Source organism: Sulfitobacter undariae, from assembly GCF_014196805.1.
GTDB lineage: Bacteria > Pseudomonadota > Alphaproteobacteria > Rhodobacterales > Rhodobacteraceae > Sulfitobacter > Sulfitobacter undariae.
The window spans coordinates 570,564-680,795 of record NZ_JACIEI010000001.1 but is presented as its reverse complement, the minus strand read 5'-3'; the positions used below and the strand labels follow the sequence as shown (position 1 = coordinate 680,795).

Below are 110,232 nucleotides of genomic sequence, written 5' to 3'. Positions count from 1 at the left end.
TGAATATGGCCATTGCATTCCGAGCGCCACCAAAAGGCTGTATCCATCACACTGATCGTGGCAGCCAATATTGTTCCCATGAGTATCAAAAGATCTTGCGCCACCACGGGTTCAAGGCGTCAATGAGCGGCAAAGGAAATTGCTATGATAATGCGGCGGTTGAGACGTTCTTCAAAACGATCAAAGCAGAGCTAATCTGGCGAGACACATGGGACACCCGCAGGCAGGCTGAGATGGCGGTCTTCGAATACATCAACGGGTTCTACAATCCACGACGCCGCCACTCAGCACTGGGCTGGAAAAGCCCTGTCGCCTTCGAACGAAAGGTGGCTTAAACGAGCACTTGGGGCGGCACTAAAGCGTGACAGGTCCATGTCGCTTCAAACAGCCGCCACAGCAGAGACCATCTGTTCACCCTCCCCCTCTTGCTGGGGCGCAATACTCGGGTGCAGGCTCTCTGACGGGTCCGTCCCGATCACCCGCCTGCGTCTGAGCAAAAACAGCTTCCCCCAGCCCGCCCAAGTGCCGATAGAGGGCGCGGTGACATCCTGTTCAAAACGGTCCCGCCAGTCCTGTGGCAAAGGCAATCCCATTTCTGCCGCCTGCCCCAGCATCCACACCAACGATATATTCGACAAAGGGCGTGCAAAGTTGCGACCGCCCAACTGACCGCCCACATCGCCGTGACTGCCGCGAAACCAGACCTGTTTGATTTGCTCGGGTCGCGCAGGATCGCTTTTCCACATCACAGGGCTATAGACCACGCGCCGCTCGTCGCGGGCCAAGGCATGGCAACCCCGCTTGATCCCAGCGCCTAGATCATGATCGTGATACTCATGGCGTGCTGCACTTAACCGCCAGATGATCGGCGCGTTAATACCGAGTGACTTCACTGTGTCCCAAACGCCAATCATCTCAATCGGCACTTCAGCCCTGCAATAAGCCGCGCGAAATGCCTCGGCCTCTGGTCCGCCTGTTCTGCTTTCATAAAGGCGGTAGGCCTGCCGCACATTGCGTTCTGTCGCCTGATCGCGGCGCAGCAGGCCAACGCGGTCAATGATCCCTGCCAAGGATCGCACCGCATAAGCCCCCCGCGAATAGCCCATCAGATATATCTGATCCCCCGCACGGTAGCGCGATGCCAGATAGCCATAGGCCCGCCTGATCTGCCGATTGATCCCGCGCCCCGTGGCCACATCACGCACGGAACGCCAGTCGTCCCACTGCAATCCGGGTTCATAATAAATCGAAACAGCCCGCCCCATTTCACGGGCCAGATTATAGGTCAGCCCTGCATTGGTTTCCTCGCCCTGCCGCAGCGTCGACATCGTGCCATCCAGAATGATCAAATGCACCACAGGCCCGCGCATCGGGCTGATATCTGTGTCCGGCCTTGTCCAAAGGCGGCTAAAAAGCCGCCTCAGAAACGATGGTTTGCCTTCATTGCGCGGCGATGGTTTCACCCTGTAGCAACTCCCATACTTTATGCGGTGTGAACGGCATATCCGCCTGACGTACGCCGCTTTCCCACAGCGCATCCTGCACCGCATTAGAAACCGCCGCCAGCGCCCCAACGGTGCCCGCCTCGCCGCAGCCCTTCATGCCCATCAGATTCGCTGTTGAGGGTACAGGCTCACTGGTAAAGGAAATGTAAGGCACATCCATAGCACGCGGCATGGCGTAATCCATAAACGATGCTGTAAGCAATTGACCGTCTTCATCATAGACAACGCGTTCCTGAATGGCCTGCCCGATGCCTTGCACCACGCCGCCATGCACTTGGCCCTCGGCCAGCAACGGGTTGATCAGATTGCCGAAATCATCCACCACGGTGTAGCGATCGGTGGTGACAATCCCTGTTTCGGGGTCAATCACAACCTCACAGAAATGCGCCCCGTTCGGGAAACTGCGCCCATCCAGCGTTGCCCGCTCGTGATGGGTCAGCAGATCATCACGGCCCTTTTCACGCGCCATATCCGCCACTTCCAACATGCTCGGCGTCAGGTTTGAACCATCTGCGCGGAATCGCTCATCGTCAAAGCTGATCTCGGAGGCAGGCACGCCCATCTCTTCTGCAAGGAAAGCGGAGAATTCTTCTTTGATTTTACTCACCGTGGCCAGTGTCGCCGTGCTCTGCGTGGTCACCGAGCGCGATCCCCCCGTGCCGCCGCCCTGCGCAATCAGATCACTATCGCCTTGGATCACGATGATTTTTTCGGCAGGAATACCCGTCTGGTCACTCAAAAACTTGGCATAAACCGTCTCATGCCCTTGTCCGCCCGATTGCGTACCCACAAGGATTTCCACCATGCCATCCTCGCGGAAATTCACTTTCGCGCCTTCGCTCGGGTCGCCTAGAATACTCTCGACGTAATAGCAAACGCCCTGCCCGCGCAGCATACCACGCGCAGCATCCGCCGCTTTGCGCGCCGCAAATCCAGCCACATCCGCCTCTGCCTCACCCCGTGTCAGGACTTTGTTGAAATCACCCACGTCATAGGTTTCACCCGTGGCGGCGGCATAGGGAAACTGATCAGGCTTGATGAAATTGATCCGGCGCAACTCCAGCGGATCAACACCCAACTCCCGCGCCGCTCGGTCCATCACCCGCTCCAGCACATAAATCGCCTCGGGCCGCCCTGCACCACGGTAGGCATCCACCTGCACCGTGTTGGTATAATAGCCTTCCACCTGCAACCACGTGGTCTGCACATCATAAACGCCCATCAACACACGGCTGAACAATTGCGATTGAATAAATTGCCCGAACTGGCTGTTATACGCCCCCAAATTACACTTGCTCTGCACGCGGTAGGCCGTGATCTTGTTATTCTCGTCAAAGGCCAACTCGGCCAAACTGGTCAGATCACGTCCGCCATTATCGCTCAGCATCGCTTCGGTGCGGTCAGACATCCAATGCACCGGCTTGCCCAACACCCGTGCCGCATGGCTCACCAGAAAATGCTCGGGATAGGTCATCGACTTCATGCCAAAGGCGCCGCCCGTATCAGGGTTCGTCACCCGCACGTTTTCCGCCTCCAGACCAAAGGATTTAACCAAGTTATCCTTATGCACCCAAACACCCTGCCCGTTATTGGCCAGATGCAACCGCGTGCCATCCCATTCCGCAAAGCACCCACGCGGTTCCAATGAATTCACGATGATACGGTTATCGCCCACCTCCAGCGCCACAGTCTTTGCGGCTGCCTTAAACGCCGCCTCGGTCGCGGCCTCATCGCCCATGCCCCAATCAAAGGCACAGTTATCCGCCGCCTCAACATGCAAAGCCTCGCCACCGCGCGACATCGCCATGCTGGCAGGTAATTCATCCACGTCAAACATGATCATCTCGGCCGCGTCACGCGCCTGCTCATAGGTATCGGCGATCACCACCGCCACAGGCTCGCCGACATAACGCACCTTGTCTTTGGCCAGCATGGGCCGCAACGGCGCGGCGCCACTGCTGCCATCTCGGTTTTTCACCGTCGCCCCGTTCAGCGCAATATCCACACCCGCCGCTTCCATATCCGCGCAGGTGAACACCAGATGCACACCATCCGCCTCGGCGGCATCGCTCACGTCCAGCTCTGTGATCACCCCATGCGCATTGGACGAACGGAACACAAAGGTCTGCAACGCCCCTTCAGGCACGATATCATCCACATATCGCCCCTGACCTGTCAGAAACCGCACATCCTCAACCCGCTTAACCGGTTGGCTTTTGCCGAATTTTTCCATGTGCTTGTTCCCTATAGCCTGCAAAATCGCTCCAACGAAACTTAACCCACCCACAGGCCTTGTCCAGTGAACTTAATGCGATACCCGCATCAATTCCCCCGCATGTACGGCCTACCCTTCCCCTCTGCCCCATCCTCCGCTACATCAGGCGCAAACCTAAAAACGGAACCAATGATCATGGCACTGGAAAAGAACTTCGATTCAAACGAGGCGGAAGCACGCCTCTACGCCGCTTGGGAACAGGCTGGCGCATTCAAAGCAGGCGCAAACGCATCGCGCTCTGAAACCTATAGCGTCATGATCCCGCCGCCCAACGTCAACGGCTCGCTGCACGTGGGCCATGCGTTCAACAACACGTTGCAAGATATCCTGACCCGCTGGCACCGTATGCGTGGCTTTGATACGCTCTGGCAACCGGGCCAAGACCACGCAGGCATCGCCCTGCAATTGGCCGTGGAAAACAAACTGGCCGAGAGCGGTATAAAACGCACCGATCTGACGCGTGAAGAGTTCCTGAAGCACGCGTGGGAATACAAAGAATCCACCGCCGACACCATCGTGGGCCAGCTTAAACGCCTTGGCTCGTCGTGCGATTGGTCGCGCAACGCTTTCACCATGTCAGGCGCGCCTTATGACACCCGCGTGGGCCACGAAAACTCGCCCAACTTCCACGACGCCGTGATCAAAGTCTTTGTGCAAATGTACAACGATGGCAAAATCTATCGCGGCAAACGTCTGGTCAATTGGGACCCACGGTTTGAGACAGCGATCTCTGATCTCGAAGTCGAAAACATCGAACAGCCGGGCCATATGTGGCACTTCAAATACCCGCTCGCAGGCGGTGCGACCTATGAATATGTCGAGAAAGACGAAGACGGCAACGTCACCCTGCGCGAGACCCGCGATTACATCTCTATCGCCACAACCCGCCCCGAAACCATGCTGGGTGACGGCGCAGTTGCAGTGCATCCTTCAGATGAACGCTATACCCCAATCATCGGAAAACTTTGCGAAATTCCCGTTGGCCCCAAAGAATTCCGCCGCCTGATCCCGATCATCACCGATGAATACCCCGACAAAGATTTCGGCTCCGGTGCGGTGAAAATCACAGGCGCGCATGACTTTAACGACTACCAAGTCGCCAAACGCAACAACATCCCGATGTATTCGCTGATGGACACCAAAGCCGCCCTGCGCGCCGATGGCAAACCCTACGCCGAAGAAGCCGCGATTGCCCAGAAAATCGCCAATGGCGAACAGGACTTCGACGAGGCAATGATCGCCGCGATGAACCTTGTGCCAGATGAGTATCGCGGTCTTGACCGTTTTGACGCCCGTGAAAAAGTCATCGCTGACATCACCGCCGAGGGCCTCGCCGTGATGCATGAAGCGACCCGCACGGTCAAAGACGAAGACGGCAACAAATCGGAAGTGACCGAGACGGTCCCTTACGTCGAATCCAAACCCATCATGCAGCCCTTCGGCGACCGCTCGAAGGTGGTGATCGAGCCGATGCTGACCGACCAATGGTTCGTAGACACCGACAAAATCGTAGGCCCCGCCCTCGACGCCGTGCGCGGCGGCGACGTGAAAATCATCCCCGAGAGCGGCGAGAAGGTCTATTATAACTGGCTCGACAACATCGAGCCATGGTGCATCTCGCGCCAGCTTTGGTGGGGTCACCAGATTCCGGTATGGTACGGCCTAGATCTGCAAACCTCTGACTTCGTGGATGACGAAGGCGATGGCGCGCTCGATCTTGTTGAAATCACCCGCCTGCTGCGGGAACAATCACTGACAGAAGGCACCGACCAACTGCAATGCGGTGCCGATTTTGACAGCATCACCACTGGTTTCAAAGATGTCACCGCTGGCCTGCCTACCCCGCTAAACCATGCCCGCATCGTCGAGGCCGACTCACGTGCCGAAGCTATGCACATGCTCGCGGAAAGCCTTGGCAAATACTCGTTCAGCCAAGACCCGACAGAAATCGTCTATCCCGTTTGGCGCGACCCCGACGTCCTAGACACATGGTTCTCCTCTGGCCTCTGGCCCATCGGCACGCTCGGGTGGACGGGCGATGCTGACGTTGACGCGCAAAACGAAGCCTTGCAAAAATACTTCCCCACCTCCGATCTGATCACAGGTCAGGACATCCTGTTCTTCTGGGTCGCCCGCATGATGATGATGCAGCTCGACACCACAGGTCAAAAGCCTTTCGACACCGTCTATCTCCACGGCCTCGTGCGCGATGCGAAGGGCAAGAAGATGTCGAAATCCGTGGGCAACGTCATCGACCCGCTGGAAATCATCGACCAATACGGCGCGGATGCCCTGCGCTTCACCAACGCGGCCATGGCCTCGCTTGGGGGTGCGCTCAAGATGGAAGAACAGCGCATCGCGGGTTACCGTAACTTTGGCACCAAGGTCTGGAACGCCCATAAATTCGCCGAAATGAACGGCGTGTTTGACGGCACAGCGGTGTACGCACGGTGCACAGACGGTGTACCGCCTGTGACACCCACCGCGACCCTCAATAAATGGATCATCGGCGAAACCGCCCGCGTCCGCGAAGAGGTCGACGCAGCCCTAGATACCTACCGCTTTAACGACGCCGCAAACGCGCTTTACGCCTTTGTCTGGGGCAAGGTCTGTGACTGGTATGTAGAGCTGTCCAAACCCCTGTTCCAAGACGACGAAGGCAAAGGCGCATTGGCAAAAGAGACACGCGAAACAATGGCTTGGGTGCTGGATCAATGCCTGATCCTGCTCCACCCCATCATGCCTTTTGTGACCGAAGAACTCTGGGGCAACACCGCCCAACGCCCCAAGCAATTGGTGCACGCAGATTGGCCCACCTACACCACCGAAGCCCTGCTCGATGCAGACGCGGATCGCGAGATGAACTGGGTGATTTCCCTCATCGAAAACATCCGCTCCGCCCGCGCCCAAATGCACGTTCCAGCGGGCCTGAAAGTGCCCATGATCGTCACCGAAATGGACGCAGCAGCACAGGCGGCATGGGACAATAACGAAGCGATGATCAAACGCCTTGCCCGCGTGGAAAGCCTTGATAAAAAGGATGAATTCCCCAAAGGCACCGTTGCAATTGGCGCACCGGGCGCCACCTTTGGCCTGCCCCTCGAAGGGTTGATTGACCTTGACGCCGAGAAGGCCCGTTTGCAAAAATCTCTGGACAAATTGGCCAAGGAGATCGGCGGTCTGAAAGGGCGTCTCAACAACCCCAAATTCGCCGCCTCCGCGCCCGAAGAAGTGGTCGCCGAAGCCCAAGAAAACCTTGCAGCACGCCAAGAAGAGGCAGACCAGTTGCAAGCCGCGATGAACCGCCTCGCCGAGATTGGCTAAACGCGCTTAAGAAAAAGACCGCCAAGGCACGAGCCTTTGGCGGCCTTTCATAACTCACTGTAATAGCTTACTTAAAAACGGCTGCCCGTTTTTCAAAAGACGCAGCAATCACTTCCATCTGATGCGGCTTGCCGATCAAATCCACCTGCAAACGCGATTCAGCGTCCAGCACAGCCGCAGCATCAGCAGTCTCGGCAATCCCGATCAAGCGTTTGGCCGCCCGAATGGCAGACGGGCTTTTGCCTGCAATGGTCTCGGCCAGTTCCTGCGCCGCCGCCAATGGATCATCCGCCAACTCCGTCACCAGCCCCCAGCGCTCGGCCTGCTCCGCGCTGATTGGCTCTGCCGTATAGGTCAAACGCCGCAGCACATCTGACCGCACCAGTTTAGGCAACAAAACCATGCCGCCCATATCTGGCACGATCCCCCATTTCATCTCCATCACGGCAAACTGCGCATCAGGCGAAGCAATGCGAATATCTGCCCCCAGCGCCAATTGGATGCCAGCGCCAAAGCACACGCCATGCACGGCAGCGATTACAGGAATATCCATACGCGCCCAGACCATAGCAACCTCTTGCCATTGGTTGGTGGTGCCCTCGCCATGGGTGCGTGGCATCAGCAATTCTGCAGGGTCTTTTCCAATCATCCCTGACAGCCCGGAAATATCAATCCCCGCGCAAAAGGCTTTGCCCTCGCCCGACACAATGACAGCCCGCGCATCCGACGCCGCAACCTCATTACCCGCAGCAATAATCGCTGTGATCATATCCTGATCCACGGCATTCATTTTATCTGCGCGGGTCAGGCGCACATGGGCGATGTGATTTTCATAGGTAACTGAGACGCGTGACATGGGTTTTCCTCCGATAAACAATATCGCCAGCCAAGCAGATGTGGGCCGTTCGTTCCAGCAAAACGTAGCGGCAATTAAATTTACAGTACCGCGCCCTTTTCTGCGCTGACAAACCCACGCCTTACAAGCAGCGTCAGTGCTTGCCGCCTCTCGGCGGCCAAATATCCGGCTTTGCGATCACACAGGCCTTGCTCTGCCCATCGCCCCTGCATTAACTGGCCGCATGACACATATACGCCTCACCCCGCTCGCCCAGTCCTTGCCTGCCACAGTGCCATTTGTAGGCCCCGAAACCCAAGAACGCGCGCGCGGCTCTGCGTTTGAGGCGCGGTTGGGGGCAAATGAAAACGTCTTTGGCCCCTCTCCACAAGCCATCCGCGCCATGGCCGAGGCGCCGCAATGGATGTACGGCGATCCCGAAAGCCATGATCTGCGCACAGCCCTTGCCGCGCATCATGGCTGCACCCCTGATCACATCATGGTCGGCGAAGGCATCGACGGGTTACTCAGCTATATTGTGCGGTTGATGGTCGGGCCGCAGGACGCGGTTGTGACTTCGGCGGGGGCCTATCCTACGTTCAACTACCACGTAGCGGGGTTTGGCGGGACACTCCATGCGGTGCCTTACGTTGAGGATCACGAGGACCCGCAAAGCCTGCTTGCCAAAGCCGCCGAAGTGGATGCCAAACTGGTTTATCTGGCCAATCCCGACAACCCAATGGGAAGCCATCACAAAGGGGAAGACATCGTAAAGGCGATGGATGACTTACCCGCCACAACGCTGCTGATCCTTGATGAAGCCTATGTCGAATGCGCCCCTGAGGGCACCGCAGTGCCCCTGCCCGCAGATGATCCGCGCTTGATCCGCATGCGTACTTTTTCCAAAGCCTACGGGCTGGCGGGTGCACGTGTCGGCTATGCCATCGGCCACCCTGACCTGATCCAAGCCTTCCACAAAGTACGCAACCATTTCGGCATGAACCGCGCCGCACAAGCGGGCGCCTTGGCCGCGCTAAACGACCAACCCTATCTGGCGCAAGTCCAACAGCAGATCACTCAGGCACGTGACCAGATCGCGCAGATCGCCCAAGACAACGGGCTAACCCCGCTGCCTTCCGCGACTAATTTTGTCACAATTGATTGTGGCCGCGACGGGGATTTTGCCAAAGCTGTGCTGGACGGGTTGATTGCCCAAGGCATCTTTGTGCGCATGCCCTTTGTCGCCCCGCAGAACCGCTGCATCCGCATCAGTTGCGGCACGCCAGCGATGTTGCAGGCGCTGGCGACCGCCCTGCCCAAAGCCCTAGCGGACGCCAAGCAAGGCTGAGACTGCGGGCGGCTTTAGTGGCCCGCGATCACCTCTGCTGCTGCATCCAATGCGCCCCGCCCATGGGTGATGCCAAGGCTGGACATGCCCGCCTGCATCCCGCCGAGCAGGCCCATAATCATCTGACCGTTCACATGCCCCATGTGACCCAATCGGAAAAACGCGTCCCGCGCAGGATCGTTCGGCTCTGCCATGCCAAGGCCGATCCCCAGCGTCAGGCCCAATTCGCTCTCGACCCAATTGCGCAAGCGCGTACCGTCACTGCCCCCCAGACGCAACGCCGTCACCGCCGTGCTACGGTGTGCAGGGTTGGTGATGTTCAGGCGCAAATCGCCCTCGGTTGACCATGCATCACAGGCGGCCCAGACCGCACGCGCCAGAACGCCGTGGCGTGCCCAAACGTTTTCCAATCCCTCGTCGTGGATCATGCCCAAAGCAACCTGTAACCCGAACAAGTGATGCGTCGGGCCTGTTCCGTTGAAATATTGCCAGAACTCTGTTGCGGTGCTGCGCTGGTTCCAGTCCCAATAGCGGCTGACACGCGGCATGGCATCACGCACCGCTTGTGCACGGTCATTAAAGAACACAAATGAACACCCCGGAGGCACCATCAGGCCCTTTTGACACCCTGTCACCATGACATCGACACCCCATGCGTCCATCTCGAACTGGTCACAGCCCAGCGAGGCAATGCAATCGACCATCAACAATGCAGGGTGCCCCGCCGCATCCATGACAGCACGCAAACCTTTGATATCGCTTAGAACTGATCCAGACGTGTCCACATGCACAGCCAGCACTGCTTTGATTTCGTGATCTTTGTCCTGCGCCAGCGCTTCGGCGACCCTATCCAGATCAATGGGAGAGGATTTACCAAAATCAATCACCTGTGCCTCGGCCCCCAGACCTGTGGCAACATCCCCCCAGCCATGGCCGAACCGGCCCGTCGCAGGCACCAGAACGCGGTCGCCGGGGGCGACCACATTGCTCAGCGCCGCTTCCCATGCAGCATGCCCGTTGCCGATATAGATTGTTGCGTAGTGTTTTGTACGGGCCACACGTTTAAGATCGGCGATAATGCCGGGCATCGCCTCTACCAATTCACCACCGTAAATATTCGGAGCAGCGCGGTGCATTGCCTGCAAAACTGCCTCTGGCATCACTGATGGACCAGGAATAGCAAGGTATCCACGTCCATGGGACAGATTTGGGCTGTTCGTCATTTCTATATTCCTATCTCTCAAACAGATACGGCATGCCGCTTTCGCTGCACCATACTCCCCGCAATCTGCTCGTCAATCTTTGCGCCGCTTGCCCCGCCCCCTTGTGCGCATTATGGTCCCCCGAACGTGCAGACGCTCAAAATAAAGGCCGACAGATTGATGAGTACCGAACAAACCTACACCTCGGGCGAACTGTTGCGTTGGCTATGGCGCGATTATTTACGCCGCCACATCGGTAAACTATTGCTCGCATTGCTTTTCATGACCATTGAGGGGTCAACCTTGGGCGCCATGGCCAAGCTGATGGAGCCGATGTTTGACCGTGTGTTTGTTGGCGGCGACAAGGCGTGGTTGCTGATCGTCGGGTTTGTCCTGATGGGAATATTTTTGCTACGTGCGGTCTCTGGCGTTGCGCAAAAGGTTCTGCTGACTGGTATTTCCCAACGCTCGGCTGCGGATATGCGGATCGATCTGCTGGCACGTATGATGCAGCAAGATGGTGCATTTCACCAATCGCACCCCCCGGGGTTTCTGGTGCAGCGCGTGCAATCGGATGTGAACGCCATTGGCGATGTTTGGCGTGCGGTCATCACGGGCGCTGGACGCGATTTTATCGGGCTGTTGGTTCTGCTGGGTGTGACCATTTCCATTGATCCTGTCTGGGCGCTACTGGCCTGCATCGGTATTCCGATCATGGTGCTACCAGCCGCCTTTGCGCAACGTTTTGTCCGCAGGCGCGCACGCGAAGCACGCGATTTGGGGGCCACCCTATCCACCCGTCTGGACGAAGTGTTTCATGGCATTGTGCAGGTCAAACTGAACGCGCTTGAGGAATATCAATCCCGTCAGTACCGCGACATCACAGATCTTTTTGTCACCACCCAAGTGCGCACCGCTTTTGGCAGCTCTGCCATTCCGGCGATGATCGATATTATCTCGGGTGTCGGATTTATGGCCGTGATCCTGTACGGCGGCTCCGAAATTATGGACGGTGACAAGACCATCGGTGAATTCATGACCTTTTTCACTGCGATGGGTTTTGCCTTTAGCCCGCTGCGCAGGTTGGGTGCGATCAGCGGTCAATGGCAAGTCGCCGCTTCCGCGCTAGAGCGCCTCAAAGAATTGATGGATGCACCCTTGCACCTCAAGAGCCCCGATACGCCCATTCCAGCGCCTACTTCTGGCGCCGATATCACATTGCAAGACGTGTCGCTGTCCTTTGGGGAAACGCAAGTGCTGCATGATCTTTCGCTCACGGCAGAGGCAGGTAAAACCACAGCATTGGTTGGCGCATCTGGCGCGGGTAAATCGACAATCTTTAACCTGCTGACCCGCCTTCTGGACCCAAACAGCGGAGATGTGCGCATTGGCGGCGTTGCCACGACGGAAATGGCGATTCCCGACTTGCGGACATTGTTTTCAGTGGTCAGCCAAGAAGCCCTTCTTTTTGATGAAACCCTACGCGAAAATATCGTTCTGGGCCGCACGGATGTCACCGATGAGCAACTGAAGAACGTGCTTGATGCTGCCTTTGTCTCAGATTTTCTGCCACAGTTGGAAAAAGGGCTTGATACCCATGTGGGGCCGCGTGGTTCTGCGCTATCGGGTGGTCAACGCCAACGTGTCGTCATTGCCCGCGCCTTGCTGCGCAACACGCCAGTACTGTTGTTGGACGAAGCCACCAGCGCGCTGGATGCGCAATCCGAACAAGTTGTGCAAGACGCGCTGGACCGGCTTTCGCAGGGGCGTACCACTTTAGTGATCGCACACCGCCTGAGCACCATTCGGAATGCGGATAAAATCATCGTGATGGACCGTGGCCGCGCCGTAGATCAGGGCACCCACGAGGAGTTGCTAGAGCGGGGTGGCATCTATGCTGACCTGTACCGTTTACAGTTCCGTGACGGCAAAACAGTATCGGACCGTACGACCAATACCATAGGTCGGCATGATGCGCCCGAACCCGAAAGGCAGCCAAACATACTGCAACGCATCGGCCAGCATTTCTTTGGAAATTAAACGCCTCTCCGTCTGAGGTCACAGACATCACAGGGAGAGGGCCATTGCGCCCAGCGAATTACGTCTCTCGGCGGTAAGCCTGTGCCAGCCGTTCGGGGGATGTACCTGCCACATAGCGCACCAGTGTCCACAGGTTGCGCCCCCCGCGCCGCAGCCATCCTTGTTGGCGATATTTATCCGCCGAGGTGACCGCTTGCGCATCTATCCGCGTCAACCGTCCGCGCAACGCGCGCGCAATAGCGACGTCTTCCATCAAAGGCTGGTCAAGATAGCCGCCGACAGCCGTATAGAGATCGCGGTGTATCAACAGCCCTTGGTCACCGTACGGCAGGCCCATGCGGCTGCGCAGATTGGCCCAACCCGCGACCAGCCTTGCAGCGCCACCACCCTGATCAAACGCGAGACTGAACCAGCTCGCGGTCTCTTTATCCAAGATTTTTCTACGTATCGCATCGGTCCAGCCTTTGCTCAGCACCGTATCGGCGTGCAGGATCAACAGCCATTCACCCTGCGCCGCCGCCACACCACGTTGCAACTGCCCCCCGCGTGAGGCAGGGCCATGCACAACCTGCGCACCCCACGCCTGAGCAACGGCACCGCTTGCATCCTCTGACCCACCGTCACTCACGATCAACTCGCGGATCAATCCGGCGTCCAGCCCTTCCATCAGCGCGCCAAAGCAACTGGCCAGCGTCGCCTCTGTGTTGAGGGTGGGAACAATCACTGAAATTTGCGCCCGCATCATGGCTCCTTCAACATGCCCCTGTAAAACGGAGCCTGAATTGTTATATGTAGCTCAACATCAAAAGGATACCCCGATGACCGCATCTTCCCGCCGTATCCTGCGCCTCAGCGGTGCAGACGTTCGCTCCTTCTTGCAAGGGTTGGTGACCAATAACATCGACGGCATTGACGATGGGCTGGTTTACTCAGCTCTACTGTCACCACAGGGCAAATACATGGCCGATTTCTTCCTGTTCGCCGAGGGCGATGACATCCTGCTGGATGCTGAAGCAACGCAGGCAGACATGCTTTTGCAGCGCCTGAGCATGTACAAGCTGCGTGCCGATGTGCAGATCGCTGCTACAGACCTCCATTTGCACCGTGGCATAGATACGCCCCCTGCAGATGCCCTGCCCGACCCGCGGCATGAGGCATTAGGCTGGCGGGCTTACCGCGATACCGAGCAACCCGAAGATACGACAGATTGGCCCGCGATCTATGTGGCGCATATGATCCCTCAAACCGGTGTTGAATTGACCCCAGATACCTTCATCCTCGAAATGGGATTTGAGCGTTTGCACGGCGTTGATTTTCGCAAGGGGTGTTATGTGGGTCAGGAAGTAACTGCACGCATGAAGCACAAGACCGAATTGCGCAAAGGGTTGGCCAAGGTCCGCCTGTCGGGGGCAGCTGGAACAGGAACGCCGATCATTGCGGATGGCAAAGCCGCAGGCACCCTACTCACCCGCTCAGGGGATGAGGCGTTGGCTTATCTACGCTTTGACCGTGCCACGGCCCCGATGGATGCAGAAGGCACAACCGTCACACGCCTCGATTAAATGCAAAACGCAGCCCCGAAGGGCTGCGTTTACTGTTCTGAAGGTAGATATGTTTGATTAGGCGCGTTCTACGTACTCGAATGTTTCGGTATTCACGATGATATCTTCACCCTGCCCAACGAAGGGCGGCACAGAAACCTTGATACCGTTGTCCAAAATTGCAGGCTTGAAAGAGTTGGCTGCGGTCTGGCCTTTGACAACCGGCTCGGTCTCGACAATTTTGCAGGTCACTTTTTGCGGCAAAGCAGCGTTGATCGCTTCGTCTTCGTGGTATTCGACCACAATCATCATGCCATCTTGCAAAAACGGGCGGCGATCACCCAGCAAATCCGCAGCAAGCTGGACCTGCTCATATGTATCTGTGTCCATCAGAACCAACATACCCGAATCTTCATAAAGGAATTGTTGGTCTTTTTGCTCTAGACGCACACGTTCAACCTTATCCGCGCTGCGAAAGCGTTCGTTGAGCTTGGAACCGTTGCGCAGGTTCTTCAATTCGACTTGCGCAAATGCACCACCTTTACCCGGTTTTACGTGATCAACCTTAACAGCGGCCCATAGACCGCCATTATGTTCAAGTACGTTTCCGGGGCGAATCTCGTTTCCGTTGATTTTGGGCATGTGGCAAAACTCTGGCAAAAGGTTGATGATATGTTGCCCCGTCCTATATATTGTGGACGAACCACACACAAGGCAGCCTGTTTGGTGCCATATCCCGAAAAAGATATGCAAATTACGCATGTCGGATATGCATTAACAGGGTATCCGAATCGCTCTACATCTGTCAGAAGGGTCAAACGCCGTAAATGACAAGAGCAAGAATAATGGAAGGACGACGAGTTGAAAGATTTCGTTGATGGCACAGCCTTTAATAACGAACAAGGTAACCGTGCCCGGAAACTATTTGCAGCCGTAGTATTGGCTGCACTTGATGATGCAATCGCAGATGATAAAAAATACGGCAACGGTCCAGAGCAAATCGCTCGCTGGGCGCGTTCGCGCGATGGCCGTGAAGTACTTAGCTGTGCTGGTATCGACCCGAACGAACGTGTTGTGACTGGCCTAATGGATTTCGTTGGCAAAGGTGTACGGACTTCCGTTGCCCTGTCGCGCGAAGAATCAGAACGCCGCAATGCTGCACAACAGGCAGAAGCCGCTTAATCGCGACGACTGCTTACCACTACTTAAAAAAGACGCAGCTTTCGGGCTGCGTTTTTTTATATGTAATCGCCCCTTCCCCTCCTCTGTGATTTGCGTCAATTTTCGCCAAACTATAGGTAGGGTGCAGACAATGGCAAAAGCGATCATGATTCAGGGCACAGGCAGTAATGTCGGCAAATCCATGATCGTAGCAGGCATTTTACGCGCTTGCCGCGCACGTGGCCTGAATGTCCGCCCTTTCAAACCGCAAAACATGTCCAACAATGCTGCGGTGACGTCTGATGGCGGCGAGATCGGGCGCGCTCAGGCACTACAGGCACGGGCAAGTGGCGTGCCGCCCCACACAGATATGAATCCCGTTTTGCTCAAACCCCAGACATCTACAGGCGCACAAGTGATCGTTCAGGGGCAAGTTGTGGGCACCCAAGAAGCCCGCGCCTTTGGCCGCAACAAAGATACGCTAATGCCCCGCGTCCTCGAGAGCTTTCACAGGTTGGCAACGCAATGTGATCTGATTGTGATCGAAGGTGCCGGCTCCCCTGCCGAGACGAACTTGCGCGCTGGCGATATTGCCAACATGGGTTTTGCCCGTGCAGCCAATGTGCCTGTGATTTTGATGGGCGATATTGACCGCGGCGGGGTCATTGCACAAATTGTGGGCACTCAGGCGGTTTTGGATGCTGATGACAATGCAATGATCAAAGGGTTCTGCGTGAACAAGTTTCGGGGCGATCGCAGCCTCTTTGATAGCGGACGTGATGATATCGCGGCGCGCACCGGCTGGCCCAGTCTGGGTGTCTTGCCTTGGTTCACCCCTGCGGCCCGCCTGCCCGCCGAAGATGTCATGGACCTGCCTGCCCGCGCCCGATCAGGTGGCTCTGGGCTGGTCATCGCGGTGCCGCAACTGCCACGTATTGCCAATTTCGACGACCTTGACCCGCTGCTGGCAGAGCCATCCGTTGATTTGCGGATGATCACACAGGGCACCCCCCTTCCCGCTGATGCTGATCTGGTGCTCTTGGTGGGTAGCAAATCCACCATCAGTGATCTGGCCGAGCTAAAATCTGCGGGTTGGGACATTGATATTGCCGCGCATATCCGGCGGGGCGGGCATGTGATGGGGCTATGCGGTGGCTATCAGATGCTGGGAAAAACCATCAGCGACCCCGAAGGGATTGAGGGGCCAGCAGGCACAGTGGACGGATTGGGCCATCTGGATGTGCATACGATCCTAGAACCAGTCAAAAACCTATCTCTTCGCCTAGGTACCCATCTAGAGAGCGGTGCCGAATTGAGCGGATATGAAATTCACATGGGGAAAACCACTGGTCCAGATTGCGCACATCCCTGGCTACGTTTTGGCGCAGACGATGATGGCGCTGCCAGCCGCAATGGCCGTGTGTTAGGCTGCTATTTACATGGAATTTTTGCGTCAGATATGTTTCGTAGCGCCTATCTGGCGGCACTGGGCGCCCCTTCATCTGTCCTGTTTGAGGATCAGGTAGAGGAAACCCTCGATGCCCTTGCCGCCCATATAGAAAGCTACTTTGACCTCGACGCGCTACTCGCTGCGGCCGCCGAGGTCAGATAGGGTTTATTCCATTTCCTGCGCGGTCAACGCGCGGTGGATTTCACGGCGAACCAGTTTGCGCACATTGCGCGTGATACGTTCCCCCAAAGCACCCTGAAGCTCTTCGCGAACAATTTCACTTACCAATTCGCGCAATGCGTCTTCGTCCAGCAACTGATCATCGCTGCCCAAGCCGGGTTTTGAGGCCGCTTGCTCTAACGGTTCATGCGCGTCCTCATAATGGTCAGCAAAGGTCTCATCATGGTCAGCAACTGTCTCAACTGGCGGGGATTGCAAAGGTGTGCCTTTTGCATCGAATTCGGCATCCTCTTCCCACGCCATCGTCGGCGTTTTTTCAGCTGCCAACTCGTTGGCTTCGTCACCATCGGGCTCCCAATTCTCGGTCGACTTGCCCATTGCGGCGCCCAATGCGGCGATTTTAGCCGTCAGCGGTACATCCGCTGTCAGAAAGTTCGCGTCCTGCTCGGCAACGCCCAAATTCAAATCAGGTACTGCTTTTGCATCTAGCACGATTGTAGGCGGTGCTTCGCTCTGCGGCAGGTCATCTATCGCGATTTCGTCGGCCCAGTCGCCGTCATCGCCGCTATCCACCCCCTGCTGGGAGACCTCTGGCGTGGCATCGCTATAGGGCATCGCGCCGTGCAGGTTTGGATTGACCTTTACCCGCGAAACCTCGGCAAGATTGTCATCAAGAGTGTGAGATGCAGGCGTGTCCCCTGCTACATCAGTATCAGTGGTGATTTTTGTGCCAACAGAACCAAGATCCAAAGGGCCTTCATCACTGGCTGCACTCTGGTCTGGAACGTCGACAACGCGCAAAGCGGGTGTCAGCACCAAGCGGCTCGACGGTGGTTCGTCCACAGCAGCTGCTACATCTGCTGCTTCGGGTACGTCCTGTGAAGTGGTAAGTTCAGCAGCAGGTTCGGGCGCCGAGACTTGCATGGCGACAGGCTCTTGTGGCTGACTGACGACACCGGCAAGGGGGCGCTTCCCTTCGGATACGAGCCGACGGATCGAAGACAACACATCTTCAACCTCTTCATTTGTGACAACTTTGGACATTTTTCACCACTCTCTAATCGAGGTCAAAGTAACGCGTAGATCAGATTCTCACAATGGGGCGAAAATCGTTTAAAATGATAAAATTTGACTGTTACCCTCATGATGGCACAACATTCCCAATAGAAAACGGGCCGCCCAGACGAAGCGACCCGTTTATTACTCAGTCAGGGCCGAATTCAGTCCCGCTGCAATCCCTTTAGCACGCGATCCAATTGGGCCCCCTGCTTGGATTGGGCTGTCGGGCTGTCTTTAACCAAATTGTAGTATTCGTTCACGTCATACTGTTGCACAGGCAACCGCAAGCCCTGCGCCGTTAACCGACCCGTGGCGGCCAAGACGCCATAGGCCGCATTATAAAGTTGCGTCTGAGCAGATATGCGCGCAGCTTCGGCATCCAGTTGCGCCTGCTCTGCATCCAGCACGTCCAACGTGGTCCGTGCGCCCAGTGTCGCCTCTTCGCGAACACCCCGGAATGCGATACGTGCGGCACGGATTTGCTGCTCGGATGCGGCAATAGAAGCCCGTGCTGAACTTAGCCGAGCATAGGCGTTCCCTACGTTCTGCTGAATATTATTACGCACGACATGTAGGTTTCCACGCTCAGCATCACGGCGCGCCTGCGCTGCGCGTACTGCAGAAGACCGCGCGCCACCTTGATACAATGTGCCCGTCGCATTGATGCCGACGCTGGCACCTGTACTAAAATTACTGCTGTCGAGGTTATCGCTCAGCGTCAGTGCGCCTTGCACCCCCACCCGAGGGCGCTTGGCTGCTTCTGCACGTTTGATGGCCAATTCCGTCGCTGTCACTTTGTGCTGTACGGCGCGCATGTCGGGATGCGACCGCACGGCCAACCCTTTTGCTGTGTCGATATTGCTATCAAGTGTCGGCAGCTTTGGCGGAGGTGAAAGCCGTCCGGGTTTGCGCCCGATGACGTTGCGATATTCTTCGATTGCAATTGACAGGTTGCCTTGAGCCGTCGCCAGCCCGCTACGCGCCTCGGCCAATTGTGCCTGTGCCAGCGCCACATCGGTGCGGGTCACTTCACCGACTTCAAAACGGTTCTGCGCCGCGCTCAACTCTTGGGTGAGCACCCGCGTGTTATTCTGACGTAGCTGGACAAATTCACCCGCTTCAATAACGCCCATGTAAGCCTGAACACCGCGCAACAATACCAGCTGCTCAATCCCGACCAACTGCTGACGCGTGGCAAGAACGGTCTCTTTGGCAACTTCGATACCCAGACTTGTCGCCCCGCCATCATAGAGCAAAAGCTCCGCGATCAATGAACCGCTGGCAACCAAACTGTCCGAGCTTACCGCGCCGAATGCCAAAGATGATTGCCCGCGCCCGAGGCTCTGGGTGATGCTGGCGGTCCAGCGCAAAACAGGTTCCAACGCAGCGCCCGCCGCAGCGACATCTTCATCCGCAACCCTAAGAAGAGCACGATTTTGTTCCAGAAGTCCTGAATGTTTATATGCGCTGACCAATGCGTCAGCCAAAGTCTCGGCCCGGGCAGCAGGTGCGCCCAGCCCCCCGACCGCAAACATTACAGCAACAAACATGCCGCCCCGAACAGCCCGTTTGGCCGCCGAATTCAAATTCTTAAACGCCATTGCTTAGGCCTCCGTTTCGGAAACAGATCTAACCGATCCGGCTTCCGTCATGTCTATTTATGCCAAAACTGGCAATCACAGTGAGAATACAGTCTCTTTGCCAAAACCCGGCAGCACAGGAGCTGTCGCATTAAACCCTAAACGCCAACTAACCTTACCTGCACGTTTGTATCCCAAACGTACTTCGCCCAATGCACCATCCATAAACAACGCAGCGATTCGACCGCCTTCTTTCAGCTGGTCTGTCAAAGCCGTTGGGATATCTACAACGCCGCCTTGCAGTACAATAACGTCGTAAGGGCCATGCTGTGGTGCGCCCTCAGACAGCACCGCTTCTTGCACCACCGCATTGTCAGCGCCCGCCGCCATCAGCGCATCCTGCGCTTCACGCGCCATATCCGCGTCTTGCTCAACAGCAACAACCGCCTGAGCCATGCGCGCAATCACCGCTGTTGAATACCCAAGGCCACAAGCCACATCCAACACCAGTTCATCCCCGCCAATCGCCAATGCGTCCAGCATTTTGGCCAACGTACGCGGCTCAAGCAACATGCGTCCCTGCCCCAGATCAAGGTTTTCACCAACATATGCAGCTTCGCGCTTGGCCACAGGCACGAAGTCCTCGCGGGCGACAGTCAACATCGCTTCAATGATGGGGAATTTTGTAACATCAGAAGGGCGCACTTGCGTATCGACCATCATCGTACGTCTTTTTGAAAAATCGGTCATGGGGGAAAACTCATCTTTGCAGAATCCTGTTAGCCCCCAATGTGCCACAATCCCAAGCAAGCAGCAACGCCACTTCCAACGGGAATGTTCGGCCTGCGCCATATGGCTGATTATGCCAGAACAAATCACGAATACGGCTAAAAAATACATTTCGGCCAATCTATCGTGACGTTACCCCCTTGCAGCTTTATCATAGAGACTCTAATACACAAAAACCTTAGGCGAGTTGGCGGAGTGGTTACGCAGCGGATTGCAAATCCGTGTACAGGAGTTCGATTCTCCTACTCGCCTCCATTTACTTTCAATGACTTAGTAGATCGATCGATCCAGCCCAGATGAAAGTCTAAACAAACGTCTAAACATTCCGTTTTTTGTTCTGTTCTTTTTTGCTGTGCCTGAATGGCCCGCATCTTCTGCCGAACCTTCTTTGTGTAGTGCAAAACTATCGCGGGGCTTTGACCTGTCACAGCGGCGATAAGATCGTCACTGCACCCTGCCTCCAACAGCTCACACGCCGCATTATAGCGCCAACTGTGAATGTCGAAGTCCAGCGCACCAATCTGCTCCCTGACATTTCGCACCGCTTGAGAAGCGCCGCGATAAGATCAGCGGTTTGTACCGCGCTCGTTTGTCGGGATGACTGCTTCACAGCAGTGTTTGGCGTCGGTTAATCACTTAAAAGGATATACTATCAAGAGAGTGTAAATACATCCCGCCTATCGCCCTCTCCCGCACTTACGTCTCCAAGGGCGATAGGCTTGCGTTGGGAACCAAGTCACAACACAGCATTGAGGCCAGCACTTTCGCGCTTCACGCGGAAAGTGGCGCTAGGAGCGCAACTTGCAGCCAATACTTGTCTGACCACTCCTCCCCCCTAGGACCCTTCAAGCAGCTTTTCAGCTTCTTTCTGGGCTTCATGCCAGAGAACTCTTGGAGATGCTTGCTCACACTCTTCAAAAGTGTGCCTGTGGGCCGCTACAGCGGCATCAAATTCCTTCAGAAGTGCTGTGTGTTCAGCCACCAGATTAGCATCTGTCAGGGCTTTGAGCGGCTCCTGGAAGAATGTTTCGCCTCTAACCTCGGCTACATCCTTGGCCCACCGTCTGCGGAATCTTTTACGGCCTCCGCTTAGCTCGTCGATATACTTGAGTCTCATCGTCATCGTCACTGGCAGTGTCTCGTTTGTGTCCCAGAAAGTGTCCTGAACAACAACGCAAGCGCTTGTTAGCTAATTAAATATAGTCGTACAACAGAAGTTGTGGTGCGGTCGGAGAGACTCGAACTCTCACGGGTGTTACCCCACAGCGACCTCAACGCTGCGCGTCTACCATTCCGCCACGACCGCACGTCATGGATGGTCCGATTGCAATAGCGTGGGTTGCAGCATAGCTCAAGAGGCAAATTGCAAGAAAACGTCAGGCTTCCAAATTGAATGACTTCCATACACCCAATCCCCCTTCCCTCACGCAGAGCCTCACAGTAGATACGCCACATGATTGAATGGATCACCTCCCCTGGCCTCACCGGATTTCGGGATGCCGAAAACTGGATGGAAGCACGTGTCGCGGCGATTCTTGATGGATCAGCGAATGAGTGCATCTGGCTGGTTGAGCACCCGCCGTTATATACTGCGGGCACATCCGCCAAGGCGCAAGACCTCACCGACCCAGATCGCTTTGACGTTTTTGCAACCAAACGCGGTGGTCAGTATACTTATCATGGCCCGGGGCAACGTGTGGCTTATGTCATGCTGGACGTTGGCGCGCGTGGCCGCGATGTGCGACGTTTTGTGCAAGAGCTTGAGGCTTGGGTCATTGCCACATTGGCCCAATTCAACATCACGGGTGAATTGCGTGATGGCCGTGTCGGTGTCTGGGTCACCCGCCCCGACAAACCGCAAACCATCACAGGCCAACCCGCCGAAGATAAAATTGCCGCCATTGGCATCCGCTTGCGCAAATGGGTCAGCTACCATGGCATTTCAATAAATGTTGAGCCTGACTTAAACCATTTTACTGGGATTGTGCCCTGCGGGATTTCACAGCACGGCGTCACCAGCTTGGTCGATTTAGGCTTGCCCGTGATGATGGAAGACCTTGATCTGGCGCTGCGCCAGTCCTTTCAAGACACCTTTGGCGAAGCGCCAGAGCCTATCTGAGCCGCGCCATGGCGCATTTCGATTCGCACTACAAATGAGTCCCGAGTTCACCAAAAACTCACACTTCCCCCTTATAGCAACCCTAACATGCAACAACGAACCTCCAAATTTATCAGAGTGCACAATGCAAAGCCATCTAACGTAAAAATGAACAAATTTCAGCGGCACAGGGTTGAAAATACTTCTCGCGGCGACCAATGCGCCCATTGCCCTACCGACCACTTGCTTTTAGAAGCAGTGCTAGGTCCGCACCGCGTTTTCCTAAAAGACGTATGTGCATTTTAATAATAGCTGAGGAGGCGCCGCATGGCAGACGCAGCCATTCACGGGCATGATCACGAAGACGAACGCGGGTTCTTTACGCGTTGGTTTATGTCCACAAACCACAAAGACATCGGTATTCTATACCTGATCGTCTCCGCTTTTGTCGGGTTCATATCGGTCGGCTTTACGATCTATATGCGTCTTGAGCTGATGAACCCCGGTGTTCAATACATGTGTATGGAAGGCGCGCGCTTAATCGCTGATTCCACCGCAACCTGTACGCCAAACGGACACCTCTGGAACGTTTTGATTACCGGTCACGGTATCTTGATGATGTTCTTTGTTGTTATTCCTGCCCTCTTTGGCGGTTTCGGCAACTATTTGATGCCCCTGCAAATCGGCGCGCCTGACATGGCTTTCCCCCGGATGAACAACCTGTCGTTCTGGCTCTATGTAGCTGGCACAACATTGGCTGTTTGCTCTGTCTTGCTGCCAGGCGGTAACGGTCAGGCCGGTTCCGGTGTTGGCTGGGTTCTGTATCCGCCGCTGTCGGTAAAAGAAGGCGGCATGTCGATGGACTTCGCGATTTTCGCGGTTCACGTTTCTGGTGCCTCTTCGATCCTCGGCGCGATCAACATGATCACAACCTTCTTGAACATGCGCGCCCCTGGCATGACTTTGTTCAAAGTGCCGCTGTTCGCATGGTCGATCTTTGTCACAAGCTGGCTGATCCTTTTGTCTTTGCCTGTTCTGGCAGGTGCAATCACCATGCTGCTGATGGACCGTAACTTCGGCTTTACCTTCTTTGACCCTGCTGGCGGTGGTGATCCAATTCTGTATCAACACATCCTGTGGTTCTTTGGTCACCCCGAAGTTTACATCATCATTATGCCCGGCTTTGGCATCATCTCTCACGTGATCGCGACATTCTCGCGCAAACCGATCTTTGGCTACCTGCCAATGGTTTGGGCGATCATCGCAATCGGTGTATTGGGCTTTGTCGTTTGGGCACACCACATGTACACAGTGGGTATGTCGCTGAACCAACAGGCTTACTTTATGTTAGCCACCATGGTTATTGCGGTGCCGACAGGTGTTAAAGTGTTCAGCTGGATCGCCACAATGTGGGGCGGCTCGGTTGAGTTTAAAACACCTATGCTTTGGGCATTCGGTTTCTTGTTCCTGTTCACCGTTGGTGGCGTTACAGGCATCGTGTTGTCCCAAGCCGCAGTAGACCGTTATTACCATGACACCTACTATGTGGTTGCGCACTTCCACTACGTAATGTCCTTGGGCGCGATCTTTGCTATCTTTGCAGGTATCTACTTTTACCTGCCAAAATTCACGGGCCGTATGTACCCTGAATTGGCGGGCAAAGTTCACTTCTGGACCATGTTTATCGGTGCAAACCTGACCTTCTTCCCACAACACTTCTTGGGTCGTCAGGGCATGCCACGTCGTTACATCGACTATCCTGATGCATTTGCATATTGGAACTGGTGGTCGAGCATGGGCGCGTTCTTGTCCTTCGGTTCGTTCATCTTCTTCTTTGGTGTGATGGCTTGGACATTAACACGCGGCGCACGCGTCACGGTCAACAACCCATGGAACGAATTCGCGGATACACTGGAATGGACACTTCCTTGCCCACCACCAGAGCATACGTTCGAACAGCTTCCAAAACGCGAAGACTGGGACAAACAGCACAGCCACTAAAGGCGTGATACTGTAAAACCTACAAAGGGCTCCAACGGCGGTTGGGGCCCTTTTTCGTTGATGCATCGGCAGGGCTGCTCGCGTAAGACCCTCACATACTGCTGCGCAAAGGATTCCCCATGTTGATAGTGTTGATGTGTCTGGCACTGCCAGTACCACAGTTGATCGCAAGGCAGTTGCAGGTCAGCCCAGCGGCCCATCTGACCCTACTACTGTTTGGGTTATGTGCCGTGACAGTCACTCTCGCCACTCAAAGCCCAAACCTGATTCTTGGCAGCACAGACACATCTTATTCAACAGCTCTTTCACCATTGGGCTATGCGATTGCGGGGCTTGCACTACTCACCCCTGCCTATTGGGTGATAGAACAGCTCTGCCCCCTGCCCGATTCCCAAGTGGATGTCGTGTTGATTGAAACCTTGTCACTTGTCGTTGCAGCCGCCCTTTTGGAAACGTCGACAAGCTTTCCGCAGCTCTTGACCGAATTCTGCGCATTGGTTCTGGTCACCACGCTGGCAGTTCGGGCCGCATTCATTCTTAAACAGGCCCATGATCAAAAATAGCGCCCGTCCCAGAATGTCGCATTGAATGACCGCGCGGTTTGGATAAATTCACCCTATGCCTTATGAATGGACATCCCCGCCCCAAAGCACACCGCAAACCATGCGCCTTTGGGCGCATAACTCTCTGCCGCCGCGGGGGATGGCGGCTTTTGTGCTGGCGACATTTACCCTAATCTCGATCCCTGTCCTCCCACTCCTCGGCTCGCCCTTACTCTGGGTTCTATTGCCTTTCACTTTGGCGGCTGTCTGGGCCCTTTATGCGGCTTTGCAGTTTAACTACCGCGCCCGTCAAATATCCGAGGAGCTTTTCTTGGGAGAAGCCGAAGCAAGGCTCACACGGTTCAACCCAAAAGGCGATGTGCAGGAATGGGTCTGCAACCGGTACTGGGTTCAAGCCACCAAATATGATCGCGATGGCCCCATCCCTCATTACGTCACCCTCCGCGGCCAAGGCCGCGAAGTTGAGATCGGTTCATTTTTGAGTGAAGAAGAGCGCATCACGCTCTTTGATGATCTACAGCGGGCGTTAAAACGCTGATCACTGGATCATTCTAGACGGCCCTAATTTGACAGGCGGTCTTTGAGCAGTGGTCCCACGCGGCCAAAATCCATCTGGCCCGTGTATTTGGCTTTTAGGACGCCCATCACCTTACCCATGTCGCGGATAGATGTTGCACCCACTTCTGCCACTGCGGCTTCGACCGCTGCCGTGCTTTCTTTTTCATCCAGCTGACGTGGCAAAAATTCTTCGATCACAGCAATCTCCGAGCGTTCCCGCTCTGCCAGATCAAGGCGCCCGCCTTCCTCATATGCACGTGCGGATTCCAGCCGCTGCTTGGCCATTTTGCCAAGAATCGCAAGAACTTCTGGTTCTGCGACGCCATCGTCATTGCCTTCGGCGCGTGCGGCGATATCCTTGTCCTTGATCGCCGCATTCACAAGCCGCAAGGTCGACAAACGCTCCGCAGCTTTGTCTTTCATCGCTTGTTTGAGGTCTGTACTGATGCGTGTCCGCAGATCCATATTATGCCCTTAAAGCTGGTCTATCCAAGAGCGCAGAGCCTACTCAATAGCGCGCCCAGTTGCAATGCGAATAGATCGCGGACAACTCGCTGTTTATAAACACTATTTCATTTATCAGCAAATCTTGACCCTCCCTCGGGGTCGCTATAGGTTGCATCCGTTTGCCGCCTGTCGCACATCACACCTCATCAATGTTTCGGACCGCTTGTCGGCCCCTCCCCCAAAAGGATTTTCCCCATGGCCATCGCTGCACCCGCCAAACCAACAGCCTGTCTTGCACTTGCTGATGGATCTGTCTTTTACGGCATGGGGTTTGGGGCGACAGGTCAGACCGTGGCTGAACTCTGCTTTAACACAGCGATGACGGGCTATCAGGAAATCATGACTGACCCGTCTTATGCAGGCCAGATCGTGACATTCACCTTTCCCCACATCGGCAACACTGGCACCACACCCGAAGATGATGAAACGGCTGATCCCGTTGCCTCGGGGATGGTTGTTAAATGGATGCCAACAGACCCCAGCAGCTGGCGCACAGTTCAAGACCTGTCAACATGGCTGGCCTCACGCGGGCGCATCGCCATTGGCGGCATTGACACACGTCGCCTGACACGCGCCATCCGCCAACAAGGCGCACCCCACGCGGCGCTGGCCCACAACCCTGACGGCGAATTTGACGTTGCTGCTCTGGTCGCCGCAGCGCGGGGATTTACAGGTTTGGAAGGCATGGATTTGGCCAAAGATGTAACCTGTGCGCAATCGTACCAATGGAACGAAATGCGGTGGGCATGGCCCGACGGCTACGCCCCACAAACCGCCCCCAAACACAAGGTGGTCGCAATCGACTACGGCGCCAAGCGCAACATCTTGCGCTGCCTTGCTTCTGCGGGTTGCGACATCACCGTTTTGCCTGCCACAGCAACCTATGATGACATCATGGCCCATCAGCCTGACGGGGTTTTCCTGTCCAATGGCCCTGGCGATCCGGCTGCGACGGGCGCTTATGCTGTCCCTATGATCAAAGATGTTCTGGAAAAATCAGACCTACCTGTTTTCGGGATTTGCCTTGGTCACCAGATGCTTGCACTGGCACTGGGCGGCCGCACTGTGAAAATGAGTCATGGACACCACGGCGCCAACCACCCTGTAAAAGACATGGAAACCGGCAAGGTGGAAATCACCTCGATGAACCATGGCTTTGCCGTAGATGCCCAGACGTTACCGACTGGCGTGGTAGAGACGCACCGCTCGCTCTTTGATGGCTCTAACTGCGGCATCCGCATGGAAGGGCGTCCAGTCTATTCGGTTCAGCACCACCCAGAGGCCTCCCCTGGTCCGCAAGACAGCTACTATTTGTTTGAGCGGTTTGCAGAGGCCATGGCAGCGCGCAGCTGATGCTTTTAGGCCTCATCAAACGAGGCCCTGCACCACGACACTTTTCGAATTAACACAAATTTAAGGCTAACCTGAAATCGTGCCCCCAATTGGTATTGATTTTAGGTTGGCCTTTTATGAGCGACCCCTTCCTGCGGCTTCCCGATCCTCAAGCTGCGACCGTCCTGCCCGAGTGGAAGCCATTTGGCCGGATGATGGTCGACGCTGGCATCATTTCTCAGAACGCTCTGGTTCACGCCCTCAACCTACAGCGCCACGTTGAAGCGCCCTTGGGCGAGATATTGATTGCCGAAGGTTTAGCGACGCCGCTTCAGATATTGCAGATTCTGTCCCGTCAGCAGAACATCCCTATTGCCGATCTAAACGTCGATCCCCCCGCCCCCTCGTTAAACCGCATGCTTCCGGCAAGCCTCTGCCTCACCTATCGCTGTGTGCCGTGGCTCAAGGTGGGTAATCTGTTGATGGTCGCAACCAGCCATCCCGACGATTTTCACCGATTGCGAGCTTGCATGGGAAAAAAGGGGCGAAAACTGCTCCCCGTTTTGGTAGATGAGCAACAAATCAGAGAGCATACTGGCATCCTATATGGGACCGAACTGGCCAGTTCGGCAGCCACATCAGTCCCTGCAACACAAAGCTGCCGAAGCTGGAATCCTGACTCAGCGTTGCGCAAACCCGTTGCAATTGCCCTATGTGTGGCGCTCATTGCTGCACTGTTGTTTGCCCCGGCATGGACCATCACAATCGCAATGCTGTTTGCCTGTATCACTTTAGCGATGAGCACCACACTCAAGCTGGCAGCTTTTATCGCACGATTGTCACAAGGTGTGCTCAAGACCCCTGTACCAGCCATAGCATCTCAGAAAATCTACCCTCTCCCCAAAGTATCAATGCTCGTGCCCTTGCTGAAAGAGGAAGAAATTGCAGGCAAATTGATAGAACGGCTGACACGTCTCACCTATCCGAAATCACAGCTAGAAGTTGTTCTCGTGCTGGAAGCAGACGATACTGTAACCCGCGACACCCTTTCTCGAACACAGTTGCCCAGCTGGATAAAAATAATCCATGTTCCTTGCGCCGATAACCTGAAAACCAAACCTCGTGCATTGAATTACGCGCTAAATTTTTGCCGTGGATCAATCATTGGCGTCTGGGATGCGGAAGACGCCCCGCAGAGCGATCAAATTGAAAAAGTCGTGGCCCGTTTCCAAGACGCTCCCGAAAATGTCGCCTGTCTGCAAGGGGTTCTGGATTACTATAACCCCAGAACCAACTGGCTCTCACGTTGTTTTACGATCGAATATGCAACATGGTGGCGTATGGTGCTACCTGGTGTGGCGCATCTGGGCTTGGTCATTCCGCTGGGGGGTACAACCCTGTTTTTCCGCCGCAATATCCTAGAAGACGTCTGCGGTTGGGATGCCCATAACGTGACAGAAGACGCGGACCTTGGGGTGCGTCTGGCACGGCAAGGTTATGTGACCGAATTGATCCCGACCGTCACCTATGAGGAAGCAAACTGCAAACCATGGCCATGGGTCAAACAACGCTCGCGGTGGCTGAAGGGGTTCTTAATCACGTGGCTTGTGCACATGCGATCCCCAGCCACTTTGATGCGGGAGTTGGGCTTTATTCGGTTTATGGGCGTACAAACGCTGCTTCTGGCGACATTTACACAATTTGCCTGTGCACCCCTTTTATGGTCTTTCTGGATCACACTGGCAGGGATTGAGCATCCAATCACCACAACCCTTGGCATGCCCTTTACGATCTTTTTAATCTTCTTTTTTGTTATATCCGAAACGATCAATCTGATGATCTCGATGTTTGCGGTATCGCGACAAGAACACAGACACTTGATGATCTATGTCCTGTCGCTGCCTTTCTATTATCCTTTGGCTGCCCTTGCGGCTTACAAAGCAATTAAGGAGCTGATTTTTCAGCCCTTTTACTGGGACAAAACCGAACATGGCATCGTCAAATCCCAGACCTAGCTTTCGGCTTCGCGCCGTGCTGCTTCTTGTTTGAGGCGTGTGGTGAAAGCCACTGAAATATGGGCACGCAGGGCCGCATCCGCAGCATCTCCATCTCGTGCCTCAATTGCAGAGACAATCAGATCATGCTCTTGTTGGGCATGCGCGCCGCGCCCCTGTACAGCAAGAGATGTTGTTGCCATCAGCGCCATAGACCGATGCACAAGGTCTAACTGTTGCACCAGAAAACGATTGTGCGAGGCAAGATGAATCTGCTTGTGGAACCGTTTGTTCGCCCGCGCCAATGCGGCGGGGTTATCTTTCAACGCATTGTCTGCCTCGACCATCTCGCGTAGCAGGCGCACTTCTTCCTCTGTTGCGTTACGCGCAGCAAGCCGCGCAGCAAGACCCTCAAGTTCTCCGCGCACCACATATAGTTCAGCCATCTGGTTATGATCTAGCGAGGCCACAATCAAGCTACGCCCATCGCGCACCAGCAAGGATTGCGTCTCAAGCCGTTGTAAAGCTTCGCGAACAGGCGTGCGCGACACCCCGAAACGTTCCGCCAACTCGCTCTCGACCAAACGGTCCCCGGGGCGGTAGGTACCCGTGTCAATCGCATCAAGGATCATCGAGTATGCGTCCGTATTGGCAGGACGTGAGGGGGCAGTAGCGGGGGGCATAAACGGCCCTTTCATAAATGTTTGCGCCACCTTAGCGCCAGACTGCTTGCGCGCCTACCCTTGATCGCCCCTTGCGCCTGTGCTCTGCCGCGCCTACCACAACGCCATGCCTCAAAATGCTTTTTCACATGTCTCCACTTGGGTCTTCGACCTTGATAATACACTCTATCCCCCCGAAGCGCGTCTGTTCGACCTGATCGAAGTCCGCATGACGGCTTGGGTGATGGAAGCGCTCGGCGTGGATCACGCCGAAGCCGACCGTCTGCGCGCGCATTATTGGCACACGCATGGCACCACTTTGGCGGGGCTGATGCGCGAACACGACGTCGATCCGGAACCTTATCTGGTGGATGTGCATGACATCTCGATGGACAGCCTCACGCCTGATCCCGTCCTTGCCGATGCCATCCGCGCCCTACCCGGCCGACGGATCATCTATACCAACGGCTGCGCCCCCTACGCAGAGCGTGTTTTAGCGGCACGCGGCCTGTCCGGATTGTTTGACGCCGTTTACGGGGTAGAGCATGCAGGTTTCTTGCCCAAACCCGAACGCGCTGCCTTTGATAGCATTTTTGGGCAAGATAATCTCACCCCAACCACGGCAGCGATGTTTGAGGATGATCCGCGTAATCTGGCTGTGCCTCACGAACTGGGCATGCGTACTGTTCACGTGGCCCCTTTGCGCGCCGAGGTGCCGCATGTGCAATTTCATACAAATGACCTATCTTCATTCCTGCAAAATCTGGTGAAATAGGACGTTCCCATGACCGATAGCTGTGACATTCTGATTTCTGGCGGTGGCATTGCGGGCCTTACCGCTGCTGCCGCATTTGGCACGGCGGGTTTCAAAGTGATCTGCGTCGATCCAATGCCCCCAGTTACAGATGGCACAGCGAAAGGGGCCGATTTGCGCTCAACCGCGATGCTGCAACCTGCGCGACTACTGTTAGAGCGCGCTGGCCTATGGGAGGCGCTGGCCCCTCTTGCCGCGCCCTTACAGGTCATGCGTATCATTGATGCAGGCGGCTCCGAGGCAGAACCCCGCGTCACCAAAGAATTCGACGCCACCGAAATTTCGGATCAGCCCTTTGGCTGGAATTTTCCCAACTGGGTGCTGCGACGTGAAATTTTGCTACGGCTGGCGCTGCTGGATAATGTTGATTTCAGCGCCGGCGTCAGTACCACACGGCTGTTCACACGCGACAGCGCTGCCAAGGTGACGCTCAGCGATGGTACGCGGATCGATACAAAGCTGGTGATTGCAGCTGACGGGCGCACGTCGCCCATGCGCGAAGCCTCTGGTATTGCGGTGACAACCAAACGCTATGGGCAAAAGGCCTTGGTCTTTGCGGTGACCCACCCGACGCCCCATGCAAACGTCTCAACCGAAATTCACCGCACTGGCGGGCCATTTACCCTTGTCCCCCTGCCCGATCACAACGGCATGCCTTGTTCGGCGGTGGTGTGGATGGATGATGGTCGTCTTGCCCAAGAACGCCTCGATATGGAGGTGACCATGTTTGAAGAGGCCGCGACCATTCGTTCTTGCAACCACTTCGGCCCACTCACCTTGGTCAGCCCCCGTCAGGCATGGCCGATCATCACCCAACACGCGGACCGCCTGAATGCCGAACGTGTGGCGCTGATCGCGGAGGCCGCCCATGTGATGCCGCCGATTGGCGCGCAAGGGCTGAACATGTCGCTCACTGATATCACAACCCTGCTGGATCTTGCCCAAGCACGCCCTGAGGGTTTGGGAGATGCGACGATGCTAGAGGCCTATCACAAGGCACGTTACAGCGACATAACGCTGCGGGTGCGCGGGATTGATCTGTTGAACCGCGCAAGCCAAGCCAGCGGGACAATCGCCCGCGACGCCCGCGCAGCGGGGCTAAGCGCCCTCTATGGGGCTGCGCCTGTGCGGAAGATGTTGATGCAAATGGGATTGGGGATGCGTTAAGCGTCTTGCGCTGCCTTTTCCGCTTCCAACTTTGCCGCGCGCTCCTCAACCTGTTCGACGATATGGTCGACCATTTTTGAGTTGTCTAACTTGTGGCTTTGCTTGCCCGCCAGATAAACCATGCCAGAACCCGCACCACCACCAGTGAACCCCACATCCGTCATCAGCGCCTCGCCCGGGCCATTCACCACACACCCGATGATACTTAGGCTCATGGGGGTTTTGATATGTTCCAGCCGCTTTTCCAACGCCTCAACAGTTTTGATCACGTCAAAGCCTTGCCGCGCACAGGACGGGCAAGAAATAATGTTCACACCACGGTGGCGCAGACCAAGGGATTTGAGGATTTCAAAACCCATCTTCACTTCTTCCACCGGATCAGCAGAGAGCGATACGCGGATTGTATCGCCAATGCCCATCCACAGCAGGTTGCCCATGCCGATGGCAGATTTAACTGTGCCAGAGATCAACCCGCCTGCTTCGGTGATTCCCAGATGGATCGGTGCATCCGTGGCCTCGGCCAGTTGTTGATAGGCGGCTGCCGCCATAAATACATCCGAGGCTTTGCAGCTGATCTTGAATTCATGGAAATCGTTGTCTTGCAGAATTTTGATATGATCCAAACCGGACTCAACCATCGCATCGGGACATGGCTCACCGTATTTTTCCAACAGGTGCTTTTCAAGCGACCCCGCGTTCACACCGATACGGATTGAGCAATTGTTGTCGCGTGCGGCTTTGATCACTTCTTTGACGCGTTTTTCGTCACCAATGTTGCCCGGATTGATCCGTAGACACGCGGCACCAGCTTCGGCGGCTTCGATCCCGCGTTTGTAATGGAAATGGATGTCAGCGACGATCGGCACGGGGCTTTCACGCACGATTTCCTTCAGCGCCTTGGAGCTTTCAATATCCGGCACCGAAACCCGCACAATATCCGCGCCCGCTTCAGCCGCGGCCTGAATTTGCACGATGGTTGCACGTGCGTCAGTCGTCAGCGTGTTTGTCATCGTCTGTACTGTGATCGGTGCATCGCCCCCTACAGGCACATTCCCCACCATGATCTGGCGCGATTTACGGCGATAGATGTTGCGCCATGGACGGATATGGTTGAGCGACATGTCGGCCTCACTAGTACACTTCGGACATGCCTTACCTAGTCACGCAATCGCGTGTCTGCAATGAAAAGCTGTCTGATATCTTAGGATTGGCGATAAACCAGTAGCGTAGATTGGTTAATCAGTGATGGGCAGTGGCGCAACGGCACGCAGTTCTGCCACAAGCGTCTCAAGTGCGCTGTCATTGCCTGGCTGTGCTGGCTCATAAAGCTCAGCCAGCGCCTGCTGTTGCAACGGCACGTTGGATGTCACGCTACCGCGTCCGCCGACAGGGCCGAAGAATTCACCATTCATCACGAAATACACAGCACCACTTTGGCCTGTACGCAACAAGGGCGCGTCTTCCAACGCAGGCACATCAAATGTGTCGCCCTTTTGCATGACTTTTTCAAAGATGTTTGTTCCATCAGCAGCAGTCACCCGCACCCATGTCTCACCTGTGGCAACAACCTGCACCGCTGGCGCGGGTCCGGCGTGAACCTGCGGGACACTCAGACTGGCAGTAGCAACTGCGCCACCGCCCAGTGCTTCGGCAAGGGCACCGTCAATCGCGCCTGCAAACAAGCTGTCAGAAGACTCAACTTGCGGTCGCGAAACCGTCGCGTTCGTTTCGAACAGGCCGCTTGTGCGCGGGTCCAAAGACGCAATCGGCGCATCGCGGGCGATCAAAACAGGCACATCCAATGCGGCAGGACGGTACAAACGGTCCAAGGCTTCGACACGCGGGGTATCATTCAGTGCAACAGGCGCAGTCACACCGCCCCCCAAGAGTTGTCGGGTCGGAGCGTTTGCTTCCAAAGGATCAAGGTCTGACAAGACAACAGGAGTCTGATCCACAGGAGAAACCTGTACACGCTGCACTTCTTTGAGCACTGTCCATCCGCCAAAACCAATGGCGCTGATCAAAGCCACAAGAACCAAGGTTGAACCGATGGCCGCAGGCTCAATCCGCGACATAAACGAATTACCGCTGGGAGCGAAAGGCATGACAGGCCGTGAAAAGATGTCGCCTTCCCCCTGACGGGTCAGACGCTCTTCGCGGGTTGGCTTTTTAACAACAGAGGCTTCGGCAGACATGCCATGCGCAACACTAAAGCCGCTCTCTTTGCAAAATGCGGCAAAGGCTTTGTCAGGGTCCATGTTGAGGTAGCGCGCATAGGACCGCACATAACCTGCGATGAAACCCGGCGTATCAAAGGCATCAGGGTCGGCGTTTTCGATCGCAGCGATGTAGCCAGCTTTAATACGGAGTTCACGCTGAACGTCCAACAAGGATTTTCCAAGCGTAGCACGTTCGCCGCGCATTAAATCACCCAGACGCAGTTCAAACGCGTCGAAACCCGAAGTTTCAACCGCTTCTTGTTTCACGCCTCTAGAGACCCAACGCCCGATCATGCCTATGCTATCGTCCTCTTGAAAATCACATGCCCCAGCGAATATCTATTGATTCGCCTCTTCTCTTTGTTGTGAAATTTCTACCATAGCGCAATCTTTTTAGCGAGATGTTGACGATTTATCCCGCAGCTTCGGCACGATTCAGCGCACAATGCGCCCATAGTCCGTCCATTGCGGTCACAAGCGCATCCATCTCACGCGGGCCGTGCACAGGGGACGGCGTAAACCGCAACCGCTCTGTGCCGCGAGGCACCGTTGGGAAATTGATCGGTTGAACATAGATGCCATGTTCTTCCAGCAACATGTCCGACAGCAATTTAGTATGCACTGGGTTGCCTACGATAACGGGAACAATATGGCTGCCGTGATCAATGATCGGCAAGCCCAACCCTTTGAGCCGCAACTTCAATGCCTTAGCCTGTTGCTGATGCTTTTCGCGCAGCTCGGGGGCGCGTTTCAAGAAAGCAACGGAGGCCGCAGCACCTGCCGCAATGGCGGGTGGAATTGATGTGGTAAAGATAAATCCGGGCGCATAAGATCGGATCGCGTCGCACATTTTCGCAGAGGCCGCGATATAGCCGCCCATCACGCCGTATGCTTTGGCCAAAGTGCCGTTGATGATGTCCAAACGGTGCATCAGGCGGTCGCGTTCGGCCACCCCTGCCCCGCGCGCACCATACATGCCGACAGCATGCACTTCGTCGATATAGGTCAATGCGCCAAATTCATCCGCAAGGTCACAAATTTCTTCAATGGGGCCAAAATCACCGTCCATGGAATAGATCGATTCAAACGCGATCAGCTTGGGCGCATCGCTGTCATCTGCTTCCAGCAATTCACGCAGATGCGCCAGATCATTGTGGCGAAAAATGCGCTTGGCACCACCATTGCGACGCACGCCCTCGATCATCGAAGCGTGGTTACGCTCATCCGAATAAATAATCAGGCCGGGGAACAGTTTGGGCAGCGTGCTAAGCGTGGCATCATTTGCGATATAGGCCGAGGTAAACACCAGCGCTGATTCTTTGCCGTGCAAATCCGCCAACTCTGCTTCAAGCCGTTTATGATAAACGGTTGTGCCAGAGATGTTGCGCGTCCCGCCAGAGCCTGCGCCTGTGGCATCAATCGCTTCGTGCATAGCCGCAAGCACAACAGGGTGCTGGCCCATACCCAGATAATCATTGCCACACCAAACGGTGATATCGTTTTCGCTGCCGTCAGGCTTGGTCCAAACCGCATGAGGGAAATTGCCATTGCGGCGTTCGATGTCGATGAATGTGCGATAGCGGCCTTCGTCGTGCAGGCGTTCAATCGCCTTATCAAGCTGTTCCGAATAGGTCATGCGCATCTCCGTCATCGCTGGCACCGCGCTGGTGCTTTACTGATTTTCATGTTCCGATAGACCTATAATGCACGCGGATCAATGGCTCGGAGGTGCACGCTTTGTCGCAGCCCCCTGCTGCCTTGGATCGCAACACAGGGAATTGGCCCTCGAATCCGTTGATTTCTGGCGGCGATCATGAGCAAAATGCCCGAACTTTGACCTCTCTCTTAAACATTGCAGGCAGTCGGTCGCCTTGGCTGGACAAGAGCCAATGCCGTGTTAGGGTCTGCGAAAATTCCACCCCATCAGGAGCCCCTCATGTCCCTAGACGCCGTCCTTGCCCAGATTGACAAAGATCTGCCCGCAGCCACAGAACGCCTGCTTGATCTTTTGCGGATCAAGTCAATCTCAACCGATCCCGCGTTCAAAGAGGATTGCCAACAGGCCGCTGACTGGCTTGTGGCTGATCTACAAAGCCTTGGCATCGACGCACAAAAGCGCCCGACACCGGGACATCCGATGGTTGTGGGCCATGTTGGCCCAGAAAACGGCAAGCCACATATCCTGTTTTACGGACATTACGATGTGCAGCCTGTTGATCCACTTAACCTATGGGACCGCGATCCGTTTGACCCCGCGATTGAGGATACTGCAAACGGCAAGGTAATCCGTGGCCGCGGCGCATCCGATGACAAAGGCCAGCTGATGACCTTTCTCGAAGCGTTCCGTGCTTGGAAAGAAGTAGAGGGCGAATGGCCCTGCCGCATCACCTTTTTCTTTGAGGGTGAAGAGGAATCAGGTTCCCCCTCATTGGTGCCTTTCATGAAAGAACACGCAGACGAGTTGCGCGCCGATTTTGCGATGATCTGTGACACCGGCATGTTTGAAAGCCGCACTCCCTCTATCGTGACTATGCTACGCGGATTACTGGGCGAAGAACTCACCATCACCGCGCCGGAAAAAGACCTGCACTCGGGCATGTTCGGTGGCATCGCGATGAACCCAGTGCGCGTTTTGTCGCGCATCATCGCATCCTTGCACGACGATACAGGGCGCATCACCGTCCCAGGCTTTTATGACGGCGTTCCAGAGCTCAGCGATGAACTTGAGGCACAATGGCAGGGTTTGGCCTTTGACCACTCCAAATTCCTAGGCGATGTCGGCCTGTCTGATCCCGCAGGCGAACAAGACCGCACACCACTGGAAATGATCTGGTCGCGCCCCACCTGCGAAGTCAACGGCATCGGCGGCGGCTATCAAGGCGACGGCTTTAAAACCGTCCTGCCTTCACAGGCCAGCGCCAAGATTTCCTTCCGCCTTGTGGGCGACCAAGACCCGTTGGCAATCCGCGAGAGTTTCCGCAAAATGGTAGAAGACATGCTGCCTGCCGATTGTACGGTAGAATGGAAAAGCCACGGCGCCAGCCGCGCATCAGGTGTTTCCACCGATGCGCCCGCATTTGCACAAGCCCTCAAAGCACTGACAGACGAATGGCAAGTCCCTGCCGCTTATGTCGGCTGCGGTGGCTCCATCCCGATTGCGGGGCATTTTCAGAAGATTTTGAACACAACGCCCATGCTGATCGGCTTTGGCAAAGACGATGATCAAATCCATTCCCCAAATGAGAAATACGACATGGAGAGCTTTCACAAAGGCATCCGCTCATGGGCGCGTATTCTGGACGCGATCACCTAAGCGATCCTTGTCAAACACCGCAAAACACAAAACGGCCCGCGCAGAATTCCCTGCGCGGGCCGTTCTCGTCAGCGACGGGTACTTATTAAGATTTCGGCAACATAACCGCGTCGATGACGTGGATCACGCCATTAGATTGCTTTACGTCAGCAATTGTAACGGTGGCTTTGGTGCCATTCTCATCTGTCAGCGTGATCATCTCGCCGTCCATACGCGCTTCGAGGTTACACCCGCCCAGCGTTGGCACAATGTGCATGCCGCCATCATCGGAAATCATACCGTTGATCGCTTCTGACATCGCATCCGCACCAACCACGTGGCAGGTCAGGATTTTTGTCAGCAACTCTTTGTTCTCTGGCTTCAGAACCGTCTCAACGGTGCCTTCTGGCAGCGCAGCAAAGGCTTCGTCTGTTGGGGCAAATACAGTGAACGGGCCTTCGCCTTGCAGCGTGTCCACCAGACCGGCAGCTTTCACAGCAGCAACCAGCGTGGTGTGGATGGGGGAGTTCACAGCGTTTTCGATGATGTTCTTATCAGCCAACATCGCGGCGCCGCCTACTTCTGGGTTCATGGCCTGACCATCAGCAAAAGCAAAAGTTGTGGTCAGGGACAGGGCTGTGGCGGCAAAAAGAGTTTTGGTAAACATGAGTATCTTTCCTCTGGTTTAACCGGTCGTATTAACCGGCTTCCCCCCAGTCACGAAGGATGTGACCGAGGAGTTTCAGGAAAGATGATTTTTTTACAAAACTTTGTCAGCGACGGCTTTCAGGCGGCCCAATGTGCCCTCGACGTCATAGAGTTTGTCCAAGCCGAACAGCCCCAAACGGAAGGTGCTAAAGCTATCAGGCTCTCCCACTTGCAAAGGCACCCCTGCCGCGATCTGCATACCATGCGCGGCAAAAGCCTTGCCTGATTTCACATCTTCATCGTCTGTATAGCACACCACAACACCGGGCGCGCCAAAGCCGTCAGCCGCAACTGATTTCACGCCCTTGTCTGACATCATGGCCCGCACACCATCACCCAGCTTCCACTGCGCTTCTCTCAGACGGTCGAACCCATATTCTTTGGTTTCAAGCATCGTGTCGCGGAACACACGCAACGCATCTGTTGGCATCGTTGCGTGATAGGCATGGCCTCCGTCCAGATAGGCTTGCATAATCGCATGCCATTTCCCCAGATCCAGTGAAAAGCTGTCTGACTTTGTTTCTGCCAAGCGCGCTACACCGCGTTCAGACAGCATGACCAACCCTGCACAGGGTTGTGCGCTCCACCCTTTTTGAGGGGCCGAAATCAACACATCGACACCAAGTGCGCCCATATCCACCCAAGCACAGCCCGATGCGATACAATCCAACACCATCAATGCACCCACTTCATGCGCCGCTGTGGCCATGGCAGTGATATAGTCATCGGGTAGGATCACCCCTGCCGACGTTTCGACATGCGGGGCAAAAACCACTTGTGGTTTCTGACTGCGGATCGCTTCTACCACATCTTCAATCGGCGCAGGCGCAAAAGGCGCGGGTGCGGCATTGCCCTGCGCACGCGCTTTCATCACGGTTGCGCTGGCTGTCAGCCCGCCTGTCTCAATGATCTGGCTCCAGCGATAGGAAAACCAGCCATTGCGGACAACCAATACATCACGCCCTTGCGCAAATTGCCGTGCAACGGCTTCCATCCCGTAGGACCCGCCACCTGGCACCACCACCGCAGAGGTCGCGCCATAGACGTCACACAGCATAGCGTGAATGTCCCGCATAACTTGCTGAAAGGCCCCACTCATTGAATTGAGGGAACGGTCCGTGAATACCACAGAAAATTCTTCAAGTCCGTTTGGGTCTACATCTGGTAAAAGTGCCATAAATTCCTCCGCTTTTGATCTTGGTAAAGCGTGGACCAATCATGTGCAAAGCCAAAATTCCTGGTTCAGAAACCTGCTATCGCTTCATGCCGCTGGAAAAAGAATGGCGCGCCTATTTAGCTGCTTTGCGCATGTTATGAAAAACAGTGCGGTTGCGCCCTTCTGACTTGGCTACATACAGTGCTTCATCGGCGTCCTGAATGGATTTCTCAATCTCACTTACCCCGTCCTTAAGTGCGCCTCCAATGGAAACTGTCACGCGCACTTCAATTCCCTCATGCTCCATCACTTGGGATTCTACTTGCTCGCGAATTCGCTCAGCAACGCGCATGCCGCTTTCTGCGTCATATTTCTCTAAAAACACCACAAATTCTTCGCCACCAAAGCGGCACACGATGTCTTCTTTGCGCACAGCCGTTCGCAACACATCCGCCACACGGTGGATCACTCGATCCCCGAACAGGTGGCCATAAGTGTCATTCACTTGTTTGAAATGATCGATATCAATCATCAAAGAAACGCCAAAACAATCTGGCGCCTCCTCCATCCGCTGGAAGAAGTAGTCGCGCGTTGCAACATCGGTTAGCCGGTCGCGGTTCACCAATTTTTGCAATTTTGCGCTTAGTTCCTCATTCTTGCGCATACCATCAAACAAAATCAAAGCCGTTGGAAACGCACAAAGCATTGCAATCAAGCAAGACTTAAAGACAGCATCATCATCAAGTAAATCAAAGGTGAGTGGCACAGCAATCGCTGTCACCACAACTGAAATCAGAGATGTCAGTCCTGCAAAAAGCCAGACAGAGAATTTTGTTCGGGGACGAAGCAGGCGCATAGATACCCTTTCCAAAGACATATTACCCCCTCACTGTGCATCAAACACATTAATAACCCATCAAACAAGGAGAGGGCCCAACAGATTCTCTTCACTCAATAACACATTTGCTTCTACATCACCCACACCGGGCAAGGTCATAACCCGCCGCCGCAAAACCCGCTCAAAGTCGGACACATCGCGCGCCACCACCCGCAAGCGGTAATCATACAATCCCAGCACATGCTCCACTGTTTGCACTTCGGGGATCGCACTTACGGCACGTTCAAAATCCTCAAGGCTCACCCGTCCGCGCAGCGCCAGCTTAACCCCCAGAAACACAGTCACGCCAAATCCCAGTTTTTCGGCGTCCAACCGCAATTGCCGCCCATGGATCACGCCCGCCTCTTCCAGCCGCTTGATCCTGCGCCACGTCGCGGGCTGACTTAGCCCCAGCCGCCGCCCCAAGGCCCCCGCACTTTGCCCTGCATCACGCGTCAACGCCCGCAGCAACTGGCCGTCAATAGCATCCAACTCAATCACAGCGGCAATCCTTCACTGGTTTTGATCCGCGCCACATGCATCAGCGCTTCAATCTCGGAAATATGCGGTAGCGTCAAAATCCGGCTCCGGTATATCTGCTGATAATGCGCCATATCACGGGCAATGATCGACAGCCGCACATCCACTCGCCCCAAGAACGTCTGGACTTCGATCACTTCAGGCACTTCCCGCGCTTCTTTTAGAAAGACGTCAAAGGCATTGCCCTGCGTTTTATCCAGCGTCACCCGCAGCGATACCTCTACCGCATAGCCAAGCGCGCCCCAGTCGATGACCACGCCCACGCCCTTCACGACGCCCAATTCTTGCATCCGCGTGATGCGCCGCGTTGCACGCCCTGTGGTCATGCCGGCACGCTCTGCCAGCTCCCCTTGCGAAAGGGTTGGCTCCGCTTGCCAGTAACGCAGCAACTTCCGATCATCTTCATCAAGCATGATTTTCTCACTATTTGGACAATACGCGCATTAGATTATTTATAATCCATCACAAAACCACAGAAATACAATAGCCAGCGCCGCAAAAACCCCTATTCTGCCTTCAAATCAAACCAAAAGGATAAAATCATGCGCGTTTATTATGACCGTGACTGCGACGTAAACCTCATCAAGGATGCCAAAGTTGCGATCCTGGGCTACGGCTCACAGGGCCACGCCCACGCGTTGAACCTGCGCGACTCTGGCGCGAAAAACCTCGTTGTTGCGCTGCGCGAAGGCTCCCCTTCCGCTGCCAAAGCCAAAGGCGAAGGCCTTGAAGTTATGGGCATCGCAGAAGCCGCAGCTTGGGCCGACGTGATCATGTTCACCATGCCCGACGAACTTCAGGCAGAAACCTACAAGAAATATGTACACGACAACATCCGTGAAGGCGCGGCCATCGCTTTCGCCCACGGTCTTAACGTACACTTCGGCCTGATTGAGCCGAAAGAAGGCGTCGACGTGATCATGATGGCGCCAAAAGGCCCAGGCCACACTGTACGCGGCGAATACACCAAGGGCGGCGGCGTGCCTTGCCTTGTTGCAGTAAACCAAAACGCATCCGGCAAAGCGCTGGAAATCGGCCTGTCCTATTGCTCCGCCATTGGTGGCGGCCGCTCGGGCATCATCGAGACCGACTTCCGCGAAGAGTGCGAAACCGATCTGTTCGGCGAACAAGCCGTTCTATGTGGCGGTATCGTTGAGCTGATCCGCATGGGCTTTGAAACCCTTGTCGAAGCTGGCTACGAGCCTGAAATGGCCTATTTTGAGTGCCTGCACGAAACCAAGCTGATCGTTGACCTGATCTATGAAGGCGGCATCGCCAACATGGATTACTCCATCTCCAACACTGCCGAGTACGGCCAGTATGTTTCCGGTCCGCGCATTTTGCCTTACGAAGAAACCAAGGCGAACATGAAAGCCGTTCTGAGCGACATTCAGTCCGGTAAATTCGTGCGTGATTTCATGCTGGAAAACTCTGTTGGTCAACCAACACTGAAAGCGTCCCGTCGTGCAAACGACGAGCACCAGATCGAAATCGTTGGCGGCAAGCTGCGTGACATGATGCCTTGGATCTCTGCTGGCAAGATGGTCGACAAATCCAAGAACTAAGCGACACACACACATCGCTTTAACATTGACGGAGGGCCGCTTTTGCGGTCCTCTTTCGTTTATGAGTATTACTGTTTCCCCGTGCCCGCGCCGTTACTTAGACGTCATTACAGCAGCCAATATGAAAACTTGTGAGGAACATCGTTCCCGCCAGCCCTATGCCTTCCCCGAAAACCTTTGGGAGGTTTCATTTCCACCTGAATTTTCAAATGCGTTCCTTGATGCTAAGGGAGAGCCAACCTCCGAGAGTCACAACCTGTTTGTGGCAGAGGATGCGGGAGAATTGGCGGGGTACATCCTGTTGTCATGGTGGGCGCGTGAGGATGCCCCTGACTTCCATGATGGCTGCGTATTAGACATCCATGTTTTCGACGGCTTTCGTGGAAAAAAGGTGGGCGATGCGCTCCTGAATAAGGCAAAGCTGATTGCAGACACACGCGGGTGGGATAATTTAACGGCACAAGTTTGGGCAGGAAATACACAATCCGAAACACTGTTCCGTCGAGCGGGATTTACGGACCAGTCCAAGACTTTGCGCTATGGCCCCAATACTCAGGCTCGCCCAATACAAACCGTTCAACCCAAGGGAGGCACTCAATTCCCTGTCGCTAAAATATGGGCTGCTATACTCATCACCGCAGTGGTTTGGACCCTTCTACGCCGATGAAACAGGGCGATTGACCACATCCCGTCTACAGCGCCCCTTGCCTCTCCCTTCGTTTCGCCGCTATCTGGCTTGATGAACACATCCCCCCAAATCACCCCGATGAGCTGGCTCATGATTGCGATCCTTGGTGTGACGTGGGGAGGCACCTTTTTGGTAATCGAAGTCGCCCTTGCAGGTGGCATACCGCCTTTTTGGCTTGCGGCCTCCCGTGTCACTTTCGCTGCTGCGATCATGGGCGTGATCTGGCAGGTGATGGGGCGCCCCTTGTTTGCTGAGAAACCCAGCCGCGGCAATATACGTGATCTGGTGATCATCGGCGGCCTCAGCTCAACCGTCCCGTTCAGCCTGCTGGCCTGGGGACAGCAATCTGTCTCATCGGGATTCGCGGGGGTCTCGATGGCCGCAGTGGCGCTGATCATCCTGCCCTTGGCGCATTTCACCATCCCGGGTGAGCAGATGAATCTGCGCAAAACCATTGGCTTTGTAATCGGCTTTATCGGGGTGGCAATCCTGATCGGGGCGCAGGCGTTCACGTCTACGGGCTCCACGTTTGAAACAGCAGGCCGCATCGCTTGCGTGCTCGCCGCCTGCTGCTATGCGCTCAGCTCGATCCTCCTGCGCCGATTGCCCGCCGCCCATCCCATCGGGTTGGCAACCGTGCTGCTGCTCATCGGCGCTGTTCTGGCCGTCCCAATCGCATGGGCCGTCGAGGGGCCACCGCCCCTTCCCTCGCCGACCGTTTGGGCTGTGTTGGTATTTCTCGGGGTGGTCCCAACTGCGGGTGCAAATTTCTTGCGCGTGTTGGTGGTACGCAGTGCGGGGCCTGTGTTTATGTCACTGGTCAACTATCAGGTGCCGGTCTGGTCCGTCGTCCTTGGCGCATTGATCCTCGGCGAGGCACTGCCGAACTCGCTGGTCTTGGCGATGACATTGATCCTGATCGGCGTCGGCCTAAGCCAATACGGCGCGCTACAGCGTCTCTTCAAACGGTCCCGCTGACGCTGGCACGCCAAAGCGCTATCGCCTGCGCCGTCTCGGCCACATCATGCACGCGCACAATCTGTGCCCCTTGGGCAATACCGCCAAGCGCTACCGCGACCGAGCCCGCCATACGGTCCACTGCCTGCGGTGCATTGCCGATGGTCCCGATAAAACGCTTGCGAGACGCCCCCAGCAGAACAGGCACCCCAAGACTGTGAAACAAGCTGAGCCGCGCAAGGAGTTCCAGATTATGCGCCTGCGTCTTGGCAAACCCGATACCAGGGTCTGCAATGATACGCGTCCGCGCAATGCCTTGCGCTTCGAGCGCCGCAATACGCGCCTCAAGGAAATCATAGACCTCCAGCAAGACATCATCATATTGCGGACCCAGATGCATTGTGGCGGGGTCCACGGGGCCGTGCATGACACAGACAGGCACATCTGCCTTGGCCGCGACCCCCGCCAAATCGGGATCATAGGTAAAGCCAGAGACATCATTAATCAGGCTCGCCCCCGCAACCAAAGCCGCCTGCGCCACATCCGCTTTGCGTGTATCAATTGAGATAACACCAGTGAAACCCTCTTGGCGTAGCCCATGGATGACAGGCACGACACGGCGGATTTCTTCGTCATGGGCGACAGTCTGCGCACCGGGCCGCGTGCTTTCGCCGCCGATATCCAAAATTTCCGCGCCTGCCTGTGCCATTGCCAATCCGCCTGCAATGGCATCTTTGGCAGCGGCATGCAGACCGCCATCAGAAAAGCTGTCTGGTGTTGTATTCACAATCCCCATGATCATCGGATGCTCAGCGACCACGCCGCGTGGTTGTGTCAGCGCGCAGTGGGTAGCTGCGGGTAATTCGCTTGCTGGAATAACAACAGGCGTCATGCCACGCTGCAAAACCTCAACACTCGAAAACCACCCCCAGCCGCTTGCAAGGCTGACCGCCCCTTCTGGTCGCGCGATATCACAGCTTATGATCGGGCGGTAATAGGCACGCGCCATTGTCAAAGTGTCTCGACGTCCACAGCCACAGCACGTAGCGGCACCGAGGCCTGCGGCGGCAGTTCAGCGCCAATCACCAGCATTTCGCGGGCGTGATAAGTTGCAGCAAACCATGCAGCAAGCGCCACAGCATCGCGCGGCTGGGCCGATGGGGCTTCGACACTATCCAACACGATCTTGGACGGTGCCCAAACGCAAGTCTGGCCGTTTTTCATAGCCCAGTCCAATTCGGTCCGCGTGCCAACGACCACACAGCGCGCATCACGCGCCGCCAGCACCCAAGCGTTTTGCTCAATTGCCAGCAAATCAATGCGCCGTTGTGCCATTTTATGCCCGACTTGCGGTGCGGCCACATCGGATGCCCCGACACATAAAACCAAGGGCCGCCCCTGTGAGTGCAGTTGATCCAGCCAACCTTTGAGATGGGGCGACGCGATTGCTGCATTGCTCAGGAAAACCAGCTCAGGATGCGGAATGTCTTCGGCGGGAACTGTCGCGGTTGGGGTTGCGTCACGGGCGCGGACCACTTCAACGCCCAATGCGGCGGGGCCGCGATCCAGCTTTTCAATCCGTACAAAAACCCGCATCGCCTGCGGCTCTTGCAAAATTCGGTCTGCCACACGTTCGGCCAATGTCTCCAGCAGCGCCAGCCGTTCAACTGCCAACTCGGTTGCGATGGCTTCGGTCACACGGTCATAAGACAGGATGCGATCTACATCATCGTCAATCGGGCCGCTTAAGGGCTGTACTTCGACAACGATGTTAAAGCTGATCCGTTGGGTCACCCCGCGCTCGGCTTGGAATGCTCCGATCTCGACTTCGACGGTGTGATTGCGCACCGAAATCCTGTCCAGCATATCCGCGCCACTTGTGGCGGCAGCGCGATCAGATGGATGGGCAAAGGCTTGGCCTGTTTCGGAAGTCATCGGCGGGTTCCTGTCTGGATTGTCATGGCGCGTGTATACAGCAGCGCCCCCCCCGTCGAGGGCTGCTAGCGCCTCCCGAACGACCTTTTGCGTCAGTTGCTCGCGGTACGCGCACCACGGCTGTAAAACAGATGCACGCCAAAACGGGCAGTATTGGTGAATTTGCGTGACCAACTGGGGCGCACGGCAGTGGTGTGATAGAAGGTCGCGCCATTGGTGATATCGGGTGATTTCCCGTCAATCGTAGCGCGGGCCACCTTGGCAACACGGGCATAAGCCGCTGGCTCATTCACCACTTCGGCTTTTCCATCGCAGGTATAGCTGAACTGACACTGGTGCTTTTTCCCTGTGCCTTGATTGATCACACTACAATAAGAATTTGGAAAGCGGCTGGATTTGACGCGATTGCGGATCACTTCGGCCACCGCAAACTGGCCTTTGACTGTCTCGCCGCGTGCTTCGAAATAGAGCGCCTCCGCGAGACATTGAAATTCGGAAGTGCCTTTGGCCTTGGGCTGGCTGGCAATCCAAGCGCGTGTGAACATCGCCTCAGTGCCAACTGTGTTACCTGCTGAAACCCGCAGTAATGTGCCTGATGATGTCGCGACGCTGGCCATCCGCTCGGAGTTGACGCTGGACAGGCCGCGTGCCTCGATCTTGGCCAAATTCTTGATCAGAGTATTGGCCATCGCACCCGCAGGGAGCGCGATAATCGCAGCCGCAGCCAAAGTAATCTTTGCCGCGTTCAAACATCTTGCAAACCGCATTCAGGGCTCTCCGGTATCGTTAATCCAGAGAAATGCCTAGCTTGATTCAACTTTTTCGACAACCCAGCCGCAATTTGCTAAGCCAGCGACCGCCCACGCGGCCGCTAAGCTACTCAAATTTCAACCGATCTTATCAGCGATTGCCAGCTGCGCCGCTGCCAGTCTTGCGACTGGAACGCGGAACGGAGAGCACGATACATAGTCGAATCCCGCCGCACGGCAGAATGCAATCGATTCGGGGTTGCCCCCGTGCTCGCCGCAGACCGACAAAGTAATCCCCGGTTGTGCTGCGCGCCCACGCTGTGCACCCAGTACCAAAAGTTCGCCTACACCGTCGTGATCAAGGGTATGGAAGGGGTCTTCGTCAAAAACGCCTTGCTGCACATAATCCGACATAAACCGCCCTGCATCATCGCGGGACAGACCATATGTCATCTGGGTCAGGTCGTTTGTTCCAAAGCTGAGGAAGGCGCAATGGGGCGCGATCTCGCTTGCACGCAAGGCGGCACGCGGTGTCTCGACCATCACCCCCAAGCGATAGACGAACTCCACACCGCGTTCTGCTTGCACCGCCAAGGCCACCGTATCAATGGCCGCTTTGACCAGCTCGACCTCGCGGCGGGCCGACACAAGCGGGATCATGATTTCAGCCATAACAGGCGCGCCATTTTCACTGGCATCCACAATCGCCTCAAAAATCGCACGCGCCTGCATCTCATAGATTTCAGGCACAGTGATGCCCAAACGGACCCCACGCAAACCCAGCATCGGGTTATATTCGCGCATCGCCTCAATCCGCCGCGTCACATCCGAACGCGGCAAGCCCAAGGCCTCGGCCAGTTCACGTTGACCGCTGGCATCCATGGGTAAAAATTCATGCAAAGGCGGATCAAACAGGCGTATGCAAACGGGCTTGCCTTCCATGATACGGAAAAGCTGTGTGAAATCATCGCGTTGCATTGGCAACAAACGCTCCAACACCGCACGGCGGCCATCCGAGGTATCCGCAAAGATCATCTCGCGCATCACCGTCAGGCGGCCACGGTCAAAGAACATATGCTCGGTCCGGCACAGCCCGATGCCCTCGGCGTTGAAATTGCGCGCCGTTTGCGCGTCCAGTGGCGTATCGGCATTGGCACGCACTTTAATATCGGCGCTGTCACTGGCCCACGCCATCAACTGCTGAAAATAATCATCCAACGCCGCTTCGCGCATCGCGGCAGCCCCTGCAAGGATTTGGCCCGTTGAGCCATCGACAGTCATCTCGTCGCCTGCATGGAACACCCGCCCGTCTTTGGAGGTGATCGTCTTGTCGCGCTGGTTGAACACCATGCTGGAGGCCCCCACCACACAAGGCAGACCAATGCCGCGCCCGATCACCGCCGCATGGCTGGTGATGCCGCCGCGTTCGGTTAATACGGCTTTGGCCGCGTGCATCCCGCGCACGTCTTCTGATGATGTCTCGCGGCGGACCAGAATACAGGCTTCGCCTCGTGAAGCGCTGGCTTGTGCTTCGGCTGAATCAAACACCAATCGGCCCGTGGCCGCGCCGGGGCTGGCGGCGATGCCTTTGCCCACAACATCACGGCGCGCATTTGGATCAATCTGGCGGTGTAACAATTCAGTGAGCAAACGCGGCTGCACCCGCATCAACGCCTCTTCACGGCTGATGATACCGTCATTGGCCAACGTCACCGCGATCCGTACCGCCGCCCGCGATGAGCGCGACACGCGCACCCCGTCAAGAATGTGCACCACACCATCATCAATCGCAAACTCCACCTGCATTTCGGCACGCAGCCGCACCCGCATCAAGCTGGCGTAGGTTTTCAGCGTCTCGAATGCCTCGGGCAGCTTTTCTTCCAATGAGGGACCTCGCGGATCGCGGGTGAGGTAAAGTGCTTCCTCGTCGCCATCCAAAGCGTCACGGCCCTGACTTTGGCTCAGATACCTGCCCGTAACCTGCGGCGCACCTGTGTCGCTGTCCACCAGTTGCAGCACACCCGATCCGCATTGCCCCGCGCCCAGACCAAAGATCATCTGCTGCACCACAAGGCCCAAACCCGCATCCGCAGGCGCGCCTTTGGCTTGGCGCAGTAATCGCGCCGAAGTCCCGCTCCATGCGCGCGCCATTGAACGCACTACCGCCGCCAGTTGGGTGCGCCGAGATTGAGGAAATTTCTCTTCTGCTTCAAGCTCGTAGGCATCCAGCGTCTGCTCCAACGCGGCACGGCCCTCGCCTTCGACATCGTCGAACATATCAGGGTCCAGACGGGCCACGTTGATGGCGTAGGATTGGATGAAACGGGTGTAAATCGCGGCGGCGGCTTCTTCGCCCATGGTTTTGCTAAAGTTCACAAACCGCGCATCATTCATCCCGATGTTCAGCACCGCCCCCGGCCCCCCCCAATCGGGGTCTTCGCTGGAGGGACGCACACAGAGCAGCGCGTCTTTGGGAAATTCATCCACAACCGAGTCGATATTGGGCAATTCGCCACTGGCGATCCGGTCCACCGTGCCAAAGGACAAAGCCACCGTGCGCGGCACTGGCAAATCAAGGCGCAGCAGGCGTTGCAAACATTTCGCGCGCCCACCGTGGGTGGCGTTCGCAATTCGGGCTGTTTGTGTGACAAGCGTGGTATCGGGATTATTCTGCACTGCCGCATCCTTTTGATTGCCCTGCAGCATAGGCTTAATGCGGCGCAGAGCAAGGGTTTGCTGTGCTCTGCGCCGAAAGGATTAACCGTTTCTTAACCGTCGATGCGGGTCAGATCAGCGACCGAGGTACACAGCGTGCGAATACGGCTGAGCAGGTTCAGACGGTTGCGGCGCACCGCGCCATTGTCTGTGTTGATCTGCACCGCCTCGAAAAACGCATCCAGCGCGGGGCGCAAGGACGCCATAGCAGACATTGCCGTGGTGAAATCCTGCGCGGCCATTGCGGGGGTGATGACCCCTTCGGCCTGATCAAGGGCGGCGAAGAGTGCGCGTTCTTCATCGGTTTCCGCAAATTTCACATCCGCACCGTAAGAATACTCAACCCCATCCGCCTGCTCGGCTTGGGAGAGGATGTTGTTGGCGCGTTTAAACGCCTGCAACAGGTTTTCCCCATCGTCGGTTTTGAGCGTATCAGACAGGGCGCGGGCGCGTTTGACCAGCAACGTCAGATCGTCGTTACCTTCCATCGCGATGCAGGCGTCGATGATGTCATGACGGATGCCTTGGTCTTTGAGGTAGACCTTTAGGCGGTCGTGAAGGAAGGACAGCAAATCGTTCATCCGCTCTTCAACACCGTCAATCGAGAACTTCAGCGTTGTCGTGAGGACCGTGTTCGAGACCCTAATCCCTTCGTCAACCAAACGAACGGAAAGATCATTCTCAACCAAAGTCCGAATAACCCCCAAAGCAGCCCTACGCAGCGCAAACGGGTCTTTACTGCCTGTCGGTTTCTCATCAATCGCCCAAAAGCCTGTCAGCTTGTCGATTTTTTCGGCCAGTGCCACGGCCACAGAAACAGGCGCGGTTGGCACATCATCTGACGGGCCTAGTGGCGCGTAATGTTCTTCGGACGCTGCTGCTACCGCGTCGCTCATCCCTGCTGCTTTAGCGTAGTAGCGGCCCATCAGGCCTTGCAGCTCGGGGAATTCATAGACCATTTCGGAGGACAGATCAGCCTTGGCAATCCGCGCAGCTTTCTCGGCATCGTCAGGATCAGCGCCGACCATAGGCGCCAGTTCCCGCGCCAGCACGGCCATACGCTCAATCAACTCGGCCTGTGTGCCGAGTTTGTTGTGGAAGGTCACGTTTTTCAGGTTCTCAACCCATGCGCCCATACCAGCGTCGGATTGCGCGATGCGCAGATCATTATCCCAGAAGAATTTAGCATCCGCCAAACGCGCGCTCAGCACTTTTTCATTGCCTGCAAGGATCGTCACGCCATTATCCGCAGTGGTGCGGTTGGCGACGGTGATGAATTTCTCAATGCGGCCCGTCTTGGGGTTGCGCACGGAAAAGAACTTTTGGTGTTCTTTCATCGAGGTCTGCAAAACCTCTGGCGGCAGATCAAGGAAGTCATCGCCAATGCGGCCCATCAGAACCACAGGCCATTCGACCAGACCCGCCACTTCGGCCAAAAGACCCGCATCTTCAACCACTTCCAACCCACTGGCAAAGGCCACATTGGTTGCATCATGCCAGATGGTATCGCGGCGCTCAGCGCTGTCTAACACCACAAAGGCGCGTTTGAGTTTTGAGGTGTAATCATCAAAACCGTTCACGGTGATCTCATCAGGTGCCAAGAAACGGTGGCCGCGTGTTGTATTGCCCGATGTGATCCCGTCCACGTCCAACGGCACCACTTCGGCACCGTCTTCACGGCTGAGGATGCATAGGATCGAATGCAGCGGGCGCACCCATTTCAGCGTGCCATTGCCCCAGCGCATGGATTTCGCCCATGGGAAGTTGCGGATAGTCTGTTCCAGCACTTCGGCAATGATATCCGCCGCGGGACGGCCCTCTTTGGTGATCGTGGCGAACAGGATTTTACCTTTGGGCGTGTCACGTTCAACCAGATCATCACGGGTCAGGCCCGCCCCGCGCAAGAAACCCTCAATCGCCTTTTCGGGCGCGTCGGCCTTGGGGCCTTTGCGTTCTTCCACCGTGCGCGGGCTGGCGTCCAGCAACCCCTCAACCGTCAAGCACAGGCGGCGCGGCGTGGCAAAGGCAGCCGCAGAGGCATAGGTCAGCCCCGCCTCGACCATACCATCGGTCATCAGCTTTTTCAGATCATCAGCGGCCCGCGCCTGCATACGCGCGGGGATTTCTTCGGAGAACAGTTCAATCAGCAGATCAGCCACTGGGATACCTCGTGTTTGCCTGAACAGGCGTTATTCAGTTGGGGTGGGTTGCGCGGGACGGCTGGGGCATTCTTCGCCCACAACCGTTCCATCATACGCTTTTTCACCGCAATCATTAAGTTCGTGCCAGATATAGCCGCGCCCGTCATCGGTGATCGCAACGATGCGGTCGACGCCAAAGTGTATGTTTTTCTGGCCCATGAAAGTCAGCGCCGTGCCTGCTTCCAATTCAGCGCCGATGGCTCTGGAATCGAAACAGTCAAACCATTTTGGCGCATTGCGCGGGTCCATATCCTCGGCCATCACAAATGTATCGGTTAACAAGCCAAAGCTGAATGGCGTTGTAAAACAAGCGCGGTAGCGGATCGGAGAGCTATCTGCGTCGATGGCTTGAAAGTTCTCAACCGGGATCGCTTCGGGCTCGCCGTTGGATAACAACACCAACGTGACGCCATCCGCAGGGGCGTCCACTTCGCTGTAGAAGGCATAGACTTGCAGATAATAAAGCACTGCACCCGCAATCAATGCTGTGATCACGATCGACCCTCCAAATAATTTACCTGTCATGTGGTGCTCATTTTAATTTACCTGTCATGTGGTGCTCATTTTCTTGTTACGCCCCTTTAGGGCGCGGTTCTGTCAATATCGTCTACTGTTTACGTACCTAACAAAGTGTCACGCAGCATCGCCTTGCCAGCCGCCTGCGCGGGTCTGCACAAAGGCATCTGCGCACATCTTGGTCAGCGCCCGCACACGCCCGATATAGGCCTGACGTTCGGTGACCGATATCACGCCGCGCGCATCCAGCAGGTTGAACATATGGCTGGCCTTGATCGCCTGATCATAGGCGGGGTGCGCCATGACGATGCGTTTGCCTGTCTTCGGGTCCATGTACTCTTGCTCGATGATGGCTTTGCACTCGGCTTCGGCCTCTTCAAAGTGGCGCAGCAATACGTCTGTGTTGGCCACATCAAAATTCCAGCGGGCGTATTCTTCTTCGGTCTGTTTGAAGATATCGCCATAAGACAGCGGGATCGGCGCATCAGGATCGTTGAACGGCATCTCCATCACGTGATCCACTCCCAGCACATACATCGCCAGACGCTCAAGACCGTAGGTCAGTTCCCCCGACACAGGCGTGCAATCATGCCCGCCGACCTGTTGGAAATAAGTGAACTGGCTGACTTCCATACCGTCACACCAGACTTCCCAGCCCAAACCCCATGCCCCCAAGGTTGGGCTTTCCCAGTCATCCTCAACAAAGCGAATGTCGTGCAGGTTCATATCCACGCCGATGGCCTCCAGCGAGCCAAGATACAGCTCTTGCAGGTTGGGTGGGCTTGGTTTGATCAGGACTTGGTACTGATAATAATGCTGCAAGCGGTTCGGGTTTTCACCGTATCGGCCATCCGTGGGGCGGCGCGACGGCTGCACATAGGCAGCGGCCCAAGGTTGCGTGCCCAAGCTGCGCAGGGTTGTGGCGGGGTGAAATGTCCCTGCGCCAACTTCCATATCATAAGGCTGTAGGATCGCGCAGCCATGGCGCGCCCAATAGCTCTGCAATCGCAAGATGATTTCCTGAAATGAACGGGGTGTATCGGCCATGTCTACGTCCTTTGCCATTTGGCGCTCTTACTATGGCGCACAGGCCCAAGGGTCAATCTATGGCTGCACAAGTGATCACATAGTCGTTATATGGCTGAAATGATCCCTAAAAGACGGCGTAAAACGGCGTTAAACTATGGGAATCGGCGCAAAATACTGCTTATGTGCCGCAAATTAAACCAGTGAAAGCTTATATGCCGATGTTGCGAATTCTGTTGATGTGCCTCTCCGCCCTGTTCCTTTCCGTTGCGAATACCGCATTTGCACAAGCCGATGACCCTGACGAAGTCGTCTGGGTTCAAGTAGAGGCACAACAATCGCTGAACCGCGCAACCGACCGCGCCCGCGCTTACACGACATTGTTGCAAGACGTGAACGGGTTTTCCGTGGGCGGCGGATGGTACGCAATTGTGGTGGGGCCTTACCGCCGTGCCGATGCGGAGCTGGTACTTCGCCAATATCGCCGCGATGGCTTGATTCCACGTGACAGCTTTGTGCAAGTATCCAACCGACTGGGTCAGCAATTCTGGCCAGTCGGTGCAAATGTGCTAGATACAGGCGCCGTTGCAGCCCCCGAAGGCACCGAAACAGCACCAGCCGAAACGCCTGCTCAAACACAAGAAGTACCGCAAATAGCAGAGGTCACCCCTGCCCCGACACCTCAGCCCGAACCAGAGCCCGCAGACGAAACGCCAGCGCAGGCGCAACGCTCTGAGAGCGCTCTGAGCCGTGATGAGAAAAAAGAACTTCAGGTCATGCTGCAATGGGCGGGCTTCTATTCCGCTGCGATTGACGGTTCATTTGGCCGCGGAACACGTAACTCCATGGCCGACTGGCAGGAATCTAAAGGCTATGACAAAACCGGCGTCCTCACGACGCTCCAACGCGCGGCACTGAAAACAGACTACAATGCCGTTCTCGAAGGATTGGGTTTGCAAATGGTGCGCGACGCACAGGCAGGTATTGAACTGATCCTGCCGACAAAAGCCGTCACATTTGACCGTTATGAACCGCCTTTTGCCCAGTACAAACAAGCGGGTGACATTGACGCCCGCGTGTTGTTGATCAGCCAACCCGGCAATCAGGACACCTTGTTTGGCCTCTATGAGATCATGCAAACACTTGAAATCGTCCCCCTCGAAGGCCCGCGTGAGCGCAAGAACTCCAGCTTTACCTTGGTTGGGGAAAACGGCCGCATGATCAGCTATACCGAAGCGGCCCTGGAAAACGGCGAGATCAAAGGTTTCACCCTGATCTGGCCCGCAGGTGACGAAGAACGCCGCCGCCGCGTCGTAGCGGAAATGCGCAACAGCTTCACCCGCACTCCAGGCGCACTGAGCGCGTCTGCTGGCGCGGGCGCACAGCAATCCATTGATTTGCTATCTGGCCTCCAGATCCGCAAACCAAAAATCTCGCGCTCCGGCTTCTTTGTGACAAGCAGCGGCGATGTCGCGACCATATCTGCCGTCGTGCAAAACTGCTCACGGATCACATTGGACGGCGATACAGATGCCGAAGTCATCATGGATGACACGGCAAGCGGCCTTGCCCTGTTGAAACCCAAAACGGCATTGGCCCCTCTGGCCATCGCAAGTCTCGCCGCACAGCCAGCGCGCTTGCAAAGCGATGTTGTCGTTGCAGGATACTCCTTTGAAGGCGTCTTGAATGCCCCGTCCATGAGCTTTGGCACATTAGCCGACATTCGCGGCTTGGACGGAGAAGAGAACGTCAGCCGCCTTGCACTGCGTGTACGCGCGGGGGATGCAGGGGGTCCGGTATTGGACCGTACAGGCGCTGTGATTGGCATGCTCACAGCAGCGCCAGAAGGCGGTCCACAACTGCCCCAAGACGTCAGCTTTGCTCTCAGCTCGGTGCTATTGTCCGAAGCAGGCAAAAAAGCAGGCATCAAACTCGCCGAGGCAACGGCGGATGGTGCAGAGGGCCTGACATCCTTCCAATTGTCTGAAAAGGCAAGCGGCATGACAGTATTGGTCAGCTGCTGGGAATAGCACAGCACTCTGATACTTGAGTGGACGATGACACAGGGGCCGGAATTCAACGCGAATTCCGGCCCCTTTTCTATGTCTTGCTGGTGATCTGTACGGAAGCTTGTTTAGCCTGTCATGCGCGCCAGAACTTCACTGTAAAGATAACGTAAACCACCATCAGCTCCAGCCGCCCCAGCAGCATCGCCAATGTCAGTATCCATTTCGCAGGGTCGTTGAGCGTGGCAAAGTTACCTGCAGGTCCAATGATATCACCCAGCCCCGGACCAACGTTTGCCAAGGCCGTGGCAGCCCCTGAAATCGACGTCACAAAATCCAGCCCCGTCATCGACAGGGCAACAGACACCAACCCCAAGGTCACAATAAAGAAGACAAAGAAGGACATTACAGAAGCAAGGACTTCTTCAGTCACGGGGCGGCCATCATAGCGCGGCGTGAAAATCCCGTGCGGCGATCTGATACGGCGCAACTGCGCCCGAATGGAGGCAAAGAGTAACTGATAGCGGAAAATCTTGACTGAACATGCCGTTGACCCCGCACACCCGCCAATCAAGCCCATGAAAAAGAACAAAGCCACGGCAAAGCTGCCCCATTGCATATAGTCGACCGAGGAAAACCCAGTGCCAGAAATGATCGAGGTCACGTTAAACAACGCTTCGCGGAACGCTTGTTCGTTACCCAGATGCACCCCCTCTTCCAGCAGCACCACCAGCAGGATCACCAATACAAATATGGTCATCACGAAACCCCGCACTTGGGGATCACGCCGTAGGGCAACAGGATTGCCATTGATCAACTGCACATAGCGCACAAATGGCAATGCCGCGAGGATCATGAAAATCGCCGCCACGTATTCCATAGGGCCTGCGAAAACCCCAAATGACGCATCATAATTCGCAAAACCGCCCGTCGAAATCGTGGTCATCGCATGGGCAGTCGCGTCAAAGACGCTCATCCCGAAATAGAGATACACCATCGCGCAGATCAGCGTGAACAGCACATAAAGACCCGAAATTTGTGTGGCAATCTGACCCGCACGCGGCAGGATTTTCCCCAGCGTATCGAAACTCTCGGATTTAAAAATCTGCATACCGCCCACGCGCAGTTCAGGCAGGAATACCATGGCGACAACAATAACGCCGATACCGCCCAGCCACTGCAAAATTGCGCGCCAGAGCAACAGACCTTTAGGCATCGTATCGAGACCCGTGAAAACCGTGCCCCCCGTGGTGGTCAGCCCCGACATCGCCTCAAACACAGCATCAACGGCGCGAGCATCGGTAGCACCCAACACAAAAGGGATCGCACCAAACAACGGCAAGGCGACCCAGACCGATGTCGTTAAAAGGAAGGTTTGTTGAATGGTCAGCCCTGCGCGGACGCCATTGGCACAAGAAAGAGCAATAGCAGTGCCGCCCAACATGGTGATGATGCTGCTTTGCAGAAAGACAGGCCATTGGCCGCGCCCTTCGGCAATATCCACCAGCAAGGGCACCAGCATAGCAGCGCCCAACACGGCCACCAAAAGGCCAATTACATATCCAACAGGGCGCACATCCATGGCAAAGGGTTCGCCCGCCTGCGCGGCCATGTCAAGACAGCGCCGCAACAACAGGGCCCCAGAACGAAAAAGACCCGCCGTAGCACCCTATCAGGCACCAGCGGCAGGTCATTTTAAGGTCGTTCAGGGATTAAGCGTAAAAGCGGTCCCGGAAGACAAAATGCACGATTTCATCGCGTTTGATGCCCATAGCAGCCAATTCATCGTCGGATTTGGCTTGCAGTGCTGCAACTTGTTCACAACGTGAGGAGCTCTCTGCGATTTTGATCATGAAGTTGAAGATGCCGGTAAAGAAACGGCCCAACACGTTCAAACCACGATCAGCACTCAGGAAAGGAAGGGAAGAGTTGCTTTGACCACGGGCAGGGATGCGTGCGGCGAATTGTTCGGATGGGTTTGCGTAGGTCATATCAAATGCCTTAAATTTTTCAGTTCATCGCGGGATCAGTCCCGTGCTCATGAGATAGGCTTTGCTGCACTGCAGCACCACCGCCAATAATGCATAGCCGCCAACCCGTTTTCGCCGCACCATAGTAAAAAGCCGCCCCTGAAGCGGAGCGGCTTGAACGACGGCCAGTCAAATAAAATCCATTTACCCAATATGAAACAATGTGTTAAACAACTTCGGATCAATGCTTGCTTGTGCGAACATCGGCCCTTGGGTAAGGATGCTCACCGCGTCATGGCTATGCAAACTTTCTTGATGGCTTGCCACAATACGGAAATCCCCGATCCGCGGGTCCGCCGATAACTGCTCACAAAACAGGCGCGCGGCATCTTCTACGAAAATCGGATTGGCTGCATTCAACTCAGCAAAGGCTTGTTCATCTTCTCGTTTAACCATGACTTGGGTCTCGGTTGGCACAGCGCGGCGACAGGCCTCGATCAGGTCTTCGACCCATAGGTCATCTTGCCCCTGCGCCAACAAAACCGATATCCGCGCCACCGAGCGTTGAGAATGAGGTGTCGCCAGTTGGTTGCGCGTGGCGCGGGCATGCTCGGACAGCTCCAGCGAACAGGGGCATGTGCTGGAATAGACGTAATCAAGGTGGATGATCCGCTGACGCACTCCCGCAACCTCGACCAATTCCAACGCCACATCGTAATATTGATACCCTTCCAACCCCGACCGCAGGCTGGATATTTTCATGGGCAAAGAGAACCGCAACTGGATACGCGCATCAAAGCTCTCCAGATCAGTTATATAATCATCCAGCGCAGCCTCAATCACCTCAAAACTAAACGTGCTTTGGGCATGTTTATAGAAACTGCGCATGATGCGGGACATGTTGATGCCCTTTTTCTCCGCCTCAAGGCTGACCGTTCCGGTAACCGAGGTTTCTAGCGTCAGCGGATCGCCTTCACGCATTTTGAAACGCACAGGCAAGCGGAAATTGGAAATCCCCACATGCTGGATGTGTTGTTTGCTGCCTTTGATCAGGCTGGAAGGGCCGTTTTGCAGGTCTGGCAGGCTGGCTTTATACGCCCCATCAATCTGGAAATCGGCAGGATAATCGCGTTTGAACGAAGGGTACTCTGGCTCGGCAGCCAGCACCCGCGCAACCGCAGGCTCCATTGCCGCAACCTCAGCCGCGTCTGCCTGTGCCGCCCAAGCGCGCAAAGTTTCCAACGCAGCTTGTGCTGCGGCGTGGTCTGGTCGTTGCTTTACCGGTTTTGCAGTGTTCATGGCTTAACCCTTTCATCACTTCAGACACTTTATGTAAGCGTCTGAAGTGGCATTACCAATAACACAATGGTGAGACAGGGTTTGTTAGGCGACACAATCCAGCGCTTGCAAGACATCCGCGATCAAATCGGCCTCATCCTCCAGACCCACGCTAAAGCGCACCAGACCCGGTGTGATGCCCAACTCCAGCTTTTGCGCGTCGGGCAGGCGCTGGTGGGTTGTGGTGGCGGGATGGGTCATGATGGTTTTTGCATCGCCAAGGTTATTTGAGATGATCCCGACCTTCAGCGCATTCAGGAACTTGAACGCCCCCTCTTTGCCGCCTTTGATGTCCAATGCGACAACAGTGCCGCCTGCCCCCATCTGGCGTTGCACCAAATCGTATTGCGGATGGGCCTCAAGCCCCGGATATTTCACTGCTTCAAGGCCTGCATGCCCCTCAACCGCTTTGGCAATCGCCAAAGCTGAGGCCACTTGAGCGCGCACCCGCAGACCCATTGTCTCCAACCCTTTGAGCATAACCCAAGCGGTAAACGGCGACATGGAACCGCCTGTGTGTTTCATATACGGTTCCACGGTGCCACGGATGATATCCTTGCTGCCAAGGATCACGCCGCCCAAAGTCCGGCCTTGGCCATCGATGTGTTTGGTGGCGGAATAGATCACAACATCTGCGCCCTGCTCAAACGCACGTGAATAGACGGGCGTGGCAAAGACGTTATCAATCAGCACCAAAGCGCCTTTTGCATGGGCCAGCTTTGCAACACCTTCGATGTCAGTGACTTCCAGCGCAGGATTTGAAACGGATTCAAAGAACACAGCCTTGGTGTCCTCGCGGATAGCGGCCTCCCATTGCGCCAGATCAGTGCCATCGACAAATGTCACTTCTACGCCGAAACGGCCCAAAATATCTTCCAACACATAGAGGCACGAACCAAACAGCGCCTTAGCCGATACAACGTGATCGCCCGCTTTCAGGATCGCCGTCAGCGCACCAGATACCGCCGCCATGCCCGACGCCGTTGCAAAGGCATCTTCTGCGCCTTCAAGTGCTGCAATGCGTTCTTCGAACATCTTAACCGTAGGGTTGCCATAGCGCGCATAGATGAATTCATCATCACCGCTGTCAATGAACCGCTGTTCTGCATGTTCGGCACTTTCGTACACAAAGCCCTGCGTCAGGAAAATCGCTTCTGAAACTTCGCCGTATTGGCTGCGGCGTGTGCCTGCGTGAACTGCTTTGGTGGCGGGCTTCCAATTATCGCTCATGATCATCGTCCTCTGTACACCGTTGGTGTAACCTGTTGCATGCCTGCTCAAGGGGGCAAGCACAAAAAAACCCCAAACGCGGTCAAGCGAAAGGGGGCTTTCATCCTGACCTTTTAGCGGAATATTTAACGTGGCCCGCAATCCGGTAACAAATCGCCACGCCCCGTGACCTAAGCCAAAGCCCTGCACAGGTCAAGCATACGGAGCACAGATGTAATGCTATCGTCACATGCCCGTCACATCGGGCTGGCACAGCAGATCCAAGACATTTCGCAATAGCCTTTTAAAAAGAAGGATCTGCAATGCCCCTTGTACACGTGAATGCGAGCGGACAGAAAATCGCCCTGCATGGCAGCGCAACGGAACAGTTATCCGACACTATCGCACAAGCATGCGCCACACGCGGCCCCACAATCATCATGGTCCACGGGTTCAAATACGCGCCTTACAATCCTGCCCATTGCCCGCACCGCCATTTATTCCACGCGAAAGGCTGGCCCGCAGATTTGGGGATGGCGCAACATGACACGCTTGGCATTGCCTTTGGGTGGGAGGCCCGTGGCAAGCTGGCCACGGTTTATACAACCGCATTGGAACAGGCCCAAAACCTTGCGCGTCTGGTGAAATCCCTGCGTCCGCGCGGGCCGGTGCATTTAATCGGCCACTCGTTGGGCGCGACCCTTTGCCTTGCTGCCCTGCCCTATCTGAACAAAGGTGACATCGGGCGCATAGTTCTACTCAGCGGTGCTGCGCATCTTGGCTTGGCGCGTCACGCGCTGGACACGCCCGCAGGGCGCAGCAGCGAGGTCATCCACGTAACCAGCCGCGAGAACAAGTTATTTGATTTGGGGTTTGAGCACCTCATCCCTTGCACAGGATCTATCGCGCGGGGCATCGCCCGCCCTCAAGCTGTCCAACTGCACATTGATTGCGCTAAAACCTTGGATGGTTTGGCTGATCTGGGCTATCCAATCGCAGCGCCCCGCCGCCGCATCTGCCATTGGTCCAGCTATACCAGACCCGGCGTTATGGCGTTGAACGCTGCATTGCTCACAGGCAGGTTGCCTGTCTCCGTTCTGAAATGCGCGCTGCCCGCCCCTGCAGCCCCCAGAAACATCAAGCTGCCGTATTTTCTGGGCGGCAAAACCCGCAGCAACAAGCAGACGAACCTCAACATTGGGCCAATTCACGATCCCGCGTATTGACCCACGCCTAGGCGATTAAGACGCGCCTTCATCCTTTTCGTCTTCGATCACATAGGATTGAAGCTGCATAAACTGCCACATCAAGAAGCCCATCAAAGCAAGTGGGAAGCCGAATGTCTCAATCTTGACCCACGCCTCAGTGGACATCGTGCGCCAGACAAATTCATTCACCACAGCCAGCGTCACAAAGGCCATGACCAGCCGTTTGGTCAGGATCATCCAGCCCTCATGCTCCATCGGCATCATATCCGCCATGACATATTCCAACCACGACCGCCCGCGTAGCAGGCCGATCAAAAGGATCAGCGCCAGAAAGCCGTAAACGATGGTTGTTTTCATCTTAAAGAACCGCTCATCGTTGAACCATGCAGTCAATCCGCCAAAGAAAATCACCATAAAGGCGGTGAACACCTGCATTCGGCTCAACTGCCCTGTCAGCGCCCAGAGGATACCCATAGCGATCAACAACACAGGCACAAACAGCACTGCGGCCACGATAAATCCGCTGTATTCCGTCCCGCCAAAGGCGAACACATCATCTTTGATACGGATATAGAGGACGAAAAATGCTAACGTCGGGCCCAGCTCGAGGACTTGTTTTAAGATGGGGTTTATTTCGCGTGTTTGTGCCATTGCTAGCCTCCGAATTCCACGATCACAGCGCCCAACGCAATCAGCGCCATCAGGGCGACCCGCCGTGGTCCTACTGTTTCTTTGAGCACCAGCCACCCGATCAGGGCCGCAAACACCGTTGATGTCTCTCTCAAGATGGCGGCTTCGCCCACGTTATCAAGACGCGTCGCCATCATAATCGACCCAAAGCTAAGCAATGCAACAAAGCCGCCAAAAACGCCGCGCTGCATCAAGGGGCCCAGTTCGGGCGGGTTCTCCATCCGGTGCCAGCGGCGGTATGCGAGTATCGGGAATAAAAATCCATCGATCATGAAAAACCACGCCAGAAAGGTGAATGGATTACCCGTGGCACGAATGCCGTAAGCGTCCACCGTGGTGTAAAGCGCAACAAACAGCCCCGTCACCACCGCCAGCCCCAAGGCCATGTTCAACGTCTCTCGTGCGGCTTCAAGGTACAGCATGTTGTAAACTGCCAGCCCGAAAATCCCCGCCACAAGGACAAGAAGGCCCAGCCATTGGGTGCCGCTAAAGGTTTCACCAAAGATGTAAAAGGCACCGATCACGGTGAACAAGGGGCCCGTCCCGCGCACGACCGGATAGACAACCGTATAGGCCCCTTTGGAATAGGCCGCTGCCTGCAAAAACTTATACAGGCAATGGATCACCCAGACGCCTGCAAAAATCGGCCACATATGCGGCTCGGGCCACGGTACAACAAACAGCGCAAAAGGCGCGGCCATCAGAAAATATGATCCGTCAACCGCACCGCGTGTCATCCACGGATCATGCCGCCCCTTTTGCAGCGCCCCAAAAACCGCATGCAAAAACGCCGCCAGCAACGCCAAGCCCATAGCCACATGGCGGCCCGTTTCAGTACCCTCAATCGAGGAAAGCCAATCCATTACACGCGGCCCCGCAAAGACCTGCGCATTTAGCGGTCCAACCCTGTCAACGCGTCTGCAAATTCTTGCGGGTCAAAGGGTTGCAGATCATCAATCTGTTCGCCGACGCCAATCGCGTGGATCGGCAGGCCGAATTTATCCGCCAGCGACACCAACACACCGCCTTTGGCTGTGCCGTCCAGTTTGGTCATAACAAGACCCGACACATCCGAGATGTCTTGGAACACCTTCACTTGATTAATGGCGTTTTGGCCCGTGGTCGCATCCAGCACCAGCAAAGTGTTATGCGGCGCTTCGGGGTCTTTCTTGCGAATAACCCTTACAATTTTGGCCAGTTCTTCCATCAGATCGCCGCGATTTTGCAACCGCCCTGCCGTGTCGATCATCAACAGGTCAGCACCATCCGCCTCGGCACGCACCATCGCGTCAAAGGCCAGACTGGCAGGGTCACTGCCATGGGGCGCGGTCAACACAGGTACGCCTGCGCGCTCGCCCCAAACTTGCAATTGCTCAACAGCGGCAGCACGGAACGTATCCCCTGCTGCGATCACCACTTTTTTGCCCGCACCACGAAACTGGCTGGCCAGCTTGCCGATGGTTGTGGTTTTGCCCGATCCGTTCACGCCTACAACCAGAACCACCTGAGGTGTTTTGGCATAAAGCGGCAGCGGCTTGGCCACGGGTTCCATGATTCGCGCAATTTCATCTGCCATAAGGGTTTTGATTTCCTGCACAGACAATTTTTTACCCAAACGTCCTTCGGCCATGTTGGACGTGACCCGCAAGGCCGTATCAACCCCCATATCCGACGCAATCAACAGCTCTTCTAGCTGCTCCAACATCGCGTCATCCAACTCGCGGCGTACAACTTCGCCATCCGCACCGCGCCCCATCAGACGGCCCAGAACACCGCGTTTGGCAACGGGCTCCGTTGGCGCTTCCTCCAGCACAGGTGCAACAGGTGTAAGTGTCGTACGCAGCGGTTCTACCGTGGGCTCTGGCGCTTGCGGTTCCTCTTCTACAGCCTCGGCTTGCGCCTCTTGGCGCTGTTTTTCTTCAAGTGCCGCATGCACAGCCGCGGCTTTTTGTGCGCGTTCCAATGCTGCCGTGTCTAAGTCCGGGACCTCCTGCACAGCTGCCTCTTGCGCCGCTTCGGGTGTAACCTCGGGCACAACCTGCGCTGGGGTTTCCATCACATCGTCTACCGCAGGCACATCGGCCTGACCGCCATCACTGACAATCGCCTCTAACCCTTCATCAATCTTGGACGAGGAGGTGAACAAACGGTCTTTGAGTTTCTTGAAAAACGCCACGCTTAGGGGCCTCCGGCTTTTACTTTCCCCTGATCTAACCTCTCATAGCGCAGGATGGAAGAGTGGCGATTGACAACCCTCCCCAAGAGCGCCACCAAAGCGCCATGCGAGTTGTTGCACTTACTTTGTTTTTGATATGGGCTGGCACTGCCAAAGCCGACCCGCAAGATGCCCAGTGCAGCAGCGGCAAATGGGGGCATGTGCAGTGCATTCGCCCTGCACATTTTGTCTATGACACCTGCAATGCCATCGAAATCTTTTCAAAACGCCACGGATTGAATACCGGATTTTTCGCCCGCCTGATCTGGCAAGAAAGCCGTTTCGATCCCAATGCGCTCAGCCACGCCAACGCACGCGGCATCGCGCAGTTCATCCCCTCCACAGCACGCCTGCGCGGATTAAAAGACCCGTTCAACCCCGCAGATGCATTGGAACATTCCGCACAATATCTAGCTGAGATGGTCCAGCGCTATGGAAACGAGGGCATGGCCGCCATCGGCTATAACGGCGGTGAAGGCCGTGCATCAGGTTTTCTGGAAGGCAAAGGGCTGGCCCCTGAGACGGTCAATTACGTGCCGATCATCACGGGCCTTAGCGCTGAGCAATGGCGCGATGCGCCACCCAAAGACCATGATTTCCGCCTGGCTACTGATAAAAGCTTTTACGCTGCCTGTTCGGAAATGGCCCGAAAGCGCCGCCTGACACCGATCAAAGTCATTCCCACAACAGCGCCGCCACCTAAAATCAAACCTTGGGGTGTGCAATTGGGCTTTGGGACCTCAGAAAAGGCCGCCAAAGCAAAGATTTCTAGCCAAACTGGCAGTTGCCGCAAACAGGTAAACAGCGAAAAACTAGACCTGATATACGTGAAAAACCGCGTGTCTGGCAAAAAAGGCTATTACTTTGGCCGCATAGGCCGCAATACAAGGGAAGCCGCGCAAAAACTGTGCAGCAGCCTCAAGCGCCAGAACTGCACCTGCCTTGTGGTTGAGAATCAATAGGGCCGCGTCGACCAAATACAACACAGCCGCAGTGCCCCAGAGGCCAAAGCGCTTGCGCAAAGTCACGGCTTGCGTCTAGAGAAATGGAACGGCCAACCGATTTAGGGGCGCACAATGCCAACCACGCAAAAACAGTTCATTTTTCGCAACTTACGCGCGGTGGCCATCTGGTTCCTCGTCGTGACGGTCCTCATCAGCCTCTATGCGAAATCGGTTGATCCCTTGCCTGTCAGCCTGCTTCAAAGGCTTCTCATTGCCGTTGGCATCGTCATTTTCTGCAATATCCCGTTTGTCAGGGCGATTGGCCGCATTTACCGCGACACCACACCCGATGACGGGGATCTAGACGACTGAGCTATTGCCAGAGGTTAAATTTCATCCGCGAAGTGTTTTATCACCATGCGAATCGGATTAGGCGCCGCCTGCCCCAGCCCGCAGATCGAAGCATCAACCATCGTCGCAGAGAGCTCCTCTAGCAGGTCCTGATCCCAATGCTCCGCCTGCATCAATTGCACGGCTTTGCTACAGCCCGCACGGCACGGGGTACACTGGCCACAGCTTTCATCCTCAAAAAACCGCAGCATGTTCAGCGCCGCATCACGGGCGCTATCTTCCTGTGACAAGACAACCACCGCCGCCGATCCGATAAACGTGCCATGCGGTTGCAACGTGTCAAAATCCAACGGGATATCATCCATGCTGGCAGGCAATAGCCCCGATGACGGCCCCCCCGGTTGATACGCCTTCAAGATATGCCCCAGTGCCATGCCCCCTGCCGCCGCGATGACATCGGTGATCGTGGAACCCGCAGGCAGCAGGTAAACGCCGCCTTTGGCCACCCGCCCCGACACAGAATAACTACGCAGCCCGTTGCGACCGTTGAGTTCTACCGCAGACAGGATTTCCGGCCCTTCACGGCAGATGCGCGCAACCCAATGCAGTGTCTCAACATTATGCACCAGCGTCGGGCGACCAAACAGCCCCACCTGCGCCACAAAAGGCGGGCGGTGACGCGGGATACCGCGTTTGCCCTCTATACTTTCAATCATCGCGGATTCTTCTCCGCAGATGTAAGCCCCCGCGCCGCGCCGTAGCTCGATATAGCCAGCAGCAACAAGGCCGGCATCTTCCAGCGCTGCAATCTCACGGGCGAGGATATCCAGCACGGCGGGGTATTCGTCGCGCATATAGATATAGACACGCGCAGCCTCGACAGCCCAAGCGGCGATTAACATGCCCTCGAGGAACAGATGCGGCGTGCGTTCAAGGTGGTGGCGGTCTTTGAATGTGCCCGGTTCGCCCTCATCCCCGTTCACCGCCAGATAGCGTGGCCCCGCATTTGCCCTCACAAAGCCCCATTTTTTGCCAGACGGAAACCCAGCACCACCCAAACCGCGCAGACCAGAGGCCAGAAGCGTCTCTTGCACCGCTTCCCAATCGCCACTGCTGCGCAATTGCGTCAGCGTGGCATAGCCGCCATTCTGGACATAATCAGCATAGGGTTCATACGCGGGGATATGCGCATGGGTATGCCCTGCCGCGAGGGCCGCGTGCACCTTTTCAGGCGTGGCATAATCAATGTGGTGATGGCCCAGTTCCAGCACAGGGGCGGTGTCACAACGCCCCATACAAGGCGCGCGCAGCACACGCACCTCGGCAGGGTCCAACCCTGCCTCCAATGCCGATTTCAACGCCTGCGCACCCGCCATTTCACAGCTGAGTGAATCGCACACACGGATGGTCAGGGCGGGCGGCGGGGTTTCCCCTTCTTTCACAACATCGAAATGGGCGTAGAACGTCGCAACCTCATAGACCTCAGCCATGCTCAGGCGCATTTCTTCGGCCAAGGCACGTAGGTGCGCAGCAGAGAGGTGGCCGTATTTATCGTGGATCAGGTGCAGATGCTCAATCAGCAGATCTCGGTCACGCGGTTCGGCCCCCAATAGGTCACGCACCTGCGCCCATGCGGTATCTTCAAGCTGGCGGCCTTTGGTGTGGCGTCGGCCTTTGCCTTTGCCTGATTTCCAAACACCTTTATCCGGCCCGTCCTTCGGTTCTTTGGCCCCCATGTCCGCATCTCCCCTACGTTGCACTGACATCTATCAAAACAACCCTGTGTCGTTGAGGCGAAAAACGACAATTCAGCCGCCCTTTGCGCGGCGGCGGTGCACTGCCGACGCCGATCGGAAACGTTTTGCGCCACTGGCCCCCGCATCAGACATCTGGCACTGTGGCCACATGAAAAGATTCATCTTGATCCTTTGGGCCTTTGCCGCCCTGCCCGCCGCCGCCCAACCGCTCATGAGCGCGGATGAATTCGATACCTATACGCGCGGCAAAACCCTATATTACGGAAATAGCGATCGACCTTATGGCGCAGAAATATACCTGCCCAACCGTCGCGTGCGCTGGTCGTTTCTGGATGGGGAATGCAAAGAAGGGCAATGGTATGAAGAAGGCGGATTGATTTGCTTTACTTACGATGACCGCCCCGAACCACAATGCTGGAGCTTTCAACAAGGCGCAAAAGGGTTGATCGCACGGTTTGAAGACGATCCGGCACTGACACCGCTTTATGAAGCGAATGAAAGCACCGAAGAAATGCTGTGTCTGGGGCCCAAAGTCGGGGTTTAACCGCCTGACATTAGGGTTTTACGGTGACCTTGCCATCGGCGAACTGGATTTCCAGCGCAGAGTGTTGCGACGCCTCTTGGCTGCTGGTGATCACCGTTCCTGCACTGCGTACCACGGCAAACCCGCGCTCCAGCGTGGCCTCATACCCCAAGGTACGGCGTAAACGCTCGGCGGCGGTGATCTGGCTGCGCCAGTTTTTGACCTGCCGCTGCGCCACCTCTGACAATGACCTTGTTGCACGGGTCAGACGGGCCTCTTGCAACCCGTGTTCGCGCATCAATGCAGGGGCCAACCGCGCTGATAGACCGTCCACGCGCCGTTTGTCTTGGGCGATCCGGCTGCGCAACGCAGCAGGGCGCAATCCACCGCTTAGGTCCATCAGGCGCATTTTACGCCGCTGCACCCCAGACATCAGCGCAGGGTCAAGGCGGATCGCCGCCCGTTCTAGCCGTAGCTTGGGCGCTTCAGTCAGGCTAACCGCTCGGGCCAGACGATCCCCCGCGCGATCAAGCCGTTGGCGCGGTGTATCCAGCAGGCTGTCGGGGCGCGGCAAAGCGCGGGACATATCACGCAGACGTTGACCGCGCTGTATTAGACCTTGGCTGAGGGCGCGGCTCAGGCGCGCGTGTTGCTGATCCAGATAGGCCAGTAACTCCACCCGTACGGGCACTGCCAACTCAGCTGCGGCCGTCGGCGTCGGGGCGCGTTTATCAGAGGCGTAATCAATCAGGGTTGTGTCTGTCTCATGCCCCACGGCGGAAATCAGCGGGATATCCGAGGCAGCAGCAGCCCGCACCACCGCTTCTTCATTAAACCCCCATAAGTCTTCGACCGAGCCCCCGCCCCGCGCCACGATGATCAAATCAGGACGCGGCAATGCGCCCCCCGGTGTCAGGCGGTTAAAACCGGCAATGGCATGTGCAACCTCGGGTGCACATCGGGTGCCCTGCACAGCCACAGGCCAGATCAACACTTTGCGCGGAAAACGGTCGCGTAAACGGTGCAAAATATCGCGGATAACGGCGCCTGAGGGCGAGGTCACAACACCGATGATTTCAGGCAGATACGGTAGCGGCCGCTTGCGGGCAGGGTCAAACAACCCCTCCGCCGCCAAAGCCGCTTTACGTTTCTCCAACACCGCCATCAGCGCGCCCATGCCAGCGGGTTTCATATCCTCAATGATAATCTGGTATTTAGACTGCCCTGGAAAAGTTGTGATGCGCCCTGTGACAATCACCTCCATCCCCTCTTCGGGTCTGGTTTCCAGCTTTGAGGCGACACCTTTCCAGATGATGCCCGAAATCACTGCCGAATCGTCTTTGAGGTCCAGATAGACATGTCCCGAGCGCGGCAGGCTTACGCGGCCCACCTCGGCACGCAAACGCACGTGACCAAATTCGTTCTCGATCACCCGTTTAAGGGCACCAGACAGCTCTCCCACTGTATATTCGGGGCTATTCCCCGCAGCGTGGGTGTCATCTGGGCCATCATCGAACAGATCCATCGGTGCATCCTTGTGCAAAACTCATGTGCAGCATAAAACGCCGAGCATTGAGTTCCAAGGGAGTGCACGTCATGAATATCCTAATCCTCGGCAGCGGCGGACGTGAACACAGCCTTGCGTGGGCCGTGATGCAGAACCCCAAATGTGACAAACTGATTGTCGCGCCCGGAAATGCAGGCATTGCGCAGATCGCCGATTGCGCCAGCATCGACATTATGGACGGCGGCACGGTCGTGCAATTCGCGGAACGCAACAACATTGATTTTGTCATCGTCGGACCCGAAGCGCCTTTGGCAGCGGGTGTCGCCGACCGTCTGCGTGAAGCGGGCATTTTGGTATTCGGCCCCTCCAAAGCGGCAGCAGAGCTGGAAGCCTCCAAAGCCTTCACCAAAGAGATTTGCGATGCCTGTAACGCGCCCACCGCAGCATACGGCCACTTTACCGATGCAGCAGCGGCCAAAGCCTACGTGCAAGCCCAAGGTGCGCCGATCGTGGTTAAGGCCGATGGGTTGGCCGCAGGCAAAGGCGTGATCATCGCCGAAACAGTGGCACAAGCCGAGGCCGCAATTGACGACATGTTTGGCGGTGAATTTGGTGCTGCGGGTGCCGAAGTCGTGATCGAAGAATTCATGCGCGGCGAAGAGGCATCTTTCTTTGTCCTGTGTGATGGCGAAAATGTACTTCCGATTGGCACCGCACAAGACCACAAACGTGTAGGCGACGGCGATACTGGCCCCAATACAGGCGGCATGGGTGCCTATTCTCCGGCTCCCGTGCTGACAGATGCCATCGCTGAGCGCGCCTTGGCCGAGATCATTCGCCCCACCATGGCAGAAATGGCCAAACGCGGTATCCCATATCAAGGCGTACTTTATGCGGGCCTGATGATCGAAAACGATGTGCCACGATTGGTGGAGTATAACGTGCGCTTTGGCGACCCAGAGTGTCAGGCGCTGATGATGCGTTTGGGGGCTCAGGTACTAGACCTGCTGCATGCAACAGCCCAAGGGCGGTTGTCGGAGGCACAAGTAAATTGGGCTAATGACCATGCGCTGACGGTGGTTATGGCGGCAGCGGGCTATCCGGGAGACTACCAAAAAGGGTCTGTCATCGGCGGGCTAGACGCCATTACCGAAGACAGCAGCAATGTTGTGTTCCATGCAGGCACTGCCCAGAAAGACGGGAACATTGTTGCCGCAGGCGGGCGTGTTCTGGGCGTGACAGCGCGTGGCGATACATTGGAGCAAGCGCAGCAACGCGCTTACGCGATGGTTGACGCGGTGGCGTGGCCAGAAGGCTTTTGCCGACGTGACATCGGCTGGCGTGCTCTGGACTAATCGAAATAGGTCCGGCGTCTCTGATGGAAGCTGCTAGAGCCCCCTCAGGACGTCGGTGCCCCTTCGCAGATCACAGGCTCTTTGCTGATGTCGCTTATCCGCTGTAGCTCTTGCGTGGTTTGCGACAACACCAGTAACGTGCCTTCGTCCATGAAGGGCACCCAGCAATTATTCGGGTCTGGATCATCTTCGTATAGAAAACACAGCAGCGGGCCGCGTTTTTCAATCCGGCCATAAGTGCAGCGCCCAGTCTCATCCGCCCAGACAGACAGATCGGGGCGCAGGAATTGCTCAATCCCGACAAGCGTGCCTGAGACTTGATTGGTGAAACTCAACGTGCGACCTACCGCCAGTTCCAAAAATGCATCTGGTGCGATCTGCTCTTGCGCGCTGACATTTGAGGCCATGAGGCCGGTAAAAAGGGTAAGGGCGAGTGATTTCATCGGCACTCCAATGCACGGTTAAAGCTGTTGCGGTTTTTGTGAGGGCCGATGTCACGGGCTACGAGAGATGCATTTTGCAAGGTCACAGCCATCAGGCGCGTCCAGTTTGCATTTGCGACGATCATCTCGGGGCCCGTACCGCAATCGCGCAGACCACCCGCAATATCGGTTTCTCCGACACGGTGGTTTGTTACCCCACCAAAGGTGGCGATTTCGCTCAATGCCCCATTTTCAAAGCGCCAGACGCGCAGCGTTTTCATCAGGTGGGGGCGGTCAATGTAGGCAAGTTCAACAAAACCATCGCCGTCCAGATCCGCCACAGCCACAGGGGCAAGCCAACGGTTTCTTGTGCCTATATACGGGGTCGCTGCGCGTTTTCCCTTTGCGTCATAAATCGCAAGGGACGCGCCTTGTGTGACGCTTGTCTCAACGACAACAACTTCGGGATTGCCATCCCCATCTACATCCGCGAGGCGCGGTGCCACATCTTCAAAAACCGACGTGAGCGGCAGCCTTATTGTATATGTGTTTTTGCGCAAGACAGCATTTGATGAAAGGGTATCATTGGACGCATTGTTTGTCTTGATCTCCAACGCCTCCCATTCCTCGGCATCCCCCAACACGCCATGGGCGTAACGCGAGGTTGGCTCGGTAAAGCGGGCGGATGTGATCGTTTCTGCCGCTAGGGCAGTCCCCGCCCCCGCTAGCCACACACACAGCGGTAACACGGCGCGGCGCGCGGTGCCGCGCCACGGGCACACCAGCCGACGCCGCGCTTGGGTCATCAGATTTGCTTTTCGGGCATTTTAACGCGCAGGCCATCTAACGCATCGGTCACCTTCAACTGACACGTCAGACGGGAATTGGCGGGATTCGGCTCATAGGCGAAATCAAGCATATCTTCTTCCATGTCATCTTTGGCTGGAAGTTTATCGACCCATGCATCATCCACATAAACGTGGCAGGTTGAGCAGGCACAGGCTCCGCCACAGTCTGCTTCGATGCCTGGTACGTTGTTGTCGCGTGCGCCTTCCATGACCGTCAGGCCATTTGCGACCTCGACAACATGTTCCGTGCCATTGTGTTCTACGTAAGTGATCTTGGCCATCAGAGCTGCCCTTTTCTATAAATTTCCCCTCCGTTTCTAAGCAAGCATTCGCGCCTATGCCAGCCCCTTTTATGTCACTCTTTGCCGAGGTGGCTTTGAGGTTCTAGGCAACCTTCAAAAATACAGGTAAGCTAAGGTGATACACGCAGACCCAAAAGGCGTTGGGCAATGACACAGGCATTCAAATCAGGTTCGGGACTTTGTTCAACAATAGTTCTTTTCAGCGCTTTGGCGCTTTCGGCATGCTTGCAGACAACACCTGCATCAAACAGCGGTGATGTTTTGAATAATGGCTTGGCCCCGCATGGAGCGCCGGCTGGCACCTGTTGGGAAAAAATACCAACCCCTGCGGTCGTCGAGACGGTGACCAAAAAAGTACTGGTCACGCCTGCGCAAACCAATTCCGACGGGTCAATCGGGACTTTACCCGTTTACCGTCAAGAAAGCCGCCAAAATATTGTAACACCGCGCGCAAACAACTGGTTTGAAACCCCCTGCCCTCCTGCCTTCACGGTTGAACTGGTTTCAACCTTACAGCGGGCATTACTAGCGCGGGGGCTATATTCAGGTGTCGTGACGGGAAATATGGACAGCGCCACCCGCAGTGCTGTGTTGGCGATACAGTCGAAAAACGGATTGCATAGCGAGGTGTTGTCCATGGAGACCGCCCGCGAACTGGGCATTGTCGCGGTCCCCCGCACCCCGTAACGCCGCTAAACCCCATGCAACATATGAAAAAGGCGCCCCGGTTGGAGCGCCTTTCTTTTGATTAGATTTGATTAGAGCAGTGCTCTTATTCTTCATCAAGGGTCAGTGCCACAAAGCGCGGATCACCGGCACGGCGTACCAGCAGCAGCAAGGATTTGCGCCCTGCGTCACGTGCCGCTTGGATACGCGCATCCAGATCGGCAATAACCGCAATTTTTTGCTGGCCCGCTTCGGTGAGGATATCACCAACACGCAGACCTTTCTCAAAGGCTTCGGAACCCTCGGTTACGGCTGTCACAGCAAGGCCCTCCATATCCGCAGACGCCCCCAGCTCTTGACGCATGTCGTCAGTCAGTTGCGTAACTGTGAGACCCAGCAGAGAGGAAACATCAGGTGCTTCGCTTGCATCCGGTGTGCCTTCGTCTTCTGGTGTCGCGTCACTGCCCGAGTCTTCGCGGCGCCCAAGGGTTACAGCAATGGTTTGGCTTTTCCCTTCGCGCAGGACCGTGACACGAACAGTTGCACCAACGGCGCTATTGCCCACCTGACGGACCAAACCGCGTGTATCGCCAACATCCACCCCGTCAAAAGACAAAATCACGTCACCGGTTTTCAGACCTGCAACTTTTGCAGGGCCTTCGGGCACATCAGTGATCAGCGCACCTTTTGCCTCTTGAAGCCCCATCGCATCTGCCACGTCCTGTGTGACGTCCTGAATACGCACGCCCAGCCAGCCACGACGCGTTTCGCCGAATTCTTTCAACTGGTCCACAACCCGTGACACCACATTGGATGCCATCGAGAAGCCGATCCCGATCGAGCCGCCATTAGGAGACAAGATCGCCGTGTTCACACCGATCACAGCGCCGTCCATATCAAACAACGGCCCCCCCGAGTTCCCACGGTTGATCGCCGCATCAGTCTGGATGTAGTCATCATAAGTGCCCGACAGTGCGCGGTTGCGTGCGCTTACGATCCCCGCAGAAACAGAAAACCCCTGCCCCAACGGGTTACCCATCGCGACAACCCAATCACCGACACGCGCCGCATCACTGTTGCCGAATTTGACAAAGGGCAGCGGCTGGTCGGCTTCGACCTTCAACAGGGCAATATCCGTGTTCGGGTCTGTACCGATCACTGTGGCCACCAATTCTTTGCCCGAGAAAAATTCGATGGTGATTTCATCCGCACCATCAATCACGTGGTTGTTGGTGACAACATAGCCATCTTCGGAAATCACAAAACCGGACCCCAACGCAGACGAGCGGCGCGGCGATGGTGCTCCGTCATCGTCACCACGGTCTCGGTCTTGAAATTCACGAAAGAAATCCTCAAACGGCGATCCTTCAGGTACGATGCCGCGTGGCCCTGTGCGGCCCTCAACCAGTGTCGATGTCGTAATATTCACAACCGAGGGGCTGATTTTTTCTGCGAGAGGCGCAAGGCTTTCGGGTTTGGCATAGGCCATGACCGTCTGCAAAATCACCAGTGTCAGTGCCATCAGCCCGATCAGGGCTGCACGCATAGCAGGGGAAAAGGAAAGGGTGTGAGTTCTGGCGACCGCTTTGGGCTGCATATTTATTGTCTCCTGATCGAAATCATACCCGCCTCGGGGCGATTTTCATGTCTGGTCAGAGTGCACATTGACCACTCGGACCGCAATATAAAACATGGTGTTTTGAATTCTCATTTCAACGGTTGGCCCCCAACCAATTGCATCGGACATAAAAAAGGGCCGACACAAATGTGCGGCCCTTTTCAAATTCAACAGTACATCAGTATTTAGCGTTGCTCACCCTCATCCGAACGCGACCCTTGATCAGAGCGCAGGTAGTTGAAGAATTCGCTATTGGGCGACAACACCATGGTAGAGTTGCTGCCTTTCAGCGCTTCTTCATAAGCGGCAAGCGAACGGTAGAATTCAAAGAACTCCGCATCTTTCGAATAGGCTTCGGCGAAAATACGGTTCCGTTCTGCATCTGCTTCACCTTCAATGATACGCGCATCTCGGCGCGCTTCTGAGATGATTTCCTCAAACGTACGGTCCGCAAGGGCGGTCACACGCTGGGCCGCTTCACGACCCCGCGCCCGTTCATCCGTTGCTTCGCGTTCACGTTCCGCAATCATCCGTTGCAGCGTCGCGTCAAAGTTCTGCTCGGGCAGGTTTGTCTGACGCAAGCGCACATCTACAACCTTGAGGCCCAATGCATTTGCACGCGCATCAGAGCGCACACGAATTTGATCCATCAAGCCAGAGCGCTCAGGCGAGAGGATGGTGTTGGAGGTCACACCCTGCGAACCCAAAACTGCACGAATCTGGGATTCCAGAATACCGCTCAGGTCGTTGGCAGCACGGGATTCACCGCCGGCACCAACCGCTTGGCGGTACTGAACCACATCGTCGATACGGTAGAGCACAAATGCGTCGATTTCCAAACGGCGGTCATCGGCAGGTGTGACTTCGATCAGCGGTGTTTGCAGCGTCAGGATGCGGTCTTCAAAACGCGCAACCTCATCCACCATTGGCACCTTAAACCCCAAACCGGGTTCAGTGATAACCTGTTTGATCTGACCAAAACGCAGCACAAGTGCCTTTTCACGTTCATCCACAACAAAGATAGAAGACAAGAACGCCGCAACAAGAATGGCGGCAACCGGAATCAGAAAGCTGGTCTTTTTCATCAGTTGTTTCCTCCGCTGCGGCGCAGCTCGTTCAGGGGCAGATAGGGCACAACGCCTTGGCCGCCGCCTTCACCTTGGTTGTTTTCAAGGATGATCTTATCGACCTGACCAAAGACTTTTTCCATGGTTTCCAGATACAGACGTTTGCGTGTCACTTCTGGTGCGGCGGTGTATTCGGTCAGAACCGCTTCGAAACGCGATGCCTCACCGATTGCGCCGTTAACTTCACGCGCGCGGTAGCCTTCGGCGGCTTCCAGCATTTTGGCGCTTTCACCACGGGCTTCAGCCGTTTTCTGGTTTGCATAGGCATCCGCTTGGCGTTCCAGACGGTCACGCTCTTGCGCGGCAGCCTGAACATCACGGAAGGCATCTACAACAGAAACCTGCTCGGTTGAGCCATCGGTGTTTGTCACCACAACAGTACGGCTGGGCGGATCAACTTTGTTCACGTTCACACGCAGCACGTTGATGCCGGTGTTGCGGTTGTCCAACGTGACCTGAATCAGCTCTTTGACCTTTTCTTCCACCAGACCACGATCCCGGTTCAGGATGGGGGCCAGTTCGGATTGTGCAATCACTTCACGCATTGCGGATTCAGAAATCGCACGCACAGACGAGTCAGGATCGCGCAACGAGAATTTGAATTGCTGTGCGTCTTTGATGTTCCAAACAACTTGGAAATCAATATCAACGATGTTCTCATCCGTCGTCAGCATCAAGCCGCCGTTGTCATTGGTGCTCCGCTGGGTGCCCAATGTTTCCGTACGGTTGGTTGTAACGTCAAATACTTCGGCAGTGACAAACGGCCATGGGGCAAAGTTCAGACCCTCAGTACCGATGCCCGAGAATTTACCAAGGAACAGCTCAATCGACTGCTGTTCAGGGCGCACAGTATAAGTAGAGGCAAACAGCCACGCCGCAGCCGCGACAAGTACACCAACACCGATGGTGCCGCGTGTCAGCTCAGGCCCGCCAGTGCCACCACCGGAACCGCCGCCAGTCCCTTTGGAGCGGCCACCGCCCCCCATCAAAACGCGCAGATGTTCTTGGCCTTTTTTAACCAACTCGTCGATCTCGGGGATCGGGGGCTTGTCGCCGCCACCGTTATTGCCGCGGTTACCGCCGCCATTTTGGCCGCCGTTATCACCGCCGCCTTTATTGCCGCCGCCATTGCCGCCGCCTGTGTTGCCACCGCCGCCCCAAGGACCGCCTGTGTTGCCAGCCATAATTATTTCCCTCTTTAAGTCGCCCCGATCCGGAGCAGGCTTGTCGTAAGTTGCACAAACTATACGTTTGTACCCCCTGTAACCTCTAAATCGTGAGTTTACACAACTATTTCAAGATGTCTGCACGATCATGACCGCACAGGACTGCGCATGGTCACCAATTCTTCGGACATTGTAGGGTGCACAGCGCAGGTTTGGTCAAACTGCTCTTTCGTAGCGCCCATTTTCACCGCAATACCCGCCATTTGAATCATTTCACCTGCTTGCGGTGCGACGATATGACATCCCAACACAGTACGGTTTTCTTTGGAAACAACCAATTTCATCATCACACGGTCATCGCGGCCCGCAAAAGCAGACTGCATCGGCTTGAAGGTGGTTGAGTACACTTCGATCTCTTCTTGCGCACGTGCTTCTTCTTCGGTCATGCCGACGGTGCCCATTTCAGGCTGGGTAAACACGGCAGAGGGGATCAGATCGTGATCCACTGGCGTAGGTTCCCCGCCGAATACGGTTTTTACAAATGCCATACCTTCGCGGATCGCCACAGGCGTCAGGTTCACACGGTCGGTCACATCACCGATAGCATAGACTGATGGCACACCCGTCTGGCTGTACTCATTCACCTCAATTGCGCCGTTGCGGCCCATCGCGATGCCCAGCGCCTCTAACCCCATATTGTCAGAGTTCGGCTTGCGGCCCGTCGCAAAGAACACTTTATCATAGATTTTTTCAGGGCCAGTTGTGCCTTTAACCCAAGTGCCACCATCGCGGTCTTCCATCTCTAGGATGTTGGTGCCCGAGTGCATTTTGATGCCCCGCGCGCGCATCTGTTCCGCCACAAGGCCCCGTGCTTCGTCGTCAAAGCCGTTCAAAATCTGGCCGCCACGGTAAAACAGTGTCACTTCAACACCCAACCCATGCAAGATGCAGGCAAATTCGCAGGCGATATAGCCGCCACCGACAATCAGCATCGTGCGCGGCAGATCGTCCAGATGGAAGATGTCGTCGGATACAATCCCCAGATCCGCATTTGGCAGATCCAACCGCACAGGCCGTCCGCCCGTCGCGATCAGGATATGTTTCGCGGTCTTTTCCTCACCTGTCGACAAGGTAACAGTATGAGCGTCTTTTAACGTAGCGCGTGCATCGAATTTCTCAACACCAGAACCATCCAGCAATCTGCGGTACACCCCCTCAAGGCGGTCCAACTCTGCGCGCATTTTGCCCGAGAAGACATGCCAATCAAACGCACCATCCTGCACGTCCCAGCCATAATCACGGGCATCTTGTGTCATCTCGCCATAGCCAGAGGCAAAAACCATCAGCTTTTTAGGGACACATCCACGGATCACACAGGTCCCGCCATAACGGTCCTCTTCGGCCAAGCCGACCTTTACGCCATATTCGCTTGCGGCAACCCGTGCTGCACGTACCCCACCGGAACCGCCTCCGATGACAAACAAATCATAGTCAAAATTGCTCATGGCCCTGCCCTTTATATTTTAATCGCCTAGATCGGCAAAGAGATTGTCGCTTTCGACAAAATCAACCCGATCTTTTTCAACTGTACCGCTGTTGATATCACGGACCTCAACGCGCCCGTCGCCAAAGCCAATCACAACCTTGTCACAGATATCCATGAAAAGCCCGTTTTCAACCACACCCGGCATTTGATTGAGCACAAGCGACAGTTGACGCGGATTGCCGATGCGATTGAGGTGCAGATCAAGCAGGTAATTTCCCTCATCCGTCACAAACGGGCGCTCACCGTTCATGCGCAGCGTGCTGTTATTGCCCAGCACATCCATCGAGATCAGCGTCTCTTCCACCAATGCCTGTGTGGTTTGCCACCCGAAGGGCACCATCTCAACGGGCAAGGGGAACGCGCCCAGATGCTCTACCTCTTTGCCGATGTCTGCAATCACGATCATTTGATCACTTGCAGTCGCTACAATCTTCTCTTGCAACAATGCGCCACCGCCGCCTTTGATCAGGTTCAGGTCGCCGTTGAATTCATCCGCCCCGTCAATCGTCAGATCCAGCCATTTCGCTTCATCAAGGCTGATCACATCGATCCCGACTTCACGTGCCAGATGCGCTGTGCGGCTGGAGGTAGGGATACCTCGCATCCTCAAACCTTCTTCGCGCACCCTCTCGCCTAGACAACGCACCAACCATGCGGCAGTTGACCCAGTGCCAAGACCAACACGCATGCCGTCTTCCACAAAGTCGGCTGCACGTTTGGCGGCCACAAACTTGGCTTTATCAATCGGTGACAGTTCTCCTGACATGGGGGCAGCTCCGTTAAGGTGTCACAGTGCTTATAGGAAATATGCGCGCAAGGTGCGAGGAGAATTGTGCCCTGCGTATCCCAGTTGTAGCCTTGAATGCACCTTGGCGCGTCGTTTTCTGACCAGCCACAGGTGAACCTTTGCCGCACAATCAAGGGATGAGATCACAGCTTGAATTTTCCTTTTGCAACTTACCGCAGCGCCGCCGTTGCTCGGCATCGCGGCGCGACAGCAGCACTTGCACTATTGCGCCGCGTGAATATGCTGCCCACACCCCAACGTGTGGCGGCGTGCCCCTCATCGCGGCGTCCCCCGCCACACCGTTTTATGGAAGTGCCACCTGATGTTTTTATCTGTTTTCGAGATGTTCAAAGTGGGCATAGGCCCCTCGTCTTCGCACACAATGGGCCCGATGGTGGCCGCCCAACGGTTTTTAGACATGATGCGGGCCTCTCCTTTCCATTTTGCAGGGCTGCGCGCCTCCTTACACGGGAGTCTGGCATTTACAGGTGTTGGCCACGCCACAGACCGCGCCACAATTCTGGGCCTCGCAGGGTTTTCACCCGAAACCTTTGACGCAGACCGCGCAGAAGAGACGCTGAAGGCCATAAACGCCAGTAAAACGATCACTGTGCCCGATCTGCCGACACTGCACTTTGACCCCAAAGCTGATTTGATCTTTGACTATGACACCCCGCTCAAAGGTCACGCCAACGGCATGACCCTCATGGCGCTGGACGCACAGGGCGACATCACATTGCGGCAAGTGTTCTATTCCATCGGCGGCGGTTTTGTCATGACCGAAGAGGAGCTTGCCGCAGGCAAGAACACCGAAGAGGGCACGCCCGTTCCCTACCCGTTCAAATCAGCCGCCGAGATGCTGGAGATGGCCAAAGCATCGGGTAAAACCATAGCAGGCATGAAGCGCAGCAACGAAGAAGCGCGCGGTGGTGCCGATAATCTGCGCACGGGCACGAAACGCCTGTGGCAAGTGATGAATGATTGCATCAACCGTGGCTTGGAAACCGATGGCATACTGCCCGGTGGCCTGAACGTGAAACGCCGCGCCAAAGCCATTCACGAGGCGCTGCTTTCCGAGCGCGGCATGAACCAATCTGCCCCCCATACCATCAACGACTGGATGAGCGTCTACGCCATGGCAGTAAACGAGGAAAACGCCGCAGGCGGTCAGGTGGTCACCGCCCCCACCAATGGTGCGGCAGGTGTGATGCCCGCCACATTGCGGTATTACCTTGATCACGTGCCCGGTGCATCCGAGAGCCATATCGAGGATTTCTTGCTCACCGCTGCGGCCATTGGCGGTTTGGTCAAATTCAACGCCTCCATCTCGGGTGCCGAAGCGGGTTGTCAGGCCGAGGTAGGCTCCGCCGCTGCTATGTCCGCAGGGGCGCTCTGTGCCGTTATGGGCGGCACCCCCGAGCAAGTCGAGAACGCCGCCGAAATCGCGCTGGAGCATCATCTGGGAATGACATGCGATCCCGTGCGCGGCCTTGTCCAAGTCCCCTGTATCGAGCGCAACGGTCTGGGTGCGATCAAAGCCGTCTCTGCCGCCAGCCTCGCCTTGCGCGGAGATGGCACACATCTGGTGCCTCTGGATGCCTGTATTGAAACCATGCGCCAGACGGGTGCGGACATGAGCGAGAAGTATAAAGAAACTTCGCTGGGTGGATTGGCGGTAAATGTTCCCAACTGTTGACGCTTGGTAATCTAGGGAAACGGGAACCGACCTGCCCTGCGCGGGTTGAATGAGGGATGACTGCCTACCACATAGGCAGACCAAACGTATAAGGTACCCCTCATGAATATTCTAATGATCCTCACCTCCCACGATCAACTTGGCGATACGGGCGAAAAGACAGGTTTCTGGCTGGAGGAATTCGCAGCGCCTTATTACGCCCTTAAAGACGCAGGCGCACAGATCACGCTGGCCTCTCCCAAAGGCGGCCAACCCCCGCTGGACCCCAAAAGCGACGCAGAAGACGCCCAGACAGAAGCAACCAAACGCTTTAAGGCCGACCCTGACGCGCGGGCCGCTCTGGCCGCGACAGAACTTTTGTCAGAGCAAACTGCACAGGGCTTTGACGCGGTATTCTATCCCGGTGGTCACGGCCCCCTGTGGGATCTTGCCGAAGACAAAGACAGCATCCGCTTGATCGAAAGCTTTGCGCAAGCCGATCTGCCGATCGGCGCTGTCTGCCACGCCCCCGCGATTTTCAAACATACCAAACTGGGCGACAAACCTTTGGTTGCGGGCAAGAAGGTCACCGGCTTTTCCAACAGCGAAGAAGACGCTGTGGGCCTGACGCAAGTTGTGCCGTTTCTGGTGGAAGACATGCTCAAGGCCAATGGCGGTGTTTATCTGAGCGGCGATGACTGGGCGAGCTTTGTCACAACCGACGGTAAACTGGTCACGGGTCAAAACCCCGCCTCCTCCGAGGAAGCCGCGCAAAAACTGTTGGCGCTATTGTAAGTGATTTAACCTAAAACGTCGGGGTGCCCGCGCCCCGACGTACCCCAGCTATTGTCAAGGCTGCTAACACGCCCTACCGATACTGAATGACAACACCAGACAAGCCGCTTCTCGGCATTCTCCTCATGCTCGGCTTTTGCGTCCTCGCCCCAATTGGCGACGCGGTTGCCAAATTACTGGGGCCAAGCATTCCTCTAGGCCAGTTGGTTTTCACCCGCTTTGCGGTGCAGGCACTTGTGCTGATCCCCCTGATTGCATTTGCGGGCATTGATTGGCGCCTGTCGCCACGCGCATGGCGTTTGGCCTTTATCCGCACCATCCTGCACATCTTTGGCATCGGGGGCATGTTCACCTCGCTACAATATCTACCGCTGGCGGATGCCATTGCCATTGTCTTTGTCATGCCTTTTATCATGCTGCTGCTGGGCCGCGTTTTTCTGGATGAAGAAGTCGGCCTGCACCGCTTGCTTACCTGCGCCGTTGGTTTTGTCGGCACGTTGCTGGTGATCCGCCCCAATTTTCTGGCTGTCGGCTGGATCGCGCTGCTGCCTGTTGGCGTGGCCGTGGTCTTTGCGCTGTTCATGTTAACCACCCGCAAGCTGGCCAAGGAATCAGACCCCATCGCCCTGCAAGCCGTCAGTGGTACAATGGCTATGGTACTATTGACCCCGATTATCGTGCTTGGTGGCGCCTTCGGGTTCGCGCCGCTGGCCTTGGTTCTGCCTGACGTCGTCGAATGGCAGTTGCTGGCCGCCGTAGGCGTGCTGGGTACGCTGGCCCATCTGTGTATGACATGGTCGCTGCGCTATGCGCCCAGCGCCACATTGGCCCCCATGCAATATCTGGAAATACCCGTTGCTACTTTGGTCGGTTACTGGCTGTTCTTCGAGCTGCCCGACACGCTTGCAGCTTACGGCATTACTCTGACAGTGGCGGCTGGTGTTTATGTGGTTCTGCGTGAACAGGCCACCGCGCGCCCCCTTGCGCGAAATGCCCCACCAACGGTCTAAGAAAACGACGCGGCACAATCAGTAACATGCCCGGCGCATCTATCCAAAGCTCAACCCTGCCCAGCGCCTTGTTAGACGTCCCTACAAACTGCGCTGGATCAAAAGGCAGCCCGTCAATCGGCCACTCCAATCCACGACTTCGCCCCGTGACGGGCACCAGAGGAAACAGGGACACCACATCGCCAGCGCTCATCTCCAGCGTCACCTGCGGCGGTGCCAGCACGATCACCTCATTCTGCGCCAACAGCACACAGGGACGATCCGCATGCACCAGCAGAGTATGAAATGCGGCCAATTGGTGATCCACACGCCCCCCACAAAATCCGACCCCCACCGTGACAGGCGCATCCACATGACGAAGTGCCTTGTCGAAATCCGTAGATTGTTGTTCACTAACGCGGTGCTGTTGTGCAAGCGGGACACGCGCAAGCGCTTCTGGCGGGGCACTGTCCATGTCGCCGATAACTGCCATCGGCGATAGGCCCGCAGCCTGTGCCGCCACAAGGCCACCATCAACCGCCACACACTGTGGCGCAATTGTTAACGCATCTGCAATATCCCTTACGCTAACCTGCCCCCCTCCCAAAAGAGTGACTGGATTGGAACTGGAAATGATCGGATTTGACATAGCACTTTCAATTCAACTTAGACGGGTTGCCACAATAACGCCCCAAAATGACACCGCGGTTGGCACAGTTTGGTGCCCATTTGGTCTTGGATATCATGGTAAACCTTGTGAGACCAAGACGCAGAGGACGAGCATCCGATGATCAACAACAACAAAATTCTTACAGTATCTTATGGTACTTTTTCATGTACGCTTGAGGGATTCGATGATTCCTTCGGCACAATGAAGGCCATCGCAGAGTATTTTCGCGATTTAGCCTCTGATGACAGGTATTTCGGCGCAGAGCCGCCCCAGCCTGACGCACAAATGCTAGCGCGCATCGCACAACGTGAAATATCGCGTCATGTCGAGGCCCGTCAGGATGAGGGCCGGATTGTGCTTTCAGCCAAGACCACGCCGCAAGCAGCCGCACAGGTCGCTGCCGGAGCCGTTGAAGATGTCGCTACGGCGGTTGCCGATGCCACGCAGACAACCGCTGAACTGACATCCGAAGACATCACACCCGCTGAGGCGCCCCAACCTGTAGCCAAGCCTGCGCCGGTTGCGAAAGATGTTCCGGCTGTAAAGTCACAGCCTGCTCCAGAAGCAGCCGCAGTTCATACGCCAGCGGCTACTGATGACACCCCCCAAGACATCGTTCCAAGCCTGCCTGATGAAGAAGTAGAGGCGTTTTTCGCCGAACAACCTGCTTCTGAAACAAAATCAAACGTCTCTGCCGAACAGAACGTCACCGCTGCTGCGCCAATGTCTGCCCTTGAGGCAGCCAGAGACAACAGCATCGCAGACAAACTCAAGCGCATCCGCGCCGTTGTGTCCCAGCAATCCGAAGAAGACACCACACCGGATTATTCCGAAGACCAACACGCTGATGCAACCGTTGAGACAGTAAAAACCGAAGAAATTGTTGCGAAGGAACCTGTCGTTGAAAAACGTACCTTCAAGATTTCGCCAAAACTGAACAAACCCGTCACTCCAAAACCGCAGGCTCCCACAACGCCCCCCCCAGCGGTAGCAGAAGCTGACGAAAACGCCCAGACGACAGCACAGGCCAACGCCGTTCGTGACATCGAAGAGGCGTTAAATGCGGATGATGATTTCGATGCCGCAAACGCGCAATCCAGCGAAAACTATGATGACGAAAATGACGATATCACTGCGATCCTGAACCGTCTTGACCAAGAGGCAGACGCCCCAGCACAAGATACTTCACCTCTAGAAGAGGAATCTTCATCTTCGGATGCAGATGACCAAATGGAAGGCAATATCCTTGCGTCTATGGAAGGCGCTGATGCCGTTGACGAGGCGGATGATGACAATTTGTTTGACGGTGACGAAACCGACGCGATTGAAGAAGAAGCAGCAGAAGTAAGCGAAACCGTTGCCGCCGCTGAGCCTGCCCCGGTAGTAAGCACCCCGCGCCCCGCGCCCCGCACACGTGTGCTCAAAGTCAAACGCGCCTCGCTGGATGCCGCCATTCGATCCGGCGCTCTGGAAGAATACGACGACGAGGAAGAAGAAACAGCAGCGGCGCAACAGCCTACACCTGAACCGCGCAAGGCCCCCTTGGCCGATAAATCAACATTGAGCGCCGAAGCAGAAGCAGAACTCGCCCGCGAACTCGCTGAAATAGAAGCTGAAATCTCGCCTAAGGAAGAAGTAACATCCTCGGATGCAGACAATACAGCACAAGAAGTAAAGCCGAAAACAGGCATCCACAGCACCGCTGATGACGACCTTTCCCGTCTAATGAAAGAAACCGACAGTCAGATGGATGAACCCGAAAGCAACACGCGCCGTGATGCGTTTGCCCATCTGCGTGCGGCCGTTGCAGCCAAAAAGGCAGACGAAGCCGTGGGCGGCATGCCAGAAGAACAAGACACGGGCGAAGCCTACCGCGATGATCTTGCGACTGTAGTGCGCCCGCGCCGACCAACTGGCCGGAGTGGCACACGCACTGAACGCCCTATGGAAAACCGCGCGGCCCCTCTCAAGCTGGTGGCAGAGCAACGCATCGATGGTGGTAGCACAAACAGCGGCGCACAGGTTCGTCCGCGCCGTGTCGCAACGCTTGCTCCGCAACCCGCTGTGCAAGAAGCAGCGACTGACGCGCGAAGCTTTGCCGATTTTGCCAACGACATGGGTGCCGAAACGCTCTCTGATCTACTGGAGGCAGCTGCGGCATACCTTTCCTATATTGAAGGCCACGAAGAATTTTCACGCCCTCAGTTGATGACAAAAGTACGTCAGGTCGAGCAAGAGGACTTCACCCGTGAAGACAGCTTGCGCTCCTTTGGCAAACTCCTGCGGGAAGGCAAAATCGAAAAACTGAGAGGGGGCCGTTTTCAGGTCTCCGATCAGATCGGATTTAAACCCGATGCGCGCGCAGCAGGCTAAAACGCTACAGTCAATAACACTAAAAGGCGGGCCATTTGGTCCGCCTTTTTCGTTTTACACGTCGTTGCGTGAGGCAAATATCAATCGGTTGCCAGCAGGGTCAGAAATGCTCATTTCATCCCAACCCCAGCTTTGGCGCTGCCATCCGGGTTTGGCATTTTTATACTCTTTAGCGATCAACGCCTCGGACATCGCAGCGACGTCCTCCACTTCGATCCGAATAAACGTCCCCGGCGTGCCGTCGCCGAAATGTTCAGAGAGATGCAATTCACATGCACCCTTTTTCACAGCCATATAAAGCGGCATGTCAGGACCAAACCGGTGCTCGAACACGGGTTCAAACTCAAGAAAATCCAGATAAAATTCCCGTGTGGCTTTGGTATCGAAACACCGCAAAATCGGGATCGGCGCCTTCATTGTTCTGGATCGACAGGCGCGTCAGGATCAGCCTGCCCTACGCCTTTGAAAATCGCCTTCATCGGAAAGGCCCAGACCACGCCAGAGCCGACATAGATCAGCAGTTCCACCCAGAACGGTGGGCGGTTGAACAGGGATATCACCCAGATCATCAGCACGATGTAGACGGGCAAGGCCACCAACAACACAAACAGTGACCAGCGGCGGCGGGCTTTGTAACTCAGGGCCATCGGTTTTCCTTTGGGGTTGGTGTGATTGGGCTGCCCGAAAATCGGCCAGCCCATTTTTCATTCAGGTAGCTTAATCCGCAAACGGATCGGTTACCAGAATCGTGTCTTCACGCTCAGGCGAAGTCGACAGCAACGCCACAGGGCATTCGATCAATTCTTCCACGCGGCGCACATATTTAATGGCTTCCGCAGGCAAATCCGCCCACGAACGGGCGCCCTCGGTAGATTCTGACCAACCCGGCATTTCCTCATAGATAGGTGTGCAACGTGCTTGTTGATCTGCCGCTGTCGGCAAATAATCCAACCGCTTGCCGTCCAACTCATAAGCCACACAGATTTTCAGCGTCTCAAACCCGTCCAGCACGTCCAGCTTGGTAAAAGAGATACCGTTCACGCCAGATGTTGCGCAGGTTTGGCGCACCAGAACCGCATCAAACCAACCACAGCGGCGTTTACGGCCTGTGACAGTGCCAAATTCATGGCCGCGTTCACCCAGACGTTGACCGTCAGCATCGTTCAATTCCGCAGGAAACGGGCCTTCGCCAACACGGGTGGTATAGGCTTTGACGATCCCCAGAACAAAATCGATGGAGCCAGGCCCAATGCCCGTACCTGTAGCTGCTTGACCTGCGATCACATTGGATGAGGTCACAAAAGGATATGTACCAAAGTCGATGTCCAGCAACGCACCCTGCGCACCTTCAAACAAGATACGTTTGCCAGCGCGGCGTTTCTCGTTGAGAACCTTCCAAACGGGTGCAGCATATTCCAGCACACTTGGCGCGATGGCACGCAGATCCGCCAACAGGCGTTCACGATCCACAGGCTCAAGGCCCAGACCACGGCGCAGCGCATCATGGTGAACCAACGCACGGTCAACACGCAGTTCCAACGTGGCATCATCGGCCAAATCCGCAACACGCACAGAACGGCGGCCGACTTTATCTTCATAGGCTGGCCCGATGCCGCGCCCTGTTGTACCGATTTTGGCAACCGATGTTTGCTCTTCGCGCGCACGGTCCAATTCACCGTGGATCGGCAAGATTAGCGGTGTATTTTCCGCAATCATCAGCGTTTCAGGCGTGATCGTCACACCTTGGCCACGCAATCCGGCGATCTCTTTTTGCAAATGCCATGGGTCCAGCACCACACCGTTACCGATGACCGACAATTTGCCGCCCCGGACGATACCCGACGGCAGCAAGCTCAGCTTGAAGACTTCGCCGTCAATCACCAGCGTATGTCCGGCGTTATGACCGCCCTGAAAACGTGCGATCACATCAGCACGCTCGGACAGCCAGTCTACGATCTTGCCTTTACCTTCGTCACCCCATTGGGCACCTACGACAACAACATTGGCCATGATATTCCTCTCAAAGAAGCGGCAGACCCGCTCTATGCGCAGTCCAAACCCGCATCCGTATAGCCCTGCGCGCTGGGGCATGAAACCTGATTCTCACGTAAACCCATAGACTTTTGCCCCCCATCGCCCGATATTGCCGCGAAACACGACAAAGGACCGCCGCCATGGGCTTTCTAACACGCTGGATTTTCGCATTTCTGTTGCTTGCGGCCACATTCAACCCGACAGAGTATAATTATGTGCAATGGGCACGCAGCTATGGCGGGATGAATATCTCGATCGCCGTGCTGGTGGGCTTGGTTCTGTTGATCGGCTACATCATCTATCTACGCGCCACCCTGCGCAGCATTGGCGGCTTTGGCATGGGTTTGGTGCTGGCCGTTGTCGGCGCAGGCATCTGGGTGCTGTATGATCTGGGAGTCTTGCGGCTGGACAACCCCAGCATGAATGTCTGGCTTGGCCTTATCGCGCTCAGCTTTGTTCTCGCCATCGGCCTCAGTTGGAGCATCGTGCGCCGCACGCTCTCTGGTCAGGCCGATGTGGATGATGTCGATGCCTGAAGCGCGCGGGACTAGCCCCAAAGCCAGCCCAGCCTCATCATTATTCCTCAATATCAAATAACAGATTGTGAAGCTGCGTGGTCATGTGGCACCCTTGAGGAGCAGCTACATTGTTGGCTGCAACCTGAGCTTTGTTAACTAGTTATGAGGAATTACGATGCGTAGTATTGGTGGCCTTCTGGCCTTTTTGGGTATTTTTGCCATTGTTTTGAGTGCTGTGGGCCGTGTCCCTAGCTATCTGTTTTGGATCTACAACTGGGGTGAAGCTGTTGCTTGGGGGATCAAAATCGGGCTGATTGTTGTCGGCGGTGCGATGTATCTTTTGGGCTACGACAGCGATGAACAAGGCGACGATGAATAATGCAATAGACGCCGATATGGCACGCACCACGTCTTTCGTTGTGTATCAAACTTGGCGTCTATGTTAAATTTCAGAGGCAGGTAGGCAGTCGGGTTTTATCCCTGACTACCTGCCAGCTTTACAGGATCACCATGGGCCGTACTCAGATAGGCATGCTCCCACGCGGCGCGCGCTTTTTCAACGGCGGCAGGGTCGGCCATGTTGATCTCGGCCAGAAACCCTTCAAGTGTTTCCAGCCACGCGGCAAAATAGTCCTCTCCCCCGTTCAATTCCTTGGACAGACCATGCTGCTTGAGCGTCGCGCCAAAACGCTGTGCCCAGTCCCCCCAGACAAAATGCCCCGCCTCGTTCAAATGAACCGTCAGCGCAAAAAGTTGCGCATGCCAAGGGGCCTCGAACACAGGTTCTGGGGCGTTTTTCATACAGCCTCCAGATAGCTTTGCCACAGGTCCAACACGACCTCATCGCGCGGGTGCTCTGGATGCTGCCACAACTCGGACGCAGGGAAGACCACCGCATATAGCGGCTCTGGCGCTTCGCCCAAACGGTGTGCATTGCTATCTGGCAAAACATGCGTGCCGTGATACCGCAAGATTTTGCCTTTGGCGCCAGCGGCATACATCGGCAACCGCGTATGGCCACCGGCAACCAGCACATTCTGTGCAATCCGCCGCGTCATCACGGCATCGCCAATCTGGAACGCCTGTGCCACCGCGCTATCACGGTCCGCAGGACCGCCACGCGCCAAGACGCCAGCCACTTGGTCTGCCGTCAGCTTCTTGGTCGCCAAATCACTGATCTGCGCATCACAGGCTCCAGACAGTTCTGCGGGCGTCACCACTCCGCGTTCCACCAGCATATCGGCGACACCGGCGATCCACTTTTCATAATAACTGAAGGCAGCGTAATCCTTGGGGGCTAAACATTCGCGAGCATGGCGCGATACGTCGATGTTCCACTGCCCCAGCGATCCCGCCGCCAGCGTCAGCGCCAAGGCCCGAGGATGCCAATCAGCGTGAAAGATCACGTCTTCGGATTCGGGTACAATGGGACCATCGCCAAAACGGCCTCCCATATCATGGACGCGGCTCATACGGGCACCTGCACCACTCCGGTTCCGATCATACTGTCACGTGACACCAAATCCATCAGCGCCTGCTCAGACCAGCCCTCAGTCCCCGCAGGCCGCATGGGCAACACCAAATAACGCACCTCTGCTGTCGAATCCCAGACCCGTACGGCTGTTTCATCTGGCAGCCGTACATCAAAATCAGCCAAGACTGCACGCGGCTCACGCACCACACGGGCACGGTATGCGTCGGATTTATACCAACCGGGTGGTATCCCCAACAGCGGCCAAGGGTAACAACTACACAGGGTACAAACGACAAGGTTGTGCATCTGGGGGGTGTTCTCAACTACCACCATATGTTCGCCCTGACGACCGTAATAGCCCAGCTCCAGCAGTGCGGCATCGGCATCCGTGCGCAAAGCGTCTAAAAATTCCGGCTCCCGCCACGCTTTGGCAACGACATGCGCGCCGTTACGCGGTCCGATCTTGTTTTCATAGGTATCTATGATCACATCCAGCGCGGCAGGATCAACCAGCCCCTTTTGCGTTAAAATCGTTTCCAGCGCCTTAACCCGCAAAGCAGGTTGGGGCGGTAAAAGGGCGTGCGGGTGATCATGGTCATGTGTATCATGGGGCATAAACCACAGATTGCCCTGCAATATTCACCTTGTCTATGGGTCATCAGACATAAGGAGGCGCATCCTCCCTTGCCCCCATAAGCAAATATGCCTAGATACCCCCAATCCGACCCAGATAAAAAGCGGCCTGCACCCCATGTTTAACGAAAATGTCATCCTGATCATCCACCTCATCCTCGCGCTTGGCCTCATCGCCGTAGTGCTGTTGCAACGCTCCGAAGGTGGCGGGCTTGGCATGGGCGGCGGCGGCGGTGCAAATTCCGGCCGCCCAGCAGCCAGCCCGATGGCGAAAGTAACTTGGATTTTGGGCCTTGCCTTTGTGGTGACGTCTATCGCGCTGACAATCACAAGCGCACAAAAATCCGCAGGGGTTTCCGTATTGGACCGCCTGACAGATTCGCCTCCCGCGCTGGAGCAGAGCGATCCCGCTGCGGCACAAGGCTTGGGCGATCTTTTGCCACCCACACAGGGCGACAACGCACCGCTGGTCCCAACAGTCGACTAAGCGCAATAACCTCAATACCTTGAGGCAAAGCGACACTGCGTAACATCATGTTGCGACCAGCGCCTTGCCTTAACCCTCCGAATCCTGTTAGACTGAACCCCCGTGATGGTGCGTAATTTGCACCGCGAACGGCGTGTATCTTGCAGGCCAAATATACGCTCAAAAGACGCATTTTCGCGCACGGGAGAGACCTTAGATGGCACGCTATATTTTCATCACCGGCGGTGTTGTATCCTCACTTGGCAAAGGTCTGGCATCCGCAGCCCTTGGCGCATTGCTTCAGGCACGTGGATTTTCTGTCCGCCTGCGCAAGCTTGACCCCTACCTTAACGTTGATCCCGGCACGATGAGCCCGTTTGAACATGGCGAAGTGTTTGTCACGGATGACGGCGCTGAAACCGATCTGGATCTGGGCCACTATGAGCGGTTCACAGGCGTTTCTGCGCGCAAAACTGATTCCGTCTCATCGGGGCGCATCTATTCTACCGTTCTGGAAAAAGAACGCCGTGGCGATTATCTGGGCAAAACCATTCAGGTGATTCCGCATGTAACAAATGAGATCAAAGATTTCCTTGCTGTGGGTGAAGACGAAGTTGATTTCATGCTTTGCGAAATCGGCGGTACGGTAGGTGACATCGAAGGCCTGCCCTTCTTTGAAGCGATCCGCCAGTTCAGCCACGACAAACCGCGTGGCCAATGTATCTTTATGCACCTCACCCTGCTGCCCTATCTGGCCGCTTCGGGTGAATTGAAAACAAAGCCCACCCAGCACTCGGTCAAAGAACTGCAAAGCATCGGCATCGCGCCCGACATCCTTGTTTGCCGCTCTGAACATCCGATCCCCGAAAAAGAGCGCGAGAAAATCGCCCTGTTCTGTAACGTGCGCAAAGACTCTGTTGTGGCGGCATATGATCTGAAATCCATCTATGAAGCCCCGCTGGCCTATCATGCACAAGGTCTGGATCAGGCAGTATTGGACGCGTTTGATATCTCCCCTGCCCCGCGCCCCGATCTGTCCGTTTGGAATGATGTCTATGACCGCATTCACAACACCGACGGCGAAGTGAAAGTGGCGATTGTTGGTAAATACACCCAATTGGGCGATGCCTATAAATCCATCGCCGAGGCGCTGACACATGGCGGCATGGCCAACCGTGTACGGGTGAACGTGGAATGGGTCGACGCCGAAGTCTTTGATAAATCAGACGATGTGGCCCAACATCTGGAAGGCTATCACGCCATCCTTGTTCCCGGCGGCTTTGGCGAACGCGGCACAGAGGGTAAAATCAAAGCAGCCCAATACGCCCGTGAAAACAAAGTACCCTATCTGGGCATCTGTCTGGGCATGCAAATGGCCGTGATCGAAGCCGCGCGCAACGTTGCGGGCCTGTCCACTGCTGGTTCCGAAGAATTCGACCACGAATCGAAAGGCAAACGCCGCTTTGAACCTGTGGTCTATCACCTCAAGGAATGGGTGCAGGGCAATCACAAGGTTGAGCGCAAAGTCGGCGATGACAAAGGCGGCACGATGCGTCTGGGTGCCTATGATGCGACACTCAAAGAAGGCAGCAAGGTTGCCGAAGTCTATGGCACCACTGCAATCGATGAACGCCATCGCCACCGCTATGAGGTCGACATCGCCTACCGCGAACAGCTTGAGGCCGCAGGCATGACCTTCTCGGGCATGTCGCCTGATGGCAAATTGCCTGAAATCGTGGAATGGTCTGATCATCCTTGGTTCATCGGCGTGCAATTCCACCCAGAGCTGAAATCAAAGCCTTTCAAACCGCACCCGCTGTTTAAAGACTTTGTACGCGCCGCCAAAGACATGTCGCGGCTGGTTTAAGCCACCGCTCGACGGCTCCTGATCTAGACCAACACTCTGGCATGCATTCCGCTTGCCAGAGTGTTGCATAAGCCGCCCCTTAGAAAGACAAGACCTTTAATCACCGCAATCGTTTGCGACGGGGTTTCTAGTATTGTTAAACGCAACGGTATGCCCCTGTGCCACCAACGATTCTTTATGGAACGGTCCTAAGGCTCACCAAGCGGGCCAAGCCGCCACTAACTTTGGCACAAAGGCGATTGCACGATGTGTTTGCGGCAGACGATGGAGATTCATATGCAGAACGTTTTGACCACGGCGACAGAGATTGCCATGCTTCTTTATTGGCTGTTGGCAGGGTCTCTTGTTCTTGGTCTGATTTCCATTGATCCATCCCTGATGTATTCAGACTATCAAAACCCATTAGTTGCTGCTTGGAATTGGTCATTTTTTCCCATTGATGTCGCTTTTTCAGCTATTGGCTTAACCGCGCGATTTGGAACGATGGCTGGGCATCTCAAGTTCAAACTGGAAGTCATCGCAGCAGTCTTGATGCTGTGCGCGGGTCTTATGGCGGTGTCATATTGGACGATAACAGGCGATTTTGATGTGACTTGGTGGTCAATGAATCTGTGGTTGATTATTTTGGGAACTGCGAACCTCATTTGCATCAAACCAAACATGACAAAATCTGTGTAAGTGGGACACAAAGCGGCCATTCACCACATGTGCCGCGCTCCAGAAATGGCCCTTCGCTGAACAGCACTCTCTCGCTTCTTGGGTAGCCCGAGCTGCTACCTGCTGCGCAGCCTCTAATTGACTAGAACCACTGTCACGATCTTGGATGACGCGGAGTAGAAAGCCTCCGCCCTCACTCTGACGTCGAACCAGATCCACGCCTTTTCGCGGAAAGCCATATGTGACCTAGTTCCAATTTTAACTACATTTCTGGTGGGCAGACACTCAATCCACACGCGATATCACCCTGTTTTTATGCACTTAATGCACGCATCACGATTTATCACGATGGCGCTTGTAACTGGCTCACAACATCTTATATCGATTAACATTCCACCGTCGTTCTTTTGGAAAACCCTTTCCAAGGACCTAGATAAGAACACGGATGTTGGTAAATAGTATGGAGCGTTATAATGAAAACTTCCCTAATCCCCCTGCTGGCTTTTTCTCTCTTCCTCGCGGCATGCGATGAGCCCATGATTTCAGACGAAATCCCTGTATCCGAGCGCGGGAACTGGAATAACAAATCATCCGGCCAGTTAACGTTAACAAACGGCTCTAACTGGAACGGTGGAGGGTCCAATTGGCAGCCCAACCGCCCCAACACATTTGGTATCAGCTGCCCCTACGCCGATCCTTATGTCGTGACCTATGTAAGCAAAAACCGCGATGCGATCAGAACTGACTTTGGCGGTTCCAGAATCCTTCCGCGGGTACAAGCAGCAAACGGCGAAAAATTCTCTTCCGGAGAATACGAAATCTGGTTGAATGGCGACCAAGCGTTGTTGACCAACTACCTTGGCAACACTGTGCAATGCCGCGTAACAACAAGATAATACGCACGTTCATAGCATAAAAACTGCTGTAGCTGATGGTCACAGACTTTGAACCATCAGCTACAGCACCTGTAGTTTTCAGTGTACCAGTACACATCAAACCACATAGTTAATCGCCGCGAGCAAGTAACCTTGTCCGACACACTTTAAATTTCAGACAATTGCGGTTTAGAGTGTTAGCCTAAGGTTTCATCACTTCAAAAACCTCGGTTTGTTCAACGTTCCTGAATGGCGGCTCTACGGGACCTTTCAGGCCCTAACTGCAAGCGCTCATTTTCGGATCTGCGAACCGTTCAACAAAGGGTCGTTTTGGGAGAGTAGTGCGTGCGTCAGAACTTGACCCACTATGAGGACGTGAGTTACCGATTCAAAACGTTAAAAGACGCATAAATAGTTGATTGGTAAGCTAGGATGATTGATTTCCTGAACGGTAAGAAAAGCTTGGGAGTCACATATTGGGTGGGCGTCGTGGGGTTTGGGCTGATCTTGCGTGCCGGCAATTGGTATATCACTCAACAGTATTTTACCCAGCAAGATCCGGCTGCCTTAGAAACACTAGATTTTGGGCACAGAGTTTTCTTTGTCGCATGTACAATCGTGACCCTGCTACTGCTTCGGGCTATGGTCAAAGCAGGCTTCAACAATCGCAAACCCGGTGGTTGGGGATGGCTAGGCATAGCCATCGCCGCACTTGGGGTGGCAAACGTAGGATACAGCACCATCGCACTATTGAACCCCTCAGTGGTGACGCCTCGGGTTATGCTTGTAATGGAAATTGCTGAACTCAACAAACATCTTCCAAAAACGATCGATACAGAATCCACATTGAACAAGGTCGAAATTATCGGCGATGATCTAGTCTATTTTTACAGCAACACACTTCCTGTGACCGCCGATATGGTCCCTGATTTAAAACGTATTTTCACGATGGACGGTATCGAAGGGCAATCGCTTTGCCGCGATCTTGAAGGCTACTTTCATGGTGGTCTCGAAAACGTAAGATACGAATTCACCTACTCTAACCAGTCCATCACAGCACAATTAACCGCCCAAGACTGTCTGTCTTTTCTTGCAAACGAATAACGGCTGCCGGTATCAAAAACGCGTACTGCACGTTTGGTTTTATGGAAGCAGCCATTGGGACAAGTCGGCATTGTCCGCACACTGACCTTCAGAGCCGCTCCAAAAACGCTCGGTTTTGAAACGGCCTAAAAGGCGCACTTTCGCGCCGTCAAAAACCCCATTCAAAACCCCAGTAGTTGTTGAGGGTTTTTGGCTCGCACGTATTAGCCGCCTGTTAACCGATTAAACGCACTGCCCCCCTATATCCATAATGAGGCTGCGTTCACGTCATTTCGGCCAACCGCGCCACATAGCGGGCAAGCGTATCGATCTCCAGGTTCACGCGGTCCCCGACGACCACATCGCCCCATGTGGTCGCGATCTTGGTGTGGGGGATAAAGTTGATGCCAAAGTCACAGTTATCAACTTCGTTCACCGTCAAAGACGTGCCATTCAACGCAACCGAACCTTTGGGCGCGATAAACTTGGCCAAAGCCAGTGGCGCGCGCAATGTCACACGGGTGCTATCGCCTTCATCATGCATGGCGATCACTTCGGCCACGCCATCCACATGGCCCGAAACGATATGGCCGCCCAACTCGTCCCCGACCTTTAAGGCACGTTCAAGGTTGACGCGACGGCCCAGTTTCCAATCCCCCAGATTGGTCAAATCCACCGTCTCGCGGCTGACCTGCACTTCGTACCAATCCGCGCCCAGATCAACGACCGTCAGACAGACACCATCGCTGGCGATGGATGCGCCCATGTCGATGCCGCCCGTCTCATACCCGCAGGTGATCCGTACGCGCAGATCGCCTTCCTGCTTCAAATCGGAAATGGTGCCTATGTCGGTGATAATCCCCGTGAACATCCCTGTTCCTTTCGTCTATAGTGGAAAGACTTTATGATAAGTCATAATTTGGTCAGAGTTTTGCGGCTAAATACGTTAAAGAGCAACCAAAGAAAGCCCGACATGGCGCCCGATACACCCGACAATAGGGTATTTTTATTCCTGCAAGGGCCGCATGGCCCCTTCTTTAACCGCTTGGGCAAAATGCTCCGTGCGGCAGGGGCAGAGGTATGGCGTGTTGGTTTTAACGCGGGTGATCGCGCTTTTTGGTTCCACGCTGCCAGCTATATCCCCTTTCGCGGAAGTGCCGAGGCATGGGCGCAGACCTTCAAAGATCTGCTGGAAGAAAAGTCCGTCACTGACATTGTCCTTTACGGGGACACACGCCCGATCCACGCTGAGGCTGTGGCAGAGGCCCGCGCGCGCGGGCTTACAGTACATGTCTTTGAAGAAGGTTATATGCGCCCCTATTGGGTAACTTATGAGCGCGGCGGCACAAACGGAAATTCCCGCCTGATGGATATGAGCATTGAACAGATGCAAAAAGCGCTGGAAAAATCCGACATGGAAGCGCCCCTGCCCCCCGGGCATTGGGGCGACATGCGCCAACATGTATTTTACGGTGCGCTTTATCATTGGTTTGTGATGTTCCGGAACGGCGATTACAAAAATTTCCGCCCACACCGTGATCTCCCCGTCACCAAGGAATTTCAGCTTTACCTTAAACGTCTGCTATTAATGCCAGTGCAGGCGATAGAGCGGCAGATGGCCACGCTGCGCATCCGTTATGGCGGTTTCCCTTATCATCTGGCGCTTTTGCAGCTTGAGCATGACAGCTCGTTTCAAAAGCATTCGCCATTCGACACAATGAGCGATTTTCTAGAGCTGGTGATAGACGGTTTTGCAAAAGGTGCGCCGCAGCACCATCATCTGGTTGTCAAAGCCCACCCACTGGAAGATGGCCGCGTGCCAGTACGCCGCGACATCAAGCGGCTGGCCAAAGCGCGTGGAGTGTCAGACCGAGTGCATTTTGTGCGCGGCGGCAAACTGGCGCAGCTTTTGAACGATGCACGCACTGCGGTGACTGTGAACTCGACTGCGGGCCAGCAGGTCTTGTGGCGGGGTATCCCGCTCAAAGTGTTCGGACGAGCGGTTTATGCCAAACCTGAATTTGTATCAGATCAGGCCCTGCCCGAGTTTTTTCAAAATGCCTCGCGTCCTGACAACCGCGCTTACAAGGATTTCCGCCGCTACCTGCTGGAAACCAGTCAGCTTCCGGGTGGTTTTTATGCGTCGCGTGGGCGCAGACAATTGATGCGACAGGTTGTCGATATGATGCTCGGACCTGATGATCCGTATCAAGCACTGGATTCAGGCACCGCCCCTCCACGCCAGCAGTTGCGGCTTGTGAACTAAGCACCACAAGCCCTTGTGGTTAATGTTAAGAAACACCCGAAATCGCGGCAGCAATGCCACACATTTTCCCTGTCACCCTATATAAACCCCACACTTTGGTAGATTTACTCACATAACTCCGATACGCTGGAAAACAATACGTCGACACAATCGGCGATCTTGAGGCAGAAAATAGGTCGAGGAGACCGGGCAGTGAAAACCCTTAACATCCGGTGGGCACGTTCCATCGCAGTCGTTGCGGCTTGTTCCGTTCTGGCCACCTGCGGCCTACCGCAGGTTGGCCCAAACAAACGTCAACTCTTTGCTGGGTCCGTTCAGCGTGAAGGCGACGCGTTTGTCGTTGCGGTCAATGACCGCGTGACCCGCGCCACGGCCGTCGTTCCCGCACTTGGTTTCTCGGACGCGTTCTTAAAGGCAGGCCGGGTCGGTTCGGATACGATCCGTGCAGGTGATGTTTTAGGCATTACCGTCTATGAAAACGTTGATGACAGCCTGCTGGGCACCGAAGGCGCACCGGCAAACCTTGAAGAAGTCCAAGTCGACGGCGCCGGGTTTATCTTTATTCCTTATGCTGGCCGTATTAAGGCAGCGGGTAACTCTCCCGAAGCGATCCGCCGCATCATTACCAACAAGCTGGCAGACCAGACCCCTGATCCACAGGTCGAAGTCCGCCGCGCGGCTGGTGATGGCTCAACAGTCTCCCTCGTTGGCGCTGTAGGCGGTCAGGGCATCTATCCTATTGAACGCCCGACCCGCACCTTGGCAACCATGTTGGCCAAATCAGGCGGCATCACGATCCTCCCCGAAGTTGCACAAGTCACTGTGATACGTGGCAAGGCACGCGGTACAATCTGGTTCGAAGACCTGTACCAGCACCCCCAACTTGATATTGCATTGCGTGCCGGAGATAAAATTCTGGTTGAGCAAGATACACGCGCCTTCACCGCATTGGGTGCCACTGGTTCACAGGCACGCGTGCCCTTTGAAACGCAAAACCTGTCAGCCCTAGAAGCCATTGCACAAGTTGGTGGTTTGTTGGCCTCTTCGGCCGATCCTACGGGCGTGTTTGTCTTGCGAAACGAACCAGAAGTCGTGGCCGAGCAAGTGCTGGCTCGCAACGATCTGGAAGGCGCACAGCGCATGGTATATGTGCTGGACCTCACAGAGCCAAACGGCATGTTCATGGCACGGGATTTTGTAATCCGTGACGGCGATACGCTTTATGTGACCGAAGCGCCCTTCACCCAATGGACCAAAGTCATCTCTGCCATCACTGGCACAGCCAGCTCTGCTTCCAGCCTTACATCGCTGGCAAGCAACTAAACACAATGGGCCTAGGTCCCGAGATTTATACCGCCGCCGGTTCCGAAAAGGACCGGCGGCTTTTCGTTTACAATGGCGGCTTCCTCACTCAAGGCCGCATTCGGCGCATTCTTCAGTTGTCGGGCTACTCTATCCACATTGGCCTCCCCTCCGAGCGGGGCGATGCCGTAGCTGTCTGGGGGAACTCCCCGACTGCGCACCGTGGGGTCGGGGTGGCAGAGGCACGTGATGCGCCTATTGTCCGTGTCGAAGACGCCCTTTTACGTTCACTTTTCCCTGGTCGTGACGGAGAGCCGCCACTCGGATTGCTGGTTGATCACCGTGCGGTACATTTTGATCCCTCCAAACCCTCAGACCTTGAAATCCTTCTTGCCACACATCCACTTGATGATACCGCACTGTTGAACCGTGCGCGTGCCTGCATTGCACGGTTACAAGAGGCACATCTCAGCAAATACGCCGCAATACCTGCTGACACGCCTGCCCCCGCTGCAGGGTATGTTGTGGTCATTGATCAAACGGAAGGCGATGCCTCGGTCACCGCATCAGGTGCAGACCGCTCGCGGTTTCTTGAAATGCTCTATTACGCGCAAGAGGAACACCCTGGCGCACGTATTCTTATCAAAACACATCCCGAAACGACAGCAGGCCACCGCAAAGGATACTTCCGCGATAGTGACCTCAATGACTGGATGGAATTTATAACAGAGCCGATCAGCCCTTACACCCTCTTTGAGGGGGCATTGGGCGTCTATACAGTCTCCTCGGGCTTGGGGTTTGAGGCTATATTTGCAGGGCACAAACCCCGCGTGTTTGGTCAGCCCTTTTATGCAGGCTGGGGGTTGACCCAAGATGCCTTTGAAATCCAACGCCGCCAGCGCGTTCTCACACGCGCGCAGCTGTTTGCCGCCGCCATGATCCTGTATCCCCGTTGGTATGATCCCTACCGTGATACGCTTTGTACGTTGGAAACCGTGATCGACACGCTAGAAGCCCTCGCGCGTAGCTGGCGCGAAGACCGACAGGGCTGGACAGCGATTGGCATGAGTAATTGGAAGCGCCCGCATCTTCAAAAGTTCTATGGCGCATACAAAGAACTCACATTTGCTGACACCCCGATGGATATATCCAGCAAACCGCAAATGGTCTGGGCAAGCAAGATTGACCTCGGGCGTAAGGGGATTACCCGCATCGAAGACGGGTTTATCCGCTCCCGTGGTCTGGGCGCCGCTCTGACACCACCGCTGTCACTGGTCACCGATGATCTGGGCATCTACTATAATCCCGCCGCCCCCTCGCGACTTGAAAAATGGATCGAAACCCGCGCCACTCTGCGCCCTGATCAAAAATTGCGCGCCACCCGCCTGATCCGGTCCCTGACCGATGCGGGCCTGAGCAAATATAACACCGGAAATGCACCTGATGCCCTGCCCGAGGGCCACCGCATTCTTGTTTGTGGTCAAGTCGCTGATGATGCGTCCATCCGCACAGGCACCAGTGATATCACAACCAATCAGGCATTGCTGGATGCCGTGCGTGCAGCCAACCCTGATGCGGTGATCTTGTTCAAACCCCACCCCGATGTCGAAGCGGGCCTGCGCGAGGGGGCTTTGACCAATCCCGCAGCCGCTACACAGATTGTAACCAACACCGATCCCGCCGCCCTGTTGGCGCAGGTGCATGAGGTGCATACAATGACTTCGCTGATGGGGTTTGAAGCCTTGCTGCGCGGCCTGCCCGTTACCACTTATGGCGCGCCGTTTTATGCGGGATGGGGGCTGACAACTGACCGCTCGGATGTGCCGCCGCGCCGCCGCGCCACCCCCACGCTCGAAGGTTTGGCGCATGCTGCCTTGATTGATTACCCCCGCTACTTTGATCCGAAAACGGGCCTGCCCTGCCCTGTCGAAGTTGCCATCTTGCGGCTCAGCCAAGGCGACGTTCCGCGCCCTAGCCGCCGCAACCGTCTTCTGTCACGGCTCCAAAGCATATTTGCCAGCAAAGCGCATCTCTGGCGCAAATAGAGAGATCAGTTGCGGGTGCGGACCCATCGGTTGAACACGTCCGGCCCCACGGCCATCGTTTCCTCTAGGTCATAGCGCTGCGCCTGTGCCAGCCGCGCCAGCCCCATTGCGCCGATAGCAGGCAGGCCCTCGGCACCAATCATCAATCCTGCTGAAAATCCCACAAGATGATCCACCAGATCGGCCTGCAACAGGCTTGCCGCAACAGCAGAACCACCCTCCGAGAACACCCGCGTGAGGCCATAAGTGCCAAGGCGCTGCAAAACATCTGCCAAATCCAACTGGCTCCCCTGTACGGCACAAGGCAGCAATGTCGCGCCCAGACCTTTCCATGCGTCGATCAGCGCCACAGGCGCGGTGGCCCCATGGCAAATCAACAAAGGAATATCCGCAGCCGTCTGGGCCAGTTTGCAATTCAAAGGCAGATCCAACCGCCGTGACAGAACCACGCGCACAGGTTGTCGGGTCATGCCCAGATCACGCACATTCAACGAAGGATCATCGGCGCGGACTGTGCCGCCGCCCACCATCACCGCGTCATGGCTGCTGCGCATCGCATGCACCATACGCCTTGCAGGCGCTTGGGTGATCCACTGGCTTTCGCCTGTTGCCGTTGCGATCCGCCCGTCAAATGAATTGGCCAGCTTCAGGGTTACCATTGGGCGGCCCAGCTCTATACGGCTCAAAAATCCTTGATGATCGCGGCGTGCTTGTTGCTCCAGCACACCAGTCTGCACGCTGATCCCTGCGTCGCGCAGCATCGTCACACCGCGCCCGCAAACCCGTTCGTCGCTGTCACCCAAGGCAACCACAACACGTGCCACTCCCGCATCAGTAAGGGCCTGCGCACAGGGCGGCGTCTGACCATGATGCGCGCAAGGCTCAAGCGTGACATAGACGGTTGCGCCGCGTGCGGCCTCTCCCGCTTGTGCCAATGCTTGTGGTTCTGCGTGGGGTCGCCCTGAGGGCGCAGTCCAGCCGCGCCCGATGATGCGCCCGTCGCGCACGATCACACAGCCCACCGCAGGGTTGGGCCATGTGTTGCCCCAGCCGCGCCGCCCTAAGGACAGCGCGAGGGCCATATAGCGTGCATCGCTCACCCTTCTGGTGGCGTCTCGGGGCGCAATTCCTGAACGAACTTGTCAAAGTCATCCGCCGCTTGGAAGTTTTTGTAAACACTGGCAAAGCGCACATAGGCCACGGTATCGATCCGCGCCAAAGCTTCCATCACGATCTCACCGATGTGCTTTGATCCAATGTCCGTTTCGCCCATGCTCTCCAGCCTGCGCACAATACCACTGATCATCTGATCAATACGCTCTGGCTCAATCGGACGTTTTTGCATGGAAATTCGAATGGAACGCTCCAGCTTGTCGCGGTCAAAATCTTCGCGTTTGCCAGAAGTTTTGATCACCACCAGATCGCGCAGTTGCACGCGTTCATATGTGGTAAATCGCCCGCCACAGGCCGGGCAAAACCGACGGCGGCGTATGGATACGTGATCCTCCGCTGGTCGGCTGTCTTTTACTTGAGTATCTAAATGTCCACAAAACGGGCAACGCATTTGCCGGTCCCCTTATTCCTGATCCGCCTCTATTGTGGGATCACCGCCCCACTTATCCACAGGTATACGCGACCCACAAGGTTTTGGGTAGTGCAGAAATTTATCTCAATATGATGGGGTGTTTGGGCAAAAATCCGAAGCGCGGCAGTGCTTAATCGCTGCGAAAATGTGCTGCGATTTGACGGCGGTGCGGCGCGTCACGGTGCTCAAACAAAAAGAGTCCCTGCCATGTCCCCAAAACCATACGCCCGCTTTGGACGGGGATGCTGAGACTGACGGGCAGCATTGCGGCTTTGATATGTGCGGGCATGTCATCAGGCCCTTCCAACGTGTGCACAAGGTAGGACATCTGATCAGTATCACTGTGCGGAACAAGGCGGCTGAAGTAAGCACGCAGATCACGCTGAACGTCTGGATCGGCGTTCTCTTGGATCAGCAGAGACGTCGAAGTGTGCTGAACCAGCAGCGTCAGCAGCCCATCCCCTGCCCCTTGCAGCCACGCCGCTACATGATCGGTGAATTCATAAAGCCGCGGGCCGTTGGTTTGTATTTCGAAACGGGTCTGCATCAATTCCTCAGCGCGAAATGCCCGGTTCGTAGTCATCCGGCCTGCAGAATTGAATAGCGTGATCCACAGGCAAGCCGACGCCGACTTTTGTCATGCTTAGCGTGAGAGATTTTGAGGGCGCTTGTGACAGGCTTGCGGCGTCCGTTGTGAAGACAACCGATTTTTGTCCCGCAACGCTGCGCGAAGGGGCGCTGCCTTGGCTTATGTAAATACGTCCCCGCGTGCCCAAGCGATTTTCAGCATAGTCAGCGGCTGCACACCAAACACCACGTGGGCCCATCCCCCCTGACCTGATCACCTCAAACGTGCTTTGGCCCAACGGGACAACATCCATAGAATTCACAGCGCGGTAGCTTTGCGCATTGGCAGCAAGCGGCAAGACAGTCGCGAGGATGGTCGCAATAATGGTAGAACGCATAATTCTTCTCCTTTGAGGCTTAGCTAAAGATAGGGCCTGTGCCAGCCAAAGCAAAGTCAAAGCTACGTGAATTTGGGCCGCCTGCGCGTCAGGCAAAAGAAAACCCCGCCCGCAGGACGCTGCGGACGGGGTTCATTTGAGGTTTGATCTGCTTATTGATCGAGGAAGCTGCGCAGTTTGCGCGACCGCGACGGGTGCTTGAGCTTACGCAAGGCTTTCGCTTCAATCTGGCGAATCCGTTCGCGCGTAACGCTGAACTGCTGGCCGACTTCTTCCAATGTGTGATCGGTATTCATGCCAATCCCGAAACGCATACGCAGCACGCGCTCTTCACGTGGTGTGAGGCTGGCCAGAACCCTTGTAGTGGTTTCCTTGAGGTTCTCCTGAATGGCGCTGTCCAAAGGCAACACTGCATTCTTATCCTCAATGAAGTCACCCAACTGGCTGTCTTCTTCGTCACCAATTGGCGTCTCAAGCGAGATCGGTTCTTTGGCGATTTTCATCACCTTGCGGACCTTCTCAAGCGGCATTTGCAGCTTTTCCGCCAATTCTTCTGGCGTTGGTTCGCGGCCAATCTCATGCAACATCTGGCGGCCTGTGCGGACCAGTTTGTTGATCGTTTCGATCATATGCACAGGGATACGGATGGTACGTGCCTGATCCGCGATAGAACGCGTGATCGCTTGACGAATCCACCATGTCGCATAGGTCGAGAATTTATAGCCACGGCGATATTCGAATTTATCAACGGCCTTCATCAGGCCGATGTTACCTTCCTGAATAAGATCAAGGAATTGCAGGCCACGGTTGGTGTATTTTTTCGCAATCGAGATAACCAAACGCAGGTTTGCCTCAACCATTTCTTTTTTGGCCTGACGGGCTTCTTTTTCGCCTTTTTGAACCTGCTGCACGATGCGGCGGAATTCAGAAATATCCAGACCCACATATTGGCCCACTTGTGCCATATCCGAGCGCAGTTCGTTTACCTTGTCGGAAGAGCGCTCAATGAACATCTGCCAACCGCGTCCGGCCTTGCCTGCCATCCGCTCCATCCAGTTCGGGTCCAGTTCATAACCGCGATAGGCTTCGACAAACTCGGAACGGTTGATGCGCGCTTGGTCCGCAAGTTTCACCATTGCAGAGTCGATCTGCATGATACGGCGGTTGATGCCATAAAGCTGGTCAATCAACGCTTCGATACGGTTGTTGTGCAGGTGCAGGTCATTCACCAATGCCACAATTTCAGAGCGCAATTTCTGATATGTTGCTTCGTTTTTAGCAGAGAAGGACCCATCTTCGTTCAAGGTAGCAGAAATCCGGCTGTCCTGCATCTCGCTCAGCTTGATATAGTCATCCGCGATGATATCCAACGCCTCAAGCACCTGTGGCTTGAGCGCAGCTTCCATTGCCGCAAGCGACATGTTGGCCTGTTCGTCTTCATCCTCGTCGTCGTCATCATCTGCAGAAATCGGGTTGCCGTCCGCATCCAATTCTTGCTGGCCTTCGGGCTTTGCTGCCACAGGGGCACCGCCCACCGGAACAACAGGCGCCACGCCATCTTCGACCAACTGATCGCCAAAAGTGGCTTCCAGATCGATCACGTCGCGCAGCAAAATGTCTTCTGACAGAAGTTCGTCACGCCAGATGGTGATCGCCTGAAATGTCAGCGGGCTTTCGCACAAGCCGGCGATCATCGTATTGCGGCCAGCCTCGATGCGTTTGGCGATCGCGATTTCGCCTTCACGCGACAGTAATTCAACACTGCCCATCTCGCGCAGGTACATACGGACCGGGTCATCGGTGCGGTCCAGCTTTTCGGAAGTGCCAGAGCCCAGCGTGATCTCTTTGGGGCCGTCGGTGGTGGCAACATCCGTGCCGCCTTTGTCGTCTTCCTCGGCCTCTTCGTCCTCGATGATGTTAATGCCCATTTCAGAGAGCATCGACATCACGTCTTCGATCTGTTCGGAGGAAACCTGATCAGGTGGCAGCACTGTGTTCAGCTGATCGTAGGTAATATAGCCTTTTTCACGGGCCTCACCGATCATCTTTTTGACGGCAGCCTGGCTCATGTCCAGCGAATGGCCTGAATCCTGATCGTCGTTCTTGGCGTCGTCATTGGTGTCTTTGGCAGCCATCAGATGTCCTCTAAGTCCTTGCACGAATCACTTCGAGTGATTCGGATTTACGAATCATGCGGGGTTTGAAGTGATTCTTAAACCCGCATCCTTATTTTTCCGCTAATTGCATGGATTTGGTTACCCCAGCGCCACAAAACGTGCCCTGAAACAACCAATTACACAGTTAACGGTCTTTTTTCCCACCTTTGGAAAAGTCGATTTGGTCAAACATGTTACGGCTCAGGGTCACCTGATCACGATCCAGCCGTGCACCATTATCCGCGATAACATATTCCGCTTTGTCTTCCTGACCAGCGCGATGCGCACGATCCGCTGCTTTTGCAGCTTCGGCCAATCGCCACGTCAGCCCCTCATCCGCCTCACCGCTTAGGTCATCGGCCGCATCATTCACTTCTTCCTGAAGCCCCCGCACCGCTTTGAGCTTGGCCAGTTCTTCAGCGATTGTCATGCCCGTGAGCTCCACATCACCGGGCCTGCGAATGCACGGCGTAATAGCGACATGGCGCTGCGTTAGCAGGTTTTCAAGTGCATCAGGCCCTAAAACATCCGAAATTTGCCCCCGCAACACCGCAGCGCCAGCAGGCGCATACCGTAAAACCATGTCCCGCATCCGGGCGTGCTCGGCATCAAGACAGGCCATCGTCTCCAGCCCGCTTTCAAACGGCTCGACTGCTTCTGGACAACTGATGCAGGCCGCCAAAATAACGGCTTCGCGCAAATGATCCGTCGCGCGGGCATCTGCCGCAGTCGCCAAGATAGAGGATTTGGCCCCCGCTGATGGCCCTTGCGGCGCTTTGCTGCCCCATGGCTGCGACTTCCATGGCCGATCTTTACGTGGCGCAAAACTGCCCCCACCAGCGGATTTGGCGCGAAACAGGTCCCACCGCATGTCCTTGATCGCTTGGCCATAGTGGCTGCGGATGCTGGGGTCTTTGATCAGTTTGATTTTTTCACGCAGGTTCTTATCCAGCGCCGCTTTGCGTTCGGGGCTGTCAAAGACTTTGCCCTCAACCTCGCGTTGCCACAGCAGTTGCACCATAGGCACAGCCGCGTCCAGCAACGCCTGTACCGCCCCCGCACCAGAAGATTTCAGCAAATCATCGGGGTCTTTGCCCTCTGGCATCATGGCAAAGCGCAAAGAGCGCCCCGCCTCTAGCAAAGGCAGCGCCAGATCGATCAAGCGCAGCGCAGCGCGCTGGCCAGCCGTATCGCCATCCAATGTGATGATCGGCTCGTCGCTGATCCGCCACAGCATCGCCAACTGGTTTTCAGTAATCGCCGTGCCAAGCGGCGCAACGGACGCGCCAAACCCCGCTTCGGACAGCGCGATCACATCCATGTATCCTTCGGCCACCAGCAAGGGTTGTCCCTTGCCCGCTGCCACCCGCGCCTCCTTCACGTTGTAAAGGCTGCGGCCCTTATCAAACAATTCGGTCTCGGGAGAATTGAGGTATTTCGCCTTATCCTCAGGGTCCATCGCACGCCCGCCAAAGGCAATCGCACGGCCCCGCGCATCACGGATCGGGTACATGATCCGCCCGCGAAACGTGTCATAGGGCTTGCCGCCTTTACTGGAAGGTTTGGCCAGACCCGCACCGATGATCAACTCATCTGCGATGTCCTTGCCTTTCAGCGCGTCCCACAAGCCCTGCCAGCTATCAGGCGCAAAGCCGATCTCCCAACGGTCGCAGACCTCTTGGTTCAACCCGCGCTTCTCCAGATACTCCCGCGCCGCCGAGGCAGCCCCTGTGCGCAACTGCAACCGGAACCAGCGGACTGCCAATTCCATCACATCCACGAGTTCTGTACGTTTCTCGGCTTTTTCTTGCGCTTGCGGGTCACGTTGCGGGATCGGCATCCCGGCTTCACGCGCAAGTATCTCTACCGCTTCCATAAAGCTGACATTTTCTGTCTCGCGCACAAAAGAAATGGCATCGCCTTTGGCGTGACAGCCAAAGCAATAATAAAAACCCTTGCGGTCATCTACATGAAAACTGGCGGATTTTTCGTGGTGAAAGGGGCATGGTGCCCACATATCACCCTTGCCCTGATTGGACTTACGCGCATCCCAAATGACTTTACGCCCCACAACCTGAGACAGGCTGGAGCGTGTGCGCAATTCATCAAGGAAACCGGGTGGAAGACTCATACCCTACATATGGGCAGCCTGCCGCCAGAGTCCAGCAGGCCGCCCCTGTCACCACCCAATTATTGTTGCAAGCACAGCTCATTCCACGCGGCAGACAGATCAGCCGTTTTCACTTCGGACATCTTCAGGCTGAAAATCCACGGCGTCACCAAAGGCACAACCGCGTTGTATTTCTCGGGCCAGTCAGGCGTGGTGCCTGCGATGTGATCAACCATATCGCGCTCTTTTACTTTGGCGACACGTGCGGCTTGCACAGCAGCCACAACATCCCCCTGAAACCCGCAGTCTTTTTCTTTGGCCGAGGCGGCAAAGGCGGGGGCAGCGGTGGCAAGGCACAGAACGGCGGTTAAAACACGGATCATAACATACTCCAGAATAGCAGAATTTAACGGACTTTATCTGTCAGCAGATAGGGCTTCTAGAGGGCATGTCAATTTCGCCGCCTTTGCCTCCTCACTTGGGCGGAAAACCGCGTTATCCCTATGGGGCAGCACCATCATAGATGTTCCCCGCCGCCTGAGTGACCATCTGCATCGCTGAGCGGTAGGGCGCGGGACCATAGCTGATCCGTGCCACGCCTGCCTTAACCAACGCCACAGAGTCCGCCAAATTGGCATGCATCATTACATTCACAGGCAAGTCTACCTGCGCACATACATCGGCAATCAGCGCACCCTGCCCCAGCATCGGCACAAAAAAACCAGATGCCCCCGCTGCGGCATAGGCTTGGCCACGTGTAATCGCCTCGGCAAGCAACCCTGCATGATCCGCCGCGTCAGATTGCAAAAACAAATCCGTGCGCGCATTGATGAAAAAATCAGGGCCAACCGCCGCACGTATCGCCGCAATCCGTGCGCATTGTGCTTCAACAGGCCAGACACCTTGCCCCTGCACGTGCTGATCCTCAAAGTTCATGCCGACCACACCCGTCTGCGCCAACCTCGCCGCATGTGCTGCCACGATCTCGGGCGCGTCACCGTAACCGCCTTCAAAATCCGCGCTAACGGGCACCTCTTGGGTCTGGGCGATACGCTTTACCACCGCCAGTAACTCGGCCAGTGGCATGACTTCACCGTCCTCATACCCCTGCGCTGCCGCGACCGACCAACTGCCTGTCGCCAAAGCAACTGCACCGCCTTCAACGATTGCCTTGGCCGACCCCGCATCCCAGCAGTTGTAGAGCACCAATGGTGCGCCTTTGACGTGCAGGGCCGCGAAGTCATGTACTTTATTGAGCATTGTCTTTTCCTTTCACGGCAAAGCCGCGTTCCAGTTCAATCAGTTTTTGTTTGCGCCACAGCCCGCCGCCATATCCCGTCAGACTGCCATCAGCCCCCAAGACACGGTGGCACGGGATCACAATCGCGATGGGGTTCGCACCGTTTGCACGGGCAACAGCGCGGGTGGCATCAGGCCGCCCCATATCGCGGGCAAGTTGACTATAGCTGCGCGTTTCACCTGCAGGTATCTGGCGCAGTGCATGCCAGACCGTTTGCGTAAAGGGCGTGCCCAACGGGCGCAGAGGTGTCTGAAACGCGGCACAGGTGCCTGTCATAAAATCGGCTATCTCACGCTCGATCTGATCAGTTGGGGCAAAACGGCCAAATCCAAGCGAGCCTTTTGCATCGCGCCGCAGCGCCGCCAATTCGGTGGGCAAGGCACGCCGTTCGGTAAACTCCAGCAAATGCAGCGCATGTTCTGACGATACGGCAACCATCGCCCCCAGAGAGGTCTCGATCCAATCCGCCCGCAGCACCGCATCCGCATGAAATGCCCCCGGTGGCAGGCCGAGCCAGCCCGCAAAAGCCGCCCGAAACGCCGAAGCCGAACTATAGCCCGCCTCTAGCTGCGCTTCGATCACACGCCCACCGCCGACCAATTCAGCCCCACCTGCCCGCAACCGCGCCAGTCGCGCCATTTCAAGGAAGGTCATCCCGAAATGACGTTTGAACGCCCGCCGCACCGTCGACAGATCATACCCCATCGCAGCGATATCGCCTTCCGTCCAGCGCCGTGCAGGATTTTCCTCCAATGCCGCCAGCAGTGCTTTGACTGCTGGTTCACCTTCAGCGGCAGGAGCCATGGGATGACAGCGTTTGCACGCGCGGTATCCCGCTTCTATTGCACCGCCCATTGTTTCAAAGAATGTACAATTCTCGCGCTTGGGTTTGCGTGCCGGACAGGTCAGGCGGCAAAATACGCCAGTGGAAGCCACACCAACCCAGGCACGCCCGTCCCATGCGGGGTCGCGCGCCAAAAGGGCTGCGTATAGCAGATCGTCATTGTGTAAATCGAACATCATAAAAACAGACTAGCCTGCGACAGATGCACTGTCCGCCGTTAATCAGGCGTCTATTCAAAGTTTCACATTTCTCAGTCGATAAAATCGCACAGATACCCGTCATGCGCCCAGCCCTGAACCGACAACCTCTTATGCGCGACGCCCTGCCCCTCTGGCGTCACCTCACGGTAGGCATCAACCACCCGCACCCAGCGCCCGCGCCGCTCGTTTGCGTCTACTTCTACGATGGCAAGTCTTTTGAGTTTGCGCAGGGCCTTGAAATCACTGCCCGGTCCGCTGCGGATGCTGAGAAACCCATCTGGCCCGTTCACATTACACACCATAGACAAATGCGTGGCAAAATTGGGGTTGAGCGACCGGCTTTCCTTGGCAAGCCCCATCAAATCCACCTCTCCGTAGACAGCGTTCTCTGCCAAAGCGGGCGCGACCCAAAAGGTCGCGACCACTGCAATTGCCCCTTTCAGCCTCACAGGCCTTTGGCTTGATAACTGGCGGCAACCTTGCCGATGGAAACCAGATAAGCAGCTGTGCGCAAATCCGTTACATCCGCACGCTCATGCCAGACCTTGGCCATTGACTCGTATGCGATCCGCATCGTGTCATCCAAACCAGAGCGGACAAGCTCCAACTCGCCCGCGCCGCGCAGGTATTTGGATTTGAAATCGGGGCTCAGCGTCCAATTGATCG

The 110,232-nt window shown here is 55.7% G+C and carries 103 protein-coding genes, 2 tRNA genes and 1 riboswitch (1 of these 106 cut by a window edge); of the genes, 41 read left to right on the top strand and 64 right to left on the bottom strand.

Features of this window, described 5'->3' with window-relative positions:
• The coding region (locus GGR95_RS03370) for a DDE-type integrase/transposase/recombinase (RefSeq protein WP_184562710.1) at positions 1 to 335 on the top strand (335 nt) is incomplete at its 5' end.
• Positions 336 to 380: 45 nt separating this feature from the next.
• On the opposite strand, the gene GGR95_RS03365 is transcribed toward GGR95_RS03370, so the two are convergent.
• Positions 381 to 1,370 carry a DUF2235 domain-containing protein gene (locus GGR95_RS03365; RefSeq protein ID WP_184562708.1) on the bottom strand — a complete coding sequence of 330 codons (990 nt, stop codon included), beginning with the start codon at positions 1,368 to 1,370 and terminating at the stop codon, positions 381 to 383.
• Between the two features lie 70 nt (positions 1,371 to 1,440).
• Positions 1,441 to 3,738: a xanthine dehydrogenase family protein molybdopterin-binding subunit gene (locus GGR95_RS03360; RefSeq protein WP_184562706.1), complete on the bottom strand. Its 2,298-nt coding sequence runs from the start codon at positions 3,736 to 3,738 to the stop codon at positions 1,441 to 1,443.
• 177 nt (positions 3,739 to 3,915) lie between these two features.
• Between GGR95_RS03360 and GGR95_RS03355 the strand changes: the two genes are divergently transcribed.
• Positions 3,916 to 7,104 carry a valine--tRNA ligase gene (locus tag GGR95_RS03355; protein ID WP_184562704.1) on the top strand — a complete coding sequence of 1,063 codons (3,189 nt, stop codon included), beginning with the start codon at positions 3,916 to 3,918 and terminating at the stop codon, positions 7,102 to 7,104.
• A 67-nt stretch (positions 7,105 to 7,171) separates the two neighbouring features.
• On the opposite strand, the gene GGR95_RS03350 is transcribed toward GGR95_RS03355, so the two are convergent.
• Positions 7,172 to 7,960 (bottom strand): crotonase/enoyl-CoA hydratase family protein, encoded by a 789-nt coding sequence (locus GGR95_RS03350; RefSeq protein ID WP_184562702.1) that lies wholly within the window; start codon positions 7,958 to 7,960, stop codon positions 7,172 to 7,174.
• 223 nt (positions 7,961 to 8,183) lie between these two features.
• Here GGR95_RS03350 and GGR95_RS03345 point away from each other — a divergent pair, with 223 nt between their 5' ends.
• Positions 8,184 to 9,287: a pyridoxal phosphate-dependent aminotransferase gene (locus GGR95_RS03345; RefSeq protein ID WP_184562700.1), complete on the top strand. Its 1,104-nt coding sequence runs from the start codon at positions 8,184 to 8,186 to the stop codon at positions 9,285 to 9,287.
• 14 nt (positions 9,288 to 9,301) lie between these two features.
• Here the strand turns inward: GGR95_RS03345 and GGR95_RS03340 are convergent, their stop codons facing one another.
• On the bottom strand, positions 9,302 to 10,510 hold the full coding sequence (locus GGR95_RS03340; RefSeq protein WP_184562698.1) for a pyridoxal-phosphate-dependent aminotransferase family protein: 1,209 nt from the start codon (positions 10,508 to 10,510) through the stop codon (positions 9,302 to 9,304).
• Between the two features lie 159 nt (positions 10,511 to 10,669).
• Here GGR95_RS03340 and GGR95_RS03335 point away from each other — a divergent pair, with 159 nt between their 5' ends.
• Positions 10,670 to 12,529: an ABC transporter ATP-binding protein gene (locus GGR95_RS03335; protein WP_184562696.1), complete on the top strand. Its 1,860-nt coding sequence runs from the start codon at positions 10,670 to 10,672 to the stop codon at positions 12,527 to 12,529.
• A 58-nt stretch (positions 12,530 to 12,587) separates the two neighbouring features.
• Here the strand turns inward: GGR95_RS03335 and GGR95_RS03330 are convergent, their stop codons facing one another.
• Entirely contained in the window at positions 12,588 to 13,271 is a 684-nt protein-coding gene (locus tag GGR95_RS03330; protein ID WP_184562694.1) for a TIGR04283 family arsenosugar biosynthesis glycosyltransferase, read from the bottom strand.
• Between the two features lie 76 nt (positions 13,272 to 13,347).
• On the opposite strand from GGR95_RS03330, the gene ygfZ reads away from it, so the two are divergent.
• Positions 13,348 to 14,091: a CAF17-like 4Fe-4S cluster assembly/insertion protein YgfZ gene (gene ygfZ, locus GGR95_RS03325; RefSeq protein ID WP_184562692.1), complete on the top strand. Its 744-nt coding sequence runs from the start codon at positions 13,348 to 13,350 to the stop codon at positions 14,089 to 14,091.
• A 57-nt stretch (positions 14,092 to 14,148) separates the two neighbouring features.
• On the opposite strand, the gene efp is transcribed toward ygfZ, so the two are convergent.
• On the bottom strand, positions 14,149 to 14,712 hold the full coding sequence (gene efp / locus GGR95_RS03320) for an elongation factor P (RefSeq protein ID WP_184562690.1): 564 nt from the start codon (positions 14,710 to 14,712) through the stop codon (positions 14,149 to 14,151).
• 219 nt (positions 14,713 to 14,931) lie between these two features.
• Between efp and GGR95_RS03315 the strand changes: the two genes are divergently transcribed.
• Both GGR95_RS03315 and GGR95_RS03310 read left to right on the top strand, forming a co-directional pair.
• The gene (locus tag GGR95_RS03315; protein WP_008228933.1) at positions 14,932 to 15,252 is read left to right on the top strand and encodes a DUF6280 family protein; all 321 of its coding nucleotides are present in this window, start codon (positions 14,932 to 14,934) and stop codon (positions 15,250 to 15,252) included.
• Between the two features lie 130 nt (positions 15,253 to 15,382).
• Positions 15,383 to 16,843, top strand: a complete 1,461-nt coding sequence (locus GGR95_RS03310) for a cobyric acid synthase (RefSeq protein ID WP_184562688.1) — start codon at positions 15,383 to 15,385, stop codon at positions 16,841 to 16,843.
• 3 nt (positions 16,844 to 16,846) lie between these two features.
• On the opposite strand, the gene GGR95_RS03305 is transcribed toward GGR95_RS03310, so the two are convergent.
• The 3 genes from GGR95_RS03305 to GGR95_RS03295 all read right to left on the bottom strand — a co-directional run bounded on the left by GGR95_RS03305 (position 16,847) and on the right by GGR95_RS03295 (position 20,250).
• A complete protein-coding gene (locus GGR95_RS03305) occupies positions 16,847 to 17,905 on the bottom strand; it encodes a hypothetical protein (protein ID WP_184562812.1) in 1,059 nt (352 codons plus the stop codon).
• Between the two features lie 176 nt (positions 17,906 to 18,081).
• Positions 18,082 to 19,521, bottom strand: a complete 1,440-nt coding sequence (locus GGR95_RS03300) for a TolC family outer membrane protein (protein ID WP_184562686.1) — start codon at positions 19,519 to 19,521, stop codon at positions 18,082 to 18,084.
• Positions 19,522 to 19,596: 75 nt separating this feature from the next.
• Complete coding sequence (locus tag GGR95_RS03295; RefSeq protein WP_184562684.1) at positions 19,597 to 20,250, bottom strand: protein-L-isoaspartate O-methyltransferase family protein; 654 nt, start codon at positions 20,248 to 20,250, stop codon at positions 19,597 to 19,599.
• A 220-nt stretch (positions 20,251 to 20,470) separates the two neighbouring features.
• Here GGR95_RS03295 and GGR95_RS03290 point away from each other — a divergent pair.
• Positions 20,471 to 20,544: transfer RNA gene (locus GGR95_RS03290), tRNA-Cys, on the top strand.
• A gap of 580 nt (positions 20,545 to 21,124) precedes the next feature.
• Here the strand turns inward: GGR95_RS03290 and GGR95_RS03285 are convergent.
• Both GGR95_RS03285 and GGR95_RS03280 read right to left on the bottom strand, forming a co-directional pair.
• Positions 21,125 to 21,412: a hypothetical protein gene (locus GGR95_RS03285; RefSeq protein WP_184562682.1), complete on the bottom strand. Its 288-nt coding sequence runs from the start codon at positions 21,410 to 21,412 to the stop codon at positions 21,125 to 21,127.
• 97 nt (positions 21,413 to 21,509) lie between these two features.
• Positions 21,510 to 21,595, bottom strand: a tRNA-Leu gene (locus GGR95_RS03280).
• A 147-nt stretch (positions 21,596 to 21,742) separates the two neighbouring features.
• On the opposite strand from GGR95_RS03280, the gene lipB reads away from it, so the two are divergent.
• The 4 genes from lipB to GGR95_RS03260 all read left to right on the top strand — a co-directional run bounded on the left by lipB (position 21,743) and on the right by GGR95_RS03260 (position 25,489).
• Entirely contained in the window at positions 21,743 to 22,408 is a 666-nt protein-coding gene (gene lipB, locus GGR95_RS03275) for a lipoyl(octanoyl) transferase LipB (protein WP_184562680.1), read from the top strand.
• Positions 22,409 to 22,714: 306 nt separating this feature from the next.
• A complete protein-coding gene (gene ctaD / locus GGR95_RS03270; protein WP_184562678.1) occupies positions 22,715 to 24,388 on the top strand; it encodes a cytochrome c oxidase subunit I in 1,674 nt (557 codons plus the stop codon).
• Between the two features lie 119 nt (positions 24,389 to 24,507).
• Positions 24,508 to 24,951: a hypothetical protein gene (locus GGR95_RS03265; protein ID WP_184562676.1), complete on the top strand. Its 444-nt coding sequence runs from the start codon at positions 24,508 to 24,510 to the stop codon at positions 24,949 to 24,951.
• A 55-nt stretch (positions 24,952 to 25,006) separates the two neighbouring features.
• Positions 25,007 to 25,489: a DUF2244 domain-containing protein gene (locus tag GGR95_RS03260; RefSeq protein WP_184562674.1), complete on the top strand. Its 483-nt coding sequence runs from the start codon at positions 25,007 to 25,009 to the stop codon at positions 25,487 to 25,489.
• A gap of 23 nt (positions 25,490 to 25,512) precedes the next feature.
• On the opposite strand, the gene GGR95_RS03255 is transcribed toward GGR95_RS03260, so the two are convergent.
• Positions 25,513 to 25,974, bottom strand: a complete 462-nt coding sequence (locus GGR95_RS03255; RefSeq protein WP_184562672.1) for a GatB/YqeY domain-containing protein — start codon at positions 25,972 to 25,974, stop codon at positions 25,513 to 25,515.
• A gap of 237 nt (positions 25,975 to 26,211) precedes the next feature.
• Here GGR95_RS03255 and carA point away from each other — a divergent pair, with 237 nt between their 5' ends.
• On the top strand, positions 26,212 to 27,369 hold the full coding sequence (gene carA, locus GGR95_RS03250; RefSeq protein WP_184562670.1) for a glutamine-hydrolyzing carbamoyl-phosphate synthase small subunit: 1,158 nt from the start codon (positions 26,212 to 26,214) through the stop codon (positions 27,367 to 27,369).
• A 116-nt stretch (positions 27,370 to 27,485) separates the two neighbouring features.
• Positions 27,486 to 29,363, top strand: coding sequence for a glycosyltransferase (locus GGR95_RS03245; RefSeq protein WP_184562668.1), 1,878 nt, complete (start codon positions 27,486 to 27,488; stop codon positions 29,361 to 29,363).
• Here the strand turns inward: GGR95_RS03245 and GGR95_RS03240 are convergent.
• Positions 29,360 to 30,025: a GntR family transcriptional regulator gene (locus GGR95_RS03240; protein ID WP_184562666.1), complete on the bottom strand. Its 666-nt coding sequence runs from the start codon at positions 30,023 to 30,025 to the stop codon at positions 29,360 to 29,362. The two genes, GGR95_RS03245 and GGR95_RS03240, sit on opposite strands and share 4 nt — an antisense overlap.
• A gap of 106 nt (positions 30,026 to 30,131) precedes the next feature.
• Here GGR95_RS03240 and GGR95_RS03235 point away from each other — a divergent pair, with 106 nt between their 5' ends.
• Positions 30,132 to 30,779, top strand: a complete 648-nt coding sequence (locus GGR95_RS03235) for a pyrimidine 5'-nucleotidase (RefSeq protein ID WP_184562664.1) — start codon at positions 30,132 to 30,134, stop codon at positions 30,777 to 30,779.
• 9 nt (positions 30,780 to 30,788) lie between these two features.
• Positions 30,789 to 31,985: a UbiH/UbiF family hydroxylase gene (locus GGR95_RS03230; protein WP_184562662.1), complete on the top strand. Its 1,197-nt coding sequence runs from the start codon at positions 30,789 to 30,791 to the stop codon at positions 31,983 to 31,985.
• Here GGR95_RS03230 and ispG read toward each other — a convergent pair.
• From ispG to hemA, 3 genes are all read right to left on the bottom strand, one after another.
• Positions 31,982 to 33,106 (bottom strand): flavodoxin-dependent (E)-4-hydroxy-3-methylbut-2-enyl-diphosphate synthase, encoded by a 1,125-nt coding sequence (ispG, locus tag GGR95_RS03225; RefSeq protein WP_184562660.1) that lies wholly within the window; start codon positions 33,104 to 33,106, stop codon positions 31,982 to 31,984. The two genes, GGR95_RS03230 and ispG, sit on opposite strands and share 4 nt — an antisense overlap.
• A 114-nt stretch (positions 33,107 to 33,220) precedes the next feature.
• Complete coding sequence (locus GGR95_RS03220; RefSeq protein WP_184562658.1) at positions 33,221 to 34,498, bottom strand: helix-turn-helix domain-containing protein; 1,278 nt, start codon at positions 34,496 to 34,498, stop codon at positions 33,221 to 33,223.
• Between the two features lie 118 nt (positions 34,499 to 34,616).
• Positions 34,617 to 35,840 (bottom strand): 5-aminolevulinate synthase, encoded by a 1,224-nt coding sequence (gene hemA, locus GGR95_RS03215; RefSeq protein ID WP_184562656.1) that lies wholly within the window; start codon positions 35,838 to 35,840, stop codon positions 34,617 to 34,619.
• Positions 35,841 to 36,140: 300 nt separating this feature from the next.
• Between hemA and GGR95_RS03210 the strand changes: the two genes are divergently transcribed.
• Positions 36,141 to 37,517, top strand: a complete 1,377-nt coding sequence (locus GGR95_RS03210; RefSeq protein WP_184562654.1) for a M20/M25/M40 family metallo-hydrolase — start codon at positions 36,141 to 36,143, stop codon at positions 37,515 to 37,517.
• Positions 37,518 to 37,602: 85 nt separating this feature from the next.
• Here GGR95_RS03210 and GGR95_RS03205 read toward each other — a convergent pair whose 3' ends face one another.
• From GGR95_RS03205 to GGR95_RS03185, 5 genes are all read right to left on the bottom strand, one after another.
• Positions 37,603 to 38,163 carry a fasciclin domain-containing protein gene (locus tag GGR95_RS03205; RefSeq protein ID WP_184562652.1) on the bottom strand — a complete coding sequence of 187 codons (561 nt, stop codon included), beginning with the start codon at positions 38,161 to 38,163 and terminating at the stop codon, positions 37,603 to 37,605.
• A gap of 93 nt (positions 38,164 to 38,256) precedes the next feature.
• On the bottom strand, positions 38,257 to 39,381 hold the full coding sequence (locus GGR95_RS03200; RefSeq protein ID WP_184562651.1) for an aminotransferase class V-fold PLP-dependent enzyme: 1,125 nt from the start codon (positions 39,379 to 39,381) through the stop codon (positions 38,257 to 38,259).
• A 112-nt stretch (positions 39,382 to 39,493) separates the two neighbouring features.
• Positions 39,494 to 40,216 (bottom strand): GGDEF domain-containing protein, encoded by a 723-nt coding sequence (locus GGR95_RS03195; protein ID WP_184562649.1) that lies wholly within the window; start codon positions 40,214 to 40,216, stop codon positions 39,494 to 39,496.
• A 60-nt stretch (positions 40,217 to 40,276) separates the two neighbouring features.
• Positions 40,277 to 40,738 carry an Lrp/AsnC ligand binding domain-containing protein gene (locus GGR95_RS03190; protein ID WP_184562647.1) on the bottom strand — a complete coding sequence of 154 codons (462 nt, stop codon included), beginning with the start codon at positions 40,736 to 40,738 and terminating at the stop codon, positions 40,277 to 40,279.
• On the bottom strand, positions 40,735 to 41,190 hold the full coding sequence (locus tag GGR95_RS03185) for an Lrp/AsnC family transcriptional regulator (RefSeq protein ID WP_184562645.1): 456 nt from the start codon (positions 41,188 to 41,190) through the stop codon (positions 40,735 to 40,737). Before GGR95_RS03185 ends, GGR95_RS03190 begins: the two co-directional genes overlap by 4 nt.
• Positions 41,191 to 41,319: 129 nt before the next feature.
• Between GGR95_RS03185 and ilvC the strand changes: the two genes are divergently transcribed.
• The 3 genes from ilvC to GGR95_RS03170 all read left to right on the top strand — a co-directional run bounded on the left by ilvC (position 41,320) and on the right by GGR95_RS03170 (position 44,008).
• Positions 41,320 to 42,342: a ketol-acid reductoisomerase gene (gene ilvC, locus GGR95_RS03180; protein WP_184562643.1), complete on the top strand. Its 1,023-nt coding sequence runs from the start codon at positions 41,320 to 41,322 to the stop codon at positions 42,340 to 42,342.
• Between the two features lie 61 nt (positions 42,343 to 42,403).
• Entirely contained in the window at positions 42,404 to 43,009 is a 606-nt protein-coding gene (locus tag GGR95_RS03175; RefSeq protein WP_184562641.1) for a GNAT family N-acetyltransferase, read from the top strand.
• Between the two features lie 72 nt (positions 43,010 to 43,081).
• Complete coding sequence (locus GGR95_RS03170) at positions 43,082 to 44,008, top strand: DMT family transporter (RefSeq protein WP_184562639.1); 927 nt, start codon at positions 43,082 to 43,084, stop codon at positions 44,006 to 44,008.
• Here the strand turns inward: GGR95_RS03170 and folP are convergent.
• The 7 genes from folP to GGR95_RS03135 all read right to left on the bottom strand — a co-directional run bounded on the left by folP (position 43,992) and on the right by GGR95_RS03135 (position 53,150).
• Positions 43,992 to 44,996: a dihydropteroate synthase gene (gene folP / locus GGR95_RS03165; protein WP_184562637.1), complete on the bottom strand. Its 1,005-nt coding sequence runs from the start codon at positions 44,994 to 44,996 to the stop codon at positions 43,992 to 43,994. The genes GGR95_RS03170 and folP overlap by 17 nt on opposite strands.
• 2 nt (positions 44,997 to 44,998) lie before the next feature.
• A complete protein-coding gene (locus tag GGR95_RS03160) occupies positions 44,999 to 45,922 on the bottom strand; it encodes a dihydroneopterin aldolase (RefSeq protein ID WP_184562635.1) in 924 nt (307 codons plus the stop codon).
• 92 nt (positions 45,923 to 46,014) lie between these two features.
• Complete coding sequence (locus tag GGR95_RS03155) at positions 46,015 to 46,689, bottom strand: cell wall hydrolase (protein ID WP_425506367.1); 675 nt, start codon at positions 46,687 to 46,689, stop codon at positions 46,015 to 46,017.
• Positions 46,690 to 46,809: 120 nt separating this feature from the next.
• Complete coding sequence (locus GGR95_RS03150; protein WP_184562633.1) at positions 46,810 to 49,377, bottom strand: putative PEP-binding protein; 2,568 nt, start codon at positions 49,375 to 49,377, stop codon at positions 46,810 to 46,812.
• 62 nt (positions 49,378 to 49,439) lie between these two features.
• Complete coding sequence (gene glyS, locus GGR95_RS03145; protein ID WP_184562631.1) at positions 49,440 to 51,545, bottom strand: glycine--tRNA ligase subunit beta; 2,106 nt, start codon at positions 51,543 to 51,545, stop codon at positions 49,440 to 49,442.
• Between the two features lie 30 nt (positions 51,546 to 51,575).
• A complete protein-coding gene (locus GGR95_RS03140; protein ID WP_184562629.1) occupies positions 51,576 to 52,112 on the bottom strand; it encodes a DUF6446 family protein in 537 nt (178 codons plus the stop codon).
• A gap of 108 nt (positions 52,113 to 52,220) precedes the next feature.
• On the bottom strand, positions 52,221 to 53,150 hold the full coding sequence (locus tag GGR95_RS03135; RefSeq protein WP_184562628.1) for a glycine--tRNA ligase subunit alpha: 930 nt from the start codon (positions 53,148 to 53,150) through the stop codon (positions 52,221 to 52,223).
• Between the two features lie 200 nt (positions 53,151 to 53,350).
• On the opposite strand from GGR95_RS03135, the gene GGR95_RS03130 reads away from it, so the two are divergent.
• Positions 53,351 to 55,159: a serine protease gene (locus GGR95_RS03130; RefSeq protein ID WP_184562808.1), complete on the top strand. Its 1,809-nt coding sequence runs from the start codon at positions 53,351 to 53,353 to the stop codon at positions 55,157 to 55,159.
• Positions 55,160 to 55,271: 112 nt separating this feature from the next.
• Here GGR95_RS03130 and GGR95_RS03125 read toward each other — a convergent pair whose 3' ends face one another.
• From GGR95_RS03125 to metZ, 4 genes are all read right to left on the bottom strand, one after another.
• Positions 55,272 to 56,747 (bottom strand): TrkH family potassium uptake protein, encoded by a 1,476-nt coding sequence (locus tag GGR95_RS03125; protein ID WP_246423264.1) that lies wholly within the window; start codon positions 56,745 to 56,747, stop codon positions 55,272 to 55,274.
• Between the two features lie 100 nt (positions 56,748 to 56,847).
• On the bottom strand, positions 56,848 to 57,126 hold the full coding sequence (locus GGR95_RS03120; protein WP_246423263.1) for a hypothetical protein: 279 nt from the start codon (positions 57,124 to 57,126) through the stop codon (positions 56,848 to 56,850).
• A gap of 183 nt (positions 57,127 to 57,309) precedes the next feature.
• Complete coding sequence (gene folE2 / locus GGR95_RS03115; RefSeq protein WP_184562626.1) at positions 57,310 to 58,404, bottom strand: GTP cyclohydrolase FolE2; 1,095 nt, start codon at positions 58,402 to 58,404, stop codon at positions 57,310 to 57,312.
• An 84-nt stretch (positions 58,405 to 58,488) separates the two neighbouring features.
• Positions 58,489 to 59,673: an O-succinylhomoserine sulfhydrylase gene (gene metZ / locus GGR95_RS03110; protein ID WP_184562624.1), complete on the bottom strand. Its 1,185-nt coding sequence runs from the start codon at positions 59,671 to 59,673 to the stop codon at positions 58,489 to 58,491.
• Positions 59,674 to 59,766: 93 nt separating this feature from the next.
• Positions 59,767 to 59,843: riboswitch (SAM riboswitch) on the bottom strand.
• Between the two features lie 132 nt (positions 59,844 to 59,975).
• Here metZ and GGR95_RS03105 point away from each other — a divergent pair.
• Complete coding sequence (locus tag GGR95_RS03105) at positions 59,976 to 60,878, top strand: alpha/beta fold hydrolase (RefSeq protein WP_184562622.1); 903 nt, start codon at positions 59,976 to 59,978, stop codon at positions 60,876 to 60,878.
• A gap of 15 nt (positions 60,879 to 60,893) precedes the next feature.
• Here GGR95_RS03105 and GGR95_RS03100 read toward each other — a convergent pair whose 3' ends face one another.
• The 3 genes from GGR95_RS03100 to ftsY are packed head-to-tail and all read right to left on the bottom strand — an operon-like array spanning position 60,894 to position 63,726.
• Positions 60,894 to 61,511 carry an inner membrane-spanning protein YciB gene (locus tag GGR95_RS03100; RefSeq protein WP_184562619.1) on the bottom strand — a complete coding sequence of 206 codons (618 nt, stop codon included), beginning with the start codon at positions 61,509 to 61,511 and terminating at the stop codon, positions 60,894 to 60,896.
• A 2-nt stretch (positions 61,512 to 61,513) separates the two neighbouring features.
• The gene (locus tag GGR95_RS03095; protein WP_184562617.1) at positions 61,514 to 62,413 is read right to left on the bottom strand and encodes an EamA family transporter; all 900 of its coding nucleotides are present in this window, start codon (positions 62,411 to 62,413) and stop codon (positions 61,514 to 61,516) included.
• Between the two features lie 29 nt (positions 62,414 to 62,442).
• Positions 62,443 to 63,726, bottom strand: a complete 1,284-nt coding sequence (gene ftsY / locus GGR95_RS03090) for a signal recognition particle-docking protein FtsY (protein ID WP_184562615.1) — start codon at positions 63,724 to 63,726, stop codon at positions 62,443 to 62,445.
• 62 nt (positions 63,727 to 63,788) lie between these two features.
• On the opposite strand from ftsY, the gene GGR95_RS03085 reads away from it, so the two are divergent.
• Both GGR95_RS03085 and GGR95_RS03080 read left to right on the top strand, forming a co-directional pair.
• Positions 63,789 to 64,727, top strand: coding sequence for a transglycosylase SLT domain-containing protein (locus tag GGR95_RS03085; RefSeq protein WP_343042039.1), 939 nt, complete (start codon positions 63,789 to 63,791; stop codon positions 64,725 to 64,727).
• 114 nt (positions 64,728 to 64,841) lie between these two features.
• On the top strand, positions 64,842 to 65,081 hold the full coding sequence (locus GGR95_RS03080; RefSeq protein WP_221384655.1) for a hypothetical protein: 240 nt from the start codon (positions 64,842 to 64,844) through the stop codon (positions 65,079 to 65,081).
• A 14-nt stretch (positions 65,082 to 65,095) separates the two neighbouring features.
• Here GGR95_RS03080 and GGR95_RS03075 read toward each other — a convergent pair whose 3' ends face one another.
• Complete coding sequence (locus tag GGR95_RS03075) at positions 65,096 to 66,796, bottom strand: NAD(P)H-dependent oxidoreductase subunit E (RefSeq protein ID WP_184562613.1); 1,701 nt, start codon at positions 66,794 to 66,796, stop codon at positions 65,096 to 65,098.
• A gap of 169 nt (positions 66,797 to 66,965) precedes the next feature.
• Here GGR95_RS03075 and GGR95_RS03070 point away from each other — a divergent pair, with 169 nt between their 5' ends.
• Positions 66,966 to 67,361, top strand: coding sequence for a hypothetical protein (locus GGR95_RS03070; RefSeq protein WP_184562611.1), 396 nt, complete (start codon positions 66,966 to 66,968; stop codon positions 67,359 to 67,361).
• A gap of 10 nt (positions 67,362 to 67,371) precedes the next feature.
• Here the strand turns inward: GGR95_RS03070 and xseA are convergent, their stop codons facing one another.
• Positions 67,372 to 68,865 (bottom strand): exodeoxyribonuclease VII large subunit, encoded by a 1,494-nt coding sequence (xseA, locus tag GGR95_RS03065; protein ID WP_184562609.1) that lies wholly within the window; start codon positions 68,863 to 68,865, stop codon positions 67,372 to 67,374.
• A 71-nt stretch (positions 68,866 to 68,936) separates the two neighbouring features.
• On the opposite strand from xseA, the gene purD reads away from it, so the two are divergent.
• Positions 68,937 to 70,202: a phosphoribosylamine--glycine ligase gene (gene purD, locus GGR95_RS03060; protein ID WP_184562607.1), complete on the top strand. Its 1,266-nt coding sequence runs from the start codon at positions 68,937 to 68,939 to the stop codon at positions 70,200 to 70,202.
• Positions 70,203 to 70,246: 44 nt separating this feature from the next.
• On the opposite strand, the gene GGR95_RS03055 is transcribed toward purD, so the two are convergent.
• Genes GGR95_RS03055 through GGR95_RS03045 form a run of 3 tightly spaced genes read right to left on the bottom strand, consistent with a single transcriptional unit; the run spans position 70,247 to position 71,753 of the window.
• Entirely contained in the window at positions 70,247 to 70,645 is a 399-nt protein-coding gene (locus tag GGR95_RS03055) for a hypothetical protein (protein ID WP_184562605.1), read from the bottom strand.
• A complete protein-coding gene (locus GGR95_RS03050; RefSeq protein ID WP_184562603.1) occupies positions 70,642 to 71,430 on the bottom strand; it encodes an FG-GAP repeat domain-containing protein in 789 nt (262 codons plus the stop codon). Before GGR95_RS03050 ends, GGR95_RS03055 begins: the two co-directional genes overlap by 4 nt.
• On the bottom strand, positions 71,430 to 71,753 hold the full coding sequence (locus tag GGR95_RS03045; protein WP_184562601.1) for a 2Fe-2S iron-sulfur cluster-binding protein: 324 nt from the start codon (positions 71,751 to 71,753) through the stop codon (positions 71,430 to 71,432). The genes GGR95_RS03050 and GGR95_RS03045 overlap by 1 nt, the downstream gene beginning before the upstream one ends.
• Positions 71,754 to 72,116: 363 nt before the next feature.
• Here GGR95_RS03045 and GGR95_RS19100 point away from each other — a divergent pair, with 363 nt between their 5' ends.
• Positions 72,117 to 72,461, top strand: a complete 345-nt coding sequence (locus GGR95_RS19100) for a peptidoglycan-binding domain-containing protein (RefSeq protein ID WP_246423262.1) — start codon at positions 72,117 to 72,119, stop codon at positions 72,459 to 72,461.
• Positions 72,462 to 72,546: 85 nt separating this feature from the next.
• On the opposite strand, the gene GGR95_RS03035 is transcribed toward GGR95_RS19100, so the two are convergent.
• From GGR95_RS03035 to rpiA, 5 genes are all read right to left on the bottom strand, one after another.
• Entirely contained in the window at positions 72,547 to 74,037 is a 1,491-nt protein-coding gene (locus GGR95_RS03035) for a Do family serine endopeptidase (protein WP_184562597.1), read from the bottom strand.
• 206 nt (positions 74,038 to 74,243) lie between these two features.
• On the bottom strand, positions 74,244 to 75,143 hold the full coding sequence (gene hflC, locus GGR95_RS03030; RefSeq protein ID WP_184562595.1) for a protease modulator HflC: 900 nt from the start codon (positions 75,141 to 75,143) through the stop codon (positions 74,244 to 74,246).
• Positions 75,143 to 76,369: an FtsH protease activity modulator HflK gene (hflK, locus tag GGR95_RS03025; protein ID WP_184562593.1), complete on the bottom strand. Its 1,227-nt coding sequence runs from the start codon at positions 76,367 to 76,369 to the stop codon at positions 75,143 to 75,145. Before hflK ends, hflC begins: the two co-directional genes overlap by 1 nt.
• A gap of 128 nt (positions 76,370 to 76,497) precedes the next feature.
• Positions 76,498 to 77,856 carry a glutathione-disulfide reductase gene (gor, locus tag GGR95_RS03020; RefSeq protein ID WP_184562591.1) on the bottom strand — a complete coding sequence of 453 codons (1,359 nt, stop codon included), beginning with the start codon at positions 77,854 to 77,856 and terminating at the stop codon, positions 76,498 to 76,500.
• Between the two features lie 18 nt (positions 77,857 to 77,874).
• A complete protein-coding gene (gene rpiA / locus GGR95_RS03015; protein ID WP_184562589.1) occupies positions 77,875 to 78,663 on the bottom strand; it encodes a ribose-5-phosphate isomerase RpiA in 789 nt (262 codons plus the stop codon).
• A gap of 343 nt (positions 78,664 to 79,006) precedes the next feature.
• On the opposite strand from rpiA, the gene GGR95_RS03010 reads away from it, so the two are divergent.
• The 3 genes from GGR95_RS03010 to GGR95_RS03000 all read left to right on the top strand — a co-directional run bounded on the left by GGR95_RS03010 (position 79,007) and on the right by GGR95_RS03000 (position 82,164).
• A complete protein-coding gene (locus GGR95_RS03010; protein ID WP_184562587.1) occupies positions 79,007 to 80,380 on the top strand; it encodes an L-serine ammonia-lyase in 1,374 nt (457 codons plus the stop codon).
• Between the two features lie 102 nt (positions 80,381 to 80,482).
• Positions 80,483 to 81,154: a type 1 glutamine amidotransferase domain-containing protein gene (locus GGR95_RS03005; RefSeq protein ID WP_184562585.1), complete on the top strand. Its 672-nt coding sequence runs from the start codon at positions 80,483 to 80,485 to the stop codon at positions 81,152 to 81,154.
• Between the two features lie 86 nt (positions 81,155 to 81,240).
• Positions 81,241 to 82,164: a DMT family transporter gene (locus GGR95_RS03000; RefSeq protein WP_184562583.1), complete on the top strand. Its 924-nt coding sequence runs from the start codon at positions 81,241 to 81,243 to the stop codon at positions 82,162 to 82,164.
• Here GGR95_RS03000 and GGR95_RS02995 read toward each other — a convergent pair.
• The gene (locus GGR95_RS02995; protein ID WP_184562581.1) at positions 82,073 to 82,792 is read right to left on the bottom strand and encodes a thiamine diphosphokinase; all 720 of its coding nucleotides are present in this window, start codon (positions 82,790 to 82,792) and stop codon (positions 82,073 to 82,075) included. The two genes, GGR95_RS03000 and GGR95_RS02995, sit on opposite strands and share 92 nt — an antisense overlap.
• 138 nt (positions 82,793 to 82,930) lie before the next feature.
• Between GGR95_RS02995 and GGR95_RS02990 the strand changes: the two genes are divergently transcribed.
• Complete coding sequence (locus tag GGR95_RS02990; protein ID WP_184562579.1) at positions 82,931 to 85,186, top strand: hypothetical protein; 2,256 nt, start codon at positions 82,931 to 82,933, stop codon at positions 85,184 to 85,186.
• A gap of 54 nt (positions 85,187 to 85,240) precedes the next feature.
• Here the strand turns inward: GGR95_RS02990 and GGR95_RS02985 are convergent, their stop codons facing one another.
• From GGR95_RS02985 to GGR95_RS02975, 3 genes are all read right to left on the bottom strand, one after another.
• Positions 85,241 to 85,603: a glyoxalase superfamily protein gene (locus GGR95_RS02985; RefSeq protein WP_184562577.1), complete on the bottom strand. Its 363-nt coding sequence runs from the start codon at positions 85,601 to 85,603 to the stop codon at positions 85,241 to 85,243.
• Positions 85,600 to 85,833, bottom strand: a complete 234-nt coding sequence (locus GGR95_RS02980) for a DUF2842 domain-containing protein (RefSeq protein WP_184562575.1) — start codon at positions 85,831 to 85,833, stop codon at positions 85,600 to 85,602. Before GGR95_RS02980 ends, GGR95_RS02985 begins: the two co-directional genes overlap by 4 nt.
• A gap of 70 nt (positions 85,834 to 85,903) precedes the next feature.
• Complete coding sequence (locus GGR95_RS02975; protein ID WP_184562573.1) at positions 85,904 to 87,196, bottom strand: adenylosuccinate synthase; 1,293 nt, start codon at positions 87,194 to 87,196, stop codon at positions 85,904 to 85,906.
• A gap of 164 nt (positions 87,197 to 87,360) precedes the next feature.
• On the opposite strand from GGR95_RS02975, the gene GGR95_RS02970 reads away from it, so the two are divergent.
• Both GGR95_RS02970 and GGR95_RS02965 read left to right on the top strand, forming a co-directional pair.
• The gene (locus tag GGR95_RS02970) at positions 87,361 to 87,756 is read left to right on the top strand and encodes a DUF6524 family protein (RefSeq protein ID WP_184562571.1); all 396 of its coding nucleotides are present in this window, start codon (positions 87,361 to 87,363) and stop codon (positions 87,754 to 87,756) included.
• A gap of 157 nt (positions 87,757 to 87,913) precedes the next feature.
• Positions 87,914 to 88,117 carry a hypothetical protein gene (locus GGR95_RS02965; RefSeq protein ID WP_184562569.1) on the top strand — a complete coding sequence of 68 codons (204 nt, stop codon included), beginning with the start codon at positions 87,914 to 87,916 and terminating at the stop codon, positions 88,115 to 88,117.
• A gap of 95 nt (positions 88,118 to 88,212) precedes the next feature.
• Here GGR95_RS02965 and GGR95_RS02960 read toward each other — a convergent pair whose 3' ends face one another.
• From GGR95_RS02960 to nthA, 3 genes are read right to left on the bottom strand one after another with little or no spacing between them, the layout of a single operon-like run.
• On the bottom strand, positions 88,213 to 88,539 hold the full coding sequence (locus tag GGR95_RS02960) for a nitrile hydratase accessory protein (protein WP_184562567.1): 327 nt from the start codon (positions 88,537 to 88,539) through the stop codon (positions 88,213 to 88,215).
• Positions 88,536 to 89,210 (bottom strand): nitrile hydratase subunit beta, encoded by a 675-nt coding sequence (gene nthB / locus GGR95_RS02955; protein ID WP_184562565.1) that lies wholly within the window; start codon positions 89,208 to 89,210, stop codon positions 88,536 to 88,538. The genes GGR95_RS02960 and nthB overlap by 4 nt, the downstream gene beginning before the upstream one ends.
• Positions 89,207 to 89,827 carry a nitrile hydratase subunit alpha gene (nthA, locus tag GGR95_RS02950; RefSeq protein ID WP_184562563.1) on the bottom strand — a complete coding sequence of 207 codons (621 nt, stop codon included), beginning with the start codon at positions 89,825 to 89,827 and terminating at the stop codon, positions 89,207 to 89,209. Before nthA ends, nthB begins: the two co-directional genes overlap by 4 nt.
• A gap of 136 nt (positions 89,828 to 89,963) precedes the next feature.
• Between nthA and secG the strand changes: the two genes are divergently transcribed.
• From secG to GGR95_RS02925, 5 genes are all read left to right on the top strand, one after another.
• Positions 89,964 to 90,332: a preprotein translocase subunit SecG gene (gene secG, locus GGR95_RS02945; protein WP_184562561.1), complete on the top strand. Its 369-nt coding sequence runs from the start codon at positions 89,964 to 89,966 to the stop codon at positions 90,330 to 90,332.
• Positions 90,333 to 90,528: 196 nt separating this feature from the next.
• Positions 90,529 to 92,178, top strand: coding sequence for a CTP synthase (gene pyrG, locus GGR95_RS02940; protein ID WP_184562559.1), 1,650 nt, complete (start codon positions 90,529 to 90,531; stop codon positions 92,176 to 92,178).
• Between the two features lie 276 nt (positions 92,179 to 92,454).
• Positions 92,455 to 92,856, top strand: a complete 402-nt coding sequence (locus GGR95_RS02935) for a DUF5360 family protein (RefSeq protein WP_184562557.1) — start codon at positions 92,455 to 92,457, stop codon at positions 92,854 to 92,856.
• 452 nt (positions 92,857 to 93,308) lie between these two features.
• Entirely contained in the window at positions 93,309 to 93,731 is a 423-nt protein-coding gene (locus GGR95_RS02930) for an MliC family protein (RefSeq protein WP_184562555.1), read from the top strand.
• 411 nt (positions 93,732 to 94,142) lie between these two features.
• Entirely contained in the window at positions 94,143 to 94,814 is a 672-nt protein-coding gene (locus tag GGR95_RS02925) for a hypothetical protein (RefSeq protein WP_184562553.1), read from the top strand.
• 262 nt (positions 94,815 to 95,076) lie between these two features.
• Here GGR95_RS02925 and GGR95_RS02920 read toward each other — a convergent pair whose 3' ends face one another.
• On the bottom strand, positions 95,077 to 95,664 hold the full coding sequence (locus GGR95_RS02920) for a riboflavin synthase (RefSeq protein WP_184562551.1): 588 nt from the start codon (positions 95,662 to 95,664) through the stop codon (positions 95,077 to 95,079).
• Positions 95,665 to 95,766: 102 nt separating this feature from the next.
• Between GGR95_RS02920 and GGR95_RS02915 the strand changes: the two genes are divergently transcribed.
• The 3 genes from GGR95_RS02915 (at position 95,767) to GGR95_RS02905 (ending at position 100,406) form a co-directional block, all read left to right on the top strand.
• Positions 95,767 to 97,059 (top strand): capsule biosynthesis protein, encoded by a 1,293-nt coding sequence (locus tag GGR95_RS02915; protein ID WP_184562549.1) that lies wholly within the window; start codon positions 95,767 to 95,769, stop codon positions 97,057 to 97,059.
• 192 nt (positions 97,060 to 97,251) lie between these two features.
• A complete protein-coding gene (locus tag GGR95_RS02910) occupies positions 97,252 to 98,382 on the top strand; it encodes a polysaccharide biosynthesis/export family protein (RefSeq protein WP_184562547.1) in 1,131 nt (376 codons plus the stop codon).
• Positions 98,383 to 98,387: 5 nt separating this feature from the next.
• Positions 98,388 to 100,406: a capsular polysaccharide biosynthesis protein gene (locus tag GGR95_RS02905; protein WP_184562545.1), complete on the top strand. Its 2,019-nt coding sequence runs from the start codon at positions 98,388 to 98,390 to the stop codon at positions 100,404 to 100,406.
• A gap of 5 nt (positions 100,407 to 100,411) precedes the next feature.
• Here GGR95_RS02905 and ribD read toward each other — a convergent pair whose 3' ends face one another.
• From ribD to GGR95_RS02850, 11 genes are all read right to left on the bottom strand, one after another.
• Entirely contained in the window at positions 100,412 to 101,488 is a 1,077-nt protein-coding gene (gene ribD, locus GGR95_RS02900) for a bifunctional diaminohydroxyphosphoribosylaminopyrimidine deaminase/5-amino-6-(5-phosphoribosylamino)uracil reductase RibD (RefSeq protein WP_184562798.1), read from the bottom strand.
• A 14-nt stretch (positions 101,489 to 101,502) separates the two neighbouring features.
• On the bottom strand, positions 101,503 to 101,970 hold the full coding sequence (gene nrdR, locus GGR95_RS02895; protein ID WP_184562542.1) for a transcriptional regulator NrdR: 468 nt from the start codon (positions 101,968 to 101,970) through the stop codon (positions 101,503 to 101,505).
• Positions 101,971 to 102,121: 151 nt separating this feature from the next.
• Positions 102,122 to 102,538 (bottom strand): secondary thiamine-phosphate synthase enzyme YjbQ, encoded by a 417-nt coding sequence (locus GGR95_RS02890; RefSeq protein ID WP_184562796.1) that lies wholly within the window; start codon positions 102,536 to 102,538, stop codon positions 102,122 to 102,124.
• A gap of 7 nt (positions 102,539 to 102,545) precedes the next feature.
• Positions 102,546 to 102,956 (bottom strand): hypothetical protein, encoded by a 411-nt coding sequence (locus tag GGR95_RS02885; protein WP_184562540.1) that lies wholly within the window; start codon positions 102,954 to 102,956, stop codon positions 102,546 to 102,548.
• Between the two features lie 152 nt (positions 102,957 to 103,108).
• Positions 103,109 to 105,091, bottom strand: coding sequence for an RNA polymerase sigma factor RpoD (gene rpoD / locus GGR95_RS02880; RefSeq protein ID WP_184562538.1), 1,983 nt, complete (start codon positions 105,089 to 105,091; stop codon positions 103,109 to 103,111).
• A gap of 166 nt (positions 105,092 to 105,257) precedes the next feature.
• On the bottom strand, positions 105,258 to 107,243 hold the full coding sequence (gene dnaG, locus GGR95_RS02875; protein WP_184562536.1) for a DNA primase: 1,986 nt from the start codon (positions 107,241 to 107,243) through the stop codon (positions 105,258 to 105,260).
• A 59-nt stretch (positions 107,244 to 107,302) separates the two neighbouring features.
• A complete protein-coding gene (locus GGR95_RS02870) occupies positions 107,303 to 107,605 on the bottom strand; it encodes a hypothetical protein (RefSeq protein WP_184562534.1) in 303 nt (100 codons plus the stop codon).
• 118 nt (positions 107,606 to 107,723) lie between these two features.
• Positions 107,724 to 108,482 carry an isocitrate lyase/PEP mutase family protein gene (locus GGR95_RS02865; RefSeq protein WP_184562532.1) on the bottom strand — a complete coding sequence of 253 codons (759 nt, stop codon included), beginning with the start codon at positions 108,480 to 108,482 and terminating at the stop codon, positions 107,724 to 107,726.
• Positions 108,472 to 109,545 carry a bifunctional transcriptional activator/DNA repair enzyme AdaA gene (locus tag GGR95_RS02860; protein WP_184562530.1) on the bottom strand — a complete coding sequence of 358 codons (1,074 nt, stop codon included), beginning with the start codon at positions 109,543 to 109,545 and terminating at the stop codon, positions 108,472 to 108,474. Before GGR95_RS02860 ends, GGR95_RS02865 begins: the two co-directional genes overlap by 11 nt.
• A gap of 71 nt (positions 109,546 to 109,616) precedes the next feature.
• Positions 109,617 to 109,991, bottom strand: coding sequence for an SH3 domain-containing protein (locus GGR95_RS02855; protein ID WP_184562528.1), 375 nt, complete (start codon positions 109,989 to 109,991; stop codon positions 109,617 to 109,619).
• A 20-nt stretch (positions 109,992 to 110,011) separates the two neighbouring features.
• Positions 110,012 to 110,232 carry the end of a Glu/Leu/Phe/Val family dehydrogenase gene (locus tag GGR95_RS02850; protein ID WP_184562526.1) on the bottom strand. It continues 1,213 nt past the right edge of the window, so only the last 221 of its 1,434 coding nucleotides appear in the window; its start codon lies beyond the right edge, outside the window — the gene reads right to left on this strand; the stop codon is at positions 110,012 to 110,014.

Coding starts and splice junctions, on each gene's coding strand:
- GGR95_RS03365 (WP_184562708.1), bottom strand. CDS start 1,370: ATGCGCGGGCCTGTGGTGCATTTGATCATTCTGGATGGCACGATGTCG.
- GGR95_RS03360 (WP_184562706.1), bottom strand. CDS start 3,738: ATGGAAAAATTCGGCAAAAGCCAACCGGTTAAGCGGGTTGAGGATGTG.
- GGR95_RS03355 (WP_184562704.1), top strand. CDS start 3,916: ATGGCACTGGAAAAGAACTTCGATTCAAACGAGGCGGAAGCACGCCTC.
- GGR95_RS03350 (WP_184562702.1), bottom strand. CDS start 7,960: ATGTCACGCGTCTCAGTTACCTATGAAAATCACATCGCCCATGTGCGC.
- GGR95_RS03345 (WP_184562700.1), top strand. CDS start 8,184: ATGACACATATACGCCTCACCCCGCTCGCCCAGTCCTTGCCTGCCACA.
- GGR95_RS03340 (WP_184562698.1), bottom strand. CDS start 10,510: ATGACGAACAGCCCAAATCTGTCCCATGGACGTGGATACCTTGCTATT.
- GGR95_RS03335 (WP_184562696.1), top strand. CDS start 10,670: ATGAGTACCGAACAAACCTACACCTCGGGCGAACTGTTGCGTTGGCTA.
- GGR95_RS03330 (WP_184562694.1), bottom strand. CDS start 13,271: ATGCGGGCGCAAATTTCAGTGATTGTTCCCACCCTCAACACAGAGGCG.
- ygfZ (WP_184562692.1), top strand. CDS start 13,348: ATGACCGCATCTTCCCGCCGTATCCTGCGCCTCAGCGGTGCAGACGTT.
- efp (WP_184562690.1), bottom strand. CDS start 14,712: ATGCCCAAAATCAACGGAAACGAGATTCGCCCCGGAAACGTACTTGAA.
- GGR95_RS03310 (WP_184562688.1), top strand. CDS start 15,383: ATGGCAAAAGCGATCATGATTCAGGGCACAGGCAGTAATGTCGGCAAA.
- GGR95_RS03305 (WP_184562812.1), bottom strand. CDS start 17,905: ATGTCCAAAGTTGTCACAAATGAAGAGGTTGAAGATGTGTTGTCTTCG.
- GGR95_RS03300 (WP_184562686.1), bottom strand. CDS start 19,521: ATGGCGTTTAAGAATTTGAATTCGGCGGCCAAACGGGCTGTTCGGGGC.
- GGR95_RS03295 (WP_184562684.1), bottom strand. CDS start 20,250: ATGACCGATTTTTCAAAAAGACGTACGATGATGGTCGATACGCAAGTG.
- GGR95_RS03285 (WP_184562682.1), bottom strand. CDS start 21,412: ATGACGATGAGACTCAAGTATATCGACGAGCTAAGCGGAGGCCGTAAA.
- lipB (WP_184562680.1), top strand. CDS start 21,743: ATGATTGAATGGATCACCTCCCCTGGCCTCACCGGATTTCGGGATGCC.
- ctaD (WP_184562678.1), top strand. CDS start 22,715: ATGGCAGACGCAGCCATTCACGGGCATGATCACGAAGACGAACGCGGG.
- GGR95_RS03265 (WP_184562676.1), top strand. CDS start 24,508: ATGTTGATAGTGTTGATGTGTCTGGCACTGCCAGTACCACAGTTGATC.
- GGR95_RS03260 (WP_184562674.1), top strand. CDS start 25,007: ATGCCTTATGAATGGACATCCCCGCCCCAAAGCACACCGCAAACCATG.
- GGR95_RS03255 (WP_184562672.1), bottom strand. CDS start 25,974: ATGGATCTGCGGACACGCATCAGTACAGACCTCAAACAAGCGATGAAA.
- carA (WP_184562670.1), top strand. CDS start 26,212: ATGGCCATCGCTGCACCCGCCAAACCAACAGCCTGTCTTGCACTTGCT.
- GGR95_RS03245 (WP_184562668.1), top strand. CDS start 27,486: ATGAGCGACCCCTTCCTGCGGCTTCCCGATCCTCAAGCTGCGACCGTC.
- GGR95_RS03240 (WP_184562666.1), bottom strand. CDS start 30,025: ATGCCCCCCGCTACTGCCCCCTCACGTCCTGCCAATACGGACGCATAC.
- GGR95_RS03235 (WP_184562664.1), top strand. CDS start 30,132: ATGCCTCAAAATGCTTTTTCACATGTCTCCACTTGGGTCTTCGACCTT.
- GGR95_RS03230 (WP_184562662.1), top strand. CDS start 30,789: ATGACCGATAGCTGTGACATTCTGATTTCTGGCGGTGGCATTGCGGGC.
- ispG (WP_184562660.1), bottom strand. CDS start 33,106: ATGTCGCTCAACCATATCCGTCCATGGCGCAACATCTATCGCCGTAAA.
- GGR95_RS03220 (WP_184562658.1), bottom strand. CDS start 34,498: ATGATCGGGCGTTGGGTCTCTAGAGGCGTGAAACAAGAAGCGGTTGAA.
- hemA (WP_184562656.1), bottom strand. CDS start 35,840: ATGACCTATTCGGAACAGCTTGATAAGGCGATTGAACGCCTGCACGAC.
- GGR95_RS03210 (WP_184562654.1), top strand. CDS start 36,141: ATGTCCCTAGACGCCGTCCTTGCCCAGATTGACAAAGATCTGCCCGCA.
- GGR95_RS03205 (WP_184562652.1), bottom strand. CDS start 38,163: ATGTTTACCAAAACTCTTTTTGCCGCCACAGCCCTGTCCCTGACCACA.
- GGR95_RS03200 (WP_184562651.1), bottom strand. CDS start 39,381: ATGGCACTTTTACCAGATGTAGACCCAAACGGACTTGAAGAATTTTCT.
- GGR95_RS03195 (WP_184562649.1), bottom strand. CDS start 40,216: ATGCGCCTGCTTCGTCCCCGAACAAAATTCTCTGTCTGGCTTTTTGCA.
- GGR95_RS03185 (WP_184562645.1), bottom strand. CDS start 41,190: ATGCTTGATGAAGATGATCGGAAGTTGCTGCGTTACTGGCAAGCGGAG.
- ilvC (WP_184562643.1), top strand. CDS start 41,320: ATGCGCGTTTATTATGACCGTGACTGCGACGTAAACCTCATCAAGGAT.
- GGR95_RS03175 (WP_184562641.1), top strand. CDS start 42,404: ATGAGTATTACTGTTTCCCCGTGCCCGCGCCGTTACTTAGACGTCATT.
- GGR95_RS03170 (WP_184562639.1), top strand. CDS start 43,082: ATGAACACATCCCCCCAAATCACCCCGATGAGCTGGCTCATGATTGCG.
- folP (WP_184562637.1), bottom strand. CDS start 44,996: ATGGCGCGTGCCTATTACCGCCCGATCATAAGCTGTGATATCGCGCGA.
- GGR95_RS03160 (WP_184562635.1), bottom strand. CDS start 45,922: ATGACTTCCGAAACAGGCCAAGCCTTTGCCCATCCATCTGATCGCGCT.
- GGR95_RS03155 (WP_425506367.1), bottom strand. CDS start 46,689: ATGCGGTTTGCAAGATGTTTGAACGCGGCAAAGATTACTTTGGCTGCG.
- GGR95_RS03150 (WP_184562633.1), bottom strand. CDS start 49,377: ATGCTGCAGGGCAATCAAAAGGATGCGGCAGTGCAGAATAATCCCGAT.
- GGR95_RS03140 (WP_184562629.1), bottom strand. CDS start 52,112: ATGACAGGTAAATTATTTGGAGGGTCGATCGTGATCACAGCATTGATT.
- GGR95_RS03135 (WP_184562628.1), bottom strand. CDS start 53,150: ATGGCCGATACACCCCGTTCATTTCAGGAAATCATCTTGCGATTGCAG.
- GGR95_RS03130 (WP_184562808.1), top strand. CDS start 53,351: ATGTTGCGAATTCTGTTGATGTGCCTCTCCGCCCTGTTCCTTTCCGTT.
- GGR95_RS03125 (WP_246423264.1), bottom strand. CDS start 56,747: ATGGCCGCGCAGGCGGGCGAACCCTTTGCCATGGATGTGCGCCCTGTT.
- GGR95_RS03120 (WP_246423263.1), bottom strand. CDS start 57,126: ATGACCTACGCAAACCCATCCGAACAATTCGCCGCACGCATCCCTGCC.
- folE2 (WP_184562626.1), bottom strand. CDS start 58,404: ATGAACACTGCAAAACCGGTAAAGCAACGACCAGACCACGCCGCAGCA.
- metZ (WP_184562624.1), bottom strand. CDS start 59,673: ATGAGCGATAATTGGAAGCCCGCCACCAAAGCAGTTCACGCAGGCACA.
- GGR95_RS03105 (WP_184562622.1), top strand. CDS start 59,976: ATGCCCCTTGTACACGTGAATGCGAGCGGACAGAAAATCGCCCTGCAT.
- GGR95_RS03100 (WP_184562619.1), bottom strand. CDS start 61,511: ATGGCACAAACACGCGAAATAAACCCCATCTTAAAACAAGTCCTCGAG.
- GGR95_RS03095 (WP_184562617.1), bottom strand. CDS start 62,413: ATGGATTGGCTTTCCTCGATTGAGGGTACTGAAACGGGCCGCCATGTG.
- GGR95_RS03080 (WP_221384655.1), top strand. CDS start 64,842: ATGCCAACCACGCAAAAACAGTTCATTTTTCGCAACTTACGCGCGGTG.
- GGR95_RS03075 (WP_184562613.1), bottom strand. CDS start 66,796: ATGGGGGCCAAAGAACCGAAGGACGGGCCGGATAAAGGTGTTTGGAAA.
- GGR95_RS03070 (WP_184562611.1), top strand. CDS start 66,966: ATGAAAAGATTCATCTTGATCCTTTGGGCCTTTGCCGCCCTGCCCGCC.
- xseA (WP_184562609.1), bottom strand. CDS start 68,865: ATGGATCTGTTCGATGATGGCCCAGATGACACCCACGCTGCGGGGAAT.
- purD (WP_184562607.1), top strand. CDS start 68,937: ATGAATATCCTAATCCTCGGCAGCGGCGGACGTGAACACAGCCTTGCG.
- GGR95_RS03055 (WP_184562605.1), bottom strand. CDS start 70,645: ATGAAATCACTCGCCCTTACCCTTTTTACCGGCCTCATGGCCTCAAAT.
- GGR95_RS03050 (WP_184562603.1), bottom strand. CDS start 71,430: ATGACCCAAGCGCGGCGTCGGCTGGTGTGCCCGTGGCGCGGCACCGCG.
- GGR95_RS03045 (WP_184562601.1), bottom strand. CDS start 71,753: ATGGCCAAGATCACTTACGTAGAACACAATGGCACGGAACATGTTGTC.
- GGR95_RS03035 (WP_184562597.1), bottom strand. CDS start 74,037: ATGCAGCCCAAAGCGGTCGCCAGAACTCACACCCTTTCCTTTTCCCCT.
- hflC (WP_184562595.1), bottom strand. CDS start 75,143: ATGAAAAAGACCAGCTTTCTGATTCCGGTTGCCGCCATTCTTGTTGCG.
- hflK (WP_184562593.1), bottom strand. CDS start 76,369: ATGGCTGGCAACACAGGCGGTCCTTGGGGCGGCGGTGGCAACACAGGC.
- gor (WP_184562591.1), bottom strand. CDS start 77,856: ATGAGCAATTTTGACTATGATTTGTTTGTCATCGGAGGCGGTTCCGGT.
- rpiA (WP_184562589.1), bottom strand. CDS start 78,663: ATGTCAGGAGAACTGTCACCGATTGATAAAGCCAAGTTTGTGGCCGCC.
- GGR95_RS03010 (WP_184562587.1), top strand. CDS start 79,007: ATGTTTTTATCTGTTTTCGAGATGTTCAAAGTGGGCATAGGCCCCTCG.
- GGR95_RS03005 (WP_184562585.1), top strand. CDS start 80,483: ATGAATATTCTAATGATCCTCACCTCCCACGATCAACTTGGCGATACG.
- GGR95_RS03000 (WP_184562583.1), top strand. CDS start 81,241: ATGACAACACCAGACAAGCCGCTTCTCGGCATTCTCCTCATGCTCGGC.
- GGR95_RS02995 (WP_184562581.1), bottom strand. CDS start 82,792: ATGTCAAATCCGATCATTTCCAGTTCCAATCCAGTCACTCTTTTGGGA.
- GGR95_RS02990 (WP_184562579.1), top strand. CDS start 82,931: ATGATCAACAACAACAAAATTCTTACAGTATCTTATGGTACTTTTTCA.
- GGR95_RS02985 (WP_184562577.1), bottom strand. CDS start 85,603: ATGAAGGCGCCGATCCCGATTTTGCGGTGTTTCGATACCAAAGCCACA.
- GGR95_RS02980 (WP_184562575.1), bottom strand. CDS start 85,833: ATGGCCCTGAGTTACAAAGCCCGCCGCCGCTGGTCACTGTTTGTGTTG.
- GGR95_RS02975 (WP_184562573.1), bottom strand. CDS start 87,196: ATGGCCAATGTTGTTGTCGTAGGTGCCCAATGGGGTGACGAAGGTAAA.
- GGR95_RS02970 (WP_184562571.1), top strand. CDS start 87,361: ATGGGCTTTCTAACACGCTGGATTTTCGCATTTCTGTTGCTTGCGGCC.
- GGR95_RS02965 (WP_184562569.1), top strand. CDS start 87,914: ATGCGTAGTATTGGTGGCCTTCTGGCCTTTTTGGGTATTTTTGCCATT.
- GGR95_RS02960 (WP_184562567.1), bottom strand. CDS start 88,539: ATGAAAAACGCCCCAGAACCTGTGTTCGAGGCCCCTTGGCATGCGCAA.
- nthB (WP_184562565.1), bottom strand. CDS start 89,210: ATGAGCCGCGTCCATGATATGGGAGGCCGTTTTGGCGATGGTCCCATT.
- nthA (WP_184562563.1), bottom strand. CDS start 89,827: ATGCCCCATGATACACATGACCATGATCACCCGCACGCCCTTTTACCG.
- secG (WP_184562561.1), top strand. CDS start 89,964: ATGTTTAACGAAAATGTCATCCTGATCATCCACCTCATCCTCGCGCTT.
- pyrG (WP_184562559.1), top strand. CDS start 90,529: ATGGCACGCTATATTTTCATCACCGGCGGTGTTGTATCCTCACTTGGC.
- GGR95_RS02935 (WP_184562557.1), top strand. CDS start 92,455: ATGCAGAACGTTTTGACCACGGCGACAGAGATTGCCATGCTTCTTTAT.
- GGR95_RS02930 (WP_184562555.1), top strand. CDS start 93,309: ATGAAAACTTCCCTAATCCCCCTGCTGGCTTTTTCTCTCTTCCTCGCG.
- GGR95_RS02925 (WP_184562553.1), top strand. CDS start 94,143: ATGATTGATTTCCTGAACGGTAAGAAAAGCTTGGGAGTCACATATTGG.
- GGR95_RS02920 (WP_184562551.1), bottom strand. CDS start 95,664: ATGTTCACGGGGATTATCACCGACATAGGCACCATTTCCGATTTGAAG.
- GGR95_RS02915 (WP_184562549.1), top strand. CDS start 95,767: ATGGCGCCCGATACACCCGACAATAGGGTATTTTTATTCCTGCAAGGG.
- GGR95_RS02905 (WP_184562545.1), top strand. CDS start 98,388: ATGGGCCTAGGTCCCGAGATTTATACCGCCGCCGGTTCCGAAAAGGAC.
- ribD (WP_184562798.1), bottom strand. CDS start 101,488: ATGGCCCTCGCGCTGTCCTTAGGGCGGCGCGGCTGGGGCAACACATGG.
- nrdR (WP_184562542.1), bottom strand. CDS start 101,970: ATGCGTTGCCCGTTTTGTGGACATTTAGATACTCAAGTAAAAGACAGC.
- GGR95_RS02890 (WP_184562796.1), bottom strand. CDS start 102,538: ATGCAGACCCGTTTCGAAATACAAACCAACGGCCCGCGGCTTTATGAA.
- GGR95_RS02885 (WP_184562540.1), bottom strand. CDS start 102,956: ATGCGTTCTACCATTATTGCGACCATCCTCGCGACTGTCTTGCCGCTT.
- rpoD (WP_184562538.1), bottom strand. CDS start 105,091: ATGGCTGCCAAAGACACCAATGACGACGCCAAGAACGACGATCAGGAT.
- dnaG (WP_184562536.1), bottom strand. CDS start 107,243: ATGAGTCTTCCACCCGGTTTCCTTGATGAATTGCGCACACGCTCCAGC.
- GGR95_RS02870 (WP_184562534.1), bottom strand. CDS start 107,605: ATGATCCGTGTTTTAACCGCCGTTCTGTGCCTTGCCACCGCTGCCCCC.
- GGR95_RS02865 (WP_184562532.1), bottom strand. CDS start 108,482: ATGCTCAATAAAGTACATGACTTCGCGGCCCTGCACGTCAAAGGCGCA.
- GGR95_RS02860 (WP_184562530.1), bottom strand. CDS start 109,545: ATGATGTTCGATTTACACAATGACGATCTGCTATACGCAGCCCTTTTG.